Source organism: Streptomyces antnestii (assembly GCF_004005495.1).
GTDB lineage: Bacteria > Actinomycetota > Actinomycetes > Streptomycetales > Streptomycetaceae > Streptomyces > Streptomyces antnestii.
Window position 1 is genome coordinate 1 of record NZ_RZYA01000001.1, and the last position, 115343, is coordinate 115343.

General features: G+C 70.3%; 96 protein-coding genes, 2 pseudogenes and 1 riboswitch (1 of these 99 running past the window's edge). Of the genes and pseudogenes, 60 read left to right on the forward strand and 38 right to left on the reverse strand.

Translation table 11 applies throughout. The annotated features are described in order from the left end of the window. From EOT10_RS00005 to EOT10_RS00015, 3 genes and pseudogenes are all read left to right on the forward strand, one after another. Positions 1 to 188, forward strand: a pseudogene (locus EOT10_RS00005) (2-oxoacid:ferredoxin oxidoreductase subunit beta); the annotation flags it as partial. A 47-nt stretch (positions 189 to 235) separates the two neighbouring features. Then, a complete protein-coding gene (miaB, locus tag EOT10_RS00010) occupies positions 236 to 1756 on the forward strand; it encodes a tRNA (N6-isopentenyl adenosine(37)-C2)-methylthiotransferase MiaB (RefSeq protein ID WP_127825906.1) in 1521 nt (506 codons plus the stop codon). 46 nt (positions 1757 to 1802) lie between these two features. Further along, positions 1803 to 2519 (forward strand): class III extradiol dioxygenase subunit B-like domain-containing protein, encoded by a 717-nt coding sequence (locus tag EOT10_RS00015; protein WP_127825907.1) that lies wholly within the window; start codon positions 1803 to 1805, stop codon positions 2517 to 2519. Positions 2520 to 2659: 140 nt separating this feature from the next. Here EOT10_RS00015 and EOT10_RS00020 read toward each other — a convergent pair whose 3' ends face one another. Next, complete coding sequence (locus EOT10_RS00020; RefSeq protein ID WP_127825908.1) at positions 2660 to 2986, reverse strand: antitoxin; 327 nt, start codon at positions 2984 to 2986, stop codon at positions 2660 to 2662. A gap of 33 nt (positions 2987 to 3019) precedes the next feature. Then, positions 3020 to 3370 carry a hypothetical protein gene (locus EOT10_RS00025; RefSeq protein WP_127825909.1) on the reverse strand — a complete coding sequence of 117 codons (351 nt, stop codon included), beginning with the start codon at positions 3368 to 3370 and terminating at the stop codon, positions 3020 to 3022. Positions 3371 to 3552: 182 nt separating this feature from the next. Here EOT10_RS00025 and miaA point away from each other — a divergent pair, with 182 nt between their 5' ends. The 6 genes from miaA (at position 3553) to hflX (ending at position 11587) form a co-directional block, all read left to right on the forward strand. Next, positions 3553 to 4491, forward strand: a complete 939-nt coding sequence (gene miaA / locus EOT10_RS00030; RefSeq protein WP_127825910.1) for a tRNA (adenosine(37)-N6)-dimethylallyltransferase MiaA — start codon at positions 3553 to 3555, stop codon at positions 4489 to 4491. Positions 4492 to 4598: 107 nt separating this feature from the next. After that, positions 4599 to 5066 carry a hypothetical protein gene (locus EOT10_RS00035; protein ID WP_127826678.1) on the forward strand — a complete coding sequence of 156 codons (468 nt, stop codon included), beginning with the start codon at positions 4599 to 4601 and terminating at the stop codon, positions 5064 to 5066. A 93-nt stretch (positions 5067 to 5159) separates the two neighbouring features. Continuing rightward, positions 5160 to 6038, forward strand: a complete 879-nt coding sequence (gene dapF, locus EOT10_RS00040) for a diaminopimelate epimerase (protein WP_127825911.1) — start codon at positions 5160 to 5162, stop codon at positions 6036 to 6038. 136 nt (positions 6039 to 6174) lie between these two features. Continuing rightward, complete coding sequence (locus EOT10_RS00045) at positions 6175 to 8304, forward strand: RelA/SpoT family protein (RefSeq protein ID WP_127825912.1); 2130 nt, start codon at positions 6175 to 6177, stop codon at positions 8302 to 8304. Between the two features lie 67 nt (positions 8305 to 8371). Then, positions 8372 to 9886: a M1 family metallopeptidase gene (locus tag EOT10_RS00050; RefSeq protein ID WP_127825913.1), complete on the forward strand. Its 1515-nt coding sequence runs from the start codon at positions 8372 to 8374 to the stop codon at positions 9884 to 9886. A 204-nt stretch (positions 9887 to 10090) separates the two neighbouring features. Further along, positions 10091 to 11587, forward strand: a complete 1497-nt coding sequence (gene hflX / locus EOT10_RS00055; protein ID WP_127825914.1) for a GTPase HflX — start codon at positions 10091 to 10093, stop codon at positions 11585 to 11587. Between the two features lie 149 nt (positions 11588 to 11736). Here hflX and EOT10_RS00060 read toward each other — a convergent pair whose 3' ends face one another. Together EOT10_RS00060 and EOT10_RS00065 are read right to left on the reverse strand one after the other, a co-directional pair. Further along, positions 11737 to 12939, reverse strand: coding sequence for a trypsin-like serine peptidase (locus EOT10_RS00060; RefSeq protein WP_127825915.1), 1203 nt, complete (start codon positions 12937 to 12939; stop codon positions 11737 to 11739). Between the two features lie 254 nt (positions 12940 to 13193). Next, positions 13194 to 14420, reverse strand: coding sequence for a trypsin-like serine peptidase (locus EOT10_RS00065; RefSeq protein WP_127825916.1), 1227 nt, complete (start codon positions 14418 to 14420; stop codon positions 13194 to 13196). A 383-nt stretch (positions 14421 to 14803) separates the two neighbouring features. On the opposite strand from EOT10_RS00065, the gene EOT10_RS00070 reads away from it, so the two are divergent. From EOT10_RS00070 to EOT10_RS00090, 5 genes are all read left to right on the forward strand, one after another. Next, positions 14804 to 16210, forward strand: coding sequence for a diaminobutyrate--2-oxoglutarate transaminase family protein (locus EOT10_RS00070; protein ID WP_189490921.1), 1407 nt, complete (start codon positions 14804 to 14806; stop codon positions 16208 to 16210). A gap of 143 nt (positions 16211 to 16353) precedes the next feature. Further along, positions 16354 to 18420 (forward strand): IucA/IucC family protein, encoded by a 2067-nt coding sequence (locus EOT10_RS00075; protein ID WP_127825917.1) that lies wholly within the window; start codon positions 16354 to 16356, stop codon positions 18418 to 18420. Between the two features lie 39 nt (positions 18421 to 18459). Beyond that, positions 18460 to 19353 carry a GNAT family N-acetyltransferase gene (locus tag EOT10_RS00080; RefSeq protein ID WP_127825918.1) on the forward strand — a complete coding sequence of 298 codons (894 nt, stop codon included), beginning with the start codon at positions 18460 to 18462 and terminating at the stop codon, positions 19351 to 19353. A gap of 58 nt (positions 19354 to 19411) precedes the next feature. After that, a complete protein-coding gene (locus EOT10_RS00085) occupies positions 19412 to 21313 on the forward strand; it encodes an IucA/IucC family protein (RefSeq protein ID WP_223280681.1) in 1902 nt (633 codons plus the stop codon). 40 nt (positions 21314 to 21353) lie between these two features. Then, the gene (locus EOT10_RS00090; RefSeq protein WP_127825919.1) at positions 21354 to 23345 is read left to right on the forward strand and encodes an ATP-dependent DNA helicase; all 1992 of its coding nucleotides are present in this window, start codon (positions 21354 to 21356) and stop codon (positions 23343 to 23345) included. 133 nt (positions 23346 to 23478) lie between these two features. Here the strand turns inward: EOT10_RS00090 and lexA are convergent, their stop codons facing one another. Beyond that, positions 23479 to 24267, reverse strand: coding sequence for a transcriptional repressor LexA (gene lexA, locus EOT10_RS00095; RefSeq protein WP_127825920.1), 789 nt, complete (start codon positions 24265 to 24267; stop codon positions 23479 to 23481). A 537-nt stretch (positions 24268 to 24804) separates the two neighbouring features. Here lexA and nrdR point away from each other — a divergent pair. Next, a complete protein-coding gene (gene nrdR, locus EOT10_RS00100) occupies positions 24805 to 25350 on the forward strand; it encodes a transcriptional regulator NrdR (protein WP_127825921.1) in 546 nt (181 codons plus the stop codon). 137 nt (positions 25351 to 25487) lie between these two features. Next, the gene (locus EOT10_RS00105) at positions 25488 to 28385 is read left to right on the forward strand and encodes a vitamin B12-dependent ribonucleotide reductase (RefSeq protein WP_127825922.1); all 2898 of its coding nucleotides are present in this window, start codon (positions 25488 to 25490) and stop codon (positions 28383 to 28385) included. 88 nt (positions 28386 to 28473) lie between these two features. Here EOT10_RS00105 and EOT10_RS00110 read toward each other — a convergent pair. Continuing rightward, a pseudogene (locus tag EOT10_RS00110) lies at positions 28474 to 29025 on the reverse strand (TerD family protein); the annotation flags it as partial. A 211-nt stretch (positions 29026 to 29236) separates the two neighbouring features. Between EOT10_RS00110 and EOT10_RS00115 the strand changes: the two are divergent. From EOT10_RS00115 to EOT10_RS00125, 3 genes are all read left to right on the forward strand, one after another. Then, entirely contained in the window at positions 29237 to 29842 is a 606-nt protein-coding gene (locus EOT10_RS00115; RefSeq protein ID WP_127825924.1) for a YdbC family protein, read from the forward strand. 134 nt (positions 29843 to 29976) lie between these two features. Then, positions 29977 to 30636: a histidine phosphatase family protein gene (locus EOT10_RS00120; protein ID WP_127825925.1), complete on the forward strand. Its 660-nt coding sequence runs from the start codon at positions 29977 to 29979 to the stop codon at positions 30634 to 30636. 12 nt (positions 30637 to 30648) lie between these two features. Then, positions 30649 to 31557 (forward strand): ADP-ribosylglycohydrolase family protein, encoded by a 909-nt coding sequence (locus EOT10_RS00125; protein ID WP_127825926.1) that lies wholly within the window; start codon positions 30649 to 30651, stop codon positions 31555 to 31557. Between the two features lie 92 nt (positions 31558 to 31649). On the opposite strand, the gene EOT10_RS00130 is transcribed toward EOT10_RS00125, so the two are convergent. Beyond that, positions 31650 to 33215, reverse strand: coding sequence for an MFS transporter (locus EOT10_RS00130; RefSeq protein WP_127825927.1), 1566 nt, complete (start codon positions 33213 to 33215; stop codon positions 31650 to 31652). 137 nt (positions 33216 to 33352) lie between these two features. Between EOT10_RS00130 and EOT10_RS00135 the strand changes: the two genes are divergently transcribed. From EOT10_RS00135 to EOT10_RS00145, 3 genes are all read left to right on the forward strand, one after another. Then, complete coding sequence (locus EOT10_RS00135) at positions 33353 to 33976, forward strand: TetR/AcrR family transcriptional regulator (RefSeq protein WP_127825928.1); 624 nt, start codon at positions 33353 to 33355, stop codon at positions 33974 to 33976. A gap of 239 nt (positions 33977 to 34215) precedes the next feature. After that, positions 34216 to 34917, forward strand: coding sequence for a ribonuclease HII (rnhB, locus tag EOT10_RS00140; protein ID WP_127825929.1), 702 nt, complete (start codon positions 34216 to 34218; stop codon positions 34915 to 34917). 67 nt (positions 34918 to 34984) lie between these two features. Beyond that, positions 34985 to 35650, forward strand: coding sequence for a hypothetical protein (locus EOT10_RS00145; protein WP_127825930.1), 666 nt, complete (start codon positions 34985 to 34987; stop codon positions 35648 to 35650). Between the two features lie 117 nt (positions 35651 to 35767). Here EOT10_RS00145 and EOT10_RS00150 read toward each other — a convergent pair whose 3' ends face one another. Further along, entirely contained in the window at positions 35768 to 36406 is a 639-nt protein-coding gene (locus EOT10_RS00150; RefSeq protein WP_127825931.1) for a hypothetical protein, read from the reverse strand. A 218-nt stretch (positions 36407 to 36624) separates the two neighbouring features. After that, positions 36625 to 38799: a RecQ family ATP-dependent DNA helicase gene (locus EOT10_RS00155; protein ID WP_127825932.1), complete on the reverse strand. Its 2175-nt coding sequence runs from the start codon at positions 38797 to 38799 to the stop codon at positions 36625 to 36627. 133 nt (positions 38800 to 38932) lie between these two features. On the opposite strand from EOT10_RS00155, the gene EOT10_RS00160 reads away from it, so the two are divergent. The 7 genes from EOT10_RS00160 (at position 38933) to EOT10_RS00190 (ending at position 50335) form a co-directional block, all read left to right on the forward strand. After that, a complete protein-coding gene (locus EOT10_RS00160; RefSeq protein ID WP_127825933.1) occupies positions 38933 to 40456 on the forward strand; it encodes a DUF4192 domain-containing protein in 1524 nt (507 codons plus the stop codon). 779 nt (positions 40457 to 41235) lie between these two features. Further along, positions 41236 to 43143 carry a glycogen debranching N-terminal domain-containing protein gene (locus EOT10_RS00165; RefSeq protein ID WP_431313240.1) on the forward strand — a complete coding sequence of 636 codons (1908 nt, stop codon included), beginning with the start codon at positions 41236 to 41238 and terminating at the stop codon, positions 43141 to 43143. Positions 43144 to 43260: 117 nt separating this feature from the next. Next, the gene (locus EOT10_RS00170) at positions 43261 to 44022 is read left to right on the forward strand and encodes an NUDIX hydrolase (RefSeq protein ID WP_127825935.1); all 762 of its coding nucleotides are present in this window, start codon (positions 43261 to 43263) and stop codon (positions 44020 to 44022) included. A 191-nt stretch (positions 44023 to 44213) separates the two neighbouring features. Then, positions 44214 to 46277, forward strand: a complete 2064-nt coding sequence (locus tag EOT10_RS00175) for an ATP-binding cassette domain-containing protein (RefSeq protein WP_127825936.1) — start codon at positions 44214 to 44216, stop codon at positions 46275 to 46277. A 162-nt stretch (positions 46278 to 46439) separates the two neighbouring features. Beyond that, the gene (locus tag EOT10_RS00180) at positions 46440 to 47327 is read left to right on the forward strand and encodes a FadR/GntR family transcriptional regulator (protein WP_189490924.1); all 888 of its coding nucleotides are present in this window, start codon (positions 46440 to 46442) and stop codon (positions 47325 to 47327) included. A 468-nt stretch (positions 47328 to 47795) separates the two neighbouring features. Continuing rightward, positions 47796 to 49328: an RNA polymerase sigma factor gene (locus tag EOT10_RS00185; protein WP_127825938.1), complete on the forward strand. Its 1533-nt coding sequence runs from the start codon at positions 47796 to 47798 to the stop codon at positions 49326 to 49328. 176 nt (positions 49329 to 49504) lie between these two features. Next, the gene (locus EOT10_RS00190) at positions 49505 to 50335 is read left to right on the forward strand and encodes a serine protease (protein ID WP_127825939.1); all 831 of its coding nucleotides are present in this window, start codon (positions 49505 to 49507) and stop codon (positions 50333 to 50335) included. Positions 50336 to 50492: 157 nt separating this feature from the next. On the opposite strand, the gene EOT10_RS00195 is transcribed toward EOT10_RS00190, so the two are convergent. After that, positions 50493 to 50723 (reverse strand): DUF7455 domain-containing protein, encoded by a 231-nt coding sequence (locus tag EOT10_RS00195; protein ID WP_127825940.1) that lies wholly within the window; start codon positions 50721 to 50723, stop codon positions 50493 to 50495. 441 nt (positions 50724 to 51164) lie between these two features. Here EOT10_RS00195 and EOT10_RS00200 point away from each other — a divergent pair, with 441 nt between their 5' ends. The 6 genes from EOT10_RS00200 to EOT10_RS00225 all read left to right on the forward strand — a co-directional run bounded on the left by EOT10_RS00200 (position 51165) and on the right by EOT10_RS00225 (position 58244). After that, positions 51165 to 53300, forward strand: a complete 2136-nt coding sequence (locus tag EOT10_RS00200; protein ID WP_127825941.1) for a DNA gyrase/topoisomerase IV subunit B — start codon at positions 51165 to 51167, stop codon at positions 53298 to 53300. Between the two features lie 193 nt (positions 53301 to 53493). Continuing rightward, complete coding sequence (locus tag EOT10_RS00205) at positions 53494 to 54018, forward strand: DUF1453 family protein (protein ID WP_127825942.1); 525 nt, start codon at positions 53494 to 53496, stop codon at positions 54016 to 54018. Continuing rightward, entirely contained in the window at positions 54015 to 55175 is a 1161-nt protein-coding gene (locus EOT10_RS00210) for a sensor histidine kinase (protein ID WP_127825943.1), read from the forward strand. Before EOT10_RS00205 ends, EOT10_RS00210 begins: the two co-directional genes overlap by 4 nt. 173 nt (positions 55176 to 55348) lie before the next feature. After that, complete coding sequence (locus EOT10_RS00215; RefSeq protein ID WP_127825944.1) at positions 55349 to 56062, forward strand: response regulator transcription factor; 714 nt, start codon at positions 55349 to 55351, stop codon at positions 56060 to 56062. 95 nt (positions 56063 to 56157) lie between these two features. Then, entirely contained in the window at positions 56158 to 56655 is a 498-nt protein-coding gene (locus EOT10_RS00220) for a DUF485 domain-containing protein (RefSeq protein ID WP_127825945.1), read from the forward strand. Then, positions 56652 to 58244, forward strand: a complete 1593-nt coding sequence (locus EOT10_RS00225) for a solute symporter family protein (RefSeq protein WP_127825946.1) — start codon at positions 56652 to 56654, stop codon at positions 58242 to 58244. The genes EOT10_RS00220 and EOT10_RS00225 overlap by 4 nt, the downstream gene beginning before the upstream one ends. A 99-nt stretch (positions 58245 to 58343) precedes the next feature. Here EOT10_RS00225 and EOT10_RS00230 read toward each other — a convergent pair whose 3' ends face one another. Further along, on the reverse strand, positions 58344 to 59036 hold the full coding sequence (locus tag EOT10_RS00230) for a response regulator (protein WP_127825947.1): 693 nt from the start codon (positions 59034 to 59036) through the stop codon (positions 58344 to 58346). 160 nt (positions 59037 to 59196) lie between these two features. Here EOT10_RS00230 and EOT10_RS00235 point away from each other — a divergent pair, with 160 nt between their 5' ends. The 3 genes from EOT10_RS00235 to EOT10_RS00245 all read left to right on the forward strand — a co-directional run bounded on the left by EOT10_RS00235 (position 59197) and on the right by EOT10_RS00245 (position 62016). Further along, positions 59197 to 60012, forward strand: a complete 816-nt coding sequence (locus EOT10_RS00235; RefSeq protein ID WP_127825948.1) for an ABC transporter ATP-binding protein — start codon at positions 59197 to 59199, stop codon at positions 60010 to 60012. Continuing rightward, positions 60002 to 60871 (forward strand): ABC transporter permease, encoded by an 870-nt coding sequence (locus EOT10_RS00240; protein ID WP_127825949.1) that lies wholly within the window; start codon positions 60002 to 60004, stop codon positions 60869 to 60871. Before EOT10_RS00235 ends, EOT10_RS00240 begins: the two co-directional genes overlap by 11 nt. Before the next feature lie 74 nt (positions 60872 to 60945). Continuing rightward, positions 60946 to 62016, forward strand: coding sequence for an ABC transporter substrate-binding protein (locus tag EOT10_RS00245; RefSeq protein ID WP_127825950.1), 1071 nt, complete (start codon positions 60946 to 60948; stop codon positions 62014 to 62016). An 18-nt stretch (positions 62017 to 62034) separates the two neighbouring features. Here EOT10_RS00245 and EOT10_RS00250 read toward each other — a convergent pair whose 3' ends face one another. From EOT10_RS00250 to EOT10_RS00265, 4 genes are all read right to left on the reverse strand, one after another. Continuing rightward, positions 62035 to 62715: a response regulator gene (locus tag EOT10_RS00250; protein ID WP_127825951.1), complete on the reverse strand. Its 681-nt coding sequence runs from the start codon at positions 62713 to 62715 to the stop codon at positions 62035 to 62037. Beyond that, entirely contained in the window at positions 62712 to 64433 is a 1722-nt protein-coding gene (locus EOT10_RS00255) for a sensor histidine kinase (protein ID WP_127825952.1), read from the reverse strand. Before EOT10_RS00255 ends, EOT10_RS00250 begins: the two co-directional genes overlap by 4 nt. Before the next feature lie 210 nt (positions 64434 to 64643). Then, positions 64644 to 65597: a ferredoxin family protein gene (locus EOT10_RS00260; protein ID WP_127825953.1), complete on the reverse strand. Its 954-nt coding sequence runs from the start codon at positions 65595 to 65597 to the stop codon at positions 64644 to 64646. Between the two features lie 10 nt (positions 65598 to 65607). Then, on the reverse strand, positions 65608 to 66900 hold the full coding sequence (locus EOT10_RS00265; RefSeq protein ID WP_189490930.1) for a citrate synthase: 1293 nt from the start codon (positions 66898 to 66900) through the stop codon (positions 65608 to 65610). A gap of 96 nt (positions 66901 to 66996) precedes the next feature. On the opposite strand from EOT10_RS00265, the gene EOT10_RS00270 reads away from it, so the two are divergent. After that, positions 66997 to 68163, forward strand: a complete 1167-nt coding sequence (locus EOT10_RS00270) for a citrate synthase/methylcitrate synthase (RefSeq protein ID WP_127825955.1) — start codon at positions 66997 to 66999, stop codon at positions 68161 to 68163. Positions 68164 to 68214: 51 nt separating this feature from the next. On the opposite strand, the gene EOT10_RS00275 is transcribed toward EOT10_RS00270, so the two are convergent. Then, the gene (locus EOT10_RS00275; RefSeq protein ID WP_127825956.1) at positions 68215 to 68451 is read right to left on the reverse strand and encodes a hypothetical protein; all 237 of its coding nucleotides are present in this window, start codon (positions 68449 to 68451) and stop codon (positions 68215 to 68217) included. Positions 68452 to 68585: 134 nt separating this feature from the next. Continuing rightward, positions 68586 to 69137 (reverse strand): DUF6082 family protein, encoded by a 552-nt coding sequence (locus tag EOT10_RS00280; RefSeq protein WP_223280682.1) that lies wholly within the window; start codon positions 69135 to 69137, stop codon positions 68586 to 68588. A gap of 319 nt (positions 69138 to 69456) precedes the next feature. Here EOT10_RS00280 and EOT10_RS00285 point away from each other — a divergent pair, with 319 nt between their 5' ends. Continuing rightward, positions 69457 to 70566 (forward strand): CobW family GTP-binding protein, encoded by a 1110-nt coding sequence (locus EOT10_RS00285; RefSeq protein ID WP_127825957.1) that lies wholly within the window; start codon positions 69457 to 69459, stop codon positions 70564 to 70566. Here the strand turns inward: EOT10_RS00285 and EOT10_RS00290 are convergent. The 13 genes from EOT10_RS00290 to EOT10_RS00350 all read right to left on the reverse strand — a co-directional run bounded on the left by EOT10_RS00290 (position 70563) and on the right by EOT10_RS00350 (position 84800). Further along, the gene (locus tag EOT10_RS00290; protein ID WP_127825958.1) at positions 70563 to 71561 is read right to left on the reverse strand and encodes a 3-oxoacyl-ACP synthase III family protein; all 999 of its coding nucleotides are present in this window, start codon (positions 71559 to 71561) and stop codon (positions 70563 to 70565) included. The two genes, EOT10_RS00285 and EOT10_RS00290, sit on opposite strands and share 4 nt — an antisense overlap. 25 nt (positions 71562 to 71586) lie before the next feature. After that, complete coding sequence (locus EOT10_RS00295; protein ID WP_127825959.1) at positions 71587 to 72756, reverse strand: hydroxymethylglutaryl-CoA synthase; 1170 nt, start codon at positions 72754 to 72756, stop codon at positions 71587 to 71589. Between the two features lie 3 nt (positions 72757 to 72759). Continuing rightward, on the reverse strand, positions 72760 to 73821 hold the full coding sequence (locus tag EOT10_RS00300) for a hydroxymethylglutaryl-CoA reductase (RefSeq protein WP_127825960.1): 1062 nt from the start codon (positions 73819 to 73821) through the stop codon (positions 72760 to 72762). After that, on the reverse strand, positions 73818 to 74912 hold the full coding sequence (fni, locus tag EOT10_RS00305; protein WP_127825961.1) for a type 2 isopentenyl-diphosphate Delta-isomerase: 1095 nt from the start codon (positions 74910 to 74912) through the stop codon (positions 73818 to 73820). Before fni ends, EOT10_RS00300 begins: the two co-directional genes overlap by 4 nt. After that, entirely contained in the window at positions 74909 to 75997 is a 1089-nt protein-coding gene (locus EOT10_RS00310; protein WP_223280683.1) for a phosphomevalonate kinase, read from the reverse strand. The genes fni and EOT10_RS00310 overlap by 4 nt, the downstream gene beginning before the upstream one ends. Next, entirely contained in the window at positions 75994 to 77040 is a 1047-nt protein-coding gene (gene mvaD / locus EOT10_RS00315) for a diphosphomevalonate decarboxylase (RefSeq protein WP_127825963.1), read from the reverse strand. Before mvaD ends, EOT10_RS00310 begins: the two co-directional genes overlap by 4 nt. Then, entirely contained in the window at positions 77030 to 78145 is a 1116-nt protein-coding gene (gene mvk / locus EOT10_RS00320) for a mevalonate kinase (RefSeq protein ID WP_223280684.1), read from the reverse strand. The genes mvaD and mvk overlap by 11 nt, the downstream gene beginning before the upstream one ends. A 63-nt stretch (positions 78146 to 78208) precedes the next feature. After that, complete coding sequence (locus tag EOT10_RS00325; protein WP_189490933.1) at positions 78209 to 79255, reverse strand: polyprenyl synthetase family protein; 1047 nt, start codon at positions 79253 to 79255, stop codon at positions 78209 to 78211. Between the two features lie 116 nt (positions 79256 to 79371). Next, the gene (locus EOT10_RS00330; protein ID WP_127825965.1) at positions 79372 to 79590 is read right to left on the reverse strand and encodes a ferredoxin; all 219 of its coding nucleotides are present in this window, start codon (positions 79588 to 79590) and stop codon (positions 79372 to 79374) included. Further along, a complete protein-coding gene (locus EOT10_RS00335; protein WP_127825966.1) occupies positions 79583 to 81010 on the reverse strand; it encodes a cytochrome P450 in 1428 nt (475 codons plus the stop codon). The genes EOT10_RS00330 and EOT10_RS00335 overlap by 8 nt, the downstream gene beginning before the upstream one ends. Positions 81011 to 81092: 82 nt before the next feature. Further along, the gene (cyc2, locus tag EOT10_RS00340) at positions 81093 to 82028 is read right to left on the reverse strand and encodes a terpentetriene synthase (protein ID WP_189490936.1); all 936 of its coding nucleotides are present in this window, start codon (positions 82026 to 82028) and stop codon (positions 81093 to 81095) included. Next, on the reverse strand, positions 82028 to 83581 hold the full coding sequence (locus tag EOT10_RS00345; RefSeq protein ID WP_127825968.1) for a prenyltransferase/squalene oxidase repeat-containing protein: 1554 nt from the start codon (positions 83579 to 83581) through the stop codon (positions 82028 to 82030). The genes cyc2 and EOT10_RS00345 overlap by 1 nt, the downstream gene beginning before the upstream one ends. Next, positions 83550 to 84800, reverse strand: coding sequence for a cytochrome P450 (locus tag EOT10_RS00350; RefSeq protein WP_127825969.1), 1251 nt, complete (start codon positions 84798 to 84800; stop codon positions 83550 to 83552). The genes EOT10_RS00345 and EOT10_RS00350 overlap by 32 nt, the downstream gene beginning before the upstream one ends. 271 nt (positions 84801 to 85071) lie before the next feature. On the opposite strand from EOT10_RS00350, the gene EOT10_RS00355 reads away from it, so the two are divergent. Further along, entirely contained in the window at positions 85072 to 85503 is a 432-nt protein-coding gene (locus EOT10_RS00355; protein WP_127825970.1) for a transposase, read from the forward strand. A gap of 614 nt (positions 85504 to 86117) precedes the next feature. Here EOT10_RS00355 and EOT10_RS00360 read toward each other — a convergent pair. Then, the gene (locus EOT10_RS00360; protein WP_127825971.1) at positions 86118 to 88592 is read right to left on the reverse strand and encodes a DNA gyrase/topoisomerase IV subunit A; all 2475 of its coding nucleotides are present in this window, start codon (positions 88590 to 88592) and stop codon (positions 86118 to 86120) included. A gap of 235 nt (positions 88593 to 88827) precedes the next feature. Here EOT10_RS00360 and EOT10_RS00365 point away from each other — a divergent pair, with 235 nt between their 5' ends. From EOT10_RS00365 to EOT10_RS00380, 4 genes are all read left to right on the forward strand, one after another. After that, a complete protein-coding gene (locus tag EOT10_RS00365; RefSeq protein WP_127825972.1) occupies positions 88828 to 90210 on the forward strand; it encodes a M16 family metallopeptidase in 1383 nt (460 codons plus the stop codon). Next, the gene (locus EOT10_RS00370; RefSeq protein WP_127825973.1) at positions 90207 to 91592 is read left to right on the forward strand and encodes a M16 family metallopeptidase; all 1386 of its coding nucleotides are present in this window, start codon (positions 90207 to 90209) and stop codon (positions 91590 to 91592) included. Before EOT10_RS00365 ends, EOT10_RS00370 begins: the two co-directional genes overlap by 4 nt. A 201-nt stretch (positions 91593 to 91793) precedes the next feature. Then, a riboswitch (cyclic di-AMP (ydaO/yuaA leader) is annotated at positions 91794 to 91954 on the forward strand. 12 nt (positions 91955 to 91966) lie between these two features. Then, positions 91967 to 92755, forward strand: coding sequence for a M23 family metallopeptidase (locus EOT10_RS00375; protein ID WP_127825974.1), 789 nt, complete (start codon positions 91967 to 91969; stop codon positions 92753 to 92755). A gap of 233 nt (positions 92756 to 92988) precedes the next feature. Next, positions 92989 to 93675, forward strand: a complete 687-nt coding sequence (locus EOT10_RS00380) for a GntR family transcriptional regulator (protein WP_127825975.1) — start codon at positions 92989 to 92991, stop codon at positions 93673 to 93675. Positions 93676 to 93848: 173 nt separating this feature from the next. Here the strand turns inward: EOT10_RS00380 and EOT10_RS00385 are convergent, their stop codons facing one another. Further along, positions 93849 to 94130 (reverse strand): HPr family phosphocarrier protein, encoded by a 282-nt coding sequence (locus EOT10_RS00385; RefSeq protein ID WP_127825976.1) that lies wholly within the window; start codon positions 94128 to 94130, stop codon positions 93849 to 93851. A gap of 246 nt (positions 94131 to 94376) precedes the next feature. Between EOT10_RS00385 and EOT10_RS00390 the strand changes: the two genes are divergently transcribed. The 4 genes from EOT10_RS00390 to EOT10_RS00405 all read left to right on the forward strand — a co-directional run bounded on the left by EOT10_RS00390 (position 94377) and on the right by EOT10_RS00405 (position 99779). Next, entirely contained in the window at positions 94377 to 97199 is a 2823-nt protein-coding gene (locus EOT10_RS00390) for a bifunctional acetate--CoA ligase family protein/GNAT family N-acetyltransferase (protein WP_127825977.1), read from the forward strand. A 97-nt stretch (positions 97200 to 97296) separates the two neighbouring features. Then, complete coding sequence (locus tag EOT10_RS00395) at positions 97297 to 97884, forward strand: DUF5998 family protein (RefSeq protein WP_127825978.1); 588 nt, start codon at positions 97297 to 97299, stop codon at positions 97882 to 97884. After that, complete coding sequence (locus tag EOT10_RS00400; RefSeq protein ID WP_127825979.1) at positions 97884 to 99080, forward strand: alkaline phosphatase family protein; 1197 nt, start codon at positions 97884 to 97886, stop codon at positions 99078 to 99080. Before EOT10_RS00395 ends, EOT10_RS00400 begins: the two co-directional genes overlap by 1 nt. Before the next feature lie 48 nt (positions 99081 to 99128). Then, a complete protein-coding gene (locus tag EOT10_RS00405; RefSeq protein ID WP_127825980.1) occupies positions 99129 to 99779 on the forward strand; it encodes a thymidine kinase in 651 nt (216 codons plus the stop codon). Between the two features lie 28 nt (positions 99780 to 99807). On the opposite strand, the gene EOT10_RS00410 is transcribed toward EOT10_RS00405, so the two are convergent. Further along, positions 99808 to 100593 (reverse strand): VOC family protein, encoded by a 786-nt coding sequence (locus EOT10_RS00410; RefSeq protein ID WP_127825981.1) that lies wholly within the window; start codon positions 100591 to 100593, stop codon positions 99808 to 99810. Between the two features lie 243 nt (positions 100594 to 100836). Between EOT10_RS00410 and EOT10_RS00415 the strand changes: the two genes are divergently transcribed. Continuing rightward, positions 100837 to 101706, forward strand: a complete 870-nt coding sequence (locus EOT10_RS00415) for a sulfurtransferase (RefSeq protein WP_431313241.1) — start codon at positions 100837 to 100839, stop codon at positions 101704 to 101706. Positions 101707 to 101770: 64 nt separating this feature from the next. Here EOT10_RS00415 and sepH read toward each other — a convergent pair whose 3' ends face one another. Then, positions 101771 to 102853, reverse strand: coding sequence for a septation protein SepH (gene sepH, locus EOT10_RS00420; RefSeq protein WP_127825983.1), 1083 nt, complete (start codon positions 102851 to 102853; stop codon positions 101771 to 101773). A 461-nt stretch (positions 102854 to 103314) separates the two neighbouring features. Here sepH and EOT10_RS00425 point away from each other — a divergent pair, with 461 nt between their 5' ends. Continuing rightward, positions 103315 to 104583 carry a hypothetical protein gene (locus EOT10_RS00425; protein ID WP_127825984.1) on the forward strand — a complete coding sequence of 423 codons (1269 nt, stop codon included), beginning with the start codon at positions 103315 to 103317 and terminating at the stop codon, positions 104581 to 104583. A 6-nt stretch (positions 104584 to 104589) separates the two neighbouring features. Here the strand turns inward: EOT10_RS00425 and EOT10_RS00430 are convergent, their stop codons facing one another. Continuing rightward, a complete protein-coding gene (locus tag EOT10_RS00430) occupies positions 104590 to 105942 on the reverse strand; it encodes a D-arabinono-1,4-lactone oxidase (protein WP_127825985.1) in 1353 nt (450 codons plus the stop codon). Further along, on the reverse strand, positions 105869 to 107140 hold the full coding sequence (locus tag EOT10_RS00435; protein WP_127825986.1) for an MFS transporter: 1272 nt from the start codon (positions 107138 to 107140) through the stop codon (positions 105869 to 105871). Before EOT10_RS00435 ends, EOT10_RS00430 begins: the two co-directional genes overlap by 74 nt. Positions 107141 to 107246: 106 nt before the next feature. On the opposite strand from EOT10_RS00435, the gene EOT10_RS00440 reads away from it, so the two are divergent. Further along, positions 107247 to 108383, forward strand: a complete 1137-nt coding sequence (locus EOT10_RS00440; RefSeq protein ID WP_127825987.1) for a ferrochelatase — start codon at positions 107247 to 107249, stop codon at positions 108381 to 108383. Between the two features lie 9 nt (positions 108384 to 108392). Beyond that, positions 108393 to 109205: an inositol monophosphatase family protein gene (locus EOT10_RS00445; protein ID WP_127825988.1), complete on the forward strand. Its 813-nt coding sequence runs from the start codon at positions 108393 to 108395 to the stop codon at positions 109203 to 109205. Positions 109206 to 109285: 80 nt separating this feature from the next. On the opposite strand, the gene EOT10_RS41040 is transcribed toward EOT10_RS00445, so the two are convergent. Further along, on the reverse strand, positions 109286 to 109459 hold the full coding sequence (locus tag EOT10_RS41040; RefSeq protein ID WP_189490939.1) for a hypothetical protein: 174 nt from the start codon (positions 109457 to 109459) through the stop codon (positions 109286 to 109288). Positions 109460 to 109784: 325 nt separating this feature from the next. On the opposite strand from EOT10_RS41040, the gene EOT10_RS00450 reads away from it, so the two are divergent. From EOT10_RS00450 to EOT10_RS00465, 4 genes are all read left to right on the forward strand, one after another. After that, a complete protein-coding gene (locus EOT10_RS00450; protein ID WP_055544891.1) occupies positions 109785 to 110438 on the forward strand; it encodes a response regulator transcription factor in 654 nt (217 codons plus the stop codon). A 5-nt stretch (positions 110439 to 110443) separates the two neighbouring features. Then, complete coding sequence (locus tag EOT10_RS00455; protein WP_127825989.1) at positions 110444 to 111688, forward strand: sensor histidine kinase; 1245 nt, start codon at positions 110444 to 110446, stop codon at positions 111686 to 111688. A gap of 430 nt (positions 111689 to 112118) precedes the next feature. Next, entirely contained in the window at positions 112119 to 112415 is a 297-nt protein-coding gene (locus EOT10_RS00460; protein ID WP_030357326.1) for a DUF4193 domain-containing protein, read from the forward strand. 13 nt (positions 112416 to 112428) lie between these two features. Next, positions 112429 to 113385: a hypothetical protein gene (locus EOT10_RS00465; protein ID WP_127825990.1), complete on the forward strand. Its 957-nt coding sequence runs from the start codon at positions 112429 to 112431 to the stop codon at positions 113383 to 113385. A 6-nt stretch (positions 113386 to 113391) separates the two neighbouring features. On the opposite strand, the gene EOT10_RS00470 is transcribed toward EOT10_RS00465, so the two are convergent. Continuing rightward, positions 113392 to 113838: a DUF3093 domain-containing protein gene (locus EOT10_RS00470; RefSeq protein ID WP_127825991.1), complete on the reverse strand. Its 447-nt coding sequence runs from the start codon at positions 113836 to 113838 to the stop codon at positions 113392 to 113394. A 58-nt stretch (positions 113839 to 113896) separates the two neighbouring features. Here EOT10_RS00470 and EOT10_RS00475 point away from each other — a divergent pair, with 58 nt between their 5' ends. The 3 genes in view from EOT10_RS00475 to EOT10_RS00485 are tightly spaced (at most 1 nt apart) and all read left to right on the forward strand, a layout consistent with a single transcriptional unit that may run on beyond the window. Then, complete coding sequence (locus EOT10_RS00475; protein ID WP_127825992.1) at positions 113897 to 114481, forward strand: PaaI family thioesterase; 585 nt, start codon at positions 113897 to 113899, stop codon at positions 114479 to 114481. Continuing rightward, positions 114478 to 115005 carry a dUTP diphosphatase gene (gene dut / locus EOT10_RS00480; RefSeq protein ID WP_127825993.1) on the forward strand — a complete coding sequence of 176 codons (528 nt, stop codon included), beginning with the start codon at positions 114478 to 114480 and terminating at the stop codon, positions 115003 to 115005. Before EOT10_RS00475 ends, dut begins: the two co-directional genes overlap by 4 nt. Position 115006: 1 nt before the next feature. Continuing rightward, on the forward strand, positions 115007 to 115343 hold the 5' end (the start) of the coding sequence (locus EOT10_RS00485) for a DUF3710 domain-containing protein (RefSeq protein ID WP_127825994.1). 431 nt of this gene lie beyond the right edge of the window; only the first 337 of its 768 coding nucleotides appear in the window; it begins with the start codon at positions 115007 to 115009; its stop codon lies beyond the right edge, outside the window.

A 115343-nucleotide genomic window follows, 5' to 3' on the forward strand; every position in this document is an offset into this window, starting at 1 on the left:
TCGCGCTCTCGCGCCTGGCCGACCCGCACACCCTGCACCAGACCCCGATCGGCGTCTTCCGCTCCACCGAGCGGCCCGTCTACGACGTCCAGATGTCCGACCAGCTCGACGAGGCCATCGAACAGAAGGGAAAGGGGGAGCTGAGCGAGCTGCTCGCAGGCGGCGACACCTGGACCGTCGTGGGCTGAAACCTGCCGGAGCAAAGAGGCTCCGCGTACCGCCTACCCTGGAGTGCATGACCAGCAGCGACCGGAGCCAGGCAGTGGACGTTCAGCAACTCAAGACGTACGAGGTTCGAACCTACGGGTGCCAGATGAACGTCCACGACTCCGAGCGGCTGTCCGGCCTTCTTGAGGGCGCGGGATACGTCCGCGCGCCCAAGGACGCCGACGGTGACGCCGACGTCGTCGTCTTCAACACCTGTGCCGTCCGTGAGAACGCGGACAACAAGCTGTACGGCAACCTCGGCCGCCTGGCCCCGATGAAGACGAAGCGCCCTGGCATGCAGATCGCCGTGGGCGGCTGCCTGGCGCAGAAGGACCGCGACACGATCGTGCAGCGGGCTCCATGGGTCGACGTCGTCTTCGGCACGCACAACATCGGCAAGCTGCCCGTCCTGCTGGAGCGCGCCCGTGTCCAGGAGGAGGCGCAGGTCGAGATCGCCGAGTCCCTGGAGGCGTTCCCCTCGACGCTGCCCACGCGCCGCGAGAGCGCGTACGCGGCCTGGGTCTCCATCTCGGTCGGCTGCAACAACACGTGCACCTTCTGTATCGTGCCCGCCCTGCGCGGCAAGGAGAAGGACCGCAGGACCGGCGACATCCTCGCCGAGATCGAGGCCCTGGTCGCCGAGGGCGTCAGCGAGGTCACGCTGCTCGGGCAGAACGTGAACGCGTACGGCTCGGACATCGGCGACCGGGAGGCCTTCGGCAAGCTGCTGCGCGCCTGCGGCAAGATCGAGGGCCTGGAGCGCGTGCGCTTCACGTCCCCGCACCCCCGTGACTTCACCGACGACGTGATCGCCGCCATGGCCGAGACGCCGAACGTGATGCCGCAGCTGCACATGCCGATGCAGTCCGGTTCCGACACCGTCCTGAAGGCGATGCGCCGCTCGTACCGGCAGGAGCGTTTCCTCGGGATCATCGAGAAGGTGCGCGCCGCGATCCCGCACGCCGCCATCTCCACGGACATCATCGTGGGCTTCCCCGGCGAGACCGAGGAGGACTTCGAGCAGACCATGCACGCGGTCCGCGAGGCCCGCTTCGCCAACGCCTTCACCTTCCAGTACTCCAAGCGCCCCGGGACGCCGGCGGCCACCATGGAGGGGCAGATCCCCAAGGAGGTCGTGCAGGCGCGCTACGAGCGCCTGGTCGCCCTCCAGGAGGAGATCTCCTGGGACGAGAACAAGAAGCAGGTCGGCCGCACCCTGGAGCTGATGGTCGCCGAGGGCGAGGGCCGCAAGGACGGCACCACGCACCGTCTGTCCGGCCGCGCCCCCGACAACCGCCTGGTGCACTTCACGAAGCCGGCTGCCGAAGTGCGCCCCGGTGACGTGGTCACCGTCGAGATCACCTATGCCGCCCCGCACCACCTGCTTGCCGAGGGCGACGTCCTCGCCGTGCGCCGCACGCGCGCGGGCGACGCCTGGGAGAAGCGGAACGCGGAGCCCCAGCAGAAGCAGGGCGTCATGCTCGGCCTGCCCTCGGTGGGCGTCCCGGCCCCCCTGCCGGCGGCCACGGGAGGCTGCGCCATCGACTGACGGGCACCACCACCGACCGTGCCCCCGGCGCAGTAGGCTGCCGATCATGCTTGTCGCCGCCGCCGTCTGCCCCTGCCCGCCCCTGCTCGTGCCCGAGGTCGCAGCGGGTGCGGCCCCCGAGCTGGACGCCGCGCGCGCGGCCTGTGACGAGGCCGTCCGCGAGGTGATCGCGGCCCGTCCCGACCTGATCGTGGTCGTCGGCGAAGGGCCCGTGACCCGCGAGCACGGGCAGGGCACCGCGGGCAGCTTCCTGCCCTTCGGCGTGGACCGGGAGGTCCGCCTCGGAGCGGTGCCCGAGGGCGCAGAGGCCCCCGAGGGCCGGCTTCCCCTGTCCCTCTCCGTCGGCGCCTGGCTGCTCGCCAGGGCCGGCTGGACGGGCCGCGTCACGGGCTACGAGGTCCAGGGCGACCGGACATGGCCGATGAACGGCGAGGACGGCGTCCACCTCGCGGCCCGCGCCGACCGTGTGGGCCTCCTCGTCATGGGTGACGGCACCGCCTGCCGCAGCCTCAAGGCCCCCGGTTATCTGGACGAGCGCGCCGAAGGCGTCGACGCGGCGATCGCCGAGGCCCTCCGCAACGGCGACCGCGACGGGTTCTTCGCCAACCTCGACGCGGACCTCGCCCGTGAACTCAAGATCTCCGGCCGCTCCCCGTGGCAGGTCATGACGGGAGCCTTCGACGAGGACGAGACGTGCCGCGTCCTGTACGAGGACGCCCCCTACGGAGTGGGCTACTTCGTCGCCACCTGGTCGTCGTCGTAGCAGGCGGAGACTTCTCCCGCCTCTGCACCTGCCTCAGCACGCGCCGGTGAACGAGCCCTTGAACGAACGGCGACGGCCGCGGAGCCGTGACGCTCCGCGGCCGTCCGCGTGTGCCGGTGTCGGTGTCGGCGCCGTGCGCCTCAGGGGGCCGCGGGCGGTGCCGGCGGGGTGTCGCCGCCGCCGTCCTGACTCCGGTCCCCGTCCTGACTCCGGTCCCCGTCCTGACTCCGGTCCCCGTCCTGACTGCCGCCCCCGTCCCGGCTGCCCGGACCCGCGAGGCGGTCCACGGCGTCCTTGGCCTTGCTCGTGCCGGCCCGGATCTGGTCGCGGTACTTGCCCTTGGTCTTCTCGTCGACCGTCCTCGCGACGCTGTCCAGACCCTGGTCGATCCTGTCCCCGTGCTTCTGCGCGAGGTCAGCGACCTTCTCCTTGCTGAGCTTGGCCTTCAACGTGTCCAGGATGCCCATGGGTTCACCTTCACTCGCGGGGGACCGGCGGGGTTACTTGCGGGCGCGCTCACCGGCCTCGCTGTCGGCGGCCTGTTCCGCGTTCTGCTGCTTGGGAATCTCCACGGGCTCCGCCACCGCGGCGGGCCCGCGGGTGGAGGCCGCCTCGTCGGCCACCTCCTCCGCTTCCTCCGCGGCGTCGGCGTCCGCGGAGGAAGCGGGGGAGGCGACGGAACCGGCAGCCTCCGGGGCCCCGGCCGCCTCAGCCGCCCCGGTCGTCCCGGTCGCCTCGGGGGAGGAGTCCTCGGCCTCGGACCCGGCCGTCAGCGTGGCGGCCTGCGCCCCGTCGCCCGACGTCTCCTCCGCATCCTTCGACTTCCGACGAAACCTTGCAAAAACGCCCATTTCCACTCCATAAGCTACTCGTGCGGGCGAAATCCCGCGTCGCCCGGTGCGCCCGTTTGCGTCGCCCGGGTCTCCGGCCCTCGAAACCGGCGGTCGGAACCTCGCAACAGGGAACGACCCCGGACCTCGGTCGTCACGTAGCTCGTTCGGGAAGTGGTCCGGAGGTTTGCGAGACTGGGGCGGTGAGTAGTGCAGCTCCCGCTCCGCGGGTCATCGCCGTCGTCGGGCCCACCGCGGCCGGAAAGTCCGATCTGGGCGTTTTTCTCGCCCGGGAACTCGGCGGCGAGGTCGTCAACGCCGACTCCATGCAGCTCTACCGGGGGATGGATATCGGCACCGCCAAGCTGACGCCCGAGGAGCGCGGCGGCATCCCGCACCACCTCCTCGACATCTGGGACGTCACGGAGGCGGCCAGCGTCGCCGAGTACCAGAAGCTGGCCCGCGCGGAGATCGACCGACTGCTCGCCGCGGGACGCTGGCCGATCCTGGTCGGCGGCTCCGGCCTCTACGTCCGCGGCGCGGTGGACCACCTGGAGTTCCCCGGCACCGACCCCGAGGTGCGTGCACGCCTGGAGGAGGAGCTGACCCTGCGCGGCTCCGGCGCCCTGCACGCCCGCCTCGCCGTCTCCGACCCCGAGGCGGCCAAGGCGATCCTGCCGAGCAACGGCCGGCGCATCGTCCGCGCCCTCGAAGTCATCGAGATCACGGGCAAGCCCTTCACGGCCAACCTGCCGCGGCACGACTCCGTGTACGACACGGTCCAGATCGGCGTGGACGTGGCGCGCCCGGAGCTCGACGAGCGCATCGCCGCCCGCGTCGACCGCATGTGGGACGCGGGTCTCGTGGACGAGGTGCGCACCCTGGAGGCGCAGGGGCTGCGCGAAGGGCTCACGGCGTCGCGGGCGCTCGGCTACCAGCAGGTGCTCGCCGCGCTGGCCGGGGAGTGCACCGAGGACGAGGCGCGGACCGAGACCGTCCGCGCCACCAAGCGCTTCGCGCGCCGTCAGGACTCCTGGTTCCGGCGTGACCCGCGCGTCCACTGGCTCAGCGGCGCCGTGGCCGACCGGGGGGAACTCCCGGCACGGGCAATGACGTTGATCGAACGACCGGTCACAGCCTGATCACGTGATGGCATCGGGACGCTCCGCCCGTCATCCCGGCCCCTGCGGGCGTGCCATCATCGACCATCGATCGACCAGTGGAGTCCGAAGTGGGAGGGCGCGTGGCGATGGAGGCCGGCCCTCGTGACACCGCACCGGGCGGGGAGCAGCTGAGCTCCGACGGTCCCGACGCGACCCCGGACGGTGTGATCGCCGACGGTCCCACGGCCGAGGAGCTCGCGGCGCAGGCCGAAAGCGCCGAGGTCGAGGTGGAGCTGCGCCCGCAGCGCCGCCTGCGCCTGTGGCAGCTCGCGCCCATCGTGATCCTCTCCGCGATCGGCTCCCTGATGTTCGCGTTCCCCCTCTTCTTCGAGTTCGGGGACGGCGGTGCCGTCGTGGCCATGCTGGGACTGCTGATCAGCTCGTGCGCCGCGGGCTGGGGCATGATGGCCGCCCGCCGCGTCGGGTACACCTGGCCCGGCTTCCCCGCCCGGGGATCGGACTCCCGCCCGGACTGGCGGGTCGTCTGCGCGTACGCGGTCGTGGTCGCCTCCGTGGCGGTCCTCGCCGTATGGCGCGTCGCCCGCCTGCGCTAGGAACAGTCAGACACCCCCTGGTCCACGTACCGGTCTGGTCCACGTACCGGGCCGTCCCGACGGGTTGTCGGGGGCACCCCGTACGATCGAGGGATGAGCACGCGGATCGCCTTCCTCAAGGGTCACGGGACCGAGAACGACTTCGTGATCGTCCCCGACCCCGAGAACAGCATCGAGCTGCCCCCGGCCACCGTCGCCGCCCTGTGCGACCGTCGGGCCGGCGTCGGCGGCGACGGTCTGCTGCACGTGGTGCGCTCCGCCGCACACCCCGACGCGCGGCATCTGGCGGCCGAGGCCGAGTGGTTCATGGACTACCGCAACGGCGACGGATCGATCGCCGAGATGTGCGGCAACGGTGTGCGCGTGTTCGCCCACTACCTGCGCCGTGCCGGTCATGTGGGCGACGGCGACATCGCCGTGGCCACGCGCGGTGGTGTGAAGAGTGTGCACATCGACAAGGAAGGCGACATCACGGTCGCCATGGGCAAGGCCCTCTTCCCCGAAGGGGACGTCACCGTCGGCGTCGCGGACCACACCTGGCCCGCGCGCAACGTGAACATGGGGAACCCGCACGCCGTCGCCTTCGTGGACGACCTCGCCCAGGCCGGCAGCCTCTACTCCGCGCCGTCCTTCGCCCCGGCCACCGCCTACCCGCACGGGGTGAACGTCGAGTTCGTCGTCGACCGCGGCCCCCGGCACGTCGCCATGAGGGTCCACGAGCGCGGCGTGGGCGAGACCCGCTCGTGCGGTACGGGCGCGTGCGCCGTGGCCGTCGCCGCGGCCCGCAGGGACGGCCTGGACCCCGCGGCCACCGGAGCGCCGGTCACGTACACGGTGGATCTGCCCGGCGGACGGCTCGTGATCACGGAGCGCGCCGACGGGGAGATCGAGATGACGGGGCCAGCGGTGATCGTCGCCGAGGGCGAGATCGACACGGACTGGCTGACGGTTCTCGAAACCGTAAACCCCTGAACGTTCGCTCGAATGGGTGATCCGTTTCACGCTGGGCGAGAGGGGGTCAGGTCCACGTGATGGGCTCGGTAGCATCAAGCACCGGCCCGGGCAGTACCCCGCAGACCGCCGCCGGTCGACGCAGCCGGAGGTGCTCATGAGTGCGGAGGCGACCAATCCCGCGACGCCCGGCCCGATCACACCGGGCGCCCACCGCAGGCGCGGCCTTCCCCGGATCGACCTGCGCCGCCTCGGCCGGGCCGCGCTCCTCGGCCCCGCCGCGGGAAACCGGCTGCCCGACGCCATCGGCCACGTGGTCGAGGCCCACCGCGCCCACCACCCGGAAGCCCCCCTGGAACCGCTGCGCCGGGCGTACGTCCTGGCCGAGTCCTCCCACCGCGGCCAGATGCGCAAGAGCGGCGAGCCTTACATCACGCACCCGCTGGCCGTGACCCTGATCCTCGCCGAGCTGGGCGCCGAGACCACGACGCTGACCGCGTCCCTCCTCCACGACACCGTCGAGGACACCGACGTCACGCTCGACCAGGTCCGCCGGGAGTTCGGCGAAGAGGTCGCCTATCTCGTCGACGGCGTCACCAAGGTCGAGAAGATCGACTACGGCGCGGCCGCCGAACCCGAGACCTTCCGCAAGATGCTCGTCGCCACCGGCAACGACGTCCGGGTCATGTCGATCAAGCTCGCCGACCGGCTGCACAACATGCGCACCCTCGGCGTGATGCGCCCCGAGAAACAGGCACGCATCGCCAAGGTCACCCGCGACGTCCTCATCCCGCTCGCCGAGCGCCTCGGCGTCCAGGCGCTCAAGACCGAGCTGGAGGACCTCGTCTTCGCGATCCTCCACCCGGAGGAGTACGCGCGGACCCGCGAGCTCATCGCCGCCAACGACACGCTCGGCTCCGACCCCCTCGCGGAGATCGCCGAGGACGTCCGGACCGTCCTGAAGGACGCGGGGATCACGGCCGAAGTACTGATCAGGCCCCGGCACTTCGTCTCCGTACACCGGTCGCGGCGCAAGCGAGGCGCCCTGCGCGGAGCGGACTTCGGGCGCCTCCTGGTCCTCGTCGCGGAGGACGCCGACTGCTACGGAGTGCTCGGCGAGCTGCACACCTGCTTCACGCCGGTCGTCTCGGAGTTCAAGGACTTCATCGCCGTACCGAAGTTCAACCTCTACCAGTCCCTGCACACGGCCGTGTCGCGCGGTGACGGCGAGGTCGCCGAAGTCCTCATCCGCACCCACCAGATGCACAAGGTCGCCGAGGCCGGAGTCGTCGCGCTCGGCAATCCCTACGCTCCCCCTTCGGAGGAGCAGGCCGAAAGGGACGGGGAGCGCGCCGACCCGACCAGGCCCGGCTGGCTCTCCCGCCTCCTCGACTGGCAGGAGGCCGCCCCGGACGCGGACACGTTCTGGTCCACCCTGCGCGAGGACCTTGCCCAGGACCGCGAGATCACCGTCTTCCGGCCCGACGGCGGCACCCTCGGCCTGCCCGCGGGCGCCAGCTGCGTCGACGCCGCCTACGCCCAGTACGGCGAGGACGCCCACGCCTGCATCGGAGCGCGGGTCAACGGCCGCCTGGCGACGCTCAGCACGGTCCTGCGCGACGGGGACACCGTCCAGCTCCTCATGGGCCAGGACCCCGCGTCCGAGCCCTCCAGGGACTGGCTCGACCACGCCCGCACACCCGCCGCCCGCATCGCCATCCGGCGCTGGCTCACGACCCATCCCGCCACACCACAGGCCGAGCCGCAGGGCCGCCGCGCCCCGGAGGCGGCGCCCAGGACGCCTCAGGGCGCGCCCGCGGGCCGCCCCGCCGAGGCGAACGCGGTCGTGGACAAGCCCGGCGCGACCGTGCGCCTCGCGGGCTGCTGCACACCCGTGCCGCCCGACGAGATCACCGCCTTCGCGGTACGCGGCGGCGCCGTCACCGTGCACCGCGCGGAGTGTCCCGGCGTGGCGCGCATGAAGAGCGCGGGGCGTGCGGAGATCGGGGTGAGCTGGGGCGACACCGCCGAGTGCCGGGTCTCGCTGATCGCCGAGTCGTTCAGCCGCCCGCACCTGCTGGCCGACCTCACCGAAGCCATCGCCCTGGAGAGCGTCGCCGTCATCTCGGCGACCGTCGAACCACCGAGCCAGGGCCGCGTACGCCACACGTACACGCTCCAACTCCCGGACGCGGCAACGCTCCCCGGACTCATGCGGGCCATGCGCAACATCGCAGGGGTGTACGACGTCAGCCGGGCGCAGCACCCCGCCCAGAGCAGCTCGTAGGGTCTCGTTCGGGTGGGTGTGGCGCGTCCCGCCGGAGCGGGGACGCGCGCGCTGGTAGCCGTAGTCCATGCTGCTCACCCCCCGGACCCTCCGCATGGGCACCGCGCTCGTCGCCGCGGCCGCCTCCACCGCACTGATCGCCGCGAGCGCGCCGGAGCCGGCCGCGCCGCTGGGCGTCGGCGACCGGCTCTTCCCGCACCTCGGCAACCCCGGTTACGACGTCCAGTCGTACGACATCGCGTTCACGTACCGCGGCGACAACAAGAAGCCGCTGGACGCCGTCACCAAGATCGATGCCATCGCGACGGCGCGTCTCGACCGGGTGAACCTCGACTTCTCGCACGGAACCGTTCGTTCCGTGGAGGTCAACGGGCGCCCGGCCCGCTTCGACACCAGCGACGAGGACCTGGTCGTCACGCCGGGGACGGCGGTCCCGGAGGGTGCCCCGCTGGAGATCACCGTGCGGCACACCAGCAACCCGGTGCCCGGCAAGGAGGAGGGCGGCTGGGTGCAGACCAAGGACGGTCTCGCCATGGCCAACCAGGCCGACGCCGGGCACCGCGTGTTCCCGTGCAACGACCACCCCTCGGACAAGGCCATGTTCACCTTCCGGGTGACCGCTCCCAAGGAGGACACGGTCGTCGCCAACGGCGTGCCCTACCTGAAGACGCGCCACGGCGCCGCCACCAGCTGGGCGTACCGCACCCTCCACCCCATGGCCACCGAGCTGGCGCAGGTCTCGATCGGCCGCTCCTCCGTGCTGCGCCGTGAGGGGCCGGACGGGCTGCCCGTCCGGGACGTGGTGCCTACCGAGGACCGCAAGATCCTCGAACCGTGGCTCAAGAAGACCCCCGCCCAGCTCGCCTGGATGGAGAGCAAGGTCGGCCGCTACCCGTTCGAGAACTACGGCGTCCTGATCGCCCAGGCCCAGACCGGCTTCGAGCTGGAGACCCAGACGCTCTCCCTCTTCGAGAAGGAGATCTTCACGGAGCCCGCCTACCCCTCCTGGTACATCGAGTCGATCATGGTCCACGAGATGGCCCACCAGTGGTTCGGCGACAGCGTCAGCCCCCGCACCTGGTCCGACCTGTGGCTGAACGAGGGCCACGCCAGCTGGTACGAAGCCCTCTACGCGCAGGAGAAGGGCCACCAGTCCATGGCCAAGCGCATGCGGGCGGCCTACAGCGCCTCGGACGGCTGGCGCGCGGCGGGCGGCCCGCCGGCCTCTCCCAAGGCGCCGAAGCCGGGCCAGAAGATCAGCATCTTCCGCCCGGTCGTCTACGACGGCAGCTCCCTCGTCCTCTACGCGCTCCGCCAGGAGATCGGCGCCCCCGCCTTCGAGCGTCTGGAGCGGGCCTGGGTGCGCACGCACCGTGACGGGACGGCGACCACCGCGGACTTCGTCGACCTCGCCTCACAGACCTCGGGCCGCGACCTCCACGGCTTCTTCCGCGCCTGGCTCTACGGCAAGAAGACGCCGCCGATGCCGGGCCACCCGGACTGGAAGCCGGCGCCGGTGCAGACGGCGAAGCCGGCGCGGGAGGCGCGGGCGGGGCAGGGCAAGGGGCAGGGCGAGGGGTAGGGCGAGGGGTAGGGCCCGGCGCGCGCGGGCATTAAGTCGGGTGACGAGACGTGCCGTACCGTGCGAACATCTTCAGGTCGGCGGCGCGCCCGGCCCGGGAATCTCCGGACCGCCCGGGACGTTGTGCTGGTCGAAGGACCACGCTGTCAGCGCGGACCGTCACCGATGCGAAAAATTCGTCAATCACCTCGACGTAAGGATCCAATGACCTCCTCTTCTTCCCCTTCCCAGGACGCGCAGAGCTTCGCGCAGAACAACCCCGAAGGTCTTCGGGCCGATGCCCTGATGGAAGAGGACGTCGCCTGGAGCCACGAGATCGACGGAGAGCGGGACGGCGACCAGCTCGACCGCTCCGAGCGCGCGGCCCTGCGCCGCGTCGCGGGCCTCTCCACCGAGCTCGAGGACGTCACCGAGGTCGAGTACCGGCAGCTCCGCCTGGAGCGCGTCGTGCTCGTCGGTGTGTGGACCTCGGGCACCGTGAATGACGCGGAGAACTCCCTCGCGGAGCTGGCCGCCCTCGCCGAGACCGCCGGCGCCCAGGTGCTCGACGGTGTCATCCAGCGCCGGGACAAGCCCGACGCCGCGACGTACATCGGCTCGGGCAAGGCCCAGGAGCTGCGCGACATCGTGCTCGAGACCGGAGCCGACACCGTCGTGTGTGACGGTGAGCTCAGCCCCGGCCAGCTCATCCACCTCGAGGACGTCGTCAAGGTCAAGGTGGTCGACAGGACCGCCCTGATCCTCGACATCTTCGCCCAGCACGCCAAGTCCCGAGAGGGCAAGGCGCAGGTCGCCCTCGCGCAGATGCAGTACATGCTGCCGCGACTGCGCGGCTGGGGTCAGTCGCTGTCCCGGCAGATGGGTGGCGGCGGCGGTGGAGGCATGGCCACCCGTGGTCCCGGTGAGACCAAGATCGAGACGGACCGGCGACGGATCCGCGAGAAGATGGCGAAGATGCGCCGGGAAATCGCGGACATGAAGACCGGCCGCGACATCAAGCGCCAGGAGCGGCGCCGCAACAAGGTGCCGTCGGTGGCCATCGCCGGCTACACCAACGCGGGCAAGTCGTCCCTGCTCAACCGCCTCACGGGCGCCGGCGTCCTGGTGGAGAACGCACTGTTCGCCACCCTCGACCCGACCGTCCGCAGGGCCGAGACGCCCACCGGCCGCCTGTACACCCTGGCCGACACGGTCGGTTTTGTACGGCACCTGCCGCACCACCTCGTCGAGGCGTTCCGCTCCACGATGGAGGAGGTCGGCGACTCCGACCTGATCCTGCACGTGGTGGACGGTTCACACCCGGCGCCGGAGGAGCAGCTGGCCGCCGTGCGTGAGGTGATCCGGGACGTGGGCGCCACACAGGTGCCCGAGATCGTGGTGATCAACAAGGCGGACGCGGCCGACCCGCTCGTCCTCCAGCGGCTGCTGCGCGTCGAGAAGCGAGCGATCGCGGTGTCGGCCCGCAGCGGGCTCGGCATCGAGCGGCTGCTCACGATCATCGACGACGAGCTGCCGCGCCCCGCGGTCGAGATCGAGGCACTCGTGCCGTACACGCACGGCCAGCTGGTCGCGCGTGCGCACGCCGACGGCGAGGTGATCTCCGAGGAGCACACGCCGGAGGGCACCCTGCTCAAGGCGCGGGTGCACGAGGAACTCGCCGCGGAGTTCGCGCCGTACATCCCGGCGGCCGCCGGAAGCTGACGTACCGGCAGCTGGTGCATTCACGGCGAGGGCCCGCCCCCAACTTCCTGGGGGCGGGCCCTCGTTCGCGTGGTGAAGCCGACGGCTGCTTACTGACAGCCGTAGTTACTGCCGTACCTACTGACGGCCGTACCTACTGGCTTCCGTGCTTACTTGCTTCCGTACTTCTCGCTCATCGAGTCGAAGACCTGCTGGGCGCCCTTGCCCAGCTGCGGTCCGGCCAGCCAGGTGTTGCCGGCCGGGCCGATCGACGTGTTCGAGACCAGCTCGGTCTTCCCGCCGACGACCCGGAACCAGCCGCCGCCGGACGAACCGCCGGTCATCGTGCAGCCGATGCGGTACATCGTCGGCTGGTCGGGGCTGAGGGACAGCCGGCCCGGACGGTCGATGCACTTGTGCATCAGCAGGCCGTTGAACGGGGGAGCGGCCGGGTAGCCCCAGGCGCCCATGCTGTCGACCGACTGGACGGAGGGCGCGGAGAAGTCGACCGGCAGCGCGGCGCCGACGGTCTCCTCGAGGGACTTCGAACCCTGCTCCGGCTTCACGTGCAGCACCGCGTAGTCGTACGGCGCGCCCGCGCCGCCCGACTCGGCGCCCGTGTCGATCCACTCGTTGGAGGTGGAGGCCCAGTCGGCCCAGAAGGTGCCGTACGGGGCGATCTCCTGCGGGGCGGCGTTCTGCAGCTGGGCCTCGGACTTGCCGAGGTCGTTGTAGGCCGGGACGAACGCGATGTTGCGGTACCAGCCGCCGGCGGCACCCGCGTGCACACAGTGGCCCGCGGTCCAGACGAGGTTGGACCTGCCCGGGTTGCGCGGGTCCTTCACGACGGTGCCGGAGCAGACCATCGAGCCCTCGGGGGAGTCGAAGAAGACCTTGCCGACCGGCGCGGCGTTCTCGTGGTACGGGGTCTTCTCGGGCACGGCCTTGACCGGCTGCGGCTCAGGATCCGTCGCGCCCTGGTCGGCCGTGGCGTCCTTCGCGGCGATCGTCTTGTCCGGGTCCTTGGCGGACTTCATCCGCTCGGGCTTCCAGTGGTCCTTGATGACCGGGTTGACGAAGTCCTTGGCCTCGCGCAGCCAGTCCTTCTTGTCCCAGTTCTTCCAGGCGCCGTTCTGCCACTTGTCCGGGTCGATGCCGTGCTTCTTGAGCTGGTCGGCGAGGTCCCCGGGCAGCCGGCCGTCGGAGCCGTCGCCGGCGCCCTGCGAAGCCGTGGCGGCCGACTTGTCACTCGCCTTGTCGTCGCTCGGGCCGCAGGCGGTGGCGGTGAGCGCCAGGGCCGCGGCGAGCCCCGTCGCGGCGAGGGCCGTGCGACGGCCCCGGCTGCGCGTGGATGACGGACGTGTGGAACGCATGGTGCGGATCCCCCCGATGAAACGAATGTGTCATGTGCTTGTCAGATCCGGAACGTTTCCCTGCGAAGGCCCCGGACGCAGCACCCCACTATGCCTGTGGAGTTGAGGACGGACGGCGGTGGGGTGGTGAAGATTTCGTCACCCCACCGCGGTGTCAGCCTCTACTGACCAGTCACTTTGCAGCGGTCGGCACAGCTGTCACTGACCGGCACAACTGTGCCGACCGCCATGCCACTTACTGAGTGATGCACTCTTTACTGACCGGCGTACTTCTTGCTGACCGCGTCGTAGATCCCCTTGGCCTCCTTGCCGAGGCGCGGACCCGCGAGCCAGCCGGCCGTGACCGGACCGATCGACGTGTTCGACACCAGCGAAGGCTTGCCGTTGGAACCCTGCGCGATCCAGCCGCCACCGGACGAACCGCCGGTCATCGTGCACCCGATGCGGTACATCGTCGGGTCGGCCTTCGTGAGCGAGAGCCGCCCCGGCTTGTCGGCGCACTGGTACAGCGTCTCGCCGTCGTACGGCGGCGCCGCCGGGTAGCCCTTCGCCGTCATCGTGGCGATCTTGGGTACCGCGGGCGCGTTGAAGTCGACCGGCATGGCCGAACCGACCGTCTCCTCAAGGGTCTTGCCCTCGCTGCCCTTCTCCGGCGTGACATGGATGACCGCGAAGTCGTACGGCGCGCCCTGCCCGCCGGTCGGACCGCCCTGCTCGATCCACTGGTCCGACGTCTGCGCCCACTCGCCCCACCAGACGCCGTACGGGGCGACCTGTTCCTTGGTGGCCTTCTTGAGCTGTTCTCCCGTCAGACCCGCGTTGTTGTACGAGGGCACGAAGGCGATGTTGCGGTACCAGCCGCCCTTCTTACCCGCGTGCACGCAGTGCCCCGCGGTCCACACCATGTCCGACTTGCCCGGGTGAGCGGGGTCCGTGACGACCGTCGCCGAGCAGACCATGGACCCCTCGGGGCTGTCGAAGAACAGCTTCCCCGCGTACGGCGCGCTCTCGTGGTACGGCGTGCCGACCGCCGCGGCCTTCACGGGCTGCGGCGTCGGGTCCGTCACGCCCTGGTCGCCCGAGATGTCGTTGTCGTCGACCTCGTGGTCCGGGTTCTTGTCGGCGTCACGCATCCGGTCCGGGTCCCACAGACCGTCGATGATGGGGTTGACGTAGTCCTGCGCCTCACGCAGCCACTTGTCCTTGTCCCAGTTCTTCCACTCGCCGTTCTTCCACTTGTCCAGATCAATACCGTGCTCCTTGAGCCGGTCCTTGATGTCGTCCGGGATCTGGATCTTGTCGCCGCCGGCCTGCGTCGTGGACGCGGTCGGCTTCGGGTCGGCGCTGTCGTCGCCGGGACCGCAGGCGGTGGCGGTGAGTGCGAGCACCGCACCGACGGCGAGGGCGGCCGCCACGGGGGAGGTTCTGCGGCGCGCGCCCCTCCCACGCTGAACGGTCGAGAGCGGACGTATGGGTCGCATGTCGTGAATCCCCCTGGGCTTCGATAACTGTGCCGTGCCGGCCGCCGATGGCCGTGGACCGAACGCGCGGCGCCGGCACTCGACATGCCCACCCCGCGAACGAACCCCGCCGACCTCCGTCGAACGGCAACCCACCCTATGCGCGCGCTGTGGGCGACATCCCACGGAACGGCAACGGTTCCGTCACGGCGGAGATCTTGCGCCCGGCACGGATTTCCGGCCGACCCGTGATCCCGCGCTGCCACCGTCGTTGGTACGTACGGGGGATTCGACGTCGTCGCTCGGTCCTGGGGGTTCGACCCCGGACGCCCGTACGTCAACTGATCCCCGAACACGGACAATTCGACAGGATCCGTCGGGATCCAGCGGGAGGACCAAGAGTCGTGGCCGTCACCGAGCCTGCGCCCGCGGCGTTGTCCGCGGGGTACGAGGGGGGTGCCGCCCGTGAAGGCGCGGCCCAAGAGGGGATCCTGCGGCGGCAGTCCGCACGGGAATCGGCCGCCCGCACCTATGCGCGCGCCTTGCCGATCGTGCCCGTGCGGGCCCGGGGAATGACGATCGAGGGCGCCGACGGCCGCCGGTACCTCGACTGCCTCTCCGGCGCGGGCACGCTGGCCCTCGGACACAACCACCCCGTCGTCCTCGAAGCGATCAGGCGCGTCCTCGACTCCGGCGCCCCGCTGCACGTGCTCGACCTGGCCACCCCCGTGAAGGACGCCTTCACGACGGAACTCTTCCGGACCCTGCCCGCCGGACTCGCCGAGCGGGCCCGGATCCAGTTCTGCGGACCGGCCGGGACCGACGCGGTGGAGGCCGCCCTGAAACTCGTCCGCACGGCCACCGGCCGCAGCGGACTGCTCGCCTTCACCGGCGCCTACCACGGCATGACCGCGGGCGCGCTCGAAGTGTCGGGCGGAGCACAGAACGTGAGCGTGGCGCGCCTGCCCTATCCGCAGGACTACCGCTGCCCCTTCGGCATCGGCGGCGAGCGCGGCGCCGAACTCTCCGCGCGCTGGACCGAATCCCTCATCGACGACCCCAAGTCCGGGGTACCGCTCCCGGCCGGCATGATCCTCGAACCCGTCCAGGGCGAAGGCGGAGTGATCCCCGCGCCCGACGCCTGGATGCGCCGCATGCGCGAACTCACCGCGGCCCGCTCCATCCCCCTCATCGCCGACGAGGTCCAGACCGGCGTGGGCCGAACAGGCGCCTTCTGGGCCGTCGAACACAGCGGCGTGGTCCCGGACGTGATGGTGCTGTCCAAGGCGATCGGAGGCAGCCTTCCCCTCGCCGTCGTCGTCTACCGGGACGACCTCGACGTCTGGGAGCCCGGGGCCCACGCCGGCACGTTCCGCGGGAACCAGTTGGCCATGGCGGCCGGCGCCGCGACCCTCGCCTACGTCAGGGAGAACCGCCTCGCCGAACGCGCCGCCCTCCTGGGAGCCCGCATGGTGGGCCGGCTCCAGGGCCTCGCCGCCGAGCACCCCTGCATCGGGGACGTACGGGGCCGCGGCCTGATGATCGGGGTCGAACTGGTCGAGCCGGAAACCCCTCAGAACCCGGACCTGCCCGCGGCACCGGACCTGAGCCCCTTCCCTCCCGCTCCCGAACTCGCCGCTTCCGTGCAGCGCGAATGCCTCCGCCGAGGCCTGATCGTCGAGCTCGGCGGCCGCCACTCCAGCGTCGTCCGCCTCCTGCCACCGCTCACGATCACCGACGAACAGGCCGCCGCCGTCGTCGAACGCCTCGCCGACGCCCTGGCCGAAGCGGCCCGCACGCATCGCCGATAGCCCAGCCGGACCCGGCGCCGCCAACAGGCCCCACACCAGGAACGCCAGGGTCACCACGACGCCGGCCACCACGGCCGGCAGCGGAACACCGGACAGTCCGGACCACCGCATCACGGAGTCAACAACCCCACAAGGAAGCCCCCTTGAACGCCACTCCCGCACCCGACGACCGCCCCCGCCCCCAGGTGAACGGAGCCTGCGACACGCAGCCCCACCTTGCCCCGGAACGCGGGACGGTCCCCCGGCAGAAGGGCGGCAGCCAGGAGGCCGAGCATCTGCACGGCTCCACCGCCGACCTGCTGGAGCATCCGGACCCCGGCACGGCGGCCCAAGCCGCGGCCGTCGAGAACCTGCTCCGCTGCTGGGTGCGGGAGAACGACCTCGCCGAACCCCGACACGGCACTCTGCGCGTACCTCTCCCCGCAAGTGGCACCGCCCTCCTCGTCCCTGTCCACTACTGGTCCACCACCGGCTGGCACCGGTTCGGCATGCCCTACCTCCAGAACGGCCCCCTCGACGCCCCCCGAGTGGACGCCGTGACCATCGCCGCCCTCCTCAGCCGCGAGGCCGCGGGTCCCCGTGGCCGCGGCCTGATGCCGGGTGACGGCGAAGGCGTAGTCGGTCAGGGGCTGACGCAGGCGCCGGCTGCGACGCCTGCCCCGCCGCCCCCCGCGACCACTCCGCAGACCGCCCCCGAAGCCCCGCCCTCCCACGCCACCGCCTCCCACGCCACCGCCTCCAGCGACGGAGCCGATCTCGTGGGGCGCGTAGCGGACTCCGTCCGGAGAACCGCCGACTTCATCGCGTACCGCCGCAGCAACCCGGGTGACACCGACGACCCCTTCCTGGCCTCCGAGCAGTCCCTCCTGCTCGGCCACCCCCTGCACCCGACCCCGAAAAGCCGCGAGGGCCTGTCCGAGGCCGAATCGCGCCTCTATTCACCCGAGTTGCAAGGCTCCTTCCCCGTGCACTGGATGGCGGTGAACCGGTCGGTGCTCGCGATGGACTCGGCTTGGACCCAGCGAGGCCGCGCACTCCCCGCCGACCAGATCGCCCGCCAACTCGCCGGAACAGACCTCCCCCTGCCCGACGGCCACGCCCCGCTGCCCCTGCACCCTTGGCAGGTTCGCGAACTCAGGCACCGCCCACAGACCGCAGCCCTCCTCGACGCCGGGCTCCTGCGAGACCTCGGCCCTCACGGCGCCCCGTGGTACCCCACCTCCTCCGTTCGTACGCTCTACCGGCCCGACGCCCCGGCCATGCTGAAGCTCTCGCTCGGCCTGCGCATCACCAACTCCCGTCGTGAGAATCTCCGTAAAGAACTCCACCGCGGCGTCGAGGTCCACCGCCTGCTCCGCACCGGCCTCTTCGAGCAGTGGCAGGCCGCTCACCCAGGCTTCGACATCGTCCGAGACCCGGCCTGGCTCGCCGTCACCGGCCAGGACGGCGAACCGGTGCCCGGCCTGGACGTGATGATCCGGAACAACCCGTTCGCTCCCGGTGACGACGCGGCCTGCATCGCCGGCTTCGTCTCACCCAGGCCCCCGGCCACCCCGGCCACACCCCACGGTCAACTGGACCGACACCGCATGAGCTCCCGTCTCGCCGAGACCGTCACCCGCCTCGCCGTCCGCACCGGACGTCCCCGAGGAGCCGTGGCCGCCGAGTGGTTCCTGCGCTACCTCGAACACGTCGTACGCCCCGTGCTCTGGCTCGACAGCACCGCGGGCGTCGCCCTGGAAGCCCATCAGCAGAACACGCTGCTGCTGCTCGACCCCGAGGGCTGGCCCGTCGGGGGCCGCTACCGCGACAACCAGGGCTACTACTTCCGCGAGTCCCGGCGCGACGCACTGGACGGCAGGCTGCCCGGCATCGGCACCCACAGCGACACGTTCGTCTCCGACGACGTCACCGACGAGAGGTTCGCCTACTACCTCGGGATCAACAACGTCTTCGGCCTCATCGGCGCCTTCGGCTCCCAACAGCTCGCGGACGAACGGCTGTTGCTGGCCGCGTTCCGCGGCTTCCTCGTCGATGTCGCGTCAGGCCCGGACAAGCTCAGCAGCCCCCTGCCGACCCACCTCCTCGACTCGCCGGTCCTGCGCTGCAAGGCCAACCTCCTCACCCGCCTGCACGGACTCGACGAACTCGTCGGACCCGTCGACACCCAGTCCGTCTACGTCACCATCGCCAACCCCCTTCATTCCTGAGGAACATGACCCACCCCATCCCCTGAGAGGAACGTCGCCGTGTCATCCACCGACGCGCGCAACGGCGCCGGAGTCTCGCCCACCACCCCGTTCGCCACCGCCGTCACCGACGAGAACCCCGAGCCGGTCCAAGCCGCCGGCGAGCTCGCGGGCCCCACCGCAGGTGCCGACACATCCGGCTTCGACCCGGACGCCGCCGACACCCTCGACCTGCGCCTGCCCGACGAACTCATCGACCTGATCGCCGCGCAGGGTGGAGCCGGCGGACAGGGCAACGGCAGCTCGGGGCACGGGCCCGGAACGGATGGCACATCGACCGGCCTGACCGACCGCGACCTGGCCGACCGCGACCTGACCGACGACGACCTGCTCGACAACGTCGGAGCGTGGGGACCGGTCACCACACGCTCCGGCGTCTTCCAGCTGGTCCCCGTCCGTATGGAACGCGACCTGCCACTGATCAGCCGCTGGATGAACGACCCCGCTGTAGCGGCCTTCTGGGAACTCGAAGGCCCACAAGCCGTCACGGAAGACCACCTCCGCCCCCAACTCGACGGCGACGGACGCAGCGTCCCCTGTCTGGGAGTGCTGGACGGCACGCCGATGAGCTACTGGGAGATCTACCGCGCCGACCTCGACCCACTGGCCCGCCACTACCCCGCCCGCCCGCACGACACCGGTGTTCACCTCCTCATCGGTGGTGTCGCCAACCGCGGCCGAGGACTCGGCACGAACCTGCTGAGGGCCGTCGCCGACCTCGTGCTCGACCACCGTCCGCCCTGCGCACGTGTCGTCGCAGAACCGGACCTCCGCAACACCCCCTCCGTATCCGCTTTCCTGAGTGCCGGCTTCCGCTTCTCCGCCGAGGTGGATCTCCCCGAGAAGAGAGCGGCACTCATGGTCCGAGACCGGGCCCTGCGCACTCTGCTGTGAACCCGTCACTCTTAGTAACGTCGCTCGCCCCGATCCGGTTCCCTCCCGAGGAGTCCCCGTGCCGAATCCGTCCGCGCCCCAGACTTCCGGAGCGTCTCCCGCTCTGTACGACCCGCCGGAGCTCACCTCCGCGAACTGGGAGCGCGCCGCAGCCCGGCTGCTGGCGAAGATGATCGGCGAGTTCGCGTACGAGGAGATCATCGAACCGGAACGCGAGCGGGATCCGGAACCGGAACGTGGCGGCGACCTCTACACCGTCTCCGTCGCGGGCGCTCACATGCCGCCCGGCAGCGCCTTCCGGTTCAGGGCCCGCCGGGGCGCTTACGGCAGCTGGCTCGTCGACCCGGGCAGCATCGAGTGGATCACCGGCCGGCCCGCGGACGACGACCTCGCCACGGACTCCTCGCGCACCGCGGCGAACCCCCCAGAACGTTTCACCGACCCCCTCGCCTTCCTCCTCCGCGCCAAACACGTCCTCGATCTCGACGGCGCCACCCTCGGGCACCTCATCCGCGAGCTCACCGTCACCCTCGCCGCCGACACCCGCCTCGACCACACCGCGCTCACCTCGGCCCAGCTCGCCGATCTCGGGTACGCGGAGCTGGAAGGCCACCAGACCGGTCACCCCTGGCTCGTCCTGAACAAGGGGCGCATGGGCTTCTCAGGAACCGACACCGCGCGCTGGGCCCCCGAGGCCCGCACACCCGGGACGCTCCCGTGGATCGCCGTCCACACCGGGCTCGCCACGTACCGAGGGGTCGCGGACCTGGCGACGGCACAGCGCCTCTACGACCGTGAGCTCACTCCGGAGACGCGGGACTCGTTCGCCGGCGTGCTTCGCGCGCGTGGCCTCGCCCCCGATTCCTACCTGTACCTCCCGGTACATCCATGGCAGTGGAACAACATCGTGCTGCCGCTCTTCGCCGGTTCGCTCGCGAAGGACGCGATCGTGCCGCTCCCGACCGACGGCGACGTGCGTCTGCCGCAGCAGTCCATCCGTACGTTCCTCAACGTGTCACGTCCCGACCGGCACACCGTGAAGCTCCCGCTCTCCGTGCTCAACACCCTCGTGTGGCGCGGCCTGCCCACGGAACGCACACTCGCGGCCCCCGCAGTGACCGCCTGGATGCACTCCTTGCGCGAAACCGACCCCTTCTTGAAGGAAGACTGCGGCGTCATCCTCCTCGGAGAGGTGGCCTCGGTGGCGGTCGAGCACCCTCTGTACGACGGTCTGGAGGAAGTGCCCTACCAGTACAAGGAGTTGCTGGGTGCCATCTGGCGCGAACCCGTCTCCCGGTATCTGGCGCCCGGCGAGCGGGCCCGCACACTGGCCTCGCTCCTCCACGTGGACCCGCACGGGCGGGCGTTCACCGCGGAGCTCGTCGCCCGCTCGGGCCTGATCCCCGACGTGTGGCTGCGCCGCCTGTTCGCGGCCCTGCTGCCCCCGCTCCTGCACTTCCTCTTCCGCTACGGCACCGTGTTCTCGCCCCACGGAGAGAACGCCATCGTCGTCTTCGACGACCACGACGTGCCGGTGCGGCTCGCGGTGAAGGACTTCGTGGACGACGTGAACGTGAGCGCCGAGCCGCTGCCCGAACACGACCACATGCCCCAGGACGTACGCGAGATCCTGCTCACCGAGGCACCCGCGTTCCTGACGCAGTTCATCCACTCCGGACTGTTCGTCGGCGTGTTCCGGTACCTGGCACCTCTGTGCGAGGAACAACTCGGGGTCACGGAGCAGACGTTCTGGTCCCTGGTGCGCGCCGAGATCCTGCGTCATCAGGCGCGCTTCCCCGAGCTCAAGGAGCGGTACGAGATGTTCGACCTGCTCACTCCCCGTATCGAGCGCCTCTGCCTCAATCGCAACCGGCTGCACCTGGACGGTTACCGTGACCGGCCCCATCGTCCCCACGCCGCCGTGCACGGCACGGTGCCCAACCCACTGCACCAGCCTTGATCGCGGGATTGTCAGTGGTGCCCCGTAGGGTGGTCGAGCTATGACTGCTTCCCCTCGCGCCTCCCTCCCCGAGCTCCTGCACGCCGCCGTCGCCGCTGTCGGTGGTACGGAGCGCCCTGGCCAGGTGACCATGGCCGCGAACATCGCCGAGGCGATCGACGACGGCTCCCACCTGCTCGTCCAGGCAGGCACGGGTACCGGTAAGTCCCTCGGCTACCTCGTGCCCGCCCTGGCTCACGGCGAGCGGGTCGTGGTCGCGACGGCCACGCTGGCCCTGCAGCGCCAGCTGGTCGAGCGGGACCTGCCGCGCACGGTCGACGCGCTGCATCCCCTGCTGCGCCGGCGTCCCCAGTTCGCCATGCTCAAGGGCCGGTCGAACTATCTGTGTCTGCACCGCCTCCACGAAGGGGCGCCGCAGGACGAGGAGGAGGGGCTCTTCGACCAGTTCGAGGCGGCCGCGCCGACCAGCAAGCTCGGCCAGGACCTGCTGCGGATGCGGGACTGGGCGGACGAGACGGAGACGGGCGACCGGGACGATCTCACCCCCGGAGTCTCCGACCGGGCCTGGTCCCAGGTGTCGGTCTCCTCGAGGGAGTGCCTGGGCGCCAGCAAGTGCGCGTACGGGCAGGAGTGCTTCGCCGAGGCAGCGCGTGAGCGGGCCAAACTCGCCGAGGTGATCGTCACGAATCACGCGCTCCTCGCGATCGACGCCATCGAAGGGGCGCCCGTTCTCCCCTCCCACGAAGTGCTGATCGTGGACGAGGCGCACGAGCTGGTCTCCCGGGTCACGGGCGTGGCGACCGGCGAGCTCACACCGGGGCAGGTGAACCGCGCGGTGCGACGAGCCGCCAAGCTCGTCAACGAAAAGGCGGCCGACCAGCTCCAGACCGCCGCCGAGGGCTTCGAGCGGCTCATGGAGCTCGCGCTGCCCGGCCGCCTGGAAGAGATTCCGGAGGACCTCGGCTACGCGCTGATGGCCCTGCGGGACGCCTCCAGGACCGTCATCTCGGCTCTCGGCACCACCCGCGACAAGTCGGTCCAGGACGAGGACGCGGTGCGTAAGCAGGCTCTCGCCTCGGTGGAGACGATCCACGACGTCTCGGAGCGCATCACGAACGGTTCCGAGTGGGACGTCGTCTGGTACGAGCGCCACGACCGCTTCGGAGCCTCCCTGCGGGTGGCCCCCATGTCGGTGTCCGGCCTGCTGCGAGAGAAGCTCTTCACCGACCGCTCCGTCGTACTGACCTCGGCCACGCTCCAGCTCGGCGGCGATTTCAACGGGGTGGGCGCGTCGCTGGGCCTCGCCCCCGAAGGCACCCAGGGCGAGGACCTCCCGCAGTGGAAGGGCTTGGACGTCGGATCACCCTTCGACTACCGCAAGCAGGGCATTCTCTACGTCGCCAAGCACCTCGCACGCCCCGCGCGCGAGGGCACCCGGACCGACATGATGGACGAGCTGGCCGAGCTGATGCAGGCCGCCGGCGGACGCACACTGGGGCTCTTCTCGTCCATGCGGGCCGCACAGGCCGCGGCGGAGGAGCTGCGGACGAGGCTCCCCGAGTTCCCGATCCTTCTGCAGGGCGAAGAGACCCTCGGCGAGCTGATCAAGGGGTTCGCGGCCGACCCGAAGACGTGCCTGTTCGGCACGCTCTCCCTGTGGCAGGGCGTGGACGTACCGGGTGCCAGCTGCCAGCTCGTCGTCATGGACAAGATCCCGTTCCCGCGTCCCGACGATCCGCTGATGAGCGCCCGCCAGAAGGCCGTCGAGGACGCCGGAGGCAATGGCTTCATGGCCGTGGCGGCGACACACGCGGCCTTGCTGATGGCCCAGGGCGCCGGCCGTCTCGTACGGGCGACCGGGGATCGCGGCGTGGTCGCGGTTCTCGACCCGAGACTGGCGACGGCCCGGTACGGAAGCTATCTGCGGGCCTCGCTGCCGGACTTCTGGTACACGACGGACCGGAACCAGGTACGACGGTCCCTGGCGGCGATCGACGCGAAGGCGACCGCCGAGGCGGGGGAGACCGAGTAGGCCAGGGGAATGCGCAGGGGCCCCGCACCAGTGGGGTCCCTCCCCGGACGAGCCGGGCCCAGCCCCGTCCATAGACACAGCAGGGCCCCGGAACCGGCGCAGTTGGTTCCGGGGCCCGGTCGGGGGCGCGGGGTCAGACCCGGCGCAGGACCGCCACCACCTTGCCGAGGATGGTCGCCTCGTCACCGGGGATGGGCTGGTACGCGGAGTTGTGCGGCAGGAGCCACACGTGGCCGTCCTCGCGCTTGAACCGCTTGACCGTGGCCTCGCCCTCGAGCATGGCGGCCACGATGTCACCGTTCTCGGCGACCGGCTGGCGGCGGACCGTGACCCAGTCGCCGTCACAGATCGCGGCCTCGATCATGGAGTCGCCGACGACCTTCAGAACGAAGAGCTCGCCGTCACCGACCAGCTGCCGGGGGAGCGGGAACACGTCCTCGACCGATTCCTCGGCGAGGATCGGGCCACCGGCGGCGATGCGGCCGACGAGCGGGACGTACGACGCGGCCGGCTTGCCCGTGGTGTCCGTCGGCTGCGCGCTCGGCTGGTCGGAGCCGCGGACCTCGTACGCGCGGGGGCGGTGCGGGTCCCGGCGCAGGAAGCCCTTGCGCTCCAGGGCCATCAGCTGGTGTGCGACCGACGACGTGCTCGAAAGGCCCACCGCCTGGCCGATCTCCCGCATCGACGGCGGGTAGCCGCGCCGCTGCACGGAGTCCCTGATCACCTCGATGACGCGCCGCTGCCTGTCTGTGAGCCCCGAGCTGTCCGCGCGGATCCCGGGAGGTCGGCCGGGCAGGGAGCGCGCGGGCTTTGGCCCCTCCGCGCTCATGGATGCGTCATTCATGGCATGCACCGGCTCGAGTCGGCCCTGGGAACGGTCCTGGGCGGTGATGGTGGCACTGTCTGCGGCGGTGGTGGTCACGTCGGTAGGCCCCTCTCGAGATGTTCTCCCTAGCTAGCCAACGGTAGTAGCTTTCGAAAGGTTGCGCCAAACACACGTTCGAGTGAAAAATCGCAGATCGCTTGTCGCGATCATGTGCCCAGGTGTATGCCTTGCGCTCTACCGGAGTGGCAATTCGGTTGATTACGGTACGCTTCACCGCCGAGGCCGTGACCCACTCCGTAGGGTCTCAGTGTGCCATCCGGTGGTCCGTCAACCCGGAACCGGCCCCCTTTCCGTGCGGCGCCGACCGCGATCCGCGGGCGCCCTGCGCGTGAACTGCGCGCTTCCGTCGTGGGCGCGCTCCCGCCCCGGCGGTCGAGCGGCGAAAGCGACACGCGTGGGGGCGAATTAGCGCTCAAGCACCAGATCTAGTGGTTGGATTGCATCAGCAGCCCAGAAGTTGTGGTCCCCGGTCCGTCGAGGTCTCGGTCATCGCCTATGCTTGAGGCTGCTTCGAGGGGCCTGAAGGGTCTCCCGAGGCCATTGAGTCGTGCCGTGAAGGAGGGTTGGAGTTCCATGCACTGCCCCTTCTGCAGGCACCCCGACAGCCGTGTCGTCGACAGTCGCACCACCGACGACGGCACGTCGATCCGCAGGCGCCGCCAGTGCCCCGACTGCTCCCGTCGTTTCACGACCGTGGAGACGTGCTCGCTCATGGTGGTCAAGCGGAGCGGGGTGACCGAACCCTTCAGTCGCACGAAGGTGATCAACGGCGTCCGTAAGGCATGCCAGGGCCGCCCTGTCACCGAGGACGCCCTCGCCCTGCTCGGCCAGCGCGTCGAGGAGGCGGTGCGCGCCACCGGCAGCGCGGAGCTGACCACTCATGACGTGGGCCTGGCCATACTCGGCCCGCTTCAGGAACTCGACCTCGTCGCCTACCTGCGCTTCGCGTCCGTGTACCGGGCGTTCGACTCGCTGGAGGACTTCGACTCGGCCATCGCGGAGCTGAGGGAACAGCTGCCCGGTGCGAGCCGGGGCGACGTGGGCGGAGAGCGCGAACCATGTGGCTGCGGGCCCGGAGGGACTGTCGAAGTCCCCGTGCCCGCCACCGCTGCCGACTGATCTGCCCAGGGGTCGGTCGGCGGCCATCCAGACCTGTTGCGGGCGGCAAGAGCGGCGTTCGCAATATCAAGACACACACCGTGCCACGGGAAGATCGAGGCACTTCGGGGCGTTTTAGCCCGGTATAGGGAGGCGGCATGACAGAGACGGCGAGTGGCCCGGCACGAGGTTCCCGCGCCAAGGGAGCCAAGGCCAGCAAGGGGCTGCGTATCGAGCGCATCCACACGACTCCCGGCGTGCATCCGTACGACGAGGTGGAGTGGGAGCGCCGTGACGTCGTCATGACCAATTGGCGCGACGGCTCGATCAACTTCGAGCAGCGTGGCGTCGAGTTCCCCGGCTTCTGGTCGGTGAACGCGGTCAACATCGTCACCAGCAAGTACTTCCGCGGCGCGGTCGGCACCCCGCAGCGCGAGGTGAGCCTCAGGCAGCTCATCGACCGGATTGTGAAGACGTACCGGAAGGCCGGAGAGGACTACAACTACTTCTCCTCGCCCGCCGACGCCGAGATCTTCGAGCACGAGCTGGCGTACGCCCTCCTGCACCAGATCTTCAGCTTCAACTCCCCGGTGTGGTTCAACGTCGGTACGCCGCAGCCCCAGCAGGTCTCCGCCTGCTTCATCCTGGCCGTCGACGACTCCATGGAGTCGATCCTCGACTGGTACAAGGAAGAGGGCATGATCTTCAAGGGCGGCTCGGGCGCCGGCCTGAACCTCTCCCGGATCCGTTCCTCCAAGGAACTGCTGTCCTCGGGCGGCAACGCCTCGGGTCCCGTCTCCTTCATGCGTGGCGCCGACGCCTCCGCGGGAACGATCAAGTCGGGTGGCGCCACGCGCCGCGCGGCCAAGATGGTCATCCTCGACGTCGACCACCCCGACATCGAGAACTTCATCGAGACCAAGGTGAAGGAAGAGGAGAAGATCCGCGCGCTGCGTGACGCGGGCTTCGACATGGACCTGGGCGGCGACGACATCACGTCCGTCCAGTACCAGAACGCCAACAACTCGGTCCGCGTGAACGACGAGTTCATGAAGGCCGTGGAGACCGGCGGCAAGTTCGGTCTGCGCGCCCGGATGACCGGTGACGTCATCGAGGAGGTCGACGCCAAGTCGCTCTTCCGCAAGATGGCCGAGGCCGCGTGGGCGTGTGCCGACCCCGGCATCCAGTACGACGACACCATCAACCAGTGGCACACCTGCCCGGAGTCCGGCCGGATCAACGGCTCGAACCCGTGCAGCGAGTACATGCACCTGGACAACACGTCCTGCAACCTCGCGTCGCTGAACCTGATGAAGTTCCTGAAGGACGACGGCAAGGGCCGCCAGTCCTTCGACGTCGAGCGCTTCTCCAAGGTCGTCGAGCTGGTCATCACCGCGATGGACATCTCGATCTGCTTCGCGGACTTCCCGACGCAGAAGATCGGCGAGAACACCCGCGCCTTCCGCCAGCTGGGCATCGGCTACGCCAACCTCGGCGCCCTGCTGATGGCCACGGGCCACGCGTACGACTCCGAGGGCGGCCGCGCCCTGGCCGGTTCCATCACCTCGCTGATGACCGGTACCTCGTACAAGCGTTCCGCCGAGCTGGCCGCGGTCGTCGGCCCGTACGACGGCTACGCCAAGAACGCCACCCCGCACCAGCGCGTCATGAAGCAGCACGCCGACGAGAACGCCAAGGCCGTCCGCATGGACGACCTGGACACCCCGATCTGGGCCGCCGCCACGGAGGCCTGGCAGGACGTCGTCCGCCTCGGCGAGAAGAACGGTTTCCGCAACTCGCAGGCGTCGGTCATCGCCCCGACCGGCACCATCGGTCTCGCGATGTCCTGCGACACCACCGGCCTCGAGCCCGACCTCGCCCTGGTCAAGTTCAAGAAGCTGGTCGGCGGCGGCTCGATGCAGATCGTCAACGGCACCGTCCCGCAGGCCCTGCGCCGCCTGGGTTACCAGGAGGAGCAGATCGAGGCGATCGTCGCCCACATCGCCGAGAACGGGAACGTCGTCGACGCCCCGGGCCTGAAGACCGAGCACTACGAGGTCTTCGACTGCGCGATGGGTGAGCGCTCCATCTCCGCGATGGGCCACGTCCGCATGATGGCGGCCATCCAGCCCTGGATCTCCGGCGCGCTCTCCAAGACGGTCAACCTGCCCGAGACCGCCACGGTCGAGGACGTCGAAGAGGTCTACTTCGAGGCGTGGAAGATGGGCGTCAAGGCGCTCGCCATCTACCGCGACAACTGCAAGGTCGGCCAGCCCCTCTCCGCCAAGACCAAGGAGAAGGAGAAGGAGGCGGTCACCGCCAAGGCCGAGGACACCATCCGCACCGCGGTCGAGAAGGTCGTCGAGTACCGTCCGGTCCGCAAGCGTCTCCCGAAGGGCCGTCCGGGGATCACCACCTCGTTCACCGTCGGTGGCGCCGAGGGCTACATGACCGCCAACTCCTACCCGGACGACGGTCTCGGCGAGGTCTTCCTGAAGATGTCGAAGCAGGGCTCCACCCTCGCGGGCATGATGGACGCCTTCTCGATCGCCGTCTCCGTAGGCCTGCAGTACGGCGTCCCGCTGGAGACGTACGTCTCGAAGTTCACGAACATGCGCTTCGAGCCGGCCGGCATGACGGACGACCCGGACGTGCGGATGGCGCAGTCGATCGTCGACTACATCTTCCGTCGCCTGGCGCTCGACTTCCTGCCCTTCGAGACGCGCTCCGCGCTCGGCATCCACTCGGCCGAGGAGCGTCAGCGTCACCTGGAGACGGGCTCGTACGAGCCCGCGGACGACGAGGTCGACGTCGAGGGCCTGGCCCAGTCCGCCCCGCGGCAGACGGAGACGCTGAAGGCCGTCGAGGCCCCCAAGGCCGAGACCGCGGCCGTGGCGCCCGCTCCGCAGCAGGCGCACACCAGCGCCGAGCTGGTGGAGATGCAGCTGGGCATCCAGGCGGACGCTCCGCTGTGCTTCTCCTGCGGCACGAAGATGCAGCGCGCCGGCTCCTGCTACATCTGCGAGGGCTGCGGCTCGACCAGCGGCTGCAGCTGATCAGCTGACGCAGTGAGGTGAGGGGCGGCGGGCCACAGGCTCGCCGCCCCTCACCTTTTCCCTGTCTACGTAGACCTCTACGTAGGGCTCAGTGCGCGCTGCCCATCGCGGCCGCGAACGACGTGGGGTCGCTGTCGAATCCCTGGAGCATCTCGCGGAAAGCCCATTCTCCGGAGTCGTCCCGCGCGAACTCGGCGACCACGGCCGCCGTCGAATCGGCCACTTCGGAGAAGTCGTTCTGCGCCAGGTCGGTGTATCCCTCACGGATCCGGACCGCGGTGTTCGCGACCGCTCCGAAGACCGTGGCCCGCTCACCCTGCTGTATGGCGACACCGACGACCACGCGCGCGTAGGAGGGCGACAGGCGCTCCAGCTCCAGTGTCATGACTTCGTCGAACCCGAAGCCCTGGCCCGTCGTGCTGTCCCGGTTGAGGGTGATCGTCCCGTCGGGGGAGCGGCTGTCGAAATACACGACGTACGCCGGTTCGCCGCCCGGTTCGCCGGACGTGTAGGTCGCCGCGATGATGTCGAGATCATGGGGTGGCGAGCCGGTCGGGCTCGGATCCCATTTCAGCGCGACCTCGACCTTCTTGAGCCCTTTCCTGAAGCTGCTCACCCGAACTCCCCCTCCTGGACCGCCGGTTACGACTGCTCATGCCTACTACGGACACGCTACGTCCTGCGATCGTGACCATGAAATGGAACAGGACAGGCCTGGATCTCGACGCCTGCTTGGCGCGAATCGGCTTCTCCGTGAGGGGACTTGGAGCACGGGTGCTTGGGAGCGACTGATCAGGATGCACGCCGCCGGAGCGTGACCGAACCCACGTCGCGGGCCGTACGATGGCGCGGTGCTGGTCAAGTGGATTCGCTGCGCCGTGACCGACCGTCGAGGGTTCGAGCGGGGGCAGCGAAAGTGGGCGGGGCTTCTGGGGGAGCCGGGATTCCGGGGACAGGGTGGGGGCTGGAGCAGAAATCGGCCGGAGGTGGCCCATGTCCTCGGCTTCTGGGAGAGCCGCGCCTTCTACGACTCCTTCATGGCGCGCTCGCACGACCGGCTCGCCGCCGCACAGTCGGGCACGTACAAGAACATCCAAGTGAAGCTCTTCGACCACCGGTTCGACGTGAAGACGGGGTTCGAGCCGCGCTTCACGGAGGCGGACACGGTGCGTCTCGCGCACTGCCGTGTGTATCCGCAGCGCGAGGAGCACTTCGCGCTGATGCAGGAGAAGGTGTGGAACCCCGCGATGGCCGGCTCCCCGGGGATGGTGCGGGGGCTCTTCGGCGAGGCGCCGGGCAACGAGTTCCTGATCCTCTCGATGTGGCACTCCGTGGCCGAGCACGGCAAGTACCAGGCGGAACGGGTGGAGCGGCTCTCGCTGCGGGCTCAGACGGAGTCCGACATCGCCGGGATCACGGGCGACATCGTCCAGCTGGAACCGTCCTGGACGGTGTGACCGGACCGGACCGGACGAACCGGACGGACCGGACGGACCGGACTGGTCGCGAGGAACGGGCACGCGGTGTGACATACGCCGGATGGAGCCCGCACGAGTGCTCGAACGAGCCATGTCCGATCTAGGGTTTTGGCATGGCACGTCCGCGGCGCATCGTCCTTGTCCGGCACGGCGAGTCGGAGGGCAACGCCGACGACACCGTCTATGAACGCGAGCCCGACCACGCCCTTGCCCTCACCGAGACGGGGCGGCAACAGGCGGACGAGACGGGAAAGTACCTGCGTGACCTGTTCGGGCGCGAGCGGGTGAGTGTCTACGTGTCGCCCTACCGCCGCACGCACCAGACCTTCCGCGCCTTCCGGCTCGACCCGGACCTCGTACGGGTGCGGGAGGAGCCGCGGCTGCGGGAGCAGGACTGGGGAAACTGGCAGGACAGGGACGACGTACGCCTTCAGAAGGCGTACCGCGACGCCTACGGGCACTTCTTCTACCGCTTCGCGCAAGGGGAGTCCGGGGCAGACGTGTACGACCGTGTGGGTGCTTTTCTGGAGAGCCTCTACCGCAGCTTCGAGGCGCCCGATCACCCGTCGAACGTCCTCCTTGTCACCCATGGACTCACCATGCGGCTGTTCTGCATGCGGTGGTTCCACTGGTCGGTCGCCGACTTCGAATCACTGTCGAATCCGGGGAACGGTGAGACGCGCGCACTCGTTCTCGGGGAGAACGGCAAATACACCTTGGACCGGCCGTTCGAACGCTGGCGTGATCCGGAACCGTACGGAGTCACCGGTTAGAGTGGCAGGGCGATGACCGCTGATTCCTCTCCTCATGTGCGGCTCGACCGCGCCTTGTCCAGCCTGCGTGGCCTGGCAGTGGGGGACGCGCTGGGCTCCCAGTTCTTCGTGCCCGCGAACTATCCGCTGCTCCAGCGCCGGGAGCTGCCCGACGGCCTCTGGCAGTGGACCGACGACACAGAGATGGCGTGCTCCGTAGTGGCGGTCCTGGCCGCCGAGAACCGGATCGAGCAGGACGAGCTCGCCCGGTCCTTCGCCGAGCACCATGACTTCGACCGGGGCTACGGCCCGGCGGTGAACCGGCTGCTCCGGCAGATCCGTGAGGGCGGGGACTGGCGCGCCCTGTCCTCCGCGCTCTTCAAGGGCCAGGGTTCCTGGGGCAACGGCGCGGCGATGCGGATCGCACCGCTCGGCGCCTGGTACGCGGACGATCCGGAGCAGGCCACGCATCAGGCCGAGATCTCCGCCTATCCGACGCACCAGCACCGGGAGGCCGTGGTCGGCGCCATGGCCGTGGCCGCCGCCGCCGCGCTCGTGGCGGATCCGGCGGGACCGCCGACGCCGCAGGCGCTGCTCGACGGCGTGATCGCGCTCGTGCCGCGCAGTGCGGTGGGCGCGGGGCTCAGACGGGCCAGGGACATGCTCGACTACGGTGACGCGGGGACGGTGGCCGCCGTCCTCGGGTGCGGCCGGCGGACGACGGCCCATGACACGGTGCCCTTCGCGCTGTGGTCGGCGGCGCGGGGCCTCGGTGACTTCGAGCGCGCGTTCTGGGCCACGGCCCAGGTCGGCGGGGACATGGACACGACGTGCGCGATCGTGGGCGGAGTGGTCGCTTCCGGTCCGGGTGGCGCTCCGGCGGACCAGTGGTTGCAGCGGACCGAGCCGCTGCCGGAATGGGCGCCGGGCCTGCCGGTCTGATCTGCGGCTCGCCCACTGCGTGGCGGATGCCGGGCCGCCTCGTCACCTGAGGCGGCCCGGCATCGATCGCACGTGGTGGGCGGCTTCCCTGGTCAGCCGCCCGCCGGTCCGGCCGCACCCGCGGTGCCCGCGAGTGCTTCCAGGTCGCTCTTGCGCACCCGGATCACCACAGTGGCGACGATCAGGGCGAGGAGCGCCATCGCCGCCGCCGGGACGAATGCCGTGGAGATGCCCTCGGCCAGCACCTGGTGACCCCACGGCGCCGGGAGCTGATGGGTCCTGGCAAACTCCGCCTTCTGCTCGGGCGTGGCCTGCGCCATGAACGACGGGATCTGATCCTTCGCCTCGTTCCGGCCGGCCGTGCCGAAGGCCGTGGTGAGGATGGAGAGGCCGAGCGAACCGCCCACCTGCTGCGTCGCGTTGAGCAGCCCGGATGCCGCACCCGCCTCGTGCGGGGCGACTCCGGAGACGGCGGTCAGGGTGAGCGTCACGAAGTTGAGCCCCATCCCGACGCCGAACAGCAGCATCGGGCCGAGCACCCCACCCGCGTACGAGCTGTCGGGGGAGATGAACGTCTGCCAGGCGAGGCCGAGCAGCACGAGGGTCGCGCCGGTCATCATGAAGGGCTTGGGGCCCAGTACGGGCAGCAGCCGCTGGGACACGCCCGCGCCGACGATGATCGCGGCCGTGACCGGGAGGAAGGCGAGGCCCGCCTCGATCGGCGTGTAGTCGAGGACGTTCTGTGCGAACAGGACGATGAAGAAGAACATGCCGAACATCGCCGCGGCCAGACTCAGCATGATCACGTAGGTGCCCGAGCGGTTGCGGTCGGCGAACATCCGCAGCGGTGTGATCGGCTCCCTGGCCCGGCTCTCGATGAACGCGAAGGCCAGGAGCAGCACGACGGCCGCCGCGAACGAGCCGGTGCTGAGCCGGTCGCGCCAGCCCTCCTCCGACGCTCGGATGAACCCGTACACGAGGGAGGCCATCCCGGCCGTGGACGTCAGCGCGCCCGCGATGTCGAAGCGTCCGGGGTGGCGCTCGGACTCGTTGATGAACACCGGCGTGAGCACGGCGATGAGGATGCCGATGGGTACGTTCACGAACAGCACCCAGCGCCAGTCGAGCCACTCCGTGAGCATGCCGCCGGCGAGGAGGCCGACGGCGCCGCCACCCGCGGAGACCGCGGCGAAGACGCCGAACGCCCGGTTCCGCTCCGGGCCTTCGGGGAACGTCGTGGTGATGAGGGCCAGCGATGTGGGCGACGCGATCGCGCCACCGACGCCTTGCAGGGCGCGGGCTGCGAGCAACTGCCAGGGTTCCTGGGCCAGTCCGCCGAGCAGCGACGCGAGGGTGAAGAGCAGGATGCCGGACATGAAGACCCGGCGGCGGCCGAGGATGTCCCCCGCGCGGCCACCGAGAAGCAGCAGGCCGCCGAAGGTGAGTGTGTACGCGCTGACGACCCAGGTGAGGTCCGTCGTGGAGAACTTGAGCGCGTTCTGGATGTGCGGGAGCGCGATGTTCACAATCGTCGCGTCGAGTACCACCATGAGTTGGCAGGCCGCGATGACGGTGAGGGCTATGCCGGGGCGCCCCTCCCGGCGGGCTGTCCCCGGCTTCTCGGGCTTCTGATCTTGAGTTAACTGAGAGGTTGACACTATGGATCCCCCACAAGTGCGTTAGTGAACGCAACCGTTCACTGTCGCGCCAAACGGTAGTGACTCCCCAACAGTGAACGCAACCGTTCACTGAAGAAGCTGCCTTGAGTTTCCGGATCCCCAACGGAGAGATGACGATGGATACTTCGCCCTGGACGGCCGCCCCCGCTCCGACGGCCACCCTGCGTCGGCGTGGTCCCGTGCTGGAGCGGGCCATCCTCGAAGCCGCGCTTGATCAGCTCAGTACGGTCGGCTGGAGCGGCCTCACGATGGAAGGTGTGGCGGCTGGCGCGCAGACGGGCAAGGCCGCCGTCTACCGGCGCTGGTCCTCCAAGGAGGAGCTCGTCGCGGACGCCCTGCGGGCGGGGTTGCCCAGGCTCGACGGGGCGCCGGATCGCGGCAACGTCCGGGACGATCTCATCGAGCTGTGCCGTCTGATGCGCGAGGCGATGTACTCACGTCCCGGATTCGCCCTGCGGTCGGTTCTTCACGAATGTGATTCGTCCACGGCTGAGCGCTTCCATGAAGTGATCTTCGAGGGTGTCGTCCAGCCGAGCGTGGAGCTGATCAAAGAGGTCGTACGCCGTGGGATAACACGCGGCGAGGTACGCCCCGGGGCCACGGACGAGTACGTCTGCGATGTCATCCCGGCGATGATGATGTACCGCTCCAAAGTGTGCGGGAGTGAATGGGGTGAGCGTGATCTCACGGAGATGATCGACCAGGTGATGGTTCCGCTGCTGCGGCCGCTGGGGGCGTGAGGCGGGGCGTGCGGCTGGGTGTTCGCTCAGTGTTCGGCTGGGCGTTCGGCTCGGTGCTCGGATGGTGGGGGCGGACGGGGGTGTGAAGGTGGTGCGGTTCGATGGTGGCGGGTGAGGGCGCGCCCGCGCCGGGCCGGCCGTGAGCCAGGCCGTGAACCGACGGTTCCGTCCGGCCCGGCATCGACCTCCTGGTACCGGGGTGTCGCCGAGGGGACACGGCGGCGTAGGCTGTTGGCGCCATGCCGTACGAACCACCCACTCACAGCGTCGAGCGCTCACTGCGCGCCACCACCGGAGCCAAGATCGTCGCCGGTGTGGACGAGGTCGGTCGCGGTGCGTGGGCGGGTCCGGTCACTGTGTGCGCAGCCGTCACCGGGCTGCGTCGACCGCCCGAAGGCCTCACCGACTCCAAGCTGATCAGTCCGAAGCGGCGCGAAGCGCTCGCCGAGACGCTGGAGAGCTGGGTGACGGAACACGCGCTCGGGCACGCCTCCCACGAGGAGATCGACGAGCTGGGCATGACGGCCGCCCTGCGGCTTGCCGCGGTGCGGGCCCTCGAGGCCCTTCCGGTCCGTCCGGACGCGGTCATCCTCGACGGGAAGCACGACTATCTCGGCGCTCCCTGGCGGGTCCGTACGGTGATCAAGGGCGACCGGTCCTGCGTGGCCGTCGCCGCGGCATCGGTGATCGCCAAGGTTCGGCGCGACAAAATGATGGCCGAACTGGGCATCGAACATGCAGACTTCGGTTTTGCGGCCAACGCCGGTTATCCGTCGCCGGTCCACAAAGCCGCGCTGGAGGAGCGGGGGCCCACCCCGTACCACCGGCTTTCGTGGGCGTACCTTGATGCGCTGCCCCAGTGGCGGCACCTCAAGAAGGCCCGCAGCTGGGCGGACGGAAACGTTCCGGAGATCGAAGGCCAGCTCGGCTTCGACTTCTGATCTTCCGCTCGCACTCATGTGCCACCCGCCGAGGCGTATCGCACCGGCGTTTGATAGATATCAGCTCATGCCTCTCCTTCCCGAGGAGTCTCAGATTCACGAGAGTGCCCAGGGTCCCCGCGCCACTTCGGCCCCCAGCGGCCGTACCGCGCCGACCCCCCGCCCCGTACCCGGCCCGCGTCCCGCGGCGCCGCCGCGACCCGGACGCCCGGGTCCCGCAAGGCCGATGCCGCCCGCGCAGCGCACGTCGCGCGAGTCGGCACCCGCCGTCAAGCCGGGGCCGTCGGCTCCGGCCGCCCCCGCTGCCGTGCCGACCGAGTCCGCCCCGGCGGGCTCGACCGAGCAGCCGCAGATCCAGCTGATCCCGGCTTCGGTCGAGGGCGCCCTGGACGCCGCGGAGGAAGCCGTCGACCTGCTCCTCGACTCGGGCCGTGCGCCCGGCGAGGTGCTGGTGATCACCACCGGTGACCCGCACCCGTGGGCCACCCACGAGCTGTCCTTCGGCGACACCGCCTACTGGGCGCAGCACGACGCGGGTGACGACGTCTTCTATGCCGACGCCGGTGCCGCCGAGCGCGCCACCAAGCGGCCCGTGGTCGTCGTCGCGCTGAACGGCGGCGCCGACGAGGTGGCCGCCACCGCTCTGCCGCTCGCCCTCGGCCGGGCGGGTGCCCTGCTGATCGTGTGCGGAGACCCGCAGCGGATCAACTCCCTGCTGGGCGCCGGAGTCTGACACGCCGCACGCCGGCCGCCCGGACCGCTCGACGGTTCCAGGGCGGCCGGCGGCGCCGTGTGCCCGGCGCGCACCAGCGCATTCCCGGTCGTCGGCAGCGGCGCCCAACCGGCCGTTTCAGCGGGCCGCCGCGCGCCGCAGCACTTCCGAAGCCGCACCACCTGTACGGGGAAGAGGCTGCTCCGCGCCCTCGAACCCCTCGGGCGTCGACCCCAGGCTGGGCCGCCGACCGCCGCGCCCCTCGCCGAGCACCTGCCAACCGTCACGCGTCATGGTGATGTACGCCCCACAGCGCAGCCCATGAAGCGTGCAGGCGTCGCGCAGCCCCCACATCCACGCCCCGTCCTCCTCGGTCCACCGCGCATCACCCTCGCGGCAGTAGAGCAGCACGGCCGTGCGTACCGGCGTACGGCGCCGAAGATCGTGCGGGATGACCCGGCGCAGCTGCGCGAGCAGCGCGTTGCGGAACACCCAGCCGTCCGCGGTGCTGGCGCGCCGTGCGAACGACGCGCTGGCCCTGAGCCGCTCCTCGCTGTCGAGCACGGCGACGACGGCCGTCTCCGGCTTGGGGCGATGCCGGACGTGCAGACCGCTGACGACCTCACGCGGATTGCGCAGCAGTGGGATCCCCGCCGCGGCCCATTCCGCGGGTTCGAGCATCCTGGCGAGTTGGTTGGCGGAGTCGGCGAACATGTCGGCACGGGTCGAGGACGCCGACAACGATGCCGCCGAGGACGGAGCGAATCCGAAGGTCACGGTCCTCCCTTCGGCTACGCGCCCACAAAGAGGGCGGGGTCGGACTGGGGGAGCGCACCGCGGCACAGCCCTACCGGACCACGAGGGAGCCGCGCGGGAGCGATTCCAATTCTTCCCGTCGTACTGGCTTGCGGCAACGAGCAATTGGAGCCGCGCGCCGGTATCTGGGGATGCGTCGCCTATATCCCTGCCCAAAGCTGCGGCCCCCGACGCCGGCCTCACCCCTGTACGGCCAGGACCAGCGGCAACACCCCCTTGGCGCCCGCTCGGCGCAGCAGTCGCGCGGCCATGGCCAGGGTCCAGCCCGTCTCCGTCAGATCGTCGACGAGCAGAACGGGACCCTCCACCGCCGCGAGCGCGGAGGAGAGCTCCGGCGGCACGACGAGAGCGCCGTCGAGGGCCCGCAGTCGCTGGGCGCTGTTGCTACGCGGCACGCGGGCGGTGTCGGCTCCCGCGGCGTATTCGATGGAACCCAGGAACGGGAGCCGTCCGACCTCGGCGATCCGGGCGCCCAGGGACTGGATGAGGCGGGGCTTGGACGCGGAGGCCATGGTGACGACGCCCACGGGGCGCGGCTGGGCGTCGGGGGCGCCGGCTGCCCAGCCGCCGGGGCCTTTCGCCCAGTCGGCGAGCACTTCCACCACAGCCTTCGCCACGTCGTCGGGCACCGGGCCGTCCGGGGCCTGTGGCGCCAGCATCGGCCGCAGCCGGTTGCCCCAGCCGATGTCCGAGAGGCGGCCGAGCGCACGGCCCGCCGCAGCCTGCTCGCCCGCCGGGATACGGCCCTTGAGATCGATGCCGACCGCCGCGAGACCGGTCGGCCACATCCGCCGGGGCTCCACGTCGGCGCCGGGGCGGCCGAGTTCACCCTTCGCGGCGTCGAGCGCGTCACCGGACACCTTGTCGCTGAAGCGTGCCCCCGCGCAGTTGTCACAGCGGCCGCACGGGGCCGCGCCCTCGTCGTCCAGCTGCCGGCGCAGGAACTCCATTCGGCAACCGGTCGTCGTCGCGTAGTCACGCATCGCCTGCTGCTCGGCCTCGCGCTGCTTGGCGACCCACACATAGCGCTCGGTGTCATAGATCCAGGGCTCGCCCGTGGAGATCCAGCCGCCCTTGACGCGGTGCACGGCGCCGTCCACGTCGAGAACCTTGAGCATCGTCTCCAGGCGTGAGCGGCGCAGCTCCACCAGGGGCTCGAGGGCCGGCAGCGACAGCGGCCGACCCGCCTGGGCCAGCGCGTCCAGCGTGCGCCGCACCTGCTCCTCCGGCGGGAAGGCGAGAGAGGCGAAGTACCGCCAGATCGCCTCGTCCTCCTTGCCGGGAAGAAGCAGCACCTCGGCATGCTCGACACCGCGCCCGGCCCGGCCGACCTGCTGGTAGTACGCGATCGGGGACGAGGGTGAACCGAGGTGGACCACGAAGCCGAGGTCGGGCTTGTCGAAGCCCATACCGAGTGCGGACGTGGCGACCAGGGCCTTGACGCGGTTGGCGAGGAGGTCCTCCTCGGCCTGCTGGCGGTCCACGTTCTCCGTCTTGCCCGTGTAGGAGGCGACCGTGTGCCCGCAGTGGCGCAGGTAGGCGGTCACCTCCTCCGCGGCGGCGACGGTGAGGGTGTAGATGATTCCGGAGCCGGGGAGATCGTCGAGGTGGTCGGCCAGCCAGGCCAGCCGGTGGGCGGCATCGGGGAGTTGGAGCACGCTCAGACTGAGGCTCTCGCGGTCGAGCGGACCGCGCAGCACCAGGGCGTCAGTGCCGCCCCCTGAGCCGCCGTCCGTGCCGAGCTGCTCGGCGACGTCCGCCGTCACCCGTGCGTTGGCCGTGGCCGTGGTCGCCAGGACCGGGACGCCCTGCGGCAGATCGGCGAGCATCGTGCGAAGACGCCGGTAGTCAGGCCGGAAGTCGTGCCCCCAGTCGGAGATGCAGTGGGCCTCGTCCACCACGAGCAGGCCGGTGGCGGCCGCGAGGCGGGGAAGCACCTGGTCGCGGAAGTCGGGGTTGTTCAGCCGCTCGGGGCTGACGAGCAGCACGTCGACCTCACCGGCGGCGACCTCGGCCTGGACGGTCTCCCACTCCTCCGTGTTGGAGGAATTGATCGTGCGGGCGTGGATTCCGGCGCGGGCCGCCGCATCCACCTGGTTGCGCATGAGCGCGAGGAGGGGGGAGACGATCACGGTGGGGCCGCTGCCACGCTCGCGCAGCAGCGCCGTGGCGACGAAGTACACCGCGGACTTTCCCCAGCCGGTGCGCTGCACGACGAGCGCCCTTCTGTGGTCAGCGACCAGCGCCTCGATCGCGCGCCACTGGTCCTCGCGCAGCCGGGCCCGGCCCGTCGGGTCACCGACGAGTCGGGCGAGTACGGCATCGGCGGCCGTGCGCAGCTCTTCGTTGCTCATGCCCCCATGCAACCCGATGGGTCGGACATTGCGCGAATGAGCCTTCCCGCCTGTGGACAACTCCTGTCGTGTCCCTGACCCGGGTTATCCACAGGCAAAAACGGAATCTCAGGATTCGCGGCATGGTCGTCGCATGACGAATCACAGCGAAGCAGCCGGCGCACCCGGCACGGAACAGGTCACCCTGCGCAACCCCGCCGAACTGGCCGAGGCGCTCCCGTACTTGCTCGGGTTCAGGCCCGAGGACAGCATCGTGCTCGTCGCCCTGCACCGCGGACGCTTCGGCGGGCGGGTGCGGATCGGAATCCCCGAGCGCCCCGGCGACTGGCCGTCCGTCGCGGACGAGATGGCCCGGTGTCTCGTCAGCGGCTGCAAGCGGAGGGAAGGGATCCCGGACGGCATCGTGGCGTTCCTGTGCCGGGATCCGAAGGCCCACGAGACCGGGCGGCAGACCATGGAGCACCTGCGGCCCCTGGCACAGTCGCTGCGCACGGCGTGCGGCGGCCTCGACGTGCCCGTGGTCGAGACCCTCTGCATCGCCGACGATCACTTCTGGTCGTACAGCTGCCCGGTCGCGGAATGCTGCCCACCCGACGGCACACCGCTGGCCGCGTCCGGTACGTCGGTCACCGCGGCCGCGATGACGTACGCGGGGATCCAGGTCAGGCGCCCGTTGCGGGAGACGAGGGCCCGGCTCGCGCCCTGGCAGACGGCGGCAGTGGCGGAGCAGGAGCGGGCGCTGGACGCCGCGGCCATGGCGCTCGTCCCCAGGATTCTCTCCGGCGCCCCGCGCGCCGAGATCGCCGGCGAGACACTCGATCTCGCCCAGCGTGTCTGGCGCCGCTTCGGGCACGCGCCGGCGGGCGGCGACACGCTGGAGACCGATCTCAGGGACGACGAGCAGCTCGCCCACGACGAGGCGGCCAGGCTCATCCTCGGCCTCCAGGACCGGCTGACCAGGGATCACGCGGCCGAGTGGATGGAGGGCGACGAAGCACCGCTGGCCCTGCGGCTGTGGAGGGCCCTGGCCCGCCGCTGCGTCGGCCCGTACGGCGAGCACGCGGCGGCGCCGCTGACGCTCGCGGGCTGGGTCGCGTGGTCCCTGGGTGACCGGGTGGAGGCGGGAGAGGCATTGGACATGGCCCTGGAGGCCGACCCGCGATATGTCTTCGCCCGCCTCCTCATGGAGGCGTGCAGCGCGGACCTGGATCCGGAGCTGGTGCGACGCAGCCTGCGCAAGTCCCGGGAAGACCGGATTCTGGCGGCGTCGGAGACGGGTTCCGAGGGGGGCGGGGACGTAGACGTTCACGGAGACGTAGACAGTCACGGAGACGGAGACGGAGACGGAGACGGAGACGGGTCGGGCGTCGGCGTGAGGTCGGGTGCCGGGGGAGTGGCTGACGTGGCCGTTGGTCCTGAGGGCGGGAGTGCCACTGGGCAGGCTGGCGCCGAGGAGTCAGAGGAGTCAGAGGAGTCAGAGGACTCACGGGAGTCGAGTGAGGCGCGGATGATGCGGGCCTTGGAGGCCGCCCTGCGACGGCGTGGACCGCGACGTTCCGGTGCCGGTAAGGGACCCGCCCAAGCGGGGGCGCATGCCACGCGGCGGCCGCAGGGGCGGCGCCGGGTCGGCCGGCAGGGGAGTCGGCGGGACGGATGAGGCCGGGTATGAGGGTGAGTGTGGGGGCGGGCAGGGGGTGGCGACTGCTCCCCTTCCTGTTCCGCTTCCTGTTCCGCGGGCGTGACTTGGTGCGGGGCAAGCCCGTTCACGTCTGTGGCGCAGCCGCTGACCGGGCCGCGCCGTCGTCTCCCCGTCGACCTTTCGGAGCGCCATCGGCGCCTCGCGCGCGCCCAGCGCGGAAGGAGCCATCCCGTGCCGCCCCCTGTGTCACCGACCGCGTCCGACGTACCCGCGGTGCTCGTTCTGGAGAAGGGCACCGGGCGCGGAGCTGCCGGCGGCTCGCATCGCGAGACGGTTCCGAGTGGTGGTCGCCGAGAGGTGAGGTGGCGATGACGTCGCCAACCGTGCACGGGGCAGAGCCTGATGACTGGACCTCGGGAGCGTTCGGGAACGCGTTCGTCGATTCGCTCGGGGGCGGACGGAGTGGCGAGGTCGTCGAGATCCCCTTGAAGCCGACCAGCCCGGCCACTCCCGGCCCCCGCAAGGAGGCGACCAGCCCGGCCACTCCCGGCCCCCGCAAGGAGGCGACCAGCTCGGCCTCTCTTGGCGCCAGCACGAAGTCGACCGTCCCGGTCCCCTCCCGGGACCGTGTCGAGTCGGCCGGCTCAGCCTCGCCCACGGGACGCACATCGCCGAGTGCCAAAGCTCCGTCCTCTGATCCAAAGGCTCCGTCGTCCGTCGCGCACGCCTGGCGGGCGTCCGCCTCCGTTCCCCGGCGATCCGCCGAGCTGCCACCGGCGCACGCGGCGCTCATCTGTGTGGCACTGCCGTTCCTCGCGATCTCTTCGCAGGAAGGCCAGTTGACGGGTGACGGACTGGAAGGGTTCTACCTTGCGGGGCGCCGCCTCCTGTCTCGCTGCCTGCTGAGGGTGGCCGGGCGTGAGCCGGTCGCGGTGCAGGCCCGTATGGCCGCCGCCGACCGGGCCAGATTCGTGGCGACGCTGCGGTCCGTGGTGGACGGCGGCCCTGACCCGGAGATCGTGGTCGAACGGTTGAGGCACGCCGACGGCACGGAGCGGATCACCCTGCGCAGCTCCGCCGTGCGCCCGCTGCGACTGCCCGTCGAGGTTGCGCTCGGCACGGATCTGGCGGAACTGGGCGCGGTGGCCGCCGGGCGGGCGGGCCGCGAACTGGCTGCCACCGTCCACGACTCCGGCCTGCGATGGTCGTCGTCGGCAGGGCACGCCGTCGTCTCCGCGGACCCGCCGCCCCTCGATGCGCTGGCCTCCGCCGGCCTGCTGCGCTGGGAGCCCGAGCTGCCACCGGGCGGCACCTGGAGTGTCGAGCTGCGGGTACGGACCGACAGCCCGGGGGCGGGCCGGCCGGCGGCAAACGGATCGGTACGTCCGCTGGCCGGGGCGGTAGCGGCAGGTGACGACCCACGCGTAGGTCCGCTGCTCAGGTCCTGCGTCGAGGACCTGCACGCGTTGCTGCTGCGCGACCCGGCGCACCCCTCGGACCTCTACCTCGCCGCGGGTGCGCCCTGGAGGTGCGGCCTGGCTCCGGCCGAGGCGTTGGCGGCGGCACGAATGGCGCTGCCTCTGGGAACGAGATTGGCGGCGAGCACGCTCAAGGCGCTCGCCCGCACACAACTCCCGGGATCGGGGCGGGAGTCGGGGATGATCCCCGGACCACTGAGAGACGCGGGCCCGCATCTGCCGCCCGGCTGCACGGGAACGGAAGCGACGCTGCTGTTCCCGGCGCTCCTCGCGGAGGCGAGACGCTGGGGACTTCCGGAACAGGAGGTCGCCGAGCTGTTGCCGACGGCTGAGCGCTGCCTCCACTGGCTCCGGTCCGCCGTCGGCGACAGTCCATACCTGGCGGACACAGGTCCCAGACGGCTCCTGCGCTGCGAGACCCAGGCGCATGCCCATCGCGCCGCGGTCCTCGGCGCGGATCTGCTGGACGCCCTCGGCCGACCAGGAGCGGTGGAGCTGCGCCAGTGGGCCCAGGCGCTGCGGACTCGATTTCAGGAGGACTTCTGGGCAGAGGACCGCGGAGGTGGCCGGCCCGCCGCCGCCCGCATGCCCGACGGACGCCTCCTGACCCACCTAGGCAGCGCCTCCGCCCATCTGCTCGACACCGGGCTGTTCGGCGGTGGTCTGATGGCGCCGGGCCTGCTCGACAAGGTGCAGATCGAGCAGCTCGCGCGGCTCCTGGGCGGTCCGGCGCTCGACTCGGGATGGGGGCTGCGCAGTCTGGGTGTACGGGAGACGTCGTACAACCCGTTCGGGCACCGTGGCGGCGCCGTTCGGGTGCAGGAGACGGCGCTGGCCGTGGCCGGACTGGCCTCGGCGGGCTACGAGAAGGAGGCGAGCTCGCTGCTGCGGGGCGTCCTGCTCGCGGCCGAGGCGTTCGGGTTCAGACTGCCGGAGATGTATGCGGGGGAGCAGCGTCGCGAAGGGGGCGCCCCGCTTCCGCACCCGGCCGCCTGCAGACCCGCGGCCACCGCCGCGGCGGCGGGAGTGCGGCTCCTGACCGCCCTCGTCGGGATTCGGCCGGACGTGCCCGCCGGGACGGTGACGCTCAGACCGATGTGCGCACCCCTGGGGGAGATCGGTCTGGCCGGGCTGCGGGTCTCGGGCGCCCCGTTCTCCGTGCGGGTCAGCAGGCTCGGTCTCGCCATGGTCGAGGAGGCGGCCGACGGGCTGCAGTTGGGGGCGTGACCGGCGAGGACGTAAGTATCGAAGATCGGCGGGGGCGCACTCCAGGAGCTCGAACAAGGTCCGACCTTCGATCGCGAAGGGAGTGTTTATCGTCAGGAAGACGACTATGATCGCGGCATGTCGCCCTACGACCCGTCGGCCTTCCCGCCCTTCGCAGTCACCGTCGACCTGGTCGTGCTGACCGTGCGCCGTCACGCGCTCTGTGCGCTCGCGGTACGGCGTGGCGAGCCGCCGTTCCAGGGGCGTTGGGCGCTGCCCGGCGGCTTCGTGCGGGACGACGAGGACCTGTCGTCGGCGGCGGCACGCGAGCTGATCGAGGAGACCGGACTCATCGCCCACGACCCGGCGGACCCGGACCAGGTCAACGGCGCGCACCTGGAACAGCTCGCCACCTACGGCGACCCCAAGCGCGACCCGCGTATGCGTGTGGTCAGCGTCGCCCACCTGGCCCTCGCGCCGGATCTGCCCGCGCCGCGTCCCGGCGGGGACGCGCACAGCGCCCGCTGGGCACCCGTGGAGGAGCTGCTGAACGAGGAAGGGTACGGGCGCGAGGGGGAGCAGCCGGCGCCCCTGGCCTTCGACCACGCGCAGATCCTCGCGGACGGCGTGGAGCGTGCCCGCTCGAAGATCGAGTACTCGTCGCTCGCGACGGCGTTCTGCCCGCCCGAGTTCACCGTCGGCGAGCTGCGGCGCGTGTACGAGGCCGTCTGGGCCGTCTCGCTCGACCCGCGCAACTTCCACCGCAAGGTGACGGGCACCCCGGGCTTTCTCGTACCCACCGGCGGGACCACCACGCGGCAGGGCGGCAGGCCGGCCCAGCTCTTCCGGGCTGGAGGCGCGACGCTGCTCAACCCGCCGATGCTGCGCCCCGAGGTGTGACCCAGACCTGACCTGGCCTGACCTCCGGGCTCTCCTCGCCCGCGCCGCGCGAGGAACACCCGAGGCCCGCACCCTGCCCGAAAAGACACAAATATCGCGTTATCTTGCTGCGGTACCCACGGGGTTCGTCCGTCCCCGCCCGGCGGACGGGTCCCGGCCGCCGAGCGGTCGCACATCTTGCGAGAGAAGCGATGATCCAGGCCTTCGGACTGACCAGCAACCCCCGCCAGGAGCTCCCGCCCGCTGTCGACGACGTGTCCTTCGAGGCGCCGACGGGTCGCGTCACGGCGCTGCTCGGCGCCCGCGCGTCCGGCAAGACGACCGCGGTGCGGTTGATGCTCGAACTCCAACAAGGCCGTGGAATCACGCATTTCAGAGGCCGTCCGCTGCACCGCATCCCCCATCCCTCGCGTGAGGTGGGGGTGCTGCTCGGTGAGGTCCAGGGGCATCCGTCCCGCACGGTGCGCGGACAGCTGCGCATGCTGTGCGCGGCCGCCGGCGTATCCGTCCGGCGCGCGGACGAAGTCCTGGAAGTCGTCGGCATCGTCAGCCTCCGTGATCAGCGACTCGGAATGCTCTCGCGTGGCATGGACCGGCGCCTCGGCCTCGCCTGCGCGTTGCTCGCGGACCCGCACACGCTCGTCCTCGACGGGCCCGCCGACGTGCTCTCGGCGCGCGAGGCGAAGTGGCTGCACGGAATCCTGCGGGCGCACGCGTCGCTGGGCGGCACGGTCCTGTTCACCACCGACGACGCCAAGGAGGCCGCGCGGACCGCGGACCGCGTGGTCACCCTCGAGGAAGGGCGCGTCATCGCGGACCAGGACGTCGCGGACTTCGCCCGCACGCGGCTGCGCCCCCGCGTCGCCGTCCGCAGCCCGCACGCCGCCCGGCTCGGCGTCCTGCTGGCCAAGGAAGCGCGCGCGACCCAGCGCTCTGTCGAGGTCGTGAACGAGGACGGCAACCGGCTCTCCGTGTACGGCAGTAACTGCGCGGACATCGGAGAAACGGCGTTCCGTCACAGCATCCTGGTCCATCAACTCGCCGACGAGGTCGGGGACGCCGGGCCCACGGCGGACATCCTGGCGCGAGCGCTCCCTCAAGGCGTCACCGGCGCGGAACCTTCCATCGCGGAACTCTCCAGCGCACAACACTCCAGTGCGCAGGCTGTCAGCGCCGACCACGCCAACGAGGTGCTTCCTGGCGAGGTGCTTTCCCGCGAGGTCCTTTCCTGCGAGGCGCTTGCCGGCACCGATGCAGCCGTGTCACAGACGCAGCCCATCGACGTCCTGCACCTGGCGGAGCCCCCGTCTCCCGACGCGACCCAGGCCGACCCACCGGCACACGCCTCAGCCACCCCGGAGGACCCGCACCCCACCCCCCGCGCCACCTCGGCCGTCACCACCACTCCGGCCGTCACCACCACTCGGGCAGTCCCCCCACCTTCCCCCCTCCCCCCGCTCCCGCCCCCCATCACGATCCGCCCGGCACGCAGCCCGCTCCGCCCGTTGCGCTACGAGGTCCGCCGGGCGACGGGCATCGCCACCGGATACCTCACCTCGGCCGTGGTCCTCGCCGTCTCCGCCGTCCTCGCCCTGCTCATCGCGCGGACCGGGCACGCCCCGCAGTCCCGCCTGCTGGCCGCCTGGCCCCAGGAGCTGCCTCTCCCGCCCGCGGCTCTCGGTGCGGGTCTGCTCGGAGCCTTCGCGTTCGGCGACGAATTCCGGCACCCCGCCCTCGCGGCCGACCGTGGCACCGTCCCGCGTCGCCTGGGGCTGCTCTGCGCGAAACTCGTCGTCGCGTCGGCCACCGCCCTCTCGCTGGCCTTCGCCGTCGTCGCCTCAGACGCGATGCTGCTCCACCTCGTATACGGAGAAGAGCTCACCGAAGTTCCCGCCGACTGGCTTTCGACGAGCGCGAGTTGGCTCGCACTCGTTGTGGGCTGTGCGTGGGCCGGGGTATTGGCCGCAGGCGTCTTCCGGTCCACAACGGCCGGGCTGGCCGCCGTACTCGCCGTGCCGATCGTCGTCGTACCCCTCGTACAGAAGGCCTTGACGGGGCCTTCTGTACGAACCGCTGCCGGGCTTCCGGCGCGACTTCGTGATCTGGCGCTCGTGCACTGGCCGTTCGGAGGCGAGCGTTTTCTGGCGGCGGGACTGCGGATGATCGCCCAACCCGTGGGTGGCGCCCTGATGTTGTCGGTGACCGCTCTGCTCTGCGCTTATCTGCTCACAGTGCTGCGTCCCAGGGCTCAGTGACGACCAACCGGCATGATCTGGTCCGGCCTCGCCCACAACTCCTCGAAGATCGCCCAATTCCGTCTGATAAGGCGTCAATTGCGACGAGGTAAGCGATCACCCTTTCGTGTGCTTTTCACCAAAGACCTCAAGGGACTTGGGGGCGGCGCCGACAACAGATCCGTGAGTACCCTTGCGCACACCATGATGACCACCGCCCGCTCCGCCGACTCCGGCCTGGCCGGCCCGGGCGAACTCGACCGTTACCCCTATGGGGAGGCCAGTGGCGCCGACCGTGTCGGCGCCCCCGTGTGGGATGTCGCGGATCAGGATCTCGGCCGGATGGGGCGGCGCGCCGCCGGCAGCCGCGGCCGCGGCCTGCACGGCCAACTCGTCCAGCAGCTGGGCCAGATGATCGTTTCCGGGGACCTCGGCGCGGACCGCCCGCTCGTCCCCGAGGAGATCGGCCAGCGATTCGAGGTGTCCCGCACCGTCGTCCGTGAGTCGCTCCGCGTCCTCGAGGCCAAGGGCCTGGTCAGCGCCCGCCCCAATGTCGGCACCCGCGTCCGCCCCGTCAGCGACTGGAACCTGCTCGACCCCGACATCATCGAATGGCGCGCCTTCGGTCCGCAGCGCGACGATCAGCGCCGCGAGCTGAACGAGCTGCGCTGGACGATCGAGCCCCTCGCCGCGCGGCTCGCGGCCGGGCACGGCCGGGACGACGTCCAGCAGCGGCTCACCGACATGGTCGAGATCATGGGGCACGCCCTGGGGCAGGGTGACCCGATCACCTTCGCCCGCGCCGACGCCGAGTTCCACTCCCTGCTCATTCAGCTCGCGGGCAACCGCATGCTGGAACACCTGTCCGGCATCGTCTCGGCGGCCCTCCAGGTGTCCGGTGGGCCCGTCACGGGCTGCGACCGTCCGAACGAGACGGCCGTCGCGCACCACGCCCGGATCGCCGACGCCCTCGCCGCGGGTGACGGCCCGGGCGCCGAGGCGGCCATGCGCCAGCTGCTCACCGTCCACCCCGATGCCGAACGTGTGGTCCCCGGGCCCCGCGAGCACTGACGGACTCCGCGGCGCTCCGGCGTCTCGCCGCCGAGCCCCGGTGTCCGACGCGCCGCACGGCCGGTGTCCGACGCGCCGCACGGTCCGGGCGTGCCCACCACCGTCCCGCACGTGTCGCCGGATCGCGCCTGATCCCCCGGGACCCGGCGTGATCCGGCGACACATGTGTGGGCCATGGGTTCCTCCGGGTCGAGCTGGGTACCCGAAGAGTGGCCACATTTGACCGTATCCATTAGTTTTTGATCGCTTACGGGGTGTGACTCGGGCCACGCAGATTGGGCGTAACGCTCCTCGGAACAGCGCGATGACCTAAGAGGTGACAGCCGAGGAGGGAATACAGCAGCCGTGCATGGCGCTGTGCATCTTCCCGGTCCCCGCCCGCGACGTCGACTCATCCCCAAGTCGGCGGTCGTCGGCCCCGGTCCTCACAGGACGGGGCCGGAAGCCGTTTTCCATCGTTCCGAGAGGTTGTTCGTGTCGGCCAGCACATCCCGTACGCTCCCGCCGGAGATCGCCGAGTCCGTCTCTGTCATGGCGCTCATTGAGCGGGGAAAGGCTGATGGCCAGATCGCCGGCGACGACGTGCGCCGTGCCTTCGAGGCCGACCAGATTCCGGCCACTCAGTGGAAGAACGTTCTGCGCAGCCTCAACCAGATCCTCGAGGAAGAGGGTGTGACGCTGATGGTCAGTGCCGCGGAGCCGAAGCGCCCCCGCAAGAGCGTCGCAGCGAAGAGCCCGGTCAAGCGCACCGCCACCAAGACCGTCGCCGCCAAGACGGTCACGGCGAAGAAGGTCGCTGCCACGGCCACCCCCGAGTCGTCGGCCGTCGCGGCCGACGCTGAGGACGCCGAACCCAAGAAGGTCGCAGCCAAGAAGACGACGGCCAAGAAGGCCGCCGCGAAGAAGACCGTCGCCAAGAAGGCCGCGACGAAGAGGTCCAAGAAGGACGACGAGCTCGACGACGAGGCCACCGAGGAGACCCCCGGTACGGCCAAGGCCGAAGGCGAGCCCGGCGAGGAGGGTGCGCAGGGCTTCGTCCTGTCCGACGAGGACGAGGACGACGCGCCCGCGCAGCAGGTGGCCGCGGCCGGCGCCACGGCCGACCCCGTCAAGGACTACCTGAAGCAGATCGGCAAGGTCCCGCTGCTCAACGCCGAGCAGGAGGTCGAGCTCGCCAAGCGCATCGAGGCCGGCCTGTTCGCCGAGGACAAGCTCGCCAACGCCGACAAGCTCGCGCCGAAGCTCAAGCGCGAGCTGGAGATCATCGCCGAGGACGGCCGCCGCGCCAAGAACCACCTCCTGGAGGCCAACCTCCGTCTGGTGGTCTCCCTGGCCAAGCGTTACACCGGCCGCGGCATGCTCTTCCTGGACCTGATCCAGGAGGGCAACCTCGGTCTGATCCGCGCGGTCGAGAAGTTCGACTACACCAAGGGCTACAAGTTCTCCACGTACGCGACGTGGTGGATCCGCCAGGCGATCACCCGCGCCATGGCCGACCAGGCCCGCACCATCCGTATCCCGGTGCACATGGTCGAGGTCATCAACAAGCTCGCGCGCGTGCAGCGCCAGATGCTCCAGGACCTGGGCCGCGAGCCCACTCCGGAGGAGCTGGCCAAGGAACTCGACATGACCCCGGAGAAGGTCATCGAGGTCCAGAAGTACGGCCGCGAGCCGATCTCGCTGCACACCCCCCTGGGTGAGGACGGCGACAGCGAGTTCGGTGACCTCATCGAGGACTCCGAGGCGGTCGTGCCGGCCGACGCGGTCAGCTTCACGCTCCTCCAGGAGCAGCTGCACTCCGTCCTCGACACCCTGTCCGAGCGTGAGGCGGGCGTCGTCTCGATGCGCTTCGGCCTCACCGACGGCCAGCCGAAGACCCTCGACGAGATCGGCAAGGTCTACGGCGTCACGCGTGAGCGGATCCGTCAGATCGAGTCCAAGACGATGTCGAAGCTGCGCCACCCGTCGCGCTCGCAGGTTCTGCGCGACTACCTGGACTAGTCGTCGACTGCCTGGACCAGTCGTCATAGCCCGGACGCGTTCCGGGCGACAGACAGTGCGTCACCGAAGGGTCCGGCCCCCGTACGGGAGCCGGACCCTTCGGCGTGCTCGTGTGCATGACGCACGAAGTTCGCTCACGCTGGGTGTGTCGATACAACCCAGAGTGAGGACACCGTATGCGTCGTCCCTTCGCCCGAACGCTGTTCCGGGCGCCTGCCCTGCTGGCGGCGGCGGTCTTGCTGCCATTGGCCACCCCCGCCTCAGTGGCGGCGGACAGTGTGGTCATCGGGGGCAGGCCGGTCCATGTGGCCGACAGTCCGTGGGTGGTCGCGCTCTCCAGTCGTGACCGGTTCGGGGGTACGCGGGCCGGTCAGTTCTGCGGGGGTGTCGTCGTCGGGCGGTCCACCGTCGTGACCGCCGCCCACTGCCTCAGCGAGGAGGTTCTCGGCACCGCGCTGCGCGCCGTGGGCGATCTCAAGGTCATCGCGGGGCGTGACGACCTGCGGACCCGCGCGGGTGCGGAGATCCCGGTGCGTCACATCTGGGTCAACCCCGACTACGACCCGGAGACCAACTCCGGCGATGTGGCGGTCATCACACTCGAAACGCCGCTGCCCGGGCGCTACGTGATCCCTATGGCGGCGTCCGGGGATGCGGCCTACAAGGTCGGCACCGGCGCGGAAGTGTACGGCTGGGGTGACACCTCAGGAACGGGTGACTACTCAAATACGCTGCGCGCCGCCGACGTGCATGTTCTGGGCGACTCCGTATGCAAGGAGGCCTATCCGGGCAGCGCTGACGGAGCGTTCCGCGCCGACACCATGCTGTGTGCCGGAGAGGCGCAAGGTGGGCGGGACGCCTGTCAGGGGGACAGCGGTGGCCCGCTCGTGGCGCAGGGGCGCCTGATCGGGCTCGTGTCATGGGGGAGCGGCTGTGGGCGCCCTGGGCGTCCCGGCGTCTACACCCGGGTGTCGGAGGCCATGCGGGTCATGCCGACGCCTGTCTGACGCCTTCAAGGCGCTTTGCGGGCGTAGGCCCGCCGCTGAGCGCCAGGGGGGCCTCAGTGCAAGCAGGATACGAGGACGGGCGGCCGCCCCTGTGGTGCAGGGGCAGCCGCCCGTTGAACCGGCCTGGGCCGGAGCTGGCTCGTCGTGGTGCGAGGCGTCAGCGTTCCTCGGTCTCGGCGCTTACCGGAACGGCGGTCAGGCGCTCCGTCTCGTCCTGTATCTCAGCGGCGATCTTCTTGAGTTCCGGCTCGAACTTGCGGCCATGGTGGGCGCAGAAGAGCAGTTCACCACCGCTGATGAGGACAACGCGCAGGTAGGCCTGGGCGCCGCAACGGTCACAGCGGTCAGCGGCCGTCAGCGGGCTCGCGGGGGTCAGAACAGTAGTCACGTCGCCTCTTCTCTAGCTCGACGAGCTGTCGTACCAGGGTCAACATCCAACCAGGCCGAAAACGTTCCCGCTCGTGGCTTTTCCTCGAAAAATCTTTCCGAGGGGCTGTCTGCTGCCGGTTGGCGGCGAATGTGCCGTATTGCGTCTCTTACGTGTCTTACGGGTTCGCGCGTTCCGTCAGGTCAGTCCTTGCCGGCTGGCTTGCCGGTTTGTTCATGAGGACGTGCCCGGAGCCTAAATGGTTCATGCCTCGAAGGGAACGTGATGTGTGCTTCACCCCATCGAGGGATCGAACACGCATACGATGCTGGACTAGTCTGGGCAGAGGGCGAGGGTGGCGTTACAACGGCTCTACCAGGCCTCGGTACCCTCTGAGCGGCGACCGAAGCCAGCCCCTTACCCAAAAGGGTCTCAAGTGAAATTCAGCGAGGAGCGAACTGCGTGACCGCCGAAACGTCCGTGCCGTCCACAGCGCTGCTGACCGGAGCAGGCGGCATCGTGGACAAGGACAGTTCCAACTACACCGCGCGGCACCTGCTCGTCCTTGAGGGGCTCGAGGCCGTACGCAAGCGCCCCGGTATGTACATCGGGTCGACGGACAGCCGTGGCCTGATGCACTGCCTCTGGGAAATCATCGACAACTCCGTCGACGAGGCCCTCGGAGGCTATTGCGACCACATCGAGGTCATCCTCCATGACGACGCCTCCGTAGAGGTGCGGGACAACGGCCGTGGCATCCCCGTGGATGTGGAGCCCAAGACCGGACTCTCCGGGGTCGAGGTCGTCATGACCAAGCTGCACGCGGGCGGCAAGTTCGGCGGAGGCTCCTACGCGGCCTCCGGCGGCCTGCACGGCGTGGGCGCCTCCGTGGTGAACGCGCTCTCCGCGCGGCTCGACGTCGAGGTCGACCGCGGTGGGAACACGCACGCGATCAGCTTCCGGCGCGGCGTCCCCGGCGCCTTCGCCAAGTCCGGCCCCGATGCGACGTTCGACTCCTCCGCGCGCCTGAGCAAGGTCAAGCGGATCCCGAAGACGCGCACCGGCACGCGCGTGCGCTACTGGGCCGACCGCCAGATCTTCCTCAAGGACGCCAAGCTCTCCCTGGAGAACCTGCACCAGCGCGCCCGCCAGACCGCCTTCCTCGTGCCCGGCCTGACCATCGTCGTGCGCGACGAGTACGGGCTCGGTGACGGGGGCAGCAAGGGTGAGGAGTCCTTCCGCTTCGACGGCGGAATCAGCGAGTTCTGCGAGTACCTGGCGGCCGACAAGCCGGTCTGCGACGTCCTCCGCTTCTCCGGTCAGGGCACTTTCAAGGAGACCGTCCCCGTCCTGGACGACCACGGTCAGATGACGCCGACCGAGGTCACGCGCGAGCTGGGCGTGGACGTCGCGATGCGCTGGGGCACCGGCTACGACACGACCCTGCGGTCGTTCGTCAACATCATCGCCACCCCCAAGGGCGGCACCCACGTGAGCGGCTTCGAGCGCTCGCTCACGAAGACGATGAACGAGGTGCTGCGCGCCCAGAAGCTCCTGCGCGTCGCCGAGGACGACGTCGTCAAGGACGACGCTCTGGAGGGCCTGACGGCCGTCGTCACGGTGCGTCTCGCCGAGCCGCAGTTCGAGGGGCAGACCAAGGAGGTCCTTGGCACCTCGGCGGCCAACAGGATCGTCGCGAACGTCGTCGCCAAGGAGCTCAAGGCGTTCCTGACGTCCACCAAGCGCGACGCGAAGGCGCAGGCCCGCGCCGTCATGGAGAAGGCCGTCGCCGCCGCCCGTACGCGGATCGCGGCCCGCCAGCACAAGGACGCGCAGCGCAGGAAGACGGCCCTGGAGTCGTCGTCGCTGCCCGCCAAGCTCGCCGACTGCCGCAGCGACGACGTGGAGCGCAGCGAGCTCTTCATCGTCGAGGGGGACTCCGCGCTCGGCACCGCCAAGCTCGCGCGGAACTCCGAGTTCCAGGCGCTCCTGCCGATCCGCGGCAAGATCCTCAACGTCCAGAAGTCGTCCGTCTCGGACATGCTGAAGAACGTCGAGTGCGGCGCGATCATCCAGGTCATAGGAGCAGGGTCGGGGCGGACCTTCGACATCGACGCCGCGCGCTACGGCAAGATCATCCTGCTCGTCGACGCCGACGTCGACGGAGCGCACATCCGTACGCTGCTGCTGACCCTCTTCCAGCGCTACATGCGGCCGATGATCGAGGCGGGTCGCGTGTTCGCCGCGGTGCCGCCGCTGCACCGCATCGAACTCGTGCAGCCGAAGAAGGGCCAGGACAAGTACGTCTACACGTACTCGGACCGCGAGCTGCGCGAGACGCTCCTCGAGTACCAGCGCAAGGGGGTCCGCTACAAGGACTCGATCCAGCGCTACAAGGGCCTCGGCGAGATGGACGCCGACCAGCTGGCCGAGACCACGATGGATCCGCGCCACCGCACGCTGCGCCGCATCAACATCGGTGAGCTGGACGCCGCGGAGCAGGTCTTCGATCTGCTGATGGGTACGGACGTGGCGCCGCGCAAGGAGTTCATCAGCAGCTCGGCCGCGACCCTCGACCGGTCCCGGATCGACGCCTAGGGGCGACCCTGACGCCGGCTCCACCCGTGGGTGGAGCCGGCTGATCCACCCACGATCCACCCCAGCTCCGATCCCGTGAACTGGCCTTTTCCGTAACTTCGACTGCATCGGTCGACGTCGCACGGCGTCGCCCGCGGCAGTCATCGAAAGCTCTCGGAAGCTTTCGGAAGTTCTCGGTCAATCGGAGGCCGTCATGTCCGGGTTCACCAACGTGCTGGTGATCATCGCTGTCGTCGTGCTGGTGGTCGCGCGCCAGTTCACGGCGCAGCAGATCACCGCGGACAAGCGCTGGTGGGTCGTGCCCGCCGTGCTCGTCTTCATGGCCGTGCGCAAGCCGGATCTCCTCGACCCGTACCACCAGGCCCTGTCGGCCGCACTCATAGGCCTCGAACTGCTCGTCGGGCTCGCCATCGGCGCCGGCTGGGCCTGGACCACCCGGCTCTGGACCGCACAGGACGGCGCCGTGTGGAGCAGGAGCACCAAGGCGAGCGGCGCCGTCTGGATCGTCGGCGTGGCGATCAGGGTCGGTCTCTACGCCGCCGGTGCGGCCTTCGGCGTCAAGCAGGGCAGCGCCGCGCTCATGCTCGCCCTGGCGGCCACACTGCTGGTCCGCTCCGGAGTCCTCGTCTGGCGCGCGCAGTCCTTGCGGCCCGCACCCCAGGAGGCCACGGCGTACGGTGACGGCGTGCGCGTGCCGACGTGGAAGGACCGTGTGTGACGCCGGGAGCCTGGACCAGCTGGCCCTCGCGGGAGGCGCTCTCCCGCGAGGGACTCACACGGGCCCGGCGGGTCCTCGCCCGCGTCGTACGGGGCGTCGCGCTCACCGCTCTGGTGTGGAGCGCCGCGGCCGAGCGAGGCGTGCACGGCTGGACCCTCGCGCTCGCGCCGATCGTGCTCATCGCCTGCGGAGCCGCGGCCGTCGGATTCTTCCGGACCACTCTGGACCACATGCTGTGGCCCTCGGTGGGCCTGCTCGCCCTCCTGATGGGCGGGGCGTTCCTGGCGGAGCAGACCGGATTCAGAGGGCCGGCGCTCGTGCTCTGGTGCGGCTGCGCCGTCTCCGCACTGGAGCGGCTTCCCCTGACCGCGGCCATTCCGCTCACGGCCGGCGCGCTCACCGGGTTCGCGATCCTCAACAACGACGCCTGGTTCACGACGGCGGTCACCACCGTAGGACTCTGCCTGGCCGGTTACGTCCTGCGCCTGGACGCGGAGGCCAGGGGGAACGCCCAGCGGCTGCTCCGCCAGGAGCGGGCGGCGCGGGCCGCTGAGGCGGAGTCCGCCGCGCTGGCCGAGCGGGCCCGGATCGCCCGCGAGATCCATGACGTCCTCGCGCACAGCCTGTCCGCCCAGCTCGTCCACCTGGAAGCGGCGCGCCTGCTCATCGAGCGCGGAGCCGACCTCGGCCAGATCCATGAGCGGGTCGTCGCCGCCCGCGCCATGGCCCGCGACGGCCTCACCGAAACGCGCCAGGCACTCTCGGCGCTCCGAGGCGAGATGACCCCGTTGGAGGATTTCCTGCGCGAGCTGGTGGCTGCGGACGGCGCGACGGTCTCGGTCGAGGGGGAGCGGCGCCCGCTGTCCGTCGAGGCGTCACAGACGGTACGCAGAGTCGCCCAGGAAGCCCTGACGAACGTGCGCAAGCACGCGCCCGGCGCGAAGACCCAGGTCAGACTCGAGTACGGCACCGACGAAGTGACCCTCGACGTAAGGGATTCGGGCCCGGGCGCGTGCTTGCGCACGGGAGAGCTCGGTGTCAGTGGCTCCGGCTACGGTCTGTTGGGGATGAGGGAGCGTGCGGAGCTGCTGGGCGGCACGCTGGAGGCAGGGCCGTGCGAGGAGGGTTTCGCAGTGACGCTGAAGGTACCCGTATGAGCGGGACGAACCCTGGGGCGGACAGGACGACGGACCCGGGAGTGAACCGGACGGACCCTGGCGCGAAGGCGACGGATCCTGGTGTGAGCGGGGCGGATCCGGGGGCGGACAGGACCGACCCGGGGACGAGTGGGGCGGACCCGGAGACGAGCGGGACGGACCCGGGGGCGAGCGTGGCCGATCCCGGAGCCGGTGCGCGGACCGGCCGAGCGGGGCGCAAGGACGCGAGAGTGGTCGTCGCCGACGACCAGACGGTCGTGCGTGAGGGCATCGTCATGCTGCTCGGGCTGCTGCCGGGCATCGAGGTGGTCGGTTCGGCCGCCGACGGTGACGAGGCCGTCGCGCTCGTCGCCCGACTCGCCCCGGACGTCGTCCTGATGGACCTGCGCATGCCGCGCTGTGACGGCGCGGAGGCGACGCGGCGCATCCGGTCCCAGTACCCCGGCACCCAGGTCGTCATCCTCACCACCTACGCGGACGACGAGTCGCTGTTCCCCGCGCTCAAGGCCGGCGCCCGTGGATATCTGACCAAGGACGCGGGCGGCGACGAGATCGTGCGGGCGGTCGAGGACGTGCTGTCCGGCGACGCGGGGCTGTCCCCGAAGATCCAGCGCCGGCTCCTGGAGCGGCTCTCGGAGCCCGCGCCGGCTCCCGCCCCCACGGAGCCGCCCGACGGGATCACGGCGCGCGAGGCGGAGGTCCTGGGGCTCATCGCCGAGGGGCTGAGCAATCAGGAGATCGCCCGCACCCTGCATGTCTCGACCGCGACGGTGAAGACACACATCAACAACCTCTTCGCCAAGACCGGCCTCAAGGACCGGGCCCAGGCGGTGCGGTATGCCTATCGGCACGGCCTGGTTCAGCCCCCGGGGTCGGCCATCACCTAATGGGGTGAAGGGATGTGGGAGAAGAGTCCGGGATCTTCCCGATCTGCCCATCCTTGGGCTCGCGGCCTAAGTGGCTCGCGGACAAGGAGAGTTCGGTGGAGAAGCACGACGGGCGCGAGGTGGCGCAGACCCGGGCCGGTGATCGCGGTGTGCTCGGCGATCCCTGGTACGACGCGCTGGCCTCTGGGTGGGGCGAGTTGGACGGCACGGGGGCACCCGCCCCGGCCGTACCTCCCCAGACCACGCCCCCGGAGCGGAGCGCTGCCGCGATCTATCTGGAAGTGCAGCGCAGCGCGGCCTTCCAGGAAGTGCGCAGCCGCTACCGGAGGTTCGTCGTTCCGGCCGCCGCCGTGTTCTTCGCCTGGTACCTGGCGTACATCGTGGCGGCGACGACGGCTCCCGGCCTGATGGACCGGCCCGTCGCGGGCGCGGTGAACGTGGCGATGCTGGCGGGACTCGGACAGTTCCTCAGCACCTTCCTGCTGACATGGCTGTACGCGCGCCACGCACGGTTGCGGCGGGACCGTGCGGCTCTCGAACTGCGCTGGGACACCCAGGAGATGACCCGAGTGCTCGGGGGTGGCCGGCGGTGACCGGGAACCACCAGACGCTGGCGTTACTGCTGTTCAGCGCGTTCGTCGCCGTCACACTCGGCATCACCACCTGGGTGAGCCGCAACAGACATGGTTCCGCGGAGGAGTTCTACGCGGGCGGCCGGCTGTTCTCCCCCATGGAGAACGGTTTCGCCATCGCGGGCGACTACATGTCGGCCGCCTCCTTCCTCGGCATCTCGGGCCTGATCGCGCTCTTCGGTTACGACGGCCTGCTCTACTCCGTCGGGTTCCTCGTGGCCTGGCTCGTCGTGCTGTTCCTGGTCGCCGAACTGGTGCGCAACTGCGGCCGGTTCACGCTCGCCGACGTTGTCGCGGCCAGGATGCGGGAGCGCCCGGTGCGGATCGCGGCGGGAACTTCCTCGGTGACGGTGTCCGTTCTCTATCTGGTGGCGCAGATGGTGGGTGCGGGCAGCCTGGTCGCGCTGCTGCTCGGCGGTACCGGCGGAGCCGTACAGGCGTGGACCGTCGTCGGTGTCGGCGGGCTCATGGTCGTCTATGTGTCGCTGGGAGGGATGCGTGCCACCACCTGGATCCAGATCGTCAAGGCGGTCCTGCTCATGGGCGGGGCGATCACCCTCACCGTGCTCGTCCTGGTCCGTTTCCACGGGGACTTCGACGAACTGCTGCGTACGGCCGCGCAGCGCAGCGGGCACGGGGCCCACTTCCTCGCGCCCGGACTGAAGTACGGCGGTGACTGGACCGCGCGCCTCGACTTCATGAGCCTGGGGCTCGCCCTCGTCCTGGGCACGGCCGGCCTGCCGCACATCCTGTCGCGCTTCTACACCGTGCCGACGGCCCGGGCCGCCCGGCGCTCGGTCATCTGGTCCATCGGGCTCATCGGCAGCTTCTACCTGATGACCATCGTCCTCGGGTTCGGCGCCGCGGCGATCGTGGGCTCCGATGCCGTACGCGGTTCGAACGCGGCGGGGAACACGGCGGTCCCGCTGCTCGCGCTCGACCTGGGCGGCGGCCCGGACTCGACAGGGGGAACGGTTCTGTTCGCGGTGGTCGCGGCCGTCGCGTTCGCCACGATCCTCGCGGTCGTCGCCGGGATCACGCTCGCCTCCTCGGCCTCCGTCGCCCACGACCTGTACGCGTCCCTGCGCCGTCCCCATGCCAAGCAGCGCAGCGAGGTCGCCGTGGCCCGCGTCGCCGCGGTGGGCATCGGTGTGGTCGCGATCGCGCTTGGTCTGCTCGCCCGTGACCTGAACGTGGCGTTCCTCGTGGGCCTCGCCTTCGCCGTGGCGGCCTCCGCGAACCTGCCCGTCCTGCTCTACTCCCTGTTCTGGCGGGGCTTCACCACCCGCGGCGCGGTGTGGTCCGTGTACGGCGGGCTCGGCCCGGCCCTGTTCCTGGTGATCCTCTCCCCGGTGGTGTCCGGCAGCCCGACCGCGCTGTTCCCCGGTGTGGACTTCCAGGTCTTCCCGCTGGAGAACCCCGGCCTCGTCTCGATCCCCCTCGGCTTCCTCGCGGGCTGGCTCGGCACGGTGACGTCGCACGAGCCGCCGGACGAGGCCAGGTACGCCGAGACGGAGGTGCGTGCGCTGACGGGAGCGGGAGCCGTCTGAGCGCAGCACCGTACGGCCCCGGCGCGGGCACGGTCCTCCTTCCTCCAGGCCCGTGCCCGCGTTCGGTCGTCCAGAGCGCTCAGCGCCCCTTCGGGCGCGTCAGGGCGCCACCCACACGTAGCGGTGCTCGGGGCGCCCGGTGTCCCCGTACTTGAGCGACAGGCGCAGCCGGCCCGACTGTTCCATGTGCCGCAGATACCGCTGTGCCGTGGACCGGCTCAGGCCCGTCTCCGCCGCGACCTCGTGGGCGGACAGCGGATGGTCGGCACGGTGCAGGACGCCGCAGATGAGATCCGTGGTCGGCTCGGACTGCCCGCTCGGCAGGCCGGGCGACGCCGGCAGCGGCAGAGCCCGTAGCGCACCGAAGATGCGGTCGACCTGCTCCTGACCGGCCGCGCCACGGCCACTCACCCGGTCGACGGTGCGGCGCAGCGCCGCGTACGAATCGAGCCGCGAGCGCAGCGCGGCGAACGTGAACGGTTTCACGAGGTAGTGCAGGGCACCCTGTCGCATCGCCGCCTGCACCGTCGACACGTCACTCGCCGCCGTGATCATGATGACGTCGGTGTTGTGGCCGTTCTCCCGCATCCGGTGGGCGAGTTCGAGGCCCGTCATGTCGGGCAGGTAGTGGTCGAGCAGCACGAGGTCGATCCGCTGGCGCTCCACGGCCGCCAACGCCTGCGCGGCGTTGTGGGCACGGGCGGCCACCCGGAAGCCGGGAACCTTCCCCACGTACTTCGCGTTGATCTCGGCGACACGGAAGTCGTCGTCCACGACCAGGACGTCAATCATCGGGCCTCTCTCCCTCAAGCCCAGGCGAGCTGTTAAGCCCGTGTTTCGGCTCAGCTGTTGTAGCGCGAGCAAAACGAGCACAACAGCCTCTTGCAAGCAGAAGTCCGCCTTGCGCCCAGAAGACTGATGCGGTGTCCCAGCTCACATCTACCTTCCCGCCATGAGCACAGACACCGGCCCCGCCATCGAACTGCGGGGCGCGAGCAAAACCTTCAGGACGCCGTCGGGCGGCCTGCACACCGCGGTCCGTGAGCTCGATCTCACCGTCGGACGCGGTGAGTTCGTGGCCGTCGTCGGCCCCACGGGCTGCGGAAAGTCGACCACCCTCACCCTCGTCAGCGGCTTGGAAGAGCCCACCGAGGGCGAGGTCCTGGTGGCCGGCGAACCCGTCGAGGGAGTCGGCGACAAGGTCGGATTCGTGTTCCAGCAGGACGCGACCTTCCCCTGGCGGACCGTGCTGTCCAACGTCATGGCGGGCCCGCGCTTCCGCGGCGTCCCCAAGGCCGAGGCGAAGGCCAAGGCCCGCGAGTGGCTGGCCCGCGTCGGGCTCGCGTCCTTCGAGGACCGCTACCCGCACCAGCTCTCCGGAGGCCAGCGCAAGCGCGTCGCGCTCGCCGCCACGTTCGTCAACGACCCCGAGATCCTGCTCATGGACGAGCCGTTCTCGGCCCTCGACGTGCAGACCAGGGCCCTGATGTCGGACGAGCTCCTGGAGCTGTGGGAGGGCACCGGCGCCTCGGTCGTCTTCGTCACCCACGACCTGGAGGAGTCCATCGCGCTGGCCGACAAGGTCGTCGTCATGACGGCCGGCCCGGCCACCGTGAAGCAGGTCTTCGACATCGACCTGCCCCGCCCCCGCAAGGTCGAATCGGTACGCCTGCTGCCCGAGTTCATCGACATCTACCGCGAGATCTGGGAGTCGCTCGGCGAAGAGGTCCGCATCACGCGCGAGAGGGGTGCCGCCGATGTCGCCTGAGGCCGCCACCACCCTGCCCGTCACCGGCACCGACACCACCAAGGCGGGCCGTGCCGTCACCAGGGCCCGCGCGGCACGCCGGCGCAAGCTCCTGATCGGCGGAGCCCGCGTCCTGCTCCTCGTCGCCGTCCTCGGCCTCTGGGAAGCGCTGTCGCGCGCGGCCGTCATCGACCCGTTCAACTTCTCCATGCCGTCGAAGATCTGGGACCAGATCTGGACGTGGACCACCCACGGCACGGCCCTCGGCTCGCTCGGCGAACAGGTCTGGTTCACGCTCCACGAAGCGCTCGTCGGCTGGATCATCGGCGTGATCGCGGGTGTGGTCTTCGGCATCGCGCTCGGACGCATCACGTTCCTCGCCGACGTCCTCGGCCCCTACATCAAGGTCCTCAACTCGATCCCGAGGATCGTGCTCGCCCCGATCTTCGTGATCTGGTTCGGACTCGGCCCGGCCTCCAAGGTCGCCTCCGCCGTCGTCCTGGTGTTCTTCCCGGTGTTCTTCAACGCCTTCCAGGGCGCCCGGGAAGTCGACCGGAACCTCGTCGCCAACGCCCGCATCCTGGGCGCCAGCGACCGCCGAGTGACGCTTCAGGTCGTCATCCCGTCCGCCACGTCATGGATCTTCACCAGCCTGCACGTGAGCTTCGGCTTCGCGCTGATCGGCGCCATCGTCGGCGAGTACATCGGCGCCACCAAGGGTGTCGGCCTCCTCGTCGCCCAGTCCCAGGGCACGTTCAACGCGGCCGGTGTGTACGCGGCGATGGTCATCCTCGCCGTCGTGGCACTGCTGGCCGAAGGGCTCCTGACCTTCGCCGAACGCCGCATCTTCCGCTGGAAGCCGGCGGACTCGGACAGCTGACCGCCCCGTATCGCTTCCTGCTTCTCCTTCCCCGCACCGCTCTTCCGACCCTCTTCACAAGGACGTGAACCACCATGCGTAAGACCGCGCGGCTTTCGGCCCTCGCAGCGACCGGCCTGCTGGCCCTCTCCTCGCTCACGGCGTGCGCCAACGACGCCGCCGGCACGAGCCACAGCTCGGGCAACGACAAGGCGGGCGGCAAGGGCGAGAACGTCAAGATCATGGTCGGCGGCCTGGACAAGGTCATCTACCTGCCGGCGATGCTCACGGACCGGCTCGGCTACTTCAAGGACGAGGGTTTGAATGTCCAACTCCTGAGCGAGCCCGCGGGTGTCCAGGCCGAGACGGCCCTCGTCTCCGGCCAGGTCCAGGGAGCCGTCGGCTTCTACGACCACACGCTCGACCTGCAGGTCAAGGGCAAGTCCGTCGAGTCCGTCGTGCAGTTCTCGCGAGCCCCGGGCGAGGTGGAGATCGTCTCCAACAAGGCGTCGAAGGCCATCTCGTCGCCCAAGGACTTCAAGGGCAAGAAGCTCGGCATCACGGGCCTCGGCTCCTCGACGGACTTCCTCACCAAGTACCTGGCGGTCAAGAACGGCGTCCAGCCGAGCGAGTTCTCGCCGGTCGCCGTCGGCGCGGGCCCGACGTTCGTGTCCGCCCTCCAGAAGGGCTCGATCGACGGCGGCATGACGACCGACCCGACCGTCGCCACGATCCTGGACAAGAAGCTCGGCAAGGTCCTCATCGACATGCGGACCCCGGAGGGCTCCCAGAAGGCACTCGGCGGCCCGTACCCGTCGTCGAGCCTCTACATGCAGACGGACTGGGTCAACAGCCACAAGCCGACGGTCCAGAAGCTCGCCAACGCCTTCGTCAAGACGCTCAAGTGGATGTCCACGCACAGCGCCGACGAGATCGCCGCCAAGATGCCCGCCGACTACTCCCAGGGCGACAAGAAGCTGTACGCCGAGGCGATCAAGGCCACGCTGCCCATGTTCACGACGGACGGCGTGATGCCCCAGAACGGTCCCGAGACTGTTGAGAGCGTCCTCAAGGCGTTCAACCCGAACATCAAGAACGCCAAGGTCGACCTGAGCAAGACGTTCACCACGGAATTCGTCGACAAGGCAGCCAAGGCCGCCGGCTGACGGACCTTCGTACGCCGCTCAGGTGCGGGTCGCCCAGACATAACGATGTTCTGGGCGGCCCGCATCGCCGTATTTGAGGGTCAGCCTGGCGCGCCCCGTGCGCTCCAGAAGCTTCAGATAGCGCTGTGCCGTCTGCCTGCTCAGCCCGGTGTGCTCCGCGACCTCGAGCGCCGAGAGAGGGCCGTCCGCGTCCACCAGCGCCCTGCGGATGAGCTCCGCCGTGCTGAGGGAGTGCCCCTTGGGGAGATCCGGCTCGGAGTCGGCCGAGAGAGCGCCGAAGATCCGGTCGACCTGGGCCTGCTCGGCCTCCCCGCCGCCGTCCAGGGTGCGGCGCAGACCCGCGTACGCCTCCAGCTTGGCGCGCAGGCCCGCGAACGCGAAGGGCTTGACCAGGTACTGCAGCGCGCCGAGCCGCATCGCGGCCTGCACGGTGGACACGTCCCGGGCCGCCGTCACCATGATCACGTCGGTCAGATGGCCGCGGCGGCGGATCTCCTGCACGGTCGCGAGCCCCGTCTCGTCCGGCAGATAGTGGTCCATGAGGATCAGGTCGATGTGGGGCTGCGTCTCCACCTCCCGCAGGGCCTCAGCCGCGCTGTGCGCCTCGGCCACCACGTGGAAGCCGGCCACCTTCTGTACGTAGGCAGCGTTGACCCGCGCGACGCGGACGTCGTCGTCGACGACCAGCACTTCGATCACCGCGGGTCCTCCTTCGTAGCAGTGGCAGTGGCAGTAGTAGTGGCAGTAGGAGTTGTTGTTGTGGGGGCTGCAGGTGGGGGCGCCTCGGTGGTCTCCGTCGCGAGGTCCGGGTCCGTCAGTGCCTCCGGGAGGACGACGACGAACTCGGCGCCGCCACCGTCCGGTTCGGCGACGTGGACACTGCCGCCCTGACGTTCCGCGAGTCTGCGCACCAGGGGGAGACCCAGGCCGCGCTTCCCGTGCGACGGCAGCTTCTTGGTGGACCAGCCGTCCGTGAAGATCAGCTCCCGGCGGGCCGCCGGGACTCCCGGCCCCGTGTCCCGCACCCGAAGCTCCACGGTACGGTCGTCGGCCCGCACATCGACCTCCACGCGCGCGTGGAGGGTGCCCGCGACCGCGTCCACCGCGTTGTCGACCAGGTTCCCGACGATTGTGACGAGTCCCCGCGGGTCGATCAACCGGTCGGGGAGCAGCGTCGTGTCGGAGATCCACAGGGCCACGCCGCGTTCCGCCGCCACGGTCGCCTTGCCGACCAGAAGCGCCGCGAGCAGCGGGTCGTGCACCTTCTCGGTCACCTGCTCCGCGGTCGCCCGGTGGTCGCCGACCACCTCGCCGACGAACTCCACGGCGTCGTCGAACATCTCCAGTTCGAGCAGACCGAGCAGTGTGTGCATGCGGTTGGCGTGTTCGTGGTCCTGGGCGCGCAGGGCGTCGATCAGGCCGCGCGTCGAGTCCAGTTCCCGGCCCAGCTGTTCCAGCTCGGTGCGGTCCCGCAGGGTCGCCACGGCGCCGCCGTCGTCCGTGGGCATGCGGTTGGCGATGAGGACGCGCTGGCCGCGGACCGTCAGCAGGTCCGTGCCCGTGGCCCGGCCCGACAGCACATCTGTCGTGCGGCCGGGGCCGAGCGCGTCGTCGAGCGACTGCCCGATGACCTCGTCACCGATGCCGAGGAGTCGGTGCGCCTCGTCGTTGAGAAGCCGGATCCGGCCGCTCCGGTCAAGGGCGACGACCCCTTCGCGGATGCCGTGCAGCATGGCCTCGCGCTCCGACAGCAGCGCCGAGATGTCGGAGAAGGCCAGGTCACGGGTCTGCCGCTGCACGCGGCGTGAGATCAGGTAGGCGGCCAGGGCACCGACGGCGAGGGCTCCGCCCGCGTAGGCGAACAGACCGGGGATCGCGTGGATGAGCCGCGCTCTGACGCTGTCGTACTCGATGCCTACGGAGACGGCGCCCACGATGTCGCCCTGTGCGTCGCGCAGGGGCACCTTTCCTCGCGCCGAGCGTCCGAGGGTGCCGCTGTCGATCTCCATGACCGCGTGGCCCGCGAGCGCCTCGCTGGGGTCGGTGGAGACGACCCTGCCGACCTCACGCGGGTCCGTGTGGGACCAGCGGACGCCTTCCTTGTTCATGATCACGACGTACTCGGCGCCACTGGCCTTGCGGATCCGCTCGGCCTCCCGCTGGACGGGGCCGTCGACCGTGGGGCGCGAGTGCCGCAGATCCTCGGCGATGCTCGGCTGGGCCGCGGTGGTCTGCGCGATCGCGAGCGCGCGGCGCATCGCCTGATCGTCCAGCTGGTTGCTGAGCGGCGCGAGGAAGAGCCCGGTCGCTAGCACGGCCACTCCGGCGGCGATCGCCACCTGCATGAGCAGCACCTGCGCGAAAACGCGTCGCGGCAGTCCGAGGCGTAGTCGGCGCGCGGGGGGAGTGGGGCTCATACGAAGAACGGTACGGGGGCGAGCGGGGTACTCCGTAGCGGATGTGGTGGGGATCTCGCGGGGGGACGGTCGCGGGGCGGGGTGGAGGAGGCGGTGGGGTGGGCGCGACCTTCGGGGCCGCAGCACCTCGCGTGGTCCCGGCCTCGCGTCCTCGTGCGTCAGGTCTCGCGGAGTGGCCCCCCGCGTCGCGGCCCGGCGGGTCCGACCGGCTCAGCCCTGGGTACCGACGGTTGTCGTGTGGGTCTGTGTGCCGCCGGGGGTGACCTCGTCCACCGCCAGTACGTCCATGCGCGCGGGAGTGCCCAGTACGGCGCCGCAGCTCTCGGGGCGGGGAGGCAGCGACGCCCCCTGCGCGACCGTGACGCGCCAGCGGCGGCCGTCCGTGTGGGCGACGGTGACCTCCCAGCGCGGAGCCCCGCCCTCCGTGCCGACGACGCTCAGGACCCCGGCGGCATCGACACCGGCCGACGTCCGCACGGCGAGCTCGGCGGCCTGCCCCGGACGCTCCCACGCGGAGTTCCCACGGCACCCGCCCGTGACGACGCGGCCCGCGCGGACCGCGTCGAGGACGGCCCTGACGTGGGCGGCGTCGGCACGCCCGTACGCGTATCCGTACGGCAGGACGAGGAGCGTGGGGGAGAAGCGGTGGCCGCCCAGGTGGGTGACCTCCCAGATGCCGTCCTGCCCGGATTCCGTGAGGTCGGCGGCGAGTGGCCGGCCCAGGAGGGCGCAGCAGCGGTCGCGTTTGCCGTTGGTGCAGACGAGAGCGAGAGGCGCGCCCTCGTGCGGCGCACCGAAGCCGCGGTGATCGCCCGCTCCCAGGGCGGCGAAGTCGAGGGCGAGCAACTCCTCCGGAGAGTCGGTCATGGTGCCGCGCAGCCATGTGTTTCCCGGAACGGTGTGGGCCACATACACATGGCGACGGAAGCCGGCGGCATGACGGTCGGCGTGCCGGCCCGGGCGCCGGATGAGGGCGACGCGCACGCCCGTCCCCTCCGCGGCCGTCTCCAGGGCCCGGCCGAGCTCCGGGTCCAGATGGCTGGACGTCAGCGCCTTCGCACCCCAGGGGCCCGGTTGCTCGATCAGCAGCCAGGTCCTCGCGGTGGCGGCGGTCCCCGCGAGAGGCTCGTTCAGATCCCGCGAGGCGGTCGCACACGTACTCACACAGGGGAGCCTAACCCCGCTCTTCCGGCAGCGGACCGTGCGGTGTGGGAAGCGGCTGCGGCGGGCGCAGCCCCACGTACTGGCCGCTCGGCCGCATCCGCAGCGGGCGCTCGCCGTACTCCTCCAGGGCGTGGGCGATCCAGCCCGCGGTCCGGGCCACCGCGAAGACGGTCTCACCGGCCTCCGCGGGCATCCCGCACGTGACGGTGAAGACCGCGAGGGCGAGGTCGACGTTGGCGTGGAGGTCCGTGTGACGGGCGGTCGTCGCCACGACGTCCCGGGCCGCGGCGAGCGCCGAGTGGGCCTTGGGGATCTCTTCGAGGAGGGCGAACAGGGCCTGGGCCCGCGGGTCCTCGCCCCGGTAGAGGCGGTGTCCGAGGCCCGGCACGCGCCGTCCGGCCCGCAGTTCGTCCGCCACCACGGGAGCCGCGTTGCCGCGGTCGAGCACGTCGAGGAGCATGCGGTGCGCGAGACCGCTGGCGGCGCCGTGGAGCGGACCCTCCAGGACGCCGAGGCCCGCGGACACGGCCGCGTACGCGTGGGCGCGCGCCGACGCGGCGACGCGCACGGCGAGAGTCGACGCGGCGAGATCGTGGTCGACGAGCAGCGCAAGTGCCGTGTCCAGGGCGCGCAGTGACGGGTCGTCGGGTTCGTGCCCGGTGAGGCGCCCCCAGAGGCGCTGGGCGAGCGGGCCGCCGTCGCGGTGCGTGTGCCGTACGGGCGGCAGGGCGGCCACCAGCGTGGGGATGAGGGTGCGGGCCGTGCCGAGCACGGCCTCTTCGGAGAGGTCGAAGCGGAGCGGGTCGGCGACGGCCGCGGCCACCGCGGCGACCCGCAGGCGGTCGACGGGGCTGCTGTGCTCCGGCAGCGCTCCCACGGCGCGCCGGGCCGCGGTGAGTGACTGCCGCGGCGCGGTGAACTGAGTTCCCGGCCGCATCACCCCGGTCCACAGCCACTCGGCGACCTCTTCGTAGGTGTGGTGCGCGGCGAGCTCGGCCGCGTCGACCCCCCGGAAGTAGTAGCGATCCGTGTCGATCAATGTGATCCGGGTCCGCACGGACAGCTCGTCCGGGGCCGAACCGGCCGCCGGTTCCCGCTTGTTGCGCTGCGCGAGCGCCGCCACCTCGTCCGCGTCGAACGTGCTGCCGCGGGAGCCGGGCCCGGCTCGGCGACTGCTCAGCTGACCGCGGCTCACGTAGGCGTACACGGTCTCGGGCTTCACGCCCAGAAGTTCGGCGGTCTCCTTGGTGCTGAGTCGCCGGGCGTCCCGCGCGGGCGGGGGTGCGGGCTCGTGATCGGTCATGGGCGTCACCGTATCCGGATCGCTTGTATTGATTCAATCAATATTGACAGCGTATTAGTCAAGAGTGGACAGTCGAATCAAGTCCAGGGAGGAAACATGTCGATCAACGGGACCACGGCCGCCCCTGTCGACGTACCGCGGGGACTCGCGGGCGTCGTCGTCACCGACACCCGATTGGGTGACGTCAGAGGGCGTGAGGGCTTCTACCACTACCGCCAGTACTCGGCCGTCGAGCTCGCGCAGACCCGCGGTTTCGAGGACGTGTGGCACCTGATGATCCACGGCGAGCTGCCGGACGCCGCACGGTCAGCGGCCTTCGCCGCGCGTACCGCGACCCTGCGCCGGCTGCCCGACGACGTACGGGCCGCGCTGCCCGTGATCGCCCGAGCCGGCGCACTCTCCGGCCCGCTCGCCGGGCTCCGCAGCGCCCTCTCGCTCTTCGGCGCCTCGCAGGGCTTCCGGCCCGTGTACGACATCGATGACGAGCGGCGCCGCGAGGACACCCTCGCCGCCACGGCGGTCGTGCCGACACTGCTCACTGCGCTGCACCGGCTGGGTGAGGGCCTCGAACCGGTCGAGCCCCGCGACGACCTGTCGTACGCGGCCAACTACCTCTACATGCTGAGGGGTTCGGAGCCGGACCCCGCCCACGCCCGTGCCGTCGAGCAATATCTGATCTCAACCATTGACCACGGGTTCAATGCGTCAACCTTCACGGCGAGGGTCATCACGTCGACCGGTGCGGATGTCGCCGCCTGTCTGGTGGGCGCCGTCGGGGCGCTCTCCGGACCGCTGCACGGCGGTGCGCCGAGCCGCGCGCTGGACACGCTCGACGCGATCGGCACGCGGGACCGTATCGACGGATGGATCCGTGAGCGGGTCCTCGCGGGCGACCGGATCATGGGCTTCGGGCACCCCGTCTACCGCACGGAGGACCCGCGCTCGCGCATGCTGCGCGGCATCGCCCAGCGGTTCGGCGGACCCATGGTGGAGTTCGCCGTCGAGGTCGAACGCCGGGTGGAGGCGATCCTCGCGGAGCTCAAGCCGGGACGGGAACTGCACACGAACGTGGAGTTCTACGCGGGCGTGGTCATGGAGCTGTGCGGGTTGCCCCGCGCGATGTTCACCCCCACGTTCGCCGCTGCGCGCGTGGTGGGGTGGAGCGCGAACATCCTTGAGCAGGCGCGTGATTCGAAGATCATCCGCCCGGCGGCACGTTATGTCGGGCCGACGGCTCCGGTTCCGGTGCCGGTGATGCCCTGAACGCGCTGGAGCCCGGCCCCTTGCAGGGACCGGGCTCCGGAAGTGAGGGGCCTAGGCGTCCGGGATGTCCGCCTTGGCGCGCACGAGCGTCTCACGGCTGACGATCACGATGCGCTCGTAGTCGGCGCGCGACGCGTCGGCGGGGAGCTCTTTGTCGAGCTCGGCGGTGGCCTCCGTGCCGATAACGGCGAAGTTGCCGTCGCTCAGCTCGAACACGTCAGGGCAGTTCGCGCCTGAGGTACTGCCACGGACGTGCGGGGGTACACCGATACGGCGCACGATCTTCAAGGGATACCGATCCTTGGGGGCATAGTTCCGGCCAGAGGCCGTCAGGCTAATGCGACCCCTTGTGTGTCGTCTGTACCGGCGGCAGTGTTTCTCGCGCGACTTGAAGATGACTCGTCTGGACGACAGTCGAGGAGTCAGCTTGGCGGCGGATCGCCGACCACCCACCACACATCGGTGTCCGCCTCCTCGAGTTCCTCCAAGAGGTGCTCCGCGAGGTCGCCGAGCTGAGCTTCGTCGGATGAATGAGGCAGGGTCGCCCGGTTGTGCCGAGTGGCTCGCCAGTATTCGACGAAGACCTCGCTCTGAAACAGGTCGCGTAGGTGCCCTACCAGCTGCTCCTGGTCGAGGAGGCCCGCCTGTTGCAGATGGAAGAGATTGACGTACCAGGCGTTCGCGTAGAAGTACTGGCGCAGCTTCTCCAGCGGAACCTCCGCGCTGTAGGTGTTGATCACGGCCGCGAGTGAAGGGTCGTCGATGGCCTTGACCAGGAGTGCCCAGTGCATGCCCTGCTGATGAGCCCGGGCCCTGCGGCGCTGCGCCACCTCGTCCCGTTCCAGCTGCTCGACGCGGATCCGTAGCTCCTCGCGGCGTTGTTGCATGGTGAGGGCCAGCGTGGCCCCGCCGAGGGCGAACCCCACCAGTGCGGCGGCACTCAGTGCGCGTATCCCATTACTTTGTGTGGCCATGTCAACCCCCGGTTCAGGCGACCGTCCGCCGGTCGTCGGGTGCGGGGCGACGGGAAAGGGACCGGCGAGCGGTGGGCGGCGCGCTAGCCGCCTCCCAGGTTGCCGAGCGGCGCTGATCGGCTGGGAGGCGGAGAGGAGGCGCACGGGGAACAGGGGTCGCTCGCCCGGGCGCCATGCCTGTCGTGTGCCCCGCCCGCGACGCTAACAATCGTTCACTCCGCGGTGTTTCTACGCGCTCGTATCCTGAGTCGGCATTCATTCGTCGTAAGAACGCCGGTGTTCGCGCCGATCGGCGCGACGGCGTGGGAGAGGTCGCGCGTTGAGTCAGCCGAGTCGGGAACACCCGCAGCAGATCCCCGTCGTCGTCCTCGCCGGGTTCCTGGGCTCCGGCAAGACGACCCTGCTCAACCATCTGCTGCACCATGGCGGCGGCACCAGGATCGGCGCGATCGTCAACGATTTCGGCGCCATCGAGATCGACGCGATGGCCGTCGCCGGGCAGCTGGGCGACTCCACCGTCTCCCTGGGCAACGGCTGCCTGTGCTGCGCCGTCGACGCGAGCGAGCTCGACGAGTACCTGGACCGGCTCACCCGGCCGTCGGCCGTCAGCGGCGGTCTCGATGTGATCGTGATCGAGGCGAGCGGCCTCGCCGAGCCCCAGGAGCTCGTGCGGATGGTGCTGGCCAGTGAGAATCCCCGCATCATGTACGGCGGTCTGGTGGAGCTCGTCGACGCCGTCGAGTTCGACGCCACCCGGCAGCGGCATCCCGAGGTGGACCGGCATCTGGCCATCGCGGACCTCGTGGTCGTCAACAAGGCCGACCGGGTCCCCGAGCGGGAGCGGGAGCGCGTTCTCGACCTCGTACGAGAGCTCTCGGGGCGCGCCGCGGTCGTCCCCGCGACCTACGCGCGCGTGGACCCCGAGTTCCTCTTCGACTGCCGGCCGACGCGGGAGCGGATCGGGCAGTTGTCGTTCGACGACCTGCCCCGCCATGACGGCGACAGCGCCGACGTGGACGGGCATGACGGGCATGACGGGCACATGCACGCCGCGTACGACAGTGTTTCTGTCGAGTCCGAAGTGCCGCTCGACCCGAGCCGGTTGATGACCTTCCTCGACAGCCGGCCCGAGGGGCTCTACCGCATCAAGGGGTACGTCGATTTCGGCGCCGCCGATCCGCGCAACAGGTACGCCGTGCACGCCGTCGGACGGTTCCTGCGCTTCTACCCGGAGCCGTGGCCGGCCGGTGAGAGGCGACTGACCCAGCTCGTCCTCATCGGTGCGGGCGTCGACCCGGAGGCGCTCGGCAAGGAACTCGCCGCCTGTAGGAGCGAGGCCCCACACACTGCGGACGAGCACAGCATGTGGGGCGTTCTCCGCTACGTACAGGAGAAGGGCGAAGAAGGTGCGGAGGGGGCTGACTTCTAGAGGTCCGCCCACTCGATCAGGGCGAGGCTCGCGGACATGCCGCCGCCGAACCCGGCCAGCAGGATCAGCTCGCCGGGGCGGAACCTGTGCTCACGGGCGGCCACGTCCAGAGTGAGGGGAATCGAGGCGGCGCCCGTGTTGCCGTAGTGCGTCAGCGTGCGGTGCATGGTGGCACGGTGCATTCCCAGGGCGCCGAAGACCTCGTCGAGCATCACGCCGTTGGCCTGGTGGGGGATGAAGTGTGCGATGTCGCCCGGCTCGACCCCCGCCTCGTGCAGGAACTCCTTCACCAGCTGCGGAAGTTGCTCGACGACGAAGCGGCGCACCTCGCGCCCCGACATCGCGAAGTACTGCAGCCCCGCGTCCAGGCCGGAGTGGTCCAGCGGCATCCTGCTGCCGCCCGCCTGCACGGTGATCAGACCTGCGAGATCACCGAACGTGTGGAGCGCGACATGCCGTACGAGCGTGCCGTGCTCGGCGGGGCCGACCACCATCGCGCCCGCCCCGTCACCGAACAGCACCACTGTCCTGCGATCGGTCGGGTCGAGGATCCGTGAGTAGACATCAGCACCGATCACCAGAGCGTAGCCACCCTGCCGCAGCAGGGCGCCGCCCGCCGCGGACAGGGCGAACACGGCGCCGGAACACACCGCGTTGACGTCGAACGCGGCCGCTCCGGTCGCCCCGAGGCGATGCTGGACGTACGCCGCCGTGGGCGGCTGCGGCCGGTCCGGCGTGGAGGTGGCGACCACGATCACGGACAGCTGCTCGGCCGTGACGCCCGCCGACCGCAGCGCGGCTCGCGCCGCGGACGTCGCCAGGTCCGACGTGGCCTCGCCGGCCCCGGCCCAGCGCCGTTCCCGGATTGCGGTCTTGTGGACGATCCAGGCGTCGTCGACTCCGGCCGGTGTGCCGACCTCGTCGTTGGTGACGATCCGGTCCGGCACGTACGCACCCGTGCCGAGGATCCTGATGTCCTTCAGATCATGGTTCATGCGTGTGTCCCGAGGGCCGGTCCGGTCAGCACGCCTGGTAGAGGCGCTTGTGGCCGCTGATACCGGACAGCCGGAACAGTCCCGTGGTCTGCCGCGGGGTGGCGTGGTCGCCGCCGTCGTCGGGGAGGGCCCACTCGTGCAGCTCGCGGTAGCCGGCGTAGTCGATCGGCCGCCGTCGGGAGACCGCCTCGATGTTCGCCTCGGTCCGCAGCCGGTCCTGGTATCCGGCGACGACGGTCCCACCGAAGAACTCGGCGACGCTGCCGGAACCGTAGCTGAGGAATCCGATGCGCCGGCCGGTCAGGTCGTCGGCCTGGTCGAGGAGCGCGGCGAGGCCCAGGTAGACGGAGGCGGTGTAGCTGTTCCCGATCGCCCTGTTGTAGGCGGTGGTCCGGCCGACGGCACGCGTGACGTCGTCGCCCTGGGTGTCGTGGCCGCAGTAGTTCAGCAGGTGCCGGTGGGCCTTGTGAGCCATCTTGGTGAACGGCTGGTGGTAGCAGAACGCGGCGAACTGCTCCAGGGCGTGGCCGTCCTGCTCCGAGTAGTCCTTCCAGGCCCCCTCCGCCGCCTGGAGGTAGGCGTCGATGGACTCCTTGCCGTCGACCAGAGCCGTGGTGCGGTAGTTCGGCCGCCAGAAGTCCATGACGTCGGCGGTGAACAGGCCCGACGGATCCTCGATACGCACAAGACCCGGATCGGCGCTGACGAGCATGGCGACCGCGGCGGCGCCCTGCGTCGCCTCACCGGGGCTGTCCAGGTCGTACTTGGAGACGTCACTGGCGATGACGAGAACCTGCTGGGCGGGGTCACGCTGCACCAGGCCGATGGCGAACTGCAGGCCGGCCGTCGCCCCGTAACAGGCCTGCTTCAGCTCCACGACGCGGGTGGCCGACGGCAGTCCGAGCAGGGAGTGGACATAGACACCGGCCGACTTCGCCTGGTCGATCGACGATTCGGTCGCGAGTACGACCGTGCGGATCCGTTCGCTGCCGTGCCGGGCGACGACCGGCGCGGCAGCCGTCGCGGCCAGGGTCACGATGTCCTCGTCGGCGGCCGGGATACTCATCGACTCCTGGCCGATGCCCACGTGATACTTGCCGATCTCGGTTCCGTTGTGTGCGGCGAGGATGGTGTGCGGCAGCGCGAACTCGCCGGTGGCGAACGACAGATCGTGGATACCTATGGGGAGGGGCATGCTCTAGACACCAGCCTTCGCGGTCTTGTGGTCTCGTTCCAGTTGGACATGCGCACGCATCAGTTCGCCGGGGTTGGTCTGTGCCGCGAGCAGCGACAGCTCCCCGCAGAGCACCGTGGCCGCCGCGATGACGGCGAGCCGGCGGGCGTTCTCGCCGGGCTCGCGGTCCGCCCGGCAGCCGAGCCGGTTCAGGTTGGTCTCCACGAAGCCCAGGCCCTTGCCGTTGCCGACCGTGCCGACGATGAGATTCGGCAGCGTGCAGGCGAAGTACAGGTCGCCGTCGCGGTCCTCGGCCGTGACGACGCCCTGGGAGCCCTCGACGATGTTCGCCGCGTCCTGGCCGGTCGCCAGATAGAACGCGAGCAGCATGTTCGCGTAGTGGGCGTTCGCCGAACGAATGCCGCCGGCGAGAAGGGTCCCGAGCAGGTTCTTACGGAGGTTCAGCTCGGCGATCTTCGCGGCGCTGGTGTGCAGGACGTCGGTCACCACGTCACGCGGCACGAGCAGCTCGGTGACGACGTTCTTGCCGCGGCCCAGGATGCCGTTGATGGCGGTGGCCTTCTTGTCCGTGCAGTAGTTCCCGGAGATCGACCCGTAGGAGATGCCGGGAACCGTTTCCAGCAGGTGCTTGAGGAGCACGTCGGAAGCCAGCGTCGCCATGTTGTGCCCGGAGGCGTCACCCGTGCTGAACTCGAACCGGATGAACAGCAGGTTTCCGGTGATCTCGTGCCGGATGCCGATGAGTTGGGCGAACCGGCTGCAGCCGCGTACCAGCTCGCGCAGCTCGTCGATGCGGGCCTCGATGGTCCGTGCCGCGGTGAGTGCGGTCAGCGCGTCGGTCGCCTCGACGAGCACGGAGCGGGTCATGCGCTCGTCGACGAGCGTGGCGACGATGCCCTTCTCTGCCAGCCGGGACACCTTCGCGCCGCGGCCGACCGAGGGCCAGAGCGGAGACTCGTACGTGGCCAGCGGTACCTGGGTTTCGGTGGTGGCGACGTTCCCCGAGATGCGGACGGGCCCCACCCACCTCATCGGTATGCCGGCGGTGGCGTGTGCTTCGGTCATCGTGTGCTTCCTGTCATCTCGGAACGACTGTCGGCGGAGCTGCTGCGTCGGGCGAACCGCCGGACGTCTATGCCCCGGTCCGTGCAGAAGGACCGGAGCTCGCCGTGGATCAGCACGTCGCAGCGGGTGAGGTCGGCGGGGGTCCGAGCGCCGAGCATGGTCTGCAGCGCGGCGAGTTGGTCCAGCCAGGTGGAGATCTGGGTGATCAGATCGGGCACGCCACCGTCGATCAGCGTGCGCAGGAAGACGCCCGAGGAGCCCACGGCAACGGCGCCGAGCGCGAGGGCGCGGGCGGCGTCGAGCGGGTTGCGGATCCCGCCGGAGGCCAGCAGAGGGAGGCCGGCATCCCGGGCGTCCAGCAGACAGGCCGGGGTGGACTGCCCCCAGTCGTGCAGGAAGGCGTAGTCGCCCAGGGCGCGCCGGCTGTTCTCGATACGGGCGAAGTCGGTGCCGCCGCGGCCGCTGACGTCGGCGACCCGCACCCCCAGATCCGGCAGCGCCAGGAGGGTCTGCCTGCTGAGCCCGTTGCCGACCTCCTTGACGATCACGGGGACGTCGACGGCCGCCGTGATCCTCGCGATCTGGGCCGGCCACGACCCGAACGACCGGTCGCCTTCCGGCATGGGCGTCTCCTGCGCCGTGTTCAGGTGGATCTGCAGGGCGTTCGCCTCGAGCAGGTCGACGGCACGGCGGGCATTGTCGACGGACGCGGTCGCGTTGACGTTCGCCATCACGAAACCGTCGGGGTTCTCGGCGCGCAGCACGCGGAAGGTGTCGGCGCAGGAGGGGTCCCTGAAGTAGGCGTGCATGGACCCGGACGCGATGGCGGTGCCTGTCTCCCGGGCGGCGACGGCCAGGTCCCGGTTGATGGCGCCGGTCTTGGCGCTGCCGCCCGTCATCGCGTTGATGTACAGCGGTACCTGCCAGGAGATGCCGGCGAACGTCGTGGCCAGGCGGACGTCCGGCCGGTCGATTCCGGCGAGGGCGTGGTGGACGAACGAGACGTCGTCGAACTGGTTGCGTCCGCCGTGCGCGCGCTGCTGCTCCGCAGCGAGCCGGACATGGTCGTCCTTGCGCTGGGCGCTGCTCATTCCTCGACTCCTTCCATGGCGGGGGACACCGGTAGCGGCAGCACCCCGGCCGCCGCCCATCGGCGGCGTAACTGTGAGCGGTCGTACAGGGCTTCGGCGTCCAGCAGGGCGATGCCGCAGTCGCCGCCCCCGGCCCCCGAGGGCTTGGCGGCGCCTCCGGCGTGTTCGGCGATGGCGCAGAGAGCCGTCAGTTCAGGGGTGAAGATGCCGAGGCGGACCTCGTCGTCGAGGCGGACCAGCTCTTCACGGGCCCGCCGGACCTGCCGCAGCAGGCCCTCGGTATCGCCGTCCTCCAGCGCGGTGACCGCGGCGTGCACGAGCTCGCCGGTCGCCCCGACGAATGTCCGGTGCGCGGAGCTGCCCCACCAGGTGCGCCGCTGCAGGTCTGTCACGAGGGACGTGGTGGACACGGGGTTGCCGGTCCAGCCGACCTCGAGGCGAAGGTTTCGGGGCGGCGGCAGCCGTCGTACGGAGAGGCCCGGCCACTGCGCCCGGAGTGCCTCGTCCACTCCCTTACGGCGGGCCAGGTCCAGCACGGCGTCCCGGTCGGGCGCCCGGTAGGCGATCCAGCCGCCCCAGGTGCTGGTGGCGATGTCTCCACCGGATCCCTTGGGGTCGATGCGGGCGGCGGCGAGCAGCGCAAGGCGGAAGCGCTCTTCGACCGTGAGCTCCAGTCCGCAGTGGGCCGCGACGGCGGTGACCGTCGCGACGGTCACCGCGCCGCTGGAGCCCAGGCCGAACTTCCGGCCGTCCTCGTGCAGCGTGCTGCTGATCGACACGGCCAACGGCGGGACGGACCGGCCGCGTTCGGCCAGGAGGCGGACGACGGTCTCGACCGCCGCCACCACATGAGGTGAGCCCGCAGCGCCTGTCAGCCGCCCGTCCCGCCACGAGTGGTGCACCGGGCCGGCTCCGACGTCGGAGGAGACGACGACACCGGGTAAGGCGCCGTCGGACACGGTGACCGTGATGTACCGGTCGACTGCCACCAGGATCGCCTGGTTGCCCGGTTCCACCACCGCGTACTCACCCGCGACGAAAAGCTTGCCCGGAGCACGCCGGGTCACCGTGCGCGGGCCGGTCACCGGCATTCCCCCGCCACCAGACGGGCTCCCCGCCCCGGACCGGCGATGTGCACCGATCCGACCGGCGCAACGGCGCGCAGGGCTTCCGCGACCCGCTCGGCGTCCGGACGTGGGCAGAGCACCTTCACATTGGGACCGGCATCCATCGTCGCGTAGGCCGGCACGCCCTCCCGCCGCAACTGCAGAACGCTGTCGAGGACGCCGAGCGACGCCGGTGACAGGTACCGCACGGCGGGGCGTGCGGCCAGCATGGTGGCGTGCATGCCGAGGGCGTTGCGCTCCGCGATCTCGCCCACCGCCGGCAGGTCGCCGCGGCCGAGCGCGGCTCGCATGTCCGTCAAGTCGGCCCGGCTGGACACCGCCCACGGCTCGTACAGCGGTGAGGTGTCCATCGTGCGCCGCATGGCCTCCCGGCTGGACACCTCCTTGGGGGCCGAGCTGACCACCGCGACCACCAGTGCCGGGTCCAGGTCCACGGCCGGCACCGGTTCGGCGTACGAGCTGAGATCGGCCTCCTCGGGGGTGCCGCCGGTGTGGCCGGCGTGCCATACGGCGAAGCCGTCGAAGATCGACCGGGAGGCCGACCCGGAGCCGCGCCGGGCCAGCCGGGACAGGCCCCGTGCGTCGAGACCGAGCCCGTACGCCGCGGCGGCAGCGACGGCGAGGGCGGCGAAACCGCTGGCCGAAGAGGCCAGGCCGGCCCCGGTGGGGACGGTGTTCTCCGTGTCGACGCGGGCCCGTTCGCCGCGCCCCGACCGCTCCCGCACCAGCTGGAGGAAGGCGGTGATGCGCCGCTCGGCGTCTCCCGTCGCGGGCTCGCCGTTGAACGTCACCCTGTCCTGCCCGGCGCCGGGCGCGAGCCGGACACGGGTGGTCGTCGGGAAGATGTCCAGAGTCATCGACAGGCTGTCGGTACGGGGCAGGAACAGGCGCTCGTCCTTCTTGCCCCAGTACTTGATCAGCGCGATATTCGGCTGGGCGACGGCTGTCGCGATGTCCGTCCGCTGCGCGGACAGCAGGGCGGACGGCTGTTCAGCGCTCATGAGTGGGCCTCCTCAGTGGCACGGCCCACGTCTGGACGGCACCGGCGGCGCGCAGCCGCCGGGCCACTTCCCCGGCCCGCTCCGGACGGGACATCGCCAGCACACAACCGCCCAGACCACCACCGGTGATCTTGGCGCCCAGGCTGCCGGCCTGCAGCGCGGCATCCACCAGCGCGTCGATCCGGCCGGTGCTCAGACCCGCCCCGCGCAGCAGGTCGTGATACTCGGTCAGGCACGCTCCGAATTCCTCGGGTTCGCCCTCGGCGAGCGACGCCTTGGCATCGTCGACGAGTCGCGAGGCACGGCGCATGAATCGGTCCTCCGTTCCGGGCGCGGCCCGGAATCCGGCACGGAGCAGATCGATCGCCTCCTTGGTACTCCCTGCGGTTCCGCTGTCCGCGATGACGAACAGTCCGTCGCAGCCGATGTCCAGCGTTTGTGCCCTGCCCGCCTGGAAGAGGAGCGGGGCAGCGGCACCGACGGCCATGGCGTCGACGCCGCTGGCCCGGCCGTGCGTCAGGTTCTCGGCCTCCTGCACCAGGTCGAACACCTCGTCCTCGGCCGGCTTCCGGCCGAAGAGGCCGGCCAGGGCGAGGATGATCGCCCGCGCGTTCGCGGCGCTGGAGCCGAGCCCGCGGCCGGGCGGGATGGCCCCGTCGAGGCTGACGTCGAGGTGCGGTCCGCCCGTCACTCCCAGGTGCGCCTTGAACGCGGCTGTCAGACGTCGCAGACCGTCAAAGGCCTGTTCGGTGACCGCGCGGGAAGCCGACCCGGTCATGGTGAAGGTCAGATCACTCGGGTTTTCGGCGGCGTGGCCGGACCATGCCGCGCTTGCGGTGGCCGTGAGCTGCGGAATGGGCAACGCGAGCGCCGGGGTTCCGTACACGACCGCGTGTTCTCCCAGCAGGATGGCCTTGGCATGGGCGCGACCGGTACTGACGGCGCCGGCCCGGTGAGCCTTGGAGCCGTCCTCCACCGAGGTCGGAAGGGTCAACGCACTCAGCTCCCCGTGTCGTTGCTGCGGTGAGATCGCATCGTCAGGAATCCAGAAGTCCACGAATCCAGAAGTCCAGGAATCCAGAAGTCCAGGAATCCAGAAGTCCACGAACCCAGGAGTTCATGAATCAAGGAGTCCAGGAGTCCAGGAACTTTCGAGGCGGAGCGTTCTTCAGTGGTTCCTGAACGCGACATATTCGGCGATCGCCAGCAGCGGCCGGCGTTGCACCTCGCTGAGGCCCAGAGCCTCCAGCTGCGCCGCCGCTTCCTTCTTGTGCCGGTCGATCTCGGCTTCCGTCCACGCGCGTCCGCCGGCCGACTCGATCAGCTTGGCGGCGCGGTCGGCCGTGTCGTCGGTCAGCGGCTCTTCGCCGCGGTAGATCGCGGCGAGCTCCTCGGCGGCTGCGCCGGTGCCGTTCATCGCCGCGACCACCGGGATGCTCTTCTTCCGGTTCCGCAGATCGGAACCGGCCGGCTTGCCGGTGGCCGCGGGGTCGCCCCAGATGCCCAGGAGGTCATCCACGAGCTGGAACGCCATCCCCAGATGCCATCCGAACCTGGCCAGGCGCTTACGGGCCTCGGCCCCGCCCCCGGACAGTCCCGCACCCAACTCGCAGGCGCAGCTCAGCAGTGCGGCGGTCTTCGCCTCGGAGACGGCCAGCGCCTCCTTCAGAGAGATGGTCGTGCGGCGCTCGAACGCGACGTCCGCCATCTGCCCTTCGGCGAGGGTCGCGATCGTCTCGGTGAGCAGCTTGGTGGCCCAGATCCGGTGCTCTGAGTCGTTCTGCAGCACCGCGCAGGCACGCGCAAGCAGTACGTCGCCGGCGAGAATCGCGGCCGGCACACCCGATGTGGCCCAGACGGTGGGGCGTCCCCTGCGTTCGAGATCACCGTCCATGACGTCGTCGTGGAGCAGCGAGAAGTTGTGCACCAACTCGACCGCGACGGCGCCACGCACGGCCCGCTGGACCTCGCCTCCGCAGGCCTCCGCAGCGAGGACGGTCAGGGCCGCGCGAACCATCTTGCCGCAGCCCTGGTCCGTCGGCTGCCCTGCCAGGTCCAGCCAGCCGAAGTGGTAACCGACGATCGGGCGTATTCGGCTGCTCAGCGTGTCTATGGTCGCGCGCAGTGCAGGCGTGACGATCTGGGCTGCCCGTAAGGTGTGGCTGCGGCCTGCGTCGGCTGCGCTCTCCAGCGTTTCGGCGATATCCGTGTACAAGAAAGTGCCCCTTGCCATGAGATGGACAGGACGATGCGGCGAAGATCCGCGGGCGTAACGGTGTCCCCTGGATTCGGTGCGGCCGGCCCGGTGTCGAGCCCGGGCCGGCCGACTCGTCAGATCTGGTCCGGGCGATGCCAGGACAACGCCCCGGAGGGGCACTTCTCGACCGCTTCCTGCACTTCTTCGTTCGTGGCGAGATCGGTCGTCGGGGCGTCCGGCAGCAGCTCCACGTACCCCTCGATGTCCTGCCCGAAGTGGTCGGCGGCGGAGATCAGGCACTGCCCGGAGCCCACACACATGTCGCGGTCGACCCGCACCTCGAGGTCACTCATCGTGTGCCCCGCTCTCGGCCCGCTTGGTGAACAGGAACTTCAGGTCCTTCGGGGAGAGCGTGATCGTCGCGTTCATCTTCGGCTCCGAGAAGTCGCTGAGCGCGAAGTCCCAGTGCTGGATCATCATGGCCAGGCAGTACGTCGCCTCCAGCGTCGCCACGCTTTCGCCGAGGCAGCGGTACGCGCCGAACCCGAACGGCATGAACGCGGACGCCGTGACCTCGCCACCGTCCTTGTCCAGCCAGCGGTCGGGGTCGAACTCGTCGCCGTGCGGGAAGTTCCGCTCGTCCCGCTGCTGTCCGTAGTGCGAGTACAGGATCGCGGCGTCCTTCGGAATGGCATAGCCGCCCAGCGTCGTGTCCACCGACGCCTGCCGTGAGAGGAGATACGAGGACGGGTACATCCGCAGCGCCTCGAACAGCACCCGCTTGAGCGCCGGCAGATCGTGCCGGCCGATCTCGATGTCCGTCCAGTCACGGTCCTTGACCAGCGCGTCGATCTCCGCCCGGCATTCGGCGAAGATCCGCGGGTGCCGGGCCAGTTCGTAGCAGGCCCAGCTGATGGTGTTCGCCGTGGTCTCCGTCGACGCCAGCAGGATCGTCGCGGCCTGGTCACGGACTTCGGTCCGGTCGAACTTCTCGCCGGTCTCCGGGTCGGTGGCGTTGATCAGCATGTCGAGGAGACCGGCCTCCTCACCGGCTCCGTTACGGAACTTGTCGTCGATGACCGAGTACATGTACTCGTTGAAGGCGTTGAGCAGCCTCTCGAAGTCCCGGTTCGACTTCGTCGGCAGGTGCTTGTAGACGCCGGTCACATCGACGGCCTGGATCGCCGCGTTCTCGACGAAGACCGGAACGGCCTCGCGTACGAGTCGCAGGACCTCCGGCGGGGTCTTCTCGCCGAGCATGGTCGAGGTCACGATGTCGCAGCCGACCCCCATGACCGGCCCCATCAGGTCGTAGGGCTGCCGCTCGGGCATCGAGGCGACGAACTCGGCCATGATCTGCCGCATCACGGGGAGGTGCATGGCAAGCCGGCGCTGGCTGAACGACGGGAGCATGATCCGCCGTTGCCGCCGGTGCAGGTCGCCGGAGGTCGTGACCACACCGTTTCCGACCATGTTTCGCATCTTCTTGAAGTGGATGCCGCGCACGAACTTGTCCGCGTCACTCACCAGGATCTGGGCGAGCAGCTCGTAGTCGTTGACGAAGTACGCGGTTTTCGGGCCCAGTTTGACCCGCGTCACCGGGCCTGCGTTACGCACCGTTTCGATGAACTCGAAACGGGAGCGCAGGATCATCGGCAGGTGCCCGAGCACCGGAACGCCACCCGGAGCCAGGCCGGGAGTCTTACCCGGAGCCGTGGTGGTCCTGGGGGTGGTGACGGCGTCGGTGGTGCGGGGAGAGGTGGCAGTGCTCATCGCTGGGAAGTTCCCTTCATCCGTACACCCGAGGGGTGCGGAGAGATGGCTTCTTTGTGGTGTCGATGGTGCGAGTCGCTGCTCAGCGGTAGCGGTCGGTCTCCGTCGGCCAGGTCGCCGCTGCGTAGATCAGCGGTCGATGGCATGCGAGGTAGTCGAGCAACTCCTGTGCCTGGCTGCCGAGATGGAGGCTGCGCCCGATGGATTCTTCGATGCAGTCCAGGTCCGTGACGGCCTGCATGCACTCATCGCGAACGTGGGCCAGCGCGGTGCTCTCGTCGTAGCCGGCGTGGTCCATCAGGATCCGCACCGCATTCGACTTGTCGACCGCCTTCTTCTCCCGGCCCCACGAGTAGTAGTCGTTCGACAGACAGCCGAACCGCACCACCACATCGTCGATCGATCGCCGGATGGGGTCGTCACGCAGCGCGGCGAAACTGCGGCCGCCGTTGATCCACTTGTCCAGAACGACCTGGACGTCCATCGTGCAGTAGCCGCGGCGGAAGCTCAGATACGTCGCCAAGGACGTCTTCTTGGTGTATTCGTTCCAGACCCCTTCCCATTTCATCGCCGTGATGGCGCGCTTGATCTCGTGCCCGATCTCGTCGGCCGCCTCCGTGCCGAGCGCCGCGTCGAGCCGGGACATCGTCGTCCGTACCAACTCGAAGAAGGGGTCCGGCAGACGGGTCCCGGAAGCTCGCCAGGTGTCCACCACCTCGGTCACCCCGTCGAACCACTCGCCCGGAGACAACCGCCCGTCGTCCTCCTGGACGTAATCCCACCGGTCGTCGTTGACGATGAGACAGGCGGTCCACAGCGAAGCCGCCAGCAAGGTCTCGGCATCCGCATCGGGATAGACAAGCGCCGCGGCTCCCACGATCTTCGACTGCCCGGAAATAACGGCGCGGTCGGATTCCTGGAGCCCGAGCCCGGCGATGAGGGAACCGTAGGCGGATTCGGTCTCCGCGATATTCGGGTTCCGCCGGCCTTCGTACGTGAACTCGATCGCTGCAGGCATCAGTACCTGCTCACGACGGCACGACCGCACAGCACCGTCACATCGACGATCCGGAAAGGCGTGTACAGGTCCTTGCCCATCCACAGGGGAGGGTTCTCCCTGGACTCGTCCTCGAGGAAGTCCTTGGCCCGCGATATCGCTGCCGCACACTCCTCGGAACCCTTGCCGCCACGGCCGGCGAACAGGTCGAGCGCCATCACGGCGTAGGCCGTTTCCTCGGAGGACGGCTCCGCCATTCCCCAGCCGCCCGAATCCGTCTGGTTTCGCAGCAGCCATTCCCTGGCGCGACGCAGCGAATCCAGTTGCGGTTCATCCTGCTTCCGGGCGTCGAGAAGAGCCTCGACACACGCCGTCGTGGAGTAGTACGGCGAGACATTCCACTTGTCGTACCAGCAGCCGTCCTCGGTCTGCTGGGAAATGACCCACTCGGCACATGCGTCCTCGACGGCCCCGTATTCCGTGATGTCACGGTGCATCCTGAGGTGATTCAGGTATTCGAGGGCGTGCGCATTCACGGTCTCCGAGGGCGTCTGCTCCGTCGGATACGAAACGAAGTGGTCCTCGTCCCAGAACTTCATCAGGATTTCCGGGTGAGTGGGGGCGCCGAGTTTGTCGCCGGCCAGATTGGCGTAGGCCGTGTCGTCTCCGTCGGGCGGCAGGCCGGGCCCGCCGCCGATACCCGATTCACCGAACCCGGCGGCCAGCTCTTCGACGACTTCCTTGGGGATCGGCACGTCCGGGAAGTACTTGAGCACCAGATTGAGCACCCAGAGCGCCTCGAAGTACGGCATGGAGCTTCCCATGGGGATAGCTCCGCGGTAGCGGCTCCGCGCTTCTTCGAGATAGGCGCGAGTCGGTTCCCCGGCGTCCGTCCCCACGGCCGACACCCAGGCCACCGTGGACGACGGGGAACACGTCACCGCACCGTCCGCGGCGGGCTTCACCGTCGCCGCGAACTGTTGCGGCAGCGGATGGAATGCCTCGAGTGTGTGCCATGCCGTCTTCGGGATGGCCTGCCCCTGGGCGATCAGGTCGTTCAGCCGGCGCCACAACTCAGGCTTCGCGCCCGGCGGGTTGGGAAACTCCCGGTCGTGCCCCGCCTGGCCACATGCGGCCGGGCAGTGGCGGTGCAGCACCTCGCCCAGCACATCGATCAGGCTGGGCACGATGATCTCGGATGCCACGGTGTCGGGCAGCTTCGGCAGCCCGCCCGCACCGAGCGCCAGCTCCCAGAGCTTTCCGCAGGCCCGCGCCACGGCGTCCGCCACCGCGGCCCGGTCGGCGTATTCCGGCCGGGAGGACAGACCCGCCACCGCGCCCAGCGTCGGTACCAGCTCGAACCCGACCGAACCCCACAGGCCGTCCGGTCGCTGCGTCGCGAGCAAGTAGTCGATCTGCGGTGCACCGACGTCCGCACGCTCGGATATCCGCAGAAACTGTCCGGTCTCGTACGGTGAAGGACTGAATTTCGTTACCTGGTCGGCGGCGCGGTCCTTCAGCAGGGCCGCTATCCGATCGGCATCACTCATCGCCGGCACCGCTTCCGTCGGCACCCCGCAGATTGACGGGGAGCGTCTTCAAGCGTCGGCTGATGAGCAGTACCGGCTGCCAGTCCGGAGTTTCGTATCCGGGGCTGAGGTCGGGGAAACGGTCCAGGAGAATCCTGAAGAATTCATCCGCTTCCATCCGCGCGAGTGCCGCGCCGAGGCAGTAGAACATGCCGGTGGCGAAAGCGAGGTGGTCGTTCGGACGCCGGGTGGCATCGAATCGGTCCGGGTCCTCGAATACCTCCGGGTCGCGGTTCGCCGCCATCAGCGCCAGGAGGAACTGCTGCCCCGCTTCGAAGTGATGACCGGCGACTTCGACGGGTTCGGTATTGGTCCGTGTGATCACGGAAGCCGGTCCGGCGAGCCGGAGCATCTCCTCGACCGCGCCCGGCATCAGGTCGGGATCGGACTTCAGCAGCTCCAGCTGATCAGGGTGATCGAACAGCTGGACAAGGCCACTGGTGATCAGCCCGCCGGTGGTCTCGTGCCCGGAGAAGAGCAGCATCACGCAGTTGGAGAGGATCTCCGCCTCGCTCAGGAGGCCCTCGCGTTCGGCGGCGACGAACGCACTGATCAGGTCGTCCTTGGGATCGGCCCTGCGCTCCTCGACCACCTCCAGGACGAAGTCCTGCATCGCCAGCAGGCTCCGCTGGCACTGCATGAGCCGGTCATAGCTGACGATTTCGGCGATCGCCCCGATGTCGGCCGACCAGGCGAGCAGTTGCGCCCTGTTGTCCATGGGCACGCCGAGCATCTCGCCGATGACGCACGCGGGCAGCGGATACGCGATGTCGGAAACGATGTCCATCCGGCCGGCCGGCTCCACCGCATTCAGCAGTTCATGCGACAACTGCCGCACGCGCGGCCGCATCCGGTCGATCATGGCCGGAGTGAAGAAACGTTTCAGCAGGCCGATGAACCGCTGGTGATCCGCGGGAACGGTGTGCCCCATCCACTTCCCGACGGCGGTGCTCAGCGGCTCCAGCTCCTCCTGCTGTTCGGGGCTGAGCAGCCGGATGCCCTGTGTCAGGTTGGCCGGAGCCATGCGGTGGTCTTTCAGTACTCGGACGATATCGGCATGCCGAGTGAGAAGTGCCGCGTCGATGACCGGAACCCAGGCGATCGGGGTCTTCTCGCGTAACTCGCGGAGCTCCGGAATAGGGTCCGTGCTCTTGTCGGACGAGATCAGTTCGTACTTGGGAAACCTAGTCTCCAAGCCGTTCATCTAGTGCATCTCTCCAGTCGCTAAAAGGGCGAACTTCATGATCGGCAACCCGACGACGTTCGGCAGCGTAGACAGGGCCATATGTCGGCGTCAACCTCGACTTGGCGCCCTGGTCAGGGGTTTTGCGTCAATCTCGACGGGACGTTCTGGCCAGGGTTTTGAGGGCACATCGCTGGGAAAGGAGGGTGAGTTGTTGAGTTTGCAACGTATCGAGGGTTGTCTCACGTGGCTCGATAAGAGGGTGTCTCACGTGGCGTGATATCCGTGCGGCATGATGCTGGTTATGGATTGCGATCTGTCGAAGCGACTGGTTCCAGATGAATTCTGGGAGCTGGTCGCCCCGTTGCTGCCGTCGTTCGCTGCTCGTCCCCAAGGGGGTGGGACGGCTCCCTGCGACGAGCGGGCCGTGTTCACGGCGGTGGTGTATGTGCTGACCAGTGGATGTGCCTGGCGGCATCTGCCGCCGACGTTCGGCACGTCGCCCGCCACCGCGCACCGCCGCTTCACGTTATGGACCGAGGCCGGCTTATGGAGCCGACTGCACGGGGCGGTGCTGGAAGAACTCGGGGCCAGCGGTGAGGCCGACTGGACCTCGGCGATCGTCGACGCGGCCGCCGTCCGCGCGAAAAGGGGGGATCGCCGACTGGGCGGAAAGGGGCATCGCCGCGGACAGGGCAAGAAACTCGCGGAACTCACCACGTGAGATAAACCTCTGACACCTGTCAAGGAAGTCACAGCCTCGACCCACCGTGTGATGAGTGCCGCGGAGAGGTTCAGCCCAACACACGCTCCACGCACACCGAGTCCAGGTGCGGAGCCGAATTTCGTACGACGTCACCACACTCGCCGACAGTCCTGCCGTCGATGTTGCCGGTGCACTTCAGCCGGTCATCTCATTCGCGGCATGCCTCGCGGGCAGGGCGGAGTACGGGCCTCCCATTCGACAGGGAAGTCCCAGGTGCCGTCGAGGGCATCGATGTCCCGCTGCGGCGGTGGGCGGGTGACCACCTGGACGATGAGATTCGGACTCATCTCGTCACAGGTCTCGGTCTGGGGGGGGCGCTACAGCCGATCCAGTCGCGCTTCCCGGCCACGGTGACCTTCTGGCCGTAACGGGCCTCGGGATCATGCGGGGTGACGCCCCTGGATGTCGCCGCACCGGACACCGTCCGGGCCTGGCTGACCCCGGCCACCCCCTGCACCGCTGGTGGCGGGCCTGGGATGAGGAGGACCCGCCACCTGAGCGCCAGGCCCTCCTCCACGCCGTCACCGCCGGCAGACCCCTTGATCTCTGCCGCCGGGTTCAGCGAACTACCGTCAGACGGGGCCCGCCACCGCCGCCACCGTCTTCGGCAGCGAGAGGCCCGAGCCGTCGCGGCGCGGGTCCATCTCGGGCAGCTCGGCCGGTGTGCCGTTCTTCTGCGCCGCGCGCGCCGGCGCCGGGCCCGCCCAGGCCAGGCTCAGACAGTCCTCCCCCTTCAGGAACCGCTGACAGCGCACACCGCCCGTGCCACGGCCCTTCCTCGGGTACTGGTCGAACGGCGTCAGCTTGGCCGTCGTCTGCACCGAGTCGTCGAGCGTGCCGCGCGAACCGGCCACCGTGATGACGACCGCGTCGACCGCCGGGTCGACCGCAGTGAACGAGATCGCCTTCGCACCCGTCGCCAACTTGATGCCGGCCATACCGCCCGCCGGGCGGCCCTGCGGGCGCACCATGGACGCCTGGAAGCGCAGCAGTTGGGCGTCGTCGGTGATGAAGACCAGGTCCTCCTCACCGGTACGCAGCTCGACCGCGCCCACGATCCGGTCGCCGTCCTTCAGGGTGATGACCTCCAACTCCTCCTTGTTCGAGGGGTAGTCGGGCACCACGCGCTTCACCACGCCCTGCTCGGTGCCGATCGCCAGGCCCGGCGACGACTCGTCCAGGGTCGTGAGGCAGACGACCTTCTCGTCCGCCTCCAGGGAGGACAGGAACTCCGAGATCGGCGCGCCACCGGAGAGGTTCGGCGCGGACGCCGTGTCCGGGAGCTGCGGCAGATCGATCACGTTCAGACGCAGCAGGCGGCCCTCGGAGGTGACCGCGCCGACCTCGCCGCGGGCCGTCGCGGGCACCGCGGAGACGATCAGGTCGTGCTTGACGCGCTTGTCGGCACCACCCTCTTCGGACCCGGGGATCGGCTCACCGCCGGCCGTACGCGCGAGCAGGCCGGTCGAGGAGAGCAGGACGCGGCACGGGTCGTCGGCCACCTGCAGCGGCACCGCCGCCACGGTGGTGCCCGCCGACTCCAGGAGCACCGTGCGCCGGTCGGTCCCGAACTTCTTGGCCACCGCCGCCAGTTCGGCCGAGACCAGCTTGCGCAGCTCCGCGTCCGAATCCAGGATGCCCGTCAGCTCGTCGATCTCGCCGTTGAGGCGGTCGCGCTCCGTCTCCAGCTCGATGCGGTCGAACTTGGTGAGCCGGCGCAGCGGCGTGTCCAGGATGTACTGCGTCTGGATCTCGCTCAGCGAGAAGCGCTCGATGAGGCGCTGCTTGGCCTCCGTGCTGTTCTCGCTGGAGCGGATGATGCGGATGACCTCGTCGATGTCGACCAGAGCGACGAGGAGGCCCTCCACCAGGTGGAGCCGGTCCTGCTTCTTGCCGCGGCGGAACTCGCTGCGGCGGCGTACGACCTCGAAGCGGTGGTCGAGATAGACCTCCAGGAGCTCCTTGAGGCCGAGCGTGAGGGGCTGGCCGTCGACCAGCGCCACGTTGTTGATGCCGAAGGACTCCTCCATCGGCGTCAGCTTGTAGAGCTGCTCCAGGACGGCCTCCGGCACGAAGCCGTTCTTGATCTCGATGACCAGGCGCAGGCCGTGCAGGCGGTCGGTGAGGTCCTTGACGTCCGCGATGCCCTGGAGCTTCTTGGAGCCGACGAGGTCCTTGATCTTCGAGATGACCTTCTCGGGACCGACCGCGAAGGGGAGCTCGGTGACGACGAGGCCCTTGCGGCGCGCCGTCACGTTCTCCACGGAGACCGTGGCGCGGATCTTGAAGGTGCCGCGGCCCGACTCGTAGGCGTCCTTGATGCCGGACAGGCCGACGATCCGGCCGCCGGTCGGCAGGTCGGGGCCCGGGATGAACCTCATCAGTGTCTCGAGGTCCGCGCCCGGGTGCCGGATGAGGTGGCGGGCGGCGGCGATGACCTCGCCCAGGTTGTGCGGCGGCATGTTCGTCGCCATGCCGACGGCGATGCCGGACGCGCCGTTGACCAGGAGGTTCGGGTAGGCGGCCGGCAGGACACCGGGCTCCTGCTCCTGGCCGTCGTAGTTCGGCACGAAGTCGACCGTGTTCTCGTCGATCGACTCCGTCATCAGCGACGTCGCGTCGGCCATCCGGCACTCGGTGTACCGCATGGCGGCCGGCGGGTCGTCGTTGCCCAGGGAGCCGAAGTTCCCGTGGCCGTCGACCAGGGGGAGGCGCATCGAGAACGGCTGGGCGAGCCGCACCAGGGCGTCGTAGAGCGGCGCGTCGCTGTGGGGGTGCAACTTACCCATGACCTCGCCGACGACGCGGGCGCACTTCACGAAGCCGCGGTCGGGGCGCAGGCCCATCTCGTTCATCTGGTAGACGATGCGCCGGTGGACGGGCTTCATGCCGTCACGGGCGTCAGGCAGGGCCCGGGAGTAGATCACCGAGTAGGCGTACTCGAGGAAGGAGCCCTGCATTTCGTCGACGACGTCGATGTCGAGGATCTTCTCCTCGTAGTTTGCGTCGTCATCGGGGCGCGGGGTCTTCGTGCTGCGGCGGGCCATCGCTGCTGCGGCTCCTTCACAGATGCTGCCGGGGCATGTACGAGAGTCTGACGCGCACCATTGTGGACCGCCCCACTGACAACGCCGACCGCGACCCGTCCGTACGGCGTTCGGTGCTCGCTCTCGGCGTACGCAGTGCGGGAACTTCGCCAGGCGTCCGGACGCTTGCATACAGTGGCAGAACTGGCAGCAGATCTGCAGTTTCCGCGATAGTTCCGCGATCGAAGGGACGTACATGCCCATGGGTCACACGGCCACCGCCGAGGCCGGTTCCAGCGGCCTCAAAGCGACAGAGCACCGCCTCGCCAACGGCCTGCGCGTGGTGCTCTCCGAGGACCACCTGACCCCGGTCGCAGCGGTCTGCCTCTGGTACGACGTCGGCTCGCGCCACGAGGTCAAGGGCCGTACGGGTCTGGCTCACCTCTTCGAGCACCTGATGTTCCAGGGGTCGAAGCAGGTCCACGGGAACGGGCACTTCGAGCTGGTGCAGGGCGCCGGCGGCTCGCTGAACGGGACGACGAGCTTCGAGCGCACCAACTACTTCGAGACCATGCCCGCCCACCAGCTGGAGCTGGCGCTCTGGCTGGAGGCCGACCGGATGGGCTCCCTGCTCGCCGCGCTCGACGACGAGTCGATGGAGAACCAGCGCAACGTCGTCAAGAACGAGCGCCGTCAGCGCTACGACAACGTTCCGTACGGCACCGCGTTCGAGAAGCTGACCGCCCTCGTGTACCCGGAGGGCCACCCGTACCACCACACGCCCATCGGCTCGATGGCGGACCTGGACGCGGCCACCCTGGAGGACGCGCGGAACTTCTTCCGCACGTACTACGCGCCGAACAACGCGGTCCTCTCGGTCGTCGGGGACATCGACCCCGAGAAGACTCTGGCCTGGGTCGAGAAGTACTTCGGCTCCATCCCGCGGCACGAGGGCAAGCAGCCCCCGCGCGACGGCTCCCTGCCCGAGCGCATCGGACAGGAGCTGCGCGAGGTCGTCGAGGAGGACGTCCCGGCCCGCGCGCTGATGGCCGCCTACCGGCTGCCCGCGGACAACACGCGCGCGTGCGACGCGGCCGACCTCGCCCTGACGGTCCTGGGCGGCGGCGAGTCGTCCCGGATCTACAACCGTCTCGTCCGCCGTGACCAGACGGCCGTCGCCGCCGGGTTCGGCCTCATGCGGCTCGCGGGAGCACCCTCCGTAGGCTGGCTGGACGTGAAGACGTCCGGAGACGTCGAGGTCCCGGTGATCGAGGCGGCCGTCGACGAGGAGCTGGAGCGGTTCGTCGCGGAGGGGCCCACTCCGGAGGAAATGGAACGCGCCCAGGCCCAGTTGGAGCGCGAGTGGCTCGACCGGCTCGGCACGGTCGCGGGCCGCGCCGACGAACTGTGCAAGTTCGCCGTCCTGTTCGGCGACCCGCAGCTCGCCCTGACCGCCGTGCAGCGCGTCCTCGACATCACCGCCGAGGAGGTCCACGAGGTGGCCAAGGCTCATCTGCGCCCGGACAACCGCGCGGTGCTCGTCTACGAACCCACGGCCTCCGAAGAAGCCGCAGAGGGCGACGGGGCGCCAGTTGACGAGACCGCCGACGCGACCGCAGAAGAGGAGGCGGGCAAGTGACCGAGCTCGCGACCATGGACTTCCACCCGCAGCCCCAGGCCGGCGACGCCAAGCCGTGGGCGTTCCCCGCCCCGGAGCGCGGCACCCTCGACAACGGCCTGACGGTGCTGCGCTGCCACCGCCCCGGCCAGCAGGTCGTCGCCGTCGAGGTCAACCTCGCCGCGCCCCTCGACGCCGAGCCCGCCGGGCTCGACGGGGTCGGCAACATCATGGCGAGGGCCTTCTCCGAAGGCACCGACAAGCTCGCCGCCGAGGAGTTCGCCGCGGAGCTGGAACGCTGCGGCGCGACCCTCGACGCCTACGTGGACCACCCGGGCGTACGGGTCTCCCTCGAAGTGCCCGTCTCCCGGCTCCCGAAGGCGCTGGGCCTGCTCGCCGACGCCCTCAGGGCGCCCGCGTTCGACGCCGGCGAGGTCGACCGCCTGGTGCGCAACCGGCTCGACGAGATCCCGCACGAGACGGCGAACCCGGCCTACCGCGCCGCCAAGGAGCTCTCCAAGCAGCTCTTCCCGGCCACCGCGCGCGTGTCCCGTCCCCGCAAGGGCACCGAGGAGACGGTCGCCGCCATCGACGCGACAGCCGTGCGCGCCTTCTACGACCGGCACGTGCGCCCCTCCACGGCGACCGTCGTCGTCGTGGGCGACCTCGCGGGCACCGACCTCGACGCCCTCCTCGCGGACACGCTGGGCGCCTGGACGGGGAACACGGCGGAGCCGCGTCCCGTACCGCCGGTGACGGCCGACGACCGCGGCCGTGTCGTCATCGTCGACCGGCCCGGCGCCGTGCAGACCCAGCTGCGGATCGGCCGTGTCGGCGCGGACCGGCACGACCGCGTGTGGCCGGCGCAGGTGCTCGGCACGTACTGCCTGGGTGGCACCCTCACCTCGCGTCTGGACCGGGTCCTGCGCGAGGAGAAGGGCTACACCTACGGTGTGCGGGCGTTCGGTCAGGTGCTGCTCTCGGCGCCGGACGGGACGGGCGCCGCGATGCTGAGCATCAGCGGTTCCGTGGACACCCCGAACACGGGTCCGGCGCTCGAGGACCTGTGGAAGGTGCTGCGCACGCTGGCCGCGGAGGGTCTGACCGACGCCGAACGGGACGTCGCCGTACAGAACTTGGTGGGCGTCGCCCCGCTCAAGTTCGAGACCGCCGCGGCCGTCGCGGGGACCCTCGCCGACCAGGTCGAGCAGCACCTGCCGGACGACTTCCAGGCGGAGTTGTACCGGCGGCTCGCCGCCACGGGCACCGTGGAGGCCACCGCGGCCGTCGTGAACGCCTTCCCGGCCGACCGGCTGGTGACGGTGCTCGTGGGTGACGCCGCGCAGATCGAGGAGCCCGTCAGGGCGCTCGGCATCGGAGAGGTGACCGTCGTCACGGGCTGACCGTGGGGCGGACAACTTCGGGCCCCGGTGGGCGAGATGACCACCGGGGCCCTCGTATGTCCGAATTGAACCGGTGGTTGCCTGTCTGCCCTGTGGCATGCGCTACAAAAGCCCGGTTCCGTTTGTTGATTGAAAGATGCCCCGCTTAGCGTCGGTCCGGCTGTCCGCCAGAAGCAAGAAGTACGCCGCGCCCGCGGCACCGGGCAGCCATCGCCGAGTCCCCCAAGGCGCGAGCCGGGGGAGCCGGGGACCCACACGCAGTCCCTGGGGTGAATCGGACATCCTTTCTTGAAGGAAGTCCGTAGGAGACCTTCCTGCTCCGAACCCGTCAGCTAACCCGGTAGGCGAGAAGGAGGGAAAGGATCAGCCGCCTCATGGCGTTCACCCGTGCCACCGGGAAGCACCGTCGTCCGAGCCGTCTCACGCGTACCACCGCGCAGGTCGCCGGCGTCGCCGCGCTCACCACGACCGGTGTCATCGGAGGCCTCGCCGCCCCCGCCCTCGCCGCCGGCGACGCGGCCGTGGAGCAGACCGGCCTGACCAAGGCCCTCTCCATCGGTGACTCCCTCGCTGAGCAGATCGACGCGCAGGCCGCCGCCCAGCAGCAGGCCGCGGACGAGGCGGCTGCGAAGAAGAAGGCCGAGGCCGAGGCCAGGAGGAAGGCCGAGGAGGACAGGCGCAAGGCGGAGGCGAAGGCCAAGGCGGAGCGCGCGGCCAAGGAACGCGCCGCCCGTGAGGCCGAGCGCAAGCGCCTGAACGCCTACGTCGTGCCGGTCACCGGCTCGTACGTGTCCACCGGGTACAAGGCGAGCAGTGGCCTGTGGTCCTCCGGCAGTCACACCGGCATCGACTTCCACGCCGCCAGCGGCACCTCGGTCCACGCCGTGGGCTCGGGCACCGTCGTCGAGGCGGGCTGGGGCGGCGCCTACGGCAACAACATCGTCATCAAGATGCACGACGGCACGTACACGCAGTACGGGCACCTGTCGTCCATCGGCGTCTCTGTCGGCCAGACGGTCACCCCCGGGCAGCAGATAGGCCTCTCCGGAGCGACCGGCAACGTCACGGGCCCGCACCTCCACTTCGAGGCGCGCACGAGCCCCGACTACGGCTCGGACATCGACCCCGTCGCGTACCTGCGCTCGCACGGCGTGAACGTCTGACCTCTGCCGCGTCCGCAGCGACAGCGCACCGAAAGCCCCGGCTCACCGAGCCGGGGCTTTCGCCGTTCCCGAACGGTCTTGTCCAAAAAATCTCCATGAATTCCGGGCTGCCTTCGGAAAATGACGCCGCTTGGAATAGAGTCGCTGGGCAAGCGCGCTGAAAAGACATTCATCGCGCTGTACGAGCGACTGGCGACCGCATTTTCTGCGGAGATCGAGGCGGAGGTCGGGGCATGCGTATTCCCGCGCAGGCGGTATGCACGGCGATCCGCGACGACATCGTCGCCGGGGTCCACGAGCGCGGCGGCAGGCTCACCGAGGAGGTGCTCGCCCGCCGCTACGGAGTCTCGCGCGTTCCCGTGCGTGAGGCGCTGCGCACCCTGGAGGCCGAGGGCTTCGTCGTCACCCGCAGGCACGCGGGCGCGTGCGTCGCCGAACCCACCGTGCAGGAGGCGGCCGACCAGCTGGAGATCCGGATGCTCCTCGAACCGCTCGCCGCGGCCCGCGCCGCGCAGCGCCGCACGGAGGCGCACCTGAAGGTCCTCCGGGGCCTGGTCAGGCTCGGTCAGGAGCGCTCCAAGGGGGGCCGGAACGAGGACCTGCGGTCACTGGGCGGCTGGTTCCACGAGACGCTCGCGCAGGCCTCCGGAAGCCCGGGGCTCGTCACGCTGCTCACCCAGCTCCGCCACAAGATCGCCTGGATGTACGCCGTCGAGCCGCCCGCGCGGCCCGTCGACTCCTGGGCCGAGCACGGGGCGATCGTCGACGCGGTCGCGCGCGGCGACGCGGAGCGCGCGCGGGCGCTGACGGCGCAGCACGCGGAGCGCGCAGCCGCCGCACACCGGCTGCGCGTCCCGGGCGCCGGCGACCGTGTGAGGACCTGGCAACATTCCGTCAACACACCGGGTCTTCAGTATTAACACGGCCGCCGTATAAAAAGAGGGCAGCCTTTTATGTGCGTGGTGCGGGAAATCGATCCCCGGAAATAAAACAAAGGGCCTGCCCGCGTGAACGAGCAGACCCTTTATTCGATGTGTTATTTGACGTGAGAAGTCGCGCCCGCGAAATGGGCGCGCCCCTCGCCGGACAGTCGTCAGACCGTCTCGGGAAGCTCCTCGAGCCCCTCGGAGACCAGCTTGGCCAGGCGGTCGAGGGCGACGTCCGCACCCTCGGCGTCGGAGGCGAGGACGATCTCCTCGCCGCCTGCGGCACCCAGGCCGAGCACCGCGAGCATGGAGGCGGCGTTGACGGGGTTGCCGTCGGCCTTGGCGATCGTCACGGGGATGCCGGCCGCCGTGGCCGCGCGGACGAAGATGGAGGCGGGGCGGGCGTGAAGGCCCTCGGCCCAGCCGACGTTGACGCGGCGCTCAGCCATGTGTTGCTGCCCTTCAGGAGTCTCACAGTTGTCTAGACCAGTCTCCCACACCGGTGGACGCACCCGCTGTGAGCCCTTCGTGCCGCACACCCGCGACCCTCGTACCGCACGCCCGCGCCCGTCGGCCCTCATAGCCTGCCGTCGGCCCGCGTGCGTCGCGACCCGTGCGCCACCGCCCTCGCGCGCCCGCACACCGCTCGCGCCGCGACCCGTACGACTGTCCGTGGTGCGCCGTACGCTTGCCCCATGCAGACCCCGTCGGATCGGCACACGTACCCCGCCCACTGGGAAGCAGACGTGGTGCTGCGCGACGGGGGTACCGCGCGCATCAGGCCCATCACCACCGAGGACGCCGAGCGGCTCACGAACTTCTACGAGCAGGTCTCGGACGAGTCGAAGTACTACCGCTTCTTCGCGCCCTACCCGCGCCTGTCCGCCAAGGACGTGCACCGTTTCACCCATCACGACTACGTGGACCGGGTGGGCCTGGCGGCCACCGTGGGCGGCGAGTTCATCGCGACCGTCCGCTACGACCGGATCAACGCGCAGGGCATGCCCGCCTCCGCCCCCGCCGAGGAGGCCGAGGTCGCCTTCCTCGTGCAGGACGCCCACCAGGGCCGGGGCGTCGCGTCCACGCTCCTGGAGCACATCGCCGCCGTCGCCCGCGAGCGAGGCATCCGCCGCTTCGCCGCCGAGGTGCTGCCCGCCAACACCAAGATGATCAAGGTGTTCACGGACGCCGGGTACACCCAGAAGCGCCGCTTCGAGGACGGCGTCGTCCGCCTGGAGTTCGACCTCGAACCCACCGCGGCCTCCCTCGCCGTGCAGCGCGCGCGTGAGCAGCGCGCCGAGTCCCGCTCGGTGCACCGGCTCCTCGCCCCAGGGTCCGTCGCCGTCGTCGGCGTGGGCCGCAACGCCGGAGGCGTCGGCCGCAGCGTCCTCGACAACCTCCGCGACGCCGGCTTCACCGGCCGCCTGCACGCGGTGAACAAGGCGTTCCCCGAGGACCTGCGGGACCTGGACGGCGTCCCCGCCCACCGCTCCGTCCACGACATCGACGCCACCGACCCGGTCGACCTCGCCGTCGTCGCCGTCCCCGCGCGCGACGTCCCCGAAGTCGTCGCCGAGTGCGGCGAGCGCGGCGTACAGGGCATCGTCGTGATCTCCGCCGGATACGCCGAGTCCGGCAGCGAGGGCCGCGCCCGCCAGCGCGAACTGGTGCGCCAGGCCCGCTCGTACGGCATGCGTCTCATCGGACCGAACGCCTTCGGCGTCATCAACACCTCGCCCGAGGTGCGGCTCAACGCCTCGCTCGCGCCCGAGATGCCGCGCGTCGGCCGCATGGGCCTGTTCGCCCAGTCCGGCGCCATCGGCATCGCGCTGCTCGCCCGCCTCCAACGGCGCGGCGGCGGCGTCACCGGCGTGACCGGCGTGTCGACGTTCGTCTCCTCCGGCAACCGCGCGGACGTCTCCGGCAACGACGTACTCCAGTACTGGTACGACGACCCGGACACGGACGTCGCCCTCATGTACCTCGAATCCATCGGCAACCCGCGCAAGTTCACCCGTCTCGCCCGCCGCACGGCCGCAGCCAAACCCCTCGTCGTCGTGCAGGGCGCCCGGCACAGCGGCGTCGCCCCCCTCGGCCACGCCGTCCGCGCCACGCGCCTGCCCTACGCGACCGTGTCCGCCCTGCTGCGCCAGGCGGGCGTCATCCGCGTCGAGACGATCACCGAACTCGTCGACACCGGCCTGCTGCTCGCGCGCCAGCCACTCCCGCCCGGCCCCCGCGTGGCGATCCTCGGCAACTCGGAGTCGCTCGGCCTCCTCACGTACGACGTCTGCCTCTCCGAGGGGCTGCGGCCCAAGCCGCCCGTCGACCTGACGACCGCGGCGTCCGCCGAGGACTTCCACGCGGCGCTCACCGAGGCGCTCGCGGACGACAAGTGCGACGCGGTCGTCGTCACCGCGATGCCCGCCGTGGGGGAGACGTCCGCCGCGGACGAGGCGCTCGCCGAAGCGCTCAGCTCGGCCGCCGCGGGCACCCCCACCAAGCCCGTCCTGGTCGTGCACGTGGAGCTCGGCGGCCTCGCGGAAGCGCTCTCCGCCGCCACCAGCACCGGCCCGCGCGCCCTGGCCAGGACCGCGAACGGCACCCCGGCAGGACGCACCCCCACGGACGAACCCGCCCCCGCCCCCGCGCTCATCCCCGCCTATCCCGCGGCCGAGCGCGCGGTCCGCGCGCTCGCCGAGGCCGTCAAGTACGCCCAGTGGCGGCGCGACGCGGCGGAACCCGGCAAGGTCCCCGAGTACGACGGCATCGACGAGCCGGGCGCCGCCGAGCTGATCACGGCGCTCCTCGCGAAGGACGACGACCCGCGCGGCACCGAGCTCGCCCCCGAGGACGCCCGCGCCCTCCTCGCCCGCTACGGCATCGACGTACGGCAGACCCTGCCCGCTCCCGGGCCGGACGAGGCGGCCGCCGCAGCGCGTGCCCTCGGCTACCCCGTGGCCCTCAAGACGACCGCCCCCCACCTGCGCCACCGCGCGGACCTCGGAGGCGTACGCCTCGACCTGGGGGACGAGACGGAGCTGCGCCGCGCCTACGAGGAGCTGTCCGAGTCCCTGGGCAAGCCAGGGGAGCTGCGGCCCGTGGTCCAGGCCATGGCGCCCCGCGGCGTCGACACCGTCGTCCGCGCGGTCATCGACCCGGCCGCAGGAGCGGTCCTGTCCTTCGGGCTCGCCGGCGCCGCGTCCGAACTCCTGGGCGACACCGCACACCGCCTGATCCCGGTCACCGACCGCGACGCCCAGTCGATCGTCAGGGGCATCAAGACCGCACCCCTGCTCTTCGGCTGGCGAGGCTCCGCACCGGTCGACACGGCAGCCCTCGAAGAGCTGCTGCAGCGGGTCTCGCGGCTCGTGGACGACCACCCCGAGGTCGTCGGCGTCTCCCTGGAGCCTGTCGTCGTCGCACAGCACGGCCTGTCGGTCCTCGGCGCCTCGATACGCCTCGCCCCACCGCCCGCCCGCGACGACCTGGGCCCCCGCACCCTGCCCGCGTACTGACCGGACCGGCGGATGAGACGAGCCCCACATACAGGTGTTTTCCGCACCCGTCCACAGGCGCACCGCGGGCCCCTCCCCGGGCTTTAAGATGGACCCCATGGCCAAGACCAGTACGACGACCCAAGGGCTCCGCGCCGCGATCGAGCGCAGCGGCTACTACCCGGCCCTCGTGGCCGAGGCGGTGGAGGCCGCGGTCGGCGGCGAACCCATCGGGTCGTACCTGGTCCACCAGGAGACCACCTTCGACTCGAACGAGGTGCGCAGGCACGTCACCGTGCTCGTCCTCACCGGCACCCGCTTCATCGTCAGCCACACCGACGAGCAGGCCGCCGACAGCACCTCCCCGACTCCGTACGCGACGACGTCCACGGAGTCCGTGAAGCTCGGCCGGATCTCGTCGGTCGTGCTCAGCCGCGTCGTCGCCAACCCGGAGAAGTACGTCCCCGGCACGCTGCCCCGCGAGGTCGTCCTGACCATCGGCTGGGGTGCCGTCTCCCGCATCGACCTGGAGCCCGCGGCCTGCGGCGACCCCAACTGCGAGGCGGACCACGGCTACACGGGCAACTCGACGGCCGACGACCTGAGCCTGCGCGTCAGCGAGACCGGCGACGGTCCCGACACCGTGCGCCAGACCCTCGCCTTTGCGCAGTCCCTGTCCGAGGCCACCGCGGCGACCGCCCGCTGATGGCCGTGCCCGCCTGGGACGAGTGGCACGATGCCGAGCCGCTCGCCGTCCGATCCGCCCCCGTGCCCGAATACGGCGCCGGTTCCCTCGCCGACCTGCTGCCCACGCTCGGCTCCCACCTCGGCGTCCCCGGCTGCGCCGCGGCGATCCCCGAGCTGGCGCCCGCCGACCGTGCCTGCGTGTTCCTGATCGACGGGCTCGGCTGGGAGCAGCTCAAGGCCCACCCCGACGAGGCGCCCTTCCTGACCTCGCTCCTTTCCTCCTCACGCGGCGGCACCGGCAGCCCTCTCACCGCGGGCTACCCGGCGACCACCGCCACCTCGCTCGCCTCCGTCGGCACCGGCCTGCCGCCCGGCGCGCACGGCCTGCCCGGCTACACCGTCCGTAACCCGGACACGGGCGAGTTGATGAACCAGCTCCGCTGGATCCCCTGGACGCAGCCGCACGTCTGGCAGCCGTACCCGACGATCTTCCAGCGAGCCCACGACGCCGGGGTGCACACCGCGCAGGTCTCCGCACCCGCCTTCGAGTCGACGCCCCTCACGAAGATCGCCCTCAGCGGCGGCACCTTCCGCGGGCGCCTCTCCGGCGAGGACCGCATGGACCTGGCCGCCGAGCAACTGGCGGCGGGCGACCGGTCGTTGGTGTACACGTACTACAGCGAGGTCGACGGCAAGGGCCACCGCTTCGGCGTCGACTCCGACCCCTGGCGCGGTCAGCTCATGTACGTCGACCGCCTCGCGCAGCGCCTCGCCGAGCAGCTTCCGCCGCGCAGCGCCCTGTACGTCACCGCCGACCACGGCATGATCGACATCCCGTTCGACGAGCAGTCCCGTATCGACTTCGACGAGGACTGGGAGCTGCGCGCCGGCGTCGCCCTCCTCGGCGGCGAGGGCCGCGCCCGCCATGTCTACGCGGTGCCGGGCGCCGAGGCCGACGTGCTGACCGTGTGGCGCGAGGTGCTCGGCGAGCAGTTCTGGATCGCGAGCCGGGACGAGGCGATCGAGGCCGGCTGGTTCGGCCCGCACATCGACGAGCGGGTCTACGCGCGCCTGGGCGACGTCATCGCGGCCGCCCGCGACGACGTGGTCATCATCGCCTCGGAGAACGAGCCCAAGGAGTCGGCCATGGTCGGCAACCACGGCTCGATGACCCCCGCCGAGCAGCTCGTACCGCTGCTCGAAGTCCGCACCTGAACGTCCCCGTACCCTTCCCCGCGTCCGCTGAAAGGCCCTCAACTCCCCATGCCCGAGCTCGTGTTCTTCTCCGGAACGATGGACTGCGGGAAGAGCACCCTCGCTCTCCAGATAGAGCACAACCGCTCGGCGCGCGGCCTCAAGGGCCTGATCCTCACGCGGGACGACCGGGCCGGCGAGGGCAAACTGTCCTCGCGCCTCGGCCTCGTCACCGACGCCGTCGAGGTCGCCGACGACCTCGACCTGTACGCGTACGTCGTCGACCGGCTGTCCCAGGGCGGCCGGGTGGACTACGTCATCGCGGACGAGGCGCAGTTCCTCGCGCCCGCCCAGATCGACCAGCTCGCCCGCGTCGTCGACGACCTCGGCCTCGACGTCTACGCCTTCGGCATCACGACCGACTTCCGCTCCAAGCTGTTCCCCGGCTCGCAGCGCCTGGTCGAACTCGCCGACCGCGTCGAGGTGCTTCAGGTCGAGGCCCTGTGCTGGTGCGGCGCCCGCGCCACGCACAACGCCCGTACGGTGGGCGGCCGGATGGTCGTCGAGGGCGCCCAGGTCGTCGTCGGCGACGTCGACCGCGGCGACGACGAGGTCGGCTACGAGGTCCTGTGCCGGCGCCACCACAGCCGCCGCCTCACCTCGGCAACGTCCCGTGCCGGCTCCCTCTCCCCGGACGTGCTCCCCGTCGCCGCGGACTGACCCCGGACAGCGGCGCCCAGGGCGTGACCTAGCCTTCGCCGAGCGGCACCGACCGCACCAGCGTGAACACCGCGCCCTCCGGGTCCGCGACCGTCGCGACGCGGCCGCGCGAGCCGTCTCGCGCGGGCTTCAGGACATGCCCGCCGAGCTCCTCGACCAGTGACACGGAATCGTCCACGTCCGCCACCTCGAAGTACGTCATCCAGTGCGCGCCCCGGTCGCGCGGGAGCGAGTGGCCCACCCCGTGCACCGCCGCCACCGGGCTGCCGTTCAGGCGCAGCGTCAGATAGTCGAAGTCGGCCGAGACGACGGCCTCCTCCTCGTAACCGAACGTCGCCTCGTAGAACTTCGCGACGCTCTCGGTCTCCTGGGTCACCAGCTCGTTCCACGCGGGCGCGCCCGGCACCCCGGAGAGCGCCATCCCCAGGTGCTCGGCCGCCTGCCAGATGCCGAACACCGCGCCCGCCGGGTCCGACGCGATGGCCATCCGGCCCGCCTCCCCGGCGTCGAGCGGACCGACGCCGACCGTGCCACCGCAGTGCCGCACGGTCTCCGCGGTGGCGTCCACGTCGTCCGAGGCGAGGTACGGGGTCCAGGCGACGGGCAGATGGCGGTCGGACGGCATCTGCCCGATCCCCGCCACCTCGTGACCGCCGAGCAGGGCCCGCACGTAGGGGCCGAGCTGCTGCGGTCCCGGCCGGAACTCCCAGCCGAACAACGCCGCGTAGAACCCCTGGGTCGCCGCCATGCCGTGCACCATGAGACTCACCCAGCAGGGGGTGCCCGGCGCGCGCCTGGCTGCTGCCTCGGTCATCGTCACTCTCTCCTCGGAACAAGATCACGTGATGCGACGCGCCCGAGCTGATCCTGGCACTCCGTGCCGCACGCCGCTGATCGGCCGCGCCGCCACGGCCGGACTCCTCGCACGAGGATGCCTGGCGAGGTGTTTCGCATCCATTGCCACGCCATGACCTCGCGATGTCCGGTCGGTCAACGCTCGGTAGTCGATCGTGCACGCTAGCCGACCGACGGCGCTCGGGCCAGAGCATGCGCAAGGATGACCCTCATGAATGCCATTGCCATCATCACCGCAGCCGAACTCGCGAGCGACTTGGCGGGGGAGAACCCGCCGGTGCTCCTCGACGTCCGCTGGCAGCTGAGCGTGGCCAAGGCGGCGGGCGCCCCGGCCTTCGACGGACGGGCCGCCTACGAGGCCGGACACCTCCCGGGCGCGGTCTTCGTCGACCTGGACGCGGACCTCGCGGGACCGGCCGGCGCGGCCGGCCGGCATCCGCTGCCGGACGTGGCGTCCTTCGGCGCCGTCATGCGCCGGGCCGGTGTGTCGGCCGACCGGGACGTGGTCGTGTACGACGGCGGACAGGGCTGGGCGGCCGCGCGCACCTGGTGGATGCTGCGCTGGACGGGTCACCCGTCCGTGCGCGTGCTCGACGGCGGTCTCGCTGTCTGGGAGGGCCCGCTGGAGACGGCGACGCCGTCGCCGGAGCCCGGCACGTTCGAGCCCGCGCCGGGCGCGGTCGCGCTCCTGGACGCCGACGGCGCGGCCGCGCTCGCCCGCACCGGGACCCTTCTCGACGCCCGCGCGGCCGAGCGCTACCGCGGTGACGTCGAGCCGATCGACCGCGTCGGCGGTCACATCCCGGGCGCGGTGTCCGCGCCGACGACGGAGAACGTGGCGGGCGACGGCCGTTTCCTGCCCGCCGAAGAGCTCGCGTCCCGCTTCAAGTCCCTTGGCGCGTCCGGGGGTTCGGACGCGGTCGGGGTGTACTGCGGCTCCGGCGTCTCGGGCGCCCACGAGGTGCTGGCGCTCGCGGTGGCGGGGATCGACGCGGCGCTGTACGTCGGGTCGTGGTCGGAGTGGTCGTCGGACGAGTCCCGCCCCGTGGCGACCGGCCCCGACCCTCAGTAGGGCATTACCCATGTGAGAGGCCCGCGCCGTGTCGGCGCGGGCCTCTCACACAGCGACTTTCCGGCTAGTCCTGCTTCTTGCGGCGGGTGCCGAACACGATCTCGTCCCAGCTCGGCACGGCCGCCCGACGCCCCGGCCGCACTCCGTCGGCCTCGGCCTGGCGGTCGGTGGTGCCGGTGAGCCGGTCGCGGTGACCGGCGACGCTGCGCGGCATGAGGACGTCCGCGTAGGCGGAACCCGCCCCGGCGGACGCGGCGGGTGCCGGGGGCTCCTCGGCCTCGACGGGCTCCGGCTCCTCCGTGACGGGCTCGGGCGTGGGCACCGCGGGCCGCTCGGGGACCACGATGTCGCCGCGATAGCTGGGCACGGCCTCCAGGAGGCTGGTCAGCGAGTCACGCTCCGACGCCGAGACGGCGGCAGGGCTCTCATCGGTGATCTCCGGCACGGGCGCCGGCGGTGCGGGACGCTCTAGTGGGCGCTCCAACTGCCGGTCCAGGGCCCGGTCGAGGGGGCGGTCGCGGGGCAGCCTGGCGATACGCGGCACGAACGGAAAGCTGGGTTCCGGCGTCGCGATGTCGTCGGTCTCGCCGATGAGCGAGCGCGCCTCGTCGTCGACGGCCTGGACGAGCCGCCGGGGCGGGTCGTACGTCCAGCTCGCCGAGTGCGGTTCGCCCGCGACCCGGTAGACGAGCAGAACCTCCCAGGTGCCGTCGTCGCGACGCCAGGAGTCCCACTGCACGGTCTCCTTGTCGGCGCCGCGCAGCAGCAGCCGCTCCTGCACCGCCTCGCCGAGCTGAGGGCCCGCGTTCTCGCCGGGGCGGCGTACGGGGGTCTTCCTGGCACGCTCGGCCATGAAGGCGCGCTCCGCGAGCACGGGGCCCTCGAAGCGGCGGACACGGTCGACGGGGATGCCGGCGAGCTGCGCCACCTCCTCGGCGGAGGCACCGGCACGTATCCGCGCCTGGATGTCGCGAGGGCGGAGATGGCTCTCCACCTCGATCTCGATCTGGCCGAGGCGCGGACGGTCGCCGCGCACGGCGGCCCGGAGGCGCTCATCGATCGGAAGCGTGTACTCCGTGCTGTCCGCAGCCTTCAGCACCAGCCGTGTGCCGTCGTTAGAGACGGCCACGACACGCAGTTCGGGCATGGGGACCTCCCGGGTGGTGCCTGCCGACGTCACGTGCGTCGCTGCTTCCGCTAGTCGAGTGTGGCCTGCCCGGGTGCAGCCTGCCACAACCTTGCCGAGTTGCCCGGCGTGTCGGGCGTGGGCCCTGGAACGCCGTTATGGCACGGTTACCTGTTCGCAACGCTAAGTGACCGAGCTCGTCACCCTGTGCAACGAACCCCCTCTCGGCGGTCCTGGAAGGCCCCGGGCACCCTGACGGGAGACCGGACCCAGGGCTCGCAACGGTACTCCATTCGGGCCACTCGGGTGGACCGGCACGCCATCGAAGTTCTCATGCGGGGCGGGAGTTGGTACGGGGTGCGGCTCGCCCCGGGTCCATGGACGTGGCGTGCTTCACGGAATCTCCTGATCCGGAACTAATCGCTTCTCGCTTACGTCCCTTTCTCGTGAAGTAAGTCGAGAAAGGCAGGCAAGGGTCGGAGATGGGCGATAAGCCGGGAACCTCCAAGGACGTACCAGAAAAGCCCAAGGGGAAGCGGCTCGACCTGAGTGTGCCGCAAGTGGCGGGCAGTGCCGTGGCCGCGGTCGTGGCGGCCAAGCTGGCCTCCGGGCTCGGCGTGTACGGGACGATCGTGGGGGCGGGCGTGGTGAGCGCTCTGGCCACCTGCGGCGGCACGCTCTTCCAGCACTTCTTCCGGCGGACCGGCGAGCAGATACGTGACGTCGCGGGCCAGGCGATACCCAAGAACCGCCAGGTCCCGGTGACCCGTGAGGGCCGGCCCGTACCGGAGACCTTCCGGTCCGACGCGGTCCCGTCGGCGACGGCCACGGTGGCCCGGCGGACGAGCGCGCTGCCGAGGACGACGACCTGGGGCATGGCGGCTCCGGCGCAGGATGCCGAGGCGACGACGGTTCTGCCGGCGCCGGGGGCTGACGCGACGACAGTCCTGCCGGTAGGGGGCGGCGACGCCACGACGGTTCTGGCGGTACGGGGCGGCGACGCGACGACGGTTCTGCCGGACCTCGGCGGCGAGCGGACGCAGCTTCTCAAGAGTGATGACCGCACCCGGCTTCTCGCGGCGCGTGCTGTTGATCCGGAGAAGACCCGATTGCTCAGGGCCGTTGTCCAGGACGACGCCACGCGCGTGCTGCGTGCCGCGACGGCGCCAGAGGGCGGGGATGACGGGTCCACCCATGGGCTGCCCCAGGATTTCCCCCATGACGTCCCCGACGAGTTCACCGAAGGGACCACGCATCGCGCGCGCGTGCGGAGCTGGAAGCGGCCCCTCACGGCCGCCGCCCTCGTCTTCGGCGTGACCATGGGCGGCATCACAGCGTACGAGCTCGCCTCGGGGCAGAGTTTCAGCGGCGACGACGAACACACCACCGTCCGCGAGGCCTTCACCGGGGGCGGCGGCTCCTCGCCGCGCAACGACCACACCCCCGCGCCCGGCACCTCACAGCATCAGCAGCAGCCGTCGGACGGCGGCAGTGCCGGGACGCACAGTGGCGCCCCGCAGGACGGGGGCGGGAGCCGGCAGGGCGGGACGACGGAGCCCACGCCGACGCCCACCGCAAGCGCGGACTCCCACACCGGCTCGGACAGCGGGACCGGCACCGGAGCGGGCGGCGGTTCCGGGACCGGCGCGGACAAGTCCACGCCCACGCCGACCCCGACACCCACTCCGAGCGCGTCCCAGAGCGGTCCCGGGGCCGACGCGTCGCAGCAGGCCCAGACGCCGGCCGGGTGAGCGCGGTCAGTCGCCGAGGACGCGGCGCAGATAGTCGTTGGCGAACAAGCGGTCCGGGTCGAGTCGGTCCCGCAGCGCCGTGAACTCGCCGAAGCGCGGATAGACCGAGGAGAAGTACTCGGCGTCGCGCGTGTGGACCTTGCCCCAGTGCGGCCGGCCCTCGTGCGCGGTGAAGATGCGCTCGGCCGCCGTGAAGTAGGCCTGGTACGGCGTGCCCTTGTACATGTGGACGGCGATGTACGCGCTGTCCCGGTCGGACGCCGTGGAGAGGGCGATGTCGTCGGCGGGGGCCGTGCGGACCTCCACGGGGAAGCTGATCCGCAGGTTCGAACGGTCGACCATGGTCTTCAGTTCGCGCAGCGTCTCGACCAGGGCCGCGCGCGGAACGGCGTACTCCATCTCCACGAAGCGCACGCGGCGCGGAGACGTGAAGACCTTGTAGGGGATGTCCGTGTAGGTGCGGGCGGAGAGCGCGCGGCTGGAGACCTTGGCGATCGCCGGGATCGTCGAGGGGACCGCGCGGCCGAGCGAGTTGACCGCCTGGAAGAGGCCGTTCGACAGGAGCTCGTCCTCGAAGAAGCTGCTGAAGCGGCTGACGGGGGCCTCGGGGCCCGCGCTGCGGTTGTTGCGCTTGGTGTTGCAGTTGCCGGTGTGCGGGAACCAGTAGAACTCGAAGTGCTCGTTCTCCGCGTGCAGGGCATCGAAGTCGCTCGTGACCTTGTCGAAGGTCATCGGCTCCTCGCGGGCGGTGAGCAGGAAGACCGGCTCGACCGCGAACGTGATCGCCGTGACGATGCCGAGGGCGCCGATGCCGATGCGCGCGGCCGTGAAGACCTCGGGATTCTCTTTCTCGGAGCAGGTGAGGACCGAGCCGTCGGCGGTGACCAGTTCAAGGCCCTTGATCTGCGCGGAGATTGACGCCGATTCGCGGCCCGTGCCGTGCGTGCCGGTGCTCGTGGCGCCCGAGACGGTCTGCTCCATGATGTCGCCCATGTTCGTGAGTGACAGGCCCTCGCGGGCCAGGGCCAGGTTGAGCCTCTTGAGCGGTGTGCCGGCCTCCACCGTGACGGTGCCGGCCTCGCGGTCAATGTTGCGGATCCCGGTCAACAGTTGAGGGCGTATCAATACACCGTCGGTCGCCGCCGCTGCGGTGAACGAGTGGCCCGTGCCGACGGCCTTCACCTTGAGGCCGTCCTCGGCCGCCGCGCGGACGGCCGCCGACAGCTCCTCCACGGACGCGGGCGTCACCTCGCGGACCGGCCGCGCGGTGACGTTCCCCGCCCAGTTACGCCACGGTTCGTTCCGTGTCCTGGCCTGTCGGGCGTTCGTCGTGCCGTTGCCCGCGTTCCCCGTGCTCATCGGTTCCTCCCCGCTGCGGCACCGGCTGCTTCAGCCGGCGGTACCCCAGGAACCCGACCGCCACCGCGACGGCACCGGCCACGGCCGGAACCCCGTACCCGGCCTTCGCGCCGGCGGCGTCGATCACCCAGCCGGCCACGGAGGAGCCGAGCGCGACACCGACCGCGAGTCCGGTGCTCACCCAGGTCATGCCCTCGGTCAGTTTCGCGCGTGGTACGTGCTGCTCGACAAGAGCCATCGTCGTGATCATCGTCGGTGCGATGGACAGGCCCGCGACAAACAGCGCCACGGCCAGAAACGGCAGGTTCCCGACCAGTAGGAGGGGGATCATACTCACGGCTGTCGTGCACACACCGACCAGCCACCGGCGGGCGGGCGCCCCCTTGAAGTGCAGCAGGCCGAAGACCGCTCCGGCGACGCAGGAGCCCGCCGCGTACACCGCCAGGACGAGGCTGGCCACCGCCTTGTGGCCCTGGTCGTCCGCGAACGCCACGGTCACCACGTCCACCGAACCGAAGATCGTGCCCGTCGCCACGAACGTGGCCACCAGGACCTGAAGGCCCCGCGACCTCAGGGCCGATCCCGAGGAGTGCTGCCCGCGCGGATGCGGAGCCGGCTCGGTCGCGCGCTGGGCCGTCAGCCAGAAGACACCGACCGCGAGGAATCCGCCCGCGAGAAGAGGCCCGGCCTCCGGGAACCAGGCGGTCGACAGGCCGATCGAGATGATCGGCCCGAAGATGAAGCACACCTCGTCGATGACGGACTCGAAGGAGTATGCGGTGTGCAGCTGAGGGGTGTCCCTGTAGAGGGCCGCCCAGCGCGCACGGATCATCGAGCCCACGCTCGGCACACAGCCGATGAGGGCGGCGAAGAGGAACAGAGTCCAGTCCGGCGCCTCGAACTTCGAGCACAGCAGCAGACCCGCGACCGCGACGAGCGACATCAGGGCGGCCGGACGCAGCACGCGCCGCTGTCCGTGCCGGTCGACGAGCCGCGAGATCTGCGGGCCGATGGCGGCCGCCGAGAGCGCCACGGTGGCGGACAGGCCGCCCGCGAGCCCGTAACGGCCGGTCAGTTGGGAGACCATCGTGACGATCCCGATGCCCATCATCGACAGGGGCATCCGGCCCAGGAACCCGGCGACCGAGAAGCTCTTGGTGCCGGGCAGGGCGAATATGGCGCGGTAGGGGCTGGGCAATTCGACTCCGGTAAGGCGCGAAGGTGGCCAAGACAGCTTACGGGGCGCGGGGCCGGGTGGCATGGCCGTTTCCCGCCTGTCAGTGCCGGGTGGCAGGATCGACGACATGTCCGATGCGCTCGATCCCACGCCCTTCGACGGCTACGACGCCCTGCTGCTGCTCTCGTTCGGAGGCCCCGAAGGCCCGGACGACGTGGTCCCGTTCCTGGAGAACGTGACGCGCGGCCGGGGAATCCCCAAGGAGCGGCTCAAGGAGGTGGGGCAGCACTACTTCCTGTTCGGCGGGGTCAGCCCCATCAACGAACAGAACCGTGCCCTCCTGGACGCCCTCCGCAAGGACTTCTCGGACCACGGCCTCGACCTGCCGGTCTACTGGGGCAACCGGAACTGGGCGCCGTACCTGACGGACACCCTCCGCGAGATGGTCACCGACGGCCACCGGCGCATCGCCGTCCTGGCCACCAGCGCGTACGCCTCGTACTCGGGCTGCCGCCAGTACCGGGAGAACCTCGCGGACTCCCTGGCCGCCCTGGAGGCGGAGGGCCTCGACGTGCCGCGCGTCGACAAGCTGCGGCACTACTTCAACCACCCGGGCTTCGTGCGTCCCATGATCGACGGGGTCCTGAAGTCGCTCGCCGACCTTCCCGAGGACGTGCGCGACGGCGCCCACATCGCGTTCACGACGCACTCCATCCCGACCTCGGCCGCCGATGTCTCCGGACCCGTCGAGGACCACGGTGACGGCGGGGCCTACGTGAAGGAGCACCTGGACGTCGCCCAGGTCATCGCCGACGCCGTGCGCGACGAGACGGGCGTCGACCACCCGTGGCAGCTCGTCTACCAGTCGCGTTCCGGAGCCCCGCACATCCCGTGGCTGGAGCCCGACATCTGCGACCACCTCGAAGAGCGGCACGCTGCCGGTGTGCCCGCCGTCGTGATGGCGCCCATCGGGTTCGTCTCCGACCACATGGAGGTCCTGTACGACCTCGACACCGAGGCCACGGCCAAGGCCGCCGAACTCAGACTGCCCGTGCGGCGCTCGGCCACCGTCGGCGCCGACCCCCGCTTCGCCGCCGCCGTCCGCGACCTCGTCGTCGAGCGGACCGCCGCCGAGCGCGGCAGCGCCGTGACACCCTGCGCCCTGGGCGCGCTCGGCCCGAGCCACCACCTGTGCCCCGTGGGCTGCTGCCCCTCCCGCGCTCCCAAGCCCGCAGCCGCGGGCGCCGACAGCCCGTACGCGTAAGGACCCGACGTGACAGACCTGAAGGCCGAACCCCTGAAGGCCGAGCTCCTGGAGGTCGCCCTGGAGGCCGCCGCCCGCGCCGGAAGCTTCCTGCGCGACGGCCGCCCCGCCGACCTCGGCGTCGCCGCCACCAAGACCAGCGCGGTGGACGTCGTCACCGAGATGGACATCGCCTCCGAGAAGCTGATCACCGGTTTCCTGGCCGAGCGCAGGCCGAACGACGGCGTGCTCGGCGAGGAGGGCGCGAGCACCACCGGCAGCAGCGGCGTCACCTGGGTGATCGACCCCATCGACGGAACGGTCAACTACCTGTACGGACGCCCCGACTGGTCGGTCTCGATCGCCGCCCGCCTGGGCGACGAGACCCTGGTGGGCGTCGTCGCGGCCCCCCTGCGCGGCGAGACCTACCGAGCCGTCCTCGGCGAGGGCGCGTACGTGAACGACCGCCCGGCACGCGTGCGCGTGGCACCCCCCTTCGAGCAGGCGCTGGTCGGTACGGGCTTCGGCTACCTCGCCGCCCGAAGGGCCCGCCAGGCCGATGTGGTGCGGGAATTGGTTCCCCATGTGCGGGACATCCGGCGCTGCGGCTCGGCGGCCATCGACCTCTGCGACGTCGCCCTCGGCCGCCTCGACGCGTACTACGAGCGCGGTCTGAACCCCTGGGACCTGGCGGCCGGCGACCTCATCGCGAGGGAGGCGGGCGCGCTCACCGGCGGCCGGCCCGGCGAGGTGCCGTCCGGCGAGCTGACGATCGCGGCGGCCCCCGGCCTGTTCGAGCAGCTCCAGACCCGCCTGGAGGAGCTCGGGGCCTGGCACGACTGACGTACCCGAGGTTCCCGGCATGGGAAAGGGCCCCGGCGCCTGCCTGGATCGACCAGGCGCCGGGGCCCTTCCGTACTGCGTCAGACGCGCGAGACGCCGAGCTCCACTCCGTGTTCGGCAGCGAGTCGATGCAGGTCGTCCAGCTCGTCCTGCTCGATCTCGACGAGGAAGTCGTCGCCCGTCTCGCGAGCCCGGCTCAGGTCGGATTCGGTCGCCTTTATGCGCTGCAGAAGTCCTGCCGTGAATGCGTCCATGGTTGCGCCCCCTCGTCCTGGGTCGTGGGTCGGTGGCACGGGGGTGTGCCCTCGGAAGGGGCGATCACGTCTCAAACCGCCCTGCACCAAAGCGGGTCGTGGCACGCCACATACAAAGCGTGATCGCGGGGTGTAAAGCCGTCCTCCCCGCGCTTCCTTGCGCAGAAACCTCATCCGGGGGAGAAAATCCCGCGTTCCGGGGGTGCCTCACCGCCTTACAGCCGGTTTATGGCCGAAAGGGGCAGGATGGAGGCCACACTCCACGACCGGACCTGCTCAAAGGTGCTCAGAACCTGCCCGCAGGTCACACAGGAAGGACAGCGACGTGCGCGTACTCGTCGTCGAGGACGAGCAGCTGCTCGCCGATGCGGTGGCCACCGGACTGCGCCGGGAGGCCATGGCCGTCGACGTCGTGTACGACGGAGCGGCCGCCCTCGAGCGCATCGGCGTGAACGACTACGACGTGGTCGTCCTCGACCGGGACCTCCCGCTCGTGCACGGCGACGACGTCTGCCGCAAGATCGTCGAGCTCGGCATGCCGACCCGCGTCCTGATGCTCACCGCGTCGGGTGACGTCAGCGACCGCGTCGAGGGCCTGGAGATCGGCGCGGACGACTATCTCCCCAAGCCGTTCGCGTTCAGCGAGCTGACGGCCCGCGTGCGCGCCCTCGGACGCCGTACGAGCGTGCCCCTGCCGCCCGTCCTGGAGCGCGCCGGCATCAAGCTCGACCCGAACCGCCGCGAGGTGTTCCGCGACGGCAAGGAGATCCAGCTCGCCCCCAAGGAGTTCGCCGTCCTCGAGGTGCTCCTTCGCAGCGAGGGCGCCGTCGTCTCGGCCGAGCAGCTCCTGGAGAAGGCCTGGGACGAGAACACCGACCCGTTCACGAACGTCGTACGGGTCACCGTCATGACCCTGCGCCGCAAGCTCGGCGAGCCGGCCGTCATCGTGACCGTGCCCGGCTCCGGATACCGGATCTGACTCCTGTGGCCTCGACACCGGCGCCCCCCGACGCGCCTCCGAAACCCACCTGGGACCCGAGAAAGGTCGAGCCGCCCTACCCGTGGCTGCGCCCGACGATCCGCATACGCCTCACCCTGCTGTACGGCGGCATGTTCCTGATCGCGGGCATCCTGCTCCTGTCGATCATCTATCTGCTGGCGGCACAGGCGCTGAATGTCGGCAGTGACCTGCCGTTCACCGTCACGGGCGGCCAGGTGAGCAGTGGGAGCTGCAGCAACTTCGCGAGTCTGCCCGACCACCCCACGACCACCCAGATCAACTCCGCGCTGAGCGAGTGCGTCAACCAGGTGCGTCAGCACGCCCTCGACAACCTCCTCAGCCGCTCGCTCCTCGCCCTGCTCGGCCTCGCCGTGATCGCGTTCGCCTTCGGGTACGCGATGGCGGGCCGCGTCCTGTCCCCGCTGGGCCGCATCACGCGCACCGCGCGCCGGGTGGCCGGCACGGACCTGTCCCGGCGCATCGAGCTGGACGGCCCGGACGACGAGCTGAAGGAGCTGTCGGACACCTTCGACGACATGCTCGACCGTCTGGAGAGAGCCTTCACCGCGCAGCAGCGGTTCGTCGGCAACGCGTCGCACGAGCTGCGCACACCGCTCGCGATCAACCGCACCCTCCTTGAGGTCCACCTCTCCGACCCCGGAGCGCCGGTGGAGCTCCAGCAGCTCGGCAAGACGCTCCTTGCGACGAACGAGCGCAGCGAGCAGCTGGTGGAGGGCCTGCTCCTGCTCGCCCGCAGCGACAACCAGATCGTGGAGCGCAAGCCGGTCGACCTCGCCGAGGTCGCCTCGCAGGCCATCGACCAGACCCGCTCGGAGGCCGACGCGAAGGGCGTCGAGATCCGCGGCGAGCGCAAGGAAGCCGTGGTCCAGGGCAACGGTGTGCTCCTGGAGCGCATCGCCCTGAACCTCGTGCAGAACGCCGTCCGGTACAACATCCCGGAGGGCGGCTGGGTCGAGGTCACCACGGAGGCCCAGCACGGTCAGGCGGTCCTCGTGGTGTCCAACACTGGGCCCGTGGTGCCCGCGTACGAGATCGACAACCTCTTCGAACCGTTCCGGCGGCTGCGCACGGAGCGCACCGGGAGCGACAAGGGAGTGGGCCTCGGTCTGTCGATCGCCCGGTCGGTGGCGCGTGCTCACGGGGGCCGTATCATCGCGGAGCCGCGCGAAGGGGGTGGGCTCGTCATGCGGGTCACCCTGCCGATCTGACGCATCCGAGATGCGGGTCGGCGACCGATCTGAGATGCTTCCGCCGACGCGGCCGGGGGAGTTCGCTTTTAGCGGAATTTTCGGGACCTGATCCCGGGGAAACCGTGTGTGATCGATCACAAGGGCGAATATCCGGCCATCTACTCTCCGTGATCGTAAAAGCCCCCGGAAAGCCTGGAAAATCCGGGTTTTCAGGGGTCTGGATGACGGGAAGTACACGGGGTGGCGCCCGTGAAGTGCGGCCTTCGGACCGTGTACGGTCCCGATCGCCATCCAAGCCGATCACTCACCGAGGGATCCGGTTGGGTGTCGATTGAGTAACAGACCTTGATGTGAGGCAAAATCTCCGCCTCAGGTCGGGCACAAAGTCCGGCCTCCCGCGCGTTGTGCGCTGGAGACACCGCATACACCCAGAGGGGGAGAGCGACACATGGCAACGGATTACGACACCCCACGCAAGACCGACGATGACGTCAATGAGGACAGCATCGAGGAGCTCAAGGCTCGGCGGAACGACAAGTCGACCTCGTCGGTCGACGTCGACGAGTTCGAGGCCGCGGAGGGCCTGGAGCTTCCGGGCGCCGACCTCTCGAACGAAGAGCTCGCCGTTCGGGTCCTGCCCAAGCAGCAGGACGAGTTCACCTGCATGAGCTGCTTCCTGGTGCACCACAGGAGCCAGCTGGCCCGCGAGAAGAACGGCCAGCCGATCTGCCGCGACTGCGACTGAGGCCGGGTCGGCCGTGACAGGCTCGACCCCGCCCTGGAAGCGCCGCTCCCGGAAGGACCGGGATGCGGACGGTGGCCCGTCCGAAGGCGTGCGTGACGCCGAGCGAGGCTCTTCCCCCACTGGAGCAGCCTCGCTCGAGGACGCGGACGAACGAGAGGTGGCGGGCGACCTCGCGGCGGCAGGATTCGCCGGCCTGCCCGCCGTGCCCACAGCGGGCGACCACACGCCGCTCGGCGGGCGTGTGCAGCTCGCCAGGGGCCGTGTGGCCGCCGTCAGGGACGGCGTCCGCAAGAGCGGCAGCGCCGCCAAGGCAGGACTCGGCTACCTCGCCGACCGGATCATCGAGAACGCGCCGCGTGTACCGGTGCGCGATCTGGCGACCCTGCGCAGACAGTTCCCCGGCCTGACGGCCGAACAGCTCGCGGACAAGCTCGTCGCGGGCGCGGCCAACGCCACCTCCACCGTAGGTGCGGGGATCGGCGCCGCCGCGATGATGCCCGTACCTCCCGCGATGCCCGCCGAGATGGCGGCCGAGATCACCGGCGTCGCGGCCATCGAGATGAAGCTCGTCGCCGAGCTGTACGAGGTCTACGGAGTGCGCCCGCCCGGCGGCCTCAAGGACCGCAGCGCCACGTACCTGGCCTCGTGGACCGAGGAGCGCGGCATCGACATCCGTAAACCGTCGACGATCAACGCGGCCCTCGGCGTCCAGATGAAGCGCGAGATGCGCCAGCAGATCATGAAGCGCATGGTGCGCAACCTGCCGATGCTGATGCCGTTCATGGTCGGCGCCGCGGTCGGCGCGGTCATGAACCGCCGCGACACCAAGAAGCTCGCGGAGCGCATCCGCAAGGACCTGCGCGCGATGCAGGTCCCCTGGGACGCCCTGCCGGAGCTCCCGTCCCTGGAGCACCCCCGCGACCCGCACCCGCTGATCCCGGGCGAGAGGCCCGGGGAGCTCGAGAGCTGAGCCGCGCTACTTCCCCAGCGCCTTCGCCAGCCGCTCCGGCTCCCGCGTCGACAGATACACGTACGGAGTCGGGTCCTGCGGGTCGACGACGTCCACGCGCAGCGCCGTCGGCACATAGCTGCGCAGCAGCATGAAGGCGCGCGGGTCGGCCTTGTGCGTGCGCCAGGCGCGCGCCCCCTCCGCGTCCAGGATCTCCACGTCACCAAGGGCCGACAGCGGGATCTTCGCGTCCCCGGCCACCAGCGAGTCCGCCACGACGCGGATGCGTACCGAGCCGTACGAGCTGGTCACCACGGCGGCCACGGCCGTACCGCCGACGAGCCCTCCGAGCAGCGGAAGCGTGCCGAACGGCAGCAGGATCAGGGCGCAGGCGATGCCCAGCAGGAGGGAGACGAGCCACCACGAGCGGGGGGCGGTGAGGCGTTCTTCGAACGGTGCGGTGGAGAGCTCCATGCGGTCAAGCTTGGCACGGTGCGCTTTCTCCCAGGACGCGCGGGTAAGGTCTGCGCCTGTGAGTGGTACTTCTGCAGCTCTGACGCCCCCCGCCGACGCCATAGCGCCCGTGCGGCACCCCGACGCCCCCGCTCCCGGCGAGCTGCTCGGCGCGCATTACGGACACTGTTTCGGCTGTGGCGGCGAGCAGCCCCACGGACTGCATCTCGAGGCGCGCGCCCAGGACGGCGTCCGTGTCACCGCCGAGTTCACGGTGCGCACCGCCCACCAGGGCGCCCCCGGCCTCGCGCACGGCGGCATCCTCGCGACCGCGCTCGACGAGACGCTCGGCTCCCTGAACTGGCTGCTGCGCGTCATCGCGGTGACCGGCCGCCTCGAGACGGACTTCGTGCGCCCCGTGCCCGTGGACACCGTGCTGTACCTGGACGCCGAGGTCACCGCCGTCGCCGGCCGCAAGATCTATTCGAAGGCCACCGGCCGGATCGGCGGTCCCGACGGGCCCGTCGCCGTCCGTGCCGACGCCCTCTTCATCGAGGTGAAGGTCGACCACTTCATCGACAACGGCCGGCCGGAGGAGATCCAGGCGGCCATGAGCGACCCGGACCAGATCCGGCGCACCCGTGCCTTCGAGGTGAACCCGTGAGCCGAGCCCCGCTCGACGTGCTGATCAGGCGCGTCGACCCCGACGTGCCGCTCCCGTCGTACGAGCACCCCGGTGACGCCGGCGCCGATCTGCGGACCACCGAGCCGTGCGAGCTCGCGCCGGGTGAGCGTGCCGTGCTTCCCACCGGGGTGTCGGTCGCGCTGCCCGAGGGGTACGCGGCCTTCGTGCACCCGCGCTCCGGCCTCGCGGCCCGCTGCGGTGTCGCCCTGGTGAATGCCCCAGGGACGGTGGATGCCGGGTACCGTGGAGAGATCAAGGTGATCGTGGTGAATCTCGACCCGCGCGACAGCGTGCGGTTCGAGCGCTTCGACCGGATTGCCCAACTGGTCGTCCAGCAGGTCGAGAAGGTGCGCTTCCAGGAGGTGGCGGAGCTTCCCGACTCGGCGCGGGCCGAGGGGGGCTTCGGGTCCACCGGTGGTCATGCCGCCGTGGGGCCTGGCCCGGGTGGGCATCAGGGTGGGAATCGATACGCATCGGTCGTATCCGACCGGGAAGGACAGTGACGTGTTCGGACGTCGCAAGAAGAACGGCGCCGCCGATGACGCGGCGGGCGAGGCCGAGCAGGTCGTCGACGGCGTAGCCGCCGACAGCGACGCGGACGAGGGCGAGCCGCAGCGGGTGCGGCTCGAGCCCGAGCCGCGTCCCGACGGCCCCTGGGACGCCTCCGAGGTCCGTGAGCCCGGCGAGGGCCGCGTGGACCTGGGCGGACTCTTCGTGCCCGGAGTCGAGGGCATGGAGCTGCGGGTCGAGGTCGCGGGTGACGCGATCGTCGCGGCGACGGTGGTCCTCCAGGACAGTGCCGTGCAGCTGCAGGGTTTCGCCGCCCCCAAGAAGGAGGGCA

Bases quoted from the DNA above. Each gene is read 5' to 3' on its own strand.
- EOT10_RS00060 (WP_127825915.1), bottom strand. From the start codon at position 12,939: ATGCGTTCCACACGTCCGTCATCCACGCGCAGCCGGGGCCGTCGCACG.
- EOT10_RS00265 (WP_189490930.1), bottom strand. From the start codon at position 66,900: ATGACCGATCACGAGCCCGCACCCCCGCCCGCGCGGGACGCCCGGCGA.
- EOT10_RS00400 (WP_127825979.1), top strand. From the start codon at position 97,884: ATGGCCGTGCCCGCCTGGGACGAGTGGCACGATGCCGAGCCGCTCGCC.
- EOT10_RS00065 (WP_127825916.1), bottom strand. From the start codon at position 14,420: ATGCGACCCATACGTCCGCTCTCGACCGTTCAGCGTGGGAGGGGCGCG.
- EOT10_RS00410 (WP_127825981.1), bottom strand. From the start codon at position 100,593: ATGACCGAGGCAGCAGCCAGGCGCGCGCCGGGCACCCCCTGCTGGGTG.
- EOT10_RS00335 (WP_127825966.1), bottom strand. From the start codon at position 81,010: ATGAGCACTGCCACCTCTCCCCGCACCACCGACGCCGTCACCACCCCC.
- EOT10_RS00395 (WP_127825978.1), top strand. From the start codon at position 97,297: ATGGCCAAGACCAGTACGACGACCCAAGGGCTCCGCGCCGCGATCGAG.
- EOT10_RS00090 (WP_127825919.1), top strand. From the start codon at position 21,354: ATGACTGCTTCCCCTCGCGCCTCCCTCCCCGAGCTCCTGCACGCCGCC.
- EOT10_RS00145 (WP_127825930.1), top strand. From the start codon at position 34,985: ATGCCTCTCCTTCCCGAGGAGTCTCAGATTCACGAGAGTGCCCAGGGT.
- EOT10_RS00350 (WP_127825969.1), bottom strand. From the start codon at position 84,800: ATGAACGGCTTGGAGACTAGGTTTCCCAAGTACGAACTGATCTCGTCC.
- EOT10_RS00360 (WP_127825971.1), bottom strand. From the start codon at position 88,592: ATGGCCCGCCGCAGCACGAAGACCCCGCGCCCCGATGACGACGCAAAC.
- EOT10_RS00160 (WP_127825933.1), top strand. From the start codon at position 38,933: ATGACGAATCACAGCGAAGCAGCCGGCGCACCCGGCACGGAACAGGTC.
- dapF (WP_127825911.1), top strand. From the start codon at position 5,160: ATGAGCACGCGGATCGCCTTCCTCAAGGGTCACGGGACCGAGAACGAC.
- EOT10_RS00135 (WP_127825928.1), top strand. From the start codon at position 33,353: ATGGATACTTCGCCCTGGACGGCCGCCCCCGCTCCGACGGCCACCCTG.
- EOT10_RS00035 (WP_127826678.1), top strand. From the start codon at position 4,599: ATGGAGGCCGGCCCTCGTGACACCGCACCGGGCGGGGAGCAGCTGAGC.
- EOT10_RS00270 (WP_127825955.1), top strand. From the start codon at position 66,997: ATGTCGATCAACGGGACCACGGCCGCCCCTGTCGACGTACCGCGGGGA.
- EOT10_RS00025 (WP_127825909.1), bottom strand. From the start codon at position 3,370: ATGGGCGTTTTTGCAAGGTTTCGTCGGAAGTCGAAGGATGCGGAGGAG.
- EOT10_RS00050 (WP_127825913.1), top strand. From the start codon at position 8,372: ATGCTGCTCACCCCCCGGACCCTCCGCATGGGCACCGCGCTCGTCGCC.
- EOT10_RS00460 (WP_030357326.1), top strand. From the start codon at position 112,119: ATGGCAACGGATTACGACACCCCACGCAAGACCGACGATGACGTCAAT.
- EOT10_RS00300 (WP_127825960.1), bottom strand. From the start codon at position 73,821: ATGACCGAAGCACACGCCACCGCCGGCATACCGATGAGGTGGGTGGGG.
- EOT10_RS00245 (WP_127825950.1), top strand. From the start codon at position 60,946: ATGCGTAAGACCGCGCGGCTTTCGGCCCTCGCAGCGACCGGCCTGCTG.
- EOT10_RS00405 (WP_127825980.1), top strand. From the start codon at position 99,129: ATGCCCGAGCTCGTGTTCTTCTCCGGAACGATGGACTGCGGGAAGAGC.
- nrdR (WP_127825921.1), top strand. From the start codon at position 24,805: ATGCACTGCCCCTTCTGCAGGCACCCCGACAGCCGTGTCGTCGACAGT.
- sepH (WP_127825983.1), bottom strand. From the start codon at position 102,853: ATGCCCGAACTGCGTGTCGTGGCCGTCTCTAACGACGGCACACGGCTG.
- EOT10_RS00280 (WP_223280682.1), bottom strand. From the start codon at position 69,137: ATGGCCACACAAAGTAATGGGATACGCGCACTGAGTGCCGCCGCACTG.
- miaB (WP_127825906.1), top strand. From the start codon at position 236: ATGACCAGCAGCGACCGGAGCCAGGCAGTGGACGTTCAGCAACTCAAG.
- EOT10_RS00125 (WP_127825926.1), top strand. From the start codon at position 30,649: ATGACCGCTGATTCCTCTCCTCATGTGCGGCTCGACCGCGCCTTGTCC.
- EOT10_RS00175 (WP_127825936.1), top strand. From the start codon at position 44,214: ATGATCCAGGCCTTCGGACTGACCAGCAACCCCCGCCAGGAGCTCCCG.
- EOT10_RS00390 (WP_127825977.1), top strand. From the start codon at position 94,377: ATGCAGACCCCGTCGGATCGGCACACGTACCCCGCCCACTGGGAAGCA.
- EOT10_RS00015 (WP_127825907.1), top strand. From the start codon at position 1,803: ATGCTTGTCGCCGCCGCCGTCTGCCCCTGCCCGCCCCTGCTCGTGCCC.
- EOT10_RS00415 (WP_431313241.1), top strand. From the start codon at position 100,837: ATGACCCTCATGAATGCCATTGCCATCATCACCGCAGCCGAACTCGCG.
- hflX (WP_127825914.1), top strand. From the start codon at position 10,091: ATGACCTCCTCTTCTTCCCCTTCCCAGGACGCGCAGAGCTTCGCGCAG.
- EOT10_RS41040 (WP_189490939.1), bottom strand. From the start codon at position 109,459: ATGGACGCATTCACGGCAGGACTTCTGCAGCGCATAAAGGCGACCGAA.
- EOT10_RS00330 (WP_127825965.1), bottom strand. From the start codon at position 79,590: ATGAGTGACCTCGAGGTGCGGGTCGACCGCGACATGTGTGTGGGCTCC.
- EOT10_RS00440 (WP_127825987.1), top strand. From the start codon at position 107,247: ATGTCCGATGCGCTCGATCCCACGCCCTTCGACGGCTACGACGCCCTG.
- EOT10_RS00375 (WP_127825974.1), top strand. From the start codon at position 91,967: ATGGCGTTCACCCGTGCCACCGGGAAGCACCGTCGTCCGAGCCGTCTC.
- EOT10_RS00385 (WP_127825976.1), bottom strand. From the start codon at position 94,130: ATGGCTGAGCGCCGCGTCAACGTCGGCTGGGCCGAGGGCCTTCACGCC.
- cyc2 (WP_189490936.1), bottom strand. From the start codon at position 82,028: ATGCCTGCAGCGATCGAGTTCACGTACGAAGGCCGGCGGAACCCGAAT.
- fni (WP_127825961.1), bottom strand. From the start codon at position 74,912: ATGAGCAGCGCCCAGCGCAAGGACGACCATGTCCGGCTCGCTGCGGAG.
- EOT10_RS00430 (WP_127825985.1), bottom strand. From the start codon at position 105,942: ATGAGCACGGGGAACGCGGGCAACGGCACGACGAACGCCCGACAGGCC.
- EOT10_RS00295 (WP_127825959.1), bottom strand. From the start codon at position 72,756: ATGCCCCTCCCCATAGGTATCCACGATCTGTCGTTCGCCACCGGCGAG.
- EOT10_RS00425 (WP_127825984.1), top strand. From the start codon at position 103,315: ATGGGCGATAAGCCGGGAACCTCCAAGGACGTACCAGAAAAGCCCAAG.
- rnhB (WP_127825929.1), top strand. From the start codon at position 34,216: ATGCCGTACGAACCACCCACTCACAGCGTCGAGCGCTCACTGCGCGCC.
- mvaD (WP_127825963.1), bottom strand. From the start codon at position 77,040: ATGAGCGCTGAACAGCCGTCCGCCCTGCTGTCCGCGCAGCGGACGGAC.
- EOT10_RS00205 (WP_127825942.1), top strand. From the start codon at position 53,494: ATGTCCGGGTTCACCAACGTGCTGGTGATCATCGCTGTCGTCGTGCTG.
- EOT10_RS00235 (WP_127825948.1), top strand. From the start codon at position 59,197: ATGAGCACAGACACCGGCCCCGCCATCGAACTGCGGGGCGCGAGCAAA.
- EOT10_RS00290 (WP_127825958.1), bottom strand. From the start codon at position 71,561: ATGAACCATGATCTGAAGGACATCAGGATCCTCGGCACGGGTGCGTAC.
- EOT10_RS00380 (WP_127825975.1), top strand. From the start codon at position 92,989: ATGCGTATTCCCGCGCAGGCGGTATGCACGGCGATCCGCGACGACATC.
- EOT10_RS00045 (WP_127825912.1), top strand. From the start codon at position 6,175: ATGAGTGCGGAGGCGACCAATCCCGCGACGCCCGGCCCGATCACACCG.
- EOT10_RS00365 (WP_127825972.1), top strand. From the start codon at position 88,828: ATGCCCATGGGTCACACGGCCACCGCCGAGGCCGGTTCCAGCGGCCTC.
- EOT10_RS00255 (WP_127825952.1), bottom strand. From the start codon at position 64,433: ATGAGCCCCACTCCCCCCGCGCGCCGACTACGCCTCGGACTGCCGCGA.
- EOT10_RS00190 (WP_127825939.1), top strand. From the start codon at position 49,505: ATGCGTCGTCCCTTCGCCCGAACGCTGTTCCGGGCGCCTGCCCTGCTG.
- EOT10_RS00240 (WP_127825949.1), top strand. From the start codon at position 60,002: ATGTCGCCTGAGGCCGCCACCACCCTGCCCGTCACCGGCACCGACACC.
- EOT10_RS00020 (WP_127825908.1), bottom strand. From the start codon at position 2,986: ATGGGCATCCTGGACACGTTGAAGGCCAAGCTCAGCAAGGAGAAGGTC.
- EOT10_RS00105 (WP_127825922.1), top strand. From the start codon at position 25,488: ATGACAGAGACGGCGAGTGGCCCGGCACGAGGTTCCCGCGCCAAGGGA.
- EOT10_RS00355 (WP_127825970.1), top strand. From the start codon at position 85,072: ATGATGCTGGTTATGGATTGCGATCTGTCGAAGCGACTGGTTCCAGAT.
- EOT10_RS00120 (WP_127825925.1), top strand. From the start codon at position 29,977: ATGGCACGTCCGCGGCGCATCGTCCTTGTCCGGCACGGCGAGTCGGAG.
- EOT10_RS00470 (WP_127825991.1), bottom strand. From the start codon at position 113,838: ATGGAGCTCTCCACCGCACCGTTCGAAGAACGCCTCACCGCCCCCCGC.
- EOT10_RS00170 (WP_127825935.1), top strand. From the start codon at position 43,261: ATGTCGCCCTACGACCCGTCGGCCTTCCCGCCCTTCGCAGTCACCGTC.
- EOT10_RS00230 (WP_127825947.1), bottom strand. From the start codon at position 59,036: ATGATTGACGTCCTGGTCGTGGACGACGACTTCCGTGTCGCCGAGATC.
- EOT10_RS00155 (WP_127825932.1), bottom strand. From the start codon at position 38,799: ATGAGCAACGAAGAGCTGCGCACGGCCGCCGATGCCGTACTCGCCCGA.